A 114,205-nucleotide genomic window follows, 5' to 3' on the forward strand; every position below is an offset into this window, starting at 1 on the left:
GGGGTGAGGTCGAGGGGCGCGGGTCCCGCGGCGTTGGCGGGGCCCATGTGGACGTAGTAGGCGGGGATGTCGTCCAGGCCGGCCAGCAGGTCGGCGACGAAGGTGTCCACATCCCGGGTGAGCGCCTCGTTGTACGCCTTCTCCTTGCCGATGGTGGTATCCCCGCCCTCCGTCCGGGCCGCGGAGCAGAAGCTGCCGAACCCGTGGGTGGGCAGAACCGGCGTCCCGTCCGGCAGTTCGGCCGCGAGGCGGTGTGCAGAGGCGTGCTGGGCGCGGGCGAGGCGTTCGGTCAGCCGCGGTTCGACCAGGTCGGGCCGTCCGACCGTGCCGATGAGCAGCGAGCCGCCGGTGAACACCGCGACCGCCGTGCCGTCCTCCTCCAGTACGTAGGAGGTGTGGTGCGGAGTGTGGCCGGGCGTCGCCAGCGCGCGCAGAGCCAGCCCGTCGGCGGCGTCCACCTCCGTACGGTCCCCGTCGTGCACCGGCACCCGCTCGAAGGCGACCCCGGCGCCGGCGGGTACGAGATAGGCGGCGCCCGTGACGCGGGCCAGCTCCAGGCCACCGCTGACGTAGTCGTTGTGCACGTGGGTCTCGACGACGTGCGATATCCGCACCCCCCGCCGCGCCGCCGCCGCGATCACCCTGTCGATGTCGCGCGGCGGATCCACCGCTACGGCCGTCAGCCCGCCGCCCGCCAGATAGCTCCGGTTGCCGAGGCCGGCCACTTCGATCGTGTCGACGAAGAACACGAGGCGCTCCCTTCCGTTGGAGAATTACCCCCCGGGGTATGTAATCGACAGTAGCACGGGTACCCCCAGGGGTATTTTTCGAGGCGGAGGTCGGTGACTCCGGTCGGCCGGTTCGCGCCGGCCGCCAGGGTGGGATTCCAGGTGCACTTCGTGGAGCGCGCGCCGGACATGACGACCATCGGCGGCCGCCTGCTGGCGGACGCCGCTCAGGGGCTCGACGTGATGGTGATCGACGTGGCGGTCATGGACGGGGACTGGCGCCGGGAGGTCAGGGCCGAGGTCATCGACGAGGGCAGCTGGGGTTCCGGCGGCGGGGTCCTCTCCATTCTCTCTCTGCTGGAGAGCGGCGTGTTCAGCGAGGAGCAGGCCAAGGCGATCCGCACGGCGATGGGCGCCTGAGCCCGACAGGCCTCCCCGTCAGGCCGGACCGTCGAGCGCGCCGACGATCAGCGCCTCCAGTTGCTGCGCCACCTGGTCCAGCGGCCGCATGCTGCGCTTCGCGCGGCACATGGCGATGGCGCCCTCGACGGACGCCACGATCAGCGCCGCAAGCCCTGGGGCCTGCTCACTGTCGGCGCCGTGCCTGCGCAGCGCCTCGGCGAGCAGCCCTTCCCAGTCCTCGAACGCCTCGGCCGCGGCAGCGAGGGCCGCGGGGATCTCGTCGGCCGGCGGCTCCTCGACAGAGACGGCCAGCACGGGGCAGCCGGCCCGGAAGTCGCTCTCGACGACGATGCCGCGCCACAGGGCCAGGAAGGCGCGCAGGCCGGCGACCGGGCCCGCGTCGAGTTCCTTGCGCAGGATGCGGGCGACCGCTCCGCCGGCGTACTGCACCGCTTCGGTCGCCAGCTGCCCCTTGCCGTCGGGGAAGTAGTGATACGTCGAGCCGAGCGGCGCCTTGGCGTGTTTGGCCAGCTCGCGGATGCTGGTGGCGTTCAGGCCGCGCCTGCTGATCAGGTCGGCCGCTCCGGCCACGATGCGCTCGCGCGACGGTGCGCTGGATTTGGCCAAGACCGTGCTCCCTCTTCGAACCCCACTGGCTATAACGCCCGTCATAGTCTAGCGTGACCTTCACTTATAACGACTGTCATAGACCTTGCGGGCATGGCAGCACCTGGCAGACCACGAGAGAGGACCTCGTCATGCCGATGATCCGGCTCACCGTCCCGTCCGGTTCGCTGACCGAGGAGGGCCGCAAGACCGTCCAGCGCGACCTGGCCGCCGTACTACTGCGCTGGGAGGGAGCACCCGACACCGCGTTCTTCCGCGCCCAGGCGTGGAGCTATCTGGTCGAGCTGCCCGAGGGGGCGCAGACCACCGCCGAGGACGATGCGCCCCGCTTCCTCGTGGACGTGACGGTTCCGCAGGGTGCGGTGTCCGAGCGGCGCAAGGCCGGTCTCGTCGAGGACGCCACCGGGACCGTGCTCGCGGCGGCCGGGCTGAGCCAGGACGACGCCCTGCGGGTGTGGGTGCTGGTGCACGAGCAGGCCGACGGCACCTGGGGCGCGGGCGGATCGGTCGTCCGCTACGCCGACCTGGTCGCCCTGGCGAAGGGGCAGAAGGAGCAGAAGGGCGAGCAGGCCGATGCGTGAACTGACCTACGTCGCCCGGCACTCGGTGGAGTGGCGCGAGGCACCCGACCCCAAGGTCCAGTCCGATGGGGAGGCGATCGTCGCGCCGGTGGCTGCGACCTCCTGCGACGTCGACTCGGCGATCCTGGCGGGTCACGGCTTCATCGACCCGCCGTTCCCGCTCGGCCACGAGTGCGTGGCCCGGGTCGTGGAGACCGGCGACGCGGTGACCACTGTGGCGTCCGGTGACCTGGTGGTCGTCCCCTGGTCGATCAACTGCGGCAGCTGCGACCACTGCCGCGCCGGGCTGACCGCGCACTGCACGGCCGTACCGCACATGGCCATGTACGGCGCGCCGATCGGCGGCAGTTGGGGCGGTCTCTTCTCCGACCTGGTCCGGGTGCCGTACGCGGCCGCCATGCTCGTACCGCTGCCTGCCGGTCTCGACCCGGTCGCCATGGCCTCGGCGAGCGACAACTGGTCCCTGTCCTGGCGGCTGGTCGCTCCCCACCTCAAGGCGAGGCCCGGCGCCCGGGTCCTGGTGGTTGCCCGCGGCAGCATCGGGCTGTACGTGTGCGACATCGCCCGCGCGCTCGGCGCCTCCGACGTGCTGTACGTGGACCCCGACCCCGAGCACCGCAAGCTCGCCGAGAGTTTCGGCGCCCGTACCGCCGAGGCGCTGGAGCCCGTCCGGCACGGCTTCGACATCGCGGTGGAGGCCACCGGCCGCGTCGACCAGCTCGCCCAGACCGTCAAGTGCCTTGCCCCGGAGGGCATTTGCGAGTCCGCCGGCAACCACTTCCGGCCCGGTGAGCTGCCGCTGCTGGACATGTATCTCACCGGCGTCACGCTGCGCATCGCCCGCGACAACGTCCGGGGCCACATCCCCGACGCCCTCGCACTCGCCGCCTCCGGCACCGTCGACCCCGCACGGGTCGTCTCCCACGTCCTGGACTGGGAACAACTCCCCGACGCCCTGCCCGAGAAGCACCTCAAGCCCGTCTTCGTCCGCACGGACGGCTGACCGGACGACCCGGCCCGCGGCTCACCGCTGCTGTTCGGTGAACCCGTCCCTGACGTTGTCGAAGACCGGGCGGTAGGTGCTCCACTTGGTCTCCGGGGCCGAGAGGTAGATGTCGTACTCCCGGCCGCCCGCGGTGCCGTAGCCGAGGTCGATGGCGCGGAAGACTCGGGCCCGGCCCTGGAAGGTGAACTCCCACACCGCCGCCGGCTGCCCTCTGAAGGTGGTCTCCTGCATGCGCAGTCTGCGGTAGACGGAGTAGTTGGCCTTGGTGTTCGCCTCGATGTCCTTGAAGTGCCCGACGGGGTTCGACCCTGCCGGGTCGACCATGCCGATGGTGATGCCGGCCAGGCCGGTCGAGTCGGTGTAGGTGACCTCGTCGTCGCTCGATTTCTTCTGCTCCCAGCCGTCGGGCACAGGGAAGGAGACTCCGAGCTGTTCGGCTCGGACCTCGTGGTAGCCGTCGGGGACGGGCGAGGGCGTGACGGTCGGGGTCGACGTGGGGCTGTCGGCTCCGTCGTGGCCGCCTCGGTGCGAGGACACGTAGAGCGTGGCGGCGGTGGCGGCTGCGGCCAGGACGGCGAGGACCGGCAAGAGGACACGGCGCCTGCGGCCGCGACGGCGGCGGCGTGCGCTTCTGCCCGTCGGCGCCGGTGGGGTCGGCCGGGTCGCGGAAGTGTGGTGCGTGGTCGGGTCGTCGTGCTGCGGGCCGGCCGGCACCGGGGCGGCGACGGCGGAGGTCTGCACCGTCGGCGGGCCGGTGGACCAGGTGGCCCGCAGCGCCCGTTCCGTCTGCTCCGCCGTGGGCCGGTCCTCGGGGTCCTTCGACAGCAGGGCGTCGATGAGCGGTTCCAGCGAACCGGCCTTCAGCATCGGCTCCAGTGGGTCGACGGCGATGGCGTACGCGGTCTCCATGGCGGTGTCGCGGCGGTACGGCGGACGCCCCTCCACCGCCTGGTACAGGGTCGCGCCCAGCGACCACAGGTCCGAGGCCGGGCCGGGCTTGTGGCCGCGGATCCGCTCGGGGGCCATGAAGTCGATGGAGCCGATCATCTCCCCGGTCTGGGTGAGTGTCGAGGTCCCGGCGGTCTGCGCGATACCGAAGTCGGTCAGGACGACCCGGCCGCCGGGGCCGAGCAGGACGTTGCCGGGCTTGATGTCACGGTGCAGGACGCCTGCCGCGTGCGCGGCCCGTACCGCGGAGATCACCCCGAGGCCGATGCGTGCCGCCTCCTCGGGCGGCAGTGTCCGGCCGCCGTCGAGGACGTCGGCGAGGGTGCCGGCGGGGACGTACTCCATGACGATGCACGGCTGCCCGTCGTCGTCGACGACGTCATGGACGACGACCACATTGGGGTGCACCACCCGGGCGGCACTGCGCGCCTCGCGGCGGACCCGCTCGTACAGCGTGGTGACCTCCGCGTCGGCCAGGTGCGGCTGGGTGTGGAGCCGCTTGAGGGCGACCTGGCGGGCGAGTTCCTCGTCCTCGGCCCGCCACACCGTGCCCATACCGCCGCGGCCGATGCGCTCGAGAAGCCGGTAGCGCCCGCCGACGAGCCGCCCTTCGTCCGACACAGCTTCGCCCTCCGCCTGCTCTGCCCCCTTTGCGTCACTTAGCCATGCACACTAACCGACATATCCGCAGAACAGGCGCCCAGTCCGTGTCGATCGCGTCATACGGGTCCGCACCCGCGGGCGGTCCGGGACCTGCCCTAGCCGCATACCTTTCGATACGCCGTGTCCGGTACGTACGTCCGCCACTGCTCCCCCGTCAGGTCGCCTCCCGCGCGGGTGCACACGCGTCGGACCGCCTGAGCCGGGTCGACGGTGTACCGCTGCAGCGGTACGTGGGCGCCGCTCGCGAACAGCGTGCGGCTGTCGGCGGCGAAGGCCAGGGAGTCGATCGCCTCGCCGGGGGTCTGCAAAGGGCCGCCGATCGGCTGAAGGGTTCGGGTGTCCCACAGCTGGAGCGTTCCGGCGTCCGAGGCCGCCGCGAGGGTGCGGCCGTCGGCACTGAGCGCGAGGGCGCTGATCGTCTCCGGGCTGTCGGGCGAGGAGTCCGGGAAGACGTCGGGCAGGGTGCCCGCGCGGCGGTGCAGGTCGCCGTCCCAGAGAACGACGCGGCCGGTGCGGTCGCCCGCGGCCAGCTGGGAGCCGTCGGCGGTGAAGGCGAGAGCCTTGGTGCCGTCCCGCAGCAGCCCCAGGGCCTTGGGCCGCCCGGAGGGGAGGCGGACGGCACGGTCCTCGCCGGCGAGGAGTCTGCCGTCGGGGCGGACCGTGAGGAGGGTGCTCGCCAGGCCCGCCACCGTGCCCGACCGGCGGTGGCCGGTGACGTCCCACACCTCGTCCAGCAGGCTGCCGTCGCCGGTCGGACGGGCCGCGTACAGGGTGCGGCCGGCGGGGCCGAGGGCCAGGGACTGCACGCTTTCCGAGGGGTGTGCCGCCGCCAGGTCCAGCGTGGTCAGGACGCGGGCGCGGGTCAGGTCCCAGACCGTGATCCGCTGGGCGGCGGGGTCGTGGTCGGGGGCCGTGAGGCCGTACGCGAAGGTCTTGCCGTCGGGGCTGAACGCCATCAGGGGTGCGGTCTGCCGTTGGGCGTCGGAGTCGGATGAGGCCGACAGCGGCACGGACGGCAGTGTCCGTGTGCCGTGCCCGTCGCCGCCGGTGTCGCGGAGCACGAAGCGGTAGCGGGCGCCGATCCGTTCGGCGGTGGCCGCCGTGCGGCCGTCCGGGGCGAGCAGGGTGGCGTCGGCGGCCCGGGCGCGCCACTCCGCCGTGGTGGCGGTCGTCGTGTCGAAGGAGTGGACCGTGCGGCCTTCCAGGTAGCGGAGGGCGGGGTGGCCGGGGTCCCAGGCCAGGGTGCCGTAGACCTGCTGTTCGTCGAGGGAGTGGCGGAAGACGGGGGTGTCGGGGGCCGCGAGCCGCCACACCTTGATCTCCGTGCCGTCGGCGGTCGCCAGGAACGCCCCGTCCGGGCTGAATGCGGCGGACGTCACCTCCGGGTCCTGGAGCGCGGCCACCTGGCGTCCCGTGCCGGTGTCCCAGACATGCACGCCGGTCGCGTCGGCAGCGGCGAATCGGCGGCCCGGCCCGAACACCAGTTGCACCGAGCCGGTGCACAGGCCGTCGGCCTGCTGCCAGGCGCCGGGAAGTGTGCGGTGGCCACGGACGTCCGACACCTGCGGCGCCCTCCCGGCCGGACAGACGGCCAGCAGGCGGTCGTCGGAGCTCGGGGCGACGCGGGTCTCATCGGGCGCCCGCGTCTCGGACAGCAGCCGCCCGCCGGGGACGGAGCGCAGTTGGACCCGCTCGCGGGTCGGGTCGCTCACCAGGTAGCTGCGGCCGCTGCCGCCGAAGGCGATCGAGGTGGTCTTCCGGGGCAGGGGGCGGGGGTCTCCGGTCCAGCGGCCCCGCGCCGTGTCCCACAGCCGCAGCCCGTCGCCCGTGCTGAGCGCGAGGATGCGGGCGTCGGGGCCGGCGGCGAACACCTGTGCGCCGTCCGGCAGTGTTCCCGTGGCGGTGCGGCGATGCGTGGTCACGTCCCAGGTGCGCCAGGTCCGGCCGTCGATGCTCAGCAGAGTGCGGCCCGAGTCGGCGAGGAAGTCGTTGGTCATGTTGCCCGGCTCGGGGTCGGTGAAGGCGTCCATTTCGGGCTGGGCGAGGCCGCCCAGCAGGGCACGGCGGGACTCGGGCAGCGGGGAGGTCCGCCAGGCGGCGGCGCCCAGGAGCATCGCCGCGCGCGGGTCGGTCGTACGGAGTGAGTCGGCGACGACGGCGAGGCGGCGGGCGGCGGCGTCGGTGCGCTGCTGTTCGTTCGTCTGGTGCTGGGTCCACGCCACCAGTCCGGCCGTGAGCGCGACGGCGAGGACGGCGGACAGTGTCGCCAGCAGCAGCCGGGTACGGCGGGCGGCCTGTGCGGCCGTTCGGCGTTCCGCCTCGCGCGCGTGCAGGGCTGCCGCGAGGAACTCCCGCTCGGGGGCGGTGAGTTCGGGATCCGTGAACTGCTCCCGGGCGAGGTCGAGCCGGGTGCCGCGGTAGAGGGTGCCGGGGTCGCGGTCGTGCTCCAGCCAGGCGCGGGCCGCCTCGGCCAGCCGCCGGTGGTGGCGCAGCCGCTCCCGGTCCTCCTCCAGCCAGCCGGCCAGCCGTGGCCAGCAGGTGAGCAGGGCTTCGTGGGCGAGCTGGGCGCCGTCCTCGTCGGTGGTGAGCAGGCGGGCGCGCGCCAACTGTTCGACCACGCCCGGCACGGCCGGGTCGGCCCACTCGGCGAGTTCGGCGCGGGTCAGCGGGCGCCGGGTGTCGGGGGTGCCGTTGCCCGGTTCGACCATCCGCAGCAGCAGCCGTCGGGCGACGGCCTGCGCCTCGGGGTCCAGCTGCCCGTACACCTCCTCCGCGGTCGCGGCGATCGCCCCGCGCACCCCGCCGGCCGCCTGGTACGCGGCCAGGGTGAGCATGCGGCTCTTGCGCCTGCGCCAGGTCTCCTGCAGGGCGTGGGAGAGCATCGGCAGTCCGCCGGGCTCGTCCAGGACCTCGTCGACGAGCCGCGCGGTCAGCTCCCGTTCGACCAGGAGCCCGGCGGCCGCGGCCGGCCTGACCACCGCCTCGCGCAGTTCGTCGGCGGTCATGGGACCGAGCGCCAGCGCGGCGCCGGACAGCGCGTCCGCCAGGCCCCGGTGCTCCAGGCAGCGGGCGTAGAAGTCCGCGTGTACGGAGAGCAGGACGCGCAGCCGGCTGCCCGGGGCCCTGGACGCCAGCAACAGGTCGATGAAGCGGGCCCGTTCGGTCTGGTCCCGGCAGAGGGTGAAGACCTCCTCGAACTGGTCGACCACCACCCAGCACTCCGGCTCGTCCGCCTCGGGGGTCAGGAGGTGGCCGTAGGTGGCGGCCGGGCGGGCGCCCGGGGTGAGGATCCGCAGCACCGTCGGGCTCCCCCGGCCCGCGGCCCGCTCCTGGAGCCCGGGGATCAGCCCCGCCCGCAGCAGCGAGGACTTCCCGCTGCCGGACGCGCCGAACAGCACGGCGAGCCGGTGGTCGCACACCAGCCGCTCCAGCCGCTGAGCCATCCGCTCGCGGCCGAAGAACAGAGGCCGGTCGCCGGGCTCGAAGCGGGCCAGGCCGCGGTAGGGCGGGCGCGCGCCCTCCGCCTCCTCCCGAACGGCCTCGGCGGTGGCCGCCTCGACCTCCTTCCAGCGCGGCTCCCACTCCCCCGGGTCGCCGCCGCAGGCGCGCACATAGCCCCGGACCGCATCCAGCGAGGGCAGCCGCTCGCCGCCGGCCGCCCGGGACAGCGTCGTCGCGGAGACACCGGTGGCCGCGGCCATGGCCCGGTACGACGGGTTGCCGGCGGCCCGGCGCAGCTCACGCAGTTGATGCGCGAGGCGCTCGACGGGTCCGGCGCCCGGGTCCAGAGGTCTTTCGGGACGGCCCATGGGCCACCTCCTGCACTGCGGATCGCGAGCCGACGGCGGTACGGACGGCTCACCCCGCCAGATGCCGATCCGGCACGGGAGGTTCCGGTTGATTCCGTTGACAGGAGGGGGCTGTGCATCAACTCGGCGCTGGCCAGCCTGGGAGCCACGGAACTCAGACACCAGGGGAACCCTTGCGTAAACACGTCAAAAGAGCACGCGCGAAACGAGCTTGCGCGGCCGCGGCCGCGACGGTGGCCGCCCTGGCGCTGGCCGCGGAGCTGGCCGACCTGGCACAGGCGACGCCCGCGTCGACTCCCGCGAAATTCGCCGAGAGCACCGCGAGGGCAAGCGGCCGCATCCACCAGATCACTCTCATCACCGGTGACCGCGTCGCCGTGGATGCCAAGGGCCGGGTCGTCGGCGTGGAACGGGCCAAGGGGCGCGAGCACATCCCCGTACAGGTCCGCACCGTCGGCAAGCACACCCTCGTCATCCCGATGGACGCGACCCGGATGATCGCGAGCGGCAGGCTCGACCGTCGGCTGTTCGACATCACCGAGCTCAACAAGGCAGCCAACCGCAAGAACCAGAAGAACGGCGTGAAGGTCATCGTCGGCTACAGCGGCGCCGCGCGCGCCGCGAAGGCGGGCGTGCGGGACACCGGGACGCTCGGTGCGGCCTTCAAGTCCCTGAACGCCGACGCCGTTCTGGCGTCCCGTCAGAACGCGCCCGGGCTGTGGAAGGCCGTCACCGACGGCAACACCCTCGCCTCCGGCATCGCGCACGTCTGGCTCGACGGCGTCCGCAGGGCGAGCCTCGACGAGTCGGTGCCGCAGATCGGCGCTCCGACGGCCTGGGCGAAGGGCTACACGGGCAAGGGCGTGAAGGTCGCCGTGCTGGACACCGGCATCGACACGACCCACCCGGACCTCAAGTCCCAGGTGGCCGAGTCCAAGAACTTCACCACGGCCAAGGACACCATCGACCACTTCGGTCACGGCACGCACGTCGCGTCCATCATCGCGGGCACCGGCGCCAAGTCCGGCGGCAAGTACAAGGGGGTCGCGCCCGGCGCGAGTCTCCTCAACGCCAAGGTCCTCGACGACGAGGGCGGGGGCGACGACTCCGGCATCCTCGCGGGCATGGAGTGGGCGGCCCAGCAGGGCGCGAACATCGTCAACCTCAGCCTGGGCGGCGGCGACACCGAGGGCATCGACCCTCTGGAAGCCGAGGTGAACGAGCTCTCCGAGCAGAAGGGCATCCTCTTCGCCATCGCCGCCGGCAACGAGGGCGAGGGAGGCGCCGAAACCATCGACTCCCCGGGCAGCGCGGCCGACGCGCTCACCGTCGGCGCCGTCGACGGCAACGACAAGCTCGCCTACTTCTCCAGCCGCGGCCCGACCGTCGACGGCACCCTCAAGCCGGACGTCACCGCGCCCGGCGTGAACATCACCGCCGCGGCGGCCAAGGACAGTGTCATCGCCAAGGAGGTCGGCGAGAACCCGCCCGGCTATCTGACCATTTCGGGTACGTCGATGGCGACCCCGCATGTCGCAGGTGCCGCCGCGATCCTCAAGCAGGAGCACCCCGACTGGACGTACGCCCAGTTGAAGGCGACGCTCGTCGGCTCCAGCAAGGGCGGTGACTACACGACCTTCGAGGGCGGTGCCGGCCGTATCCAGGTCGACAAGGCCATCGCGCAGAGTGTGGTCGCCGAGCCGACCACGCTGGACTTCCCCGTCCAGCAGTGGCCGCACACCGACGACACCCCGGTCACCAAGCAGCTGACGTACCGCAACTCGGGTACGGAGGACGTCACTCTGACCCTCGCCGCCAAGGGCTTCGACCCCAAGGGCAAGGCGGCCCCGGCGGGCTTCTTCGCTCTCGGCGCGGACAAAGTCACCGTCCCGGCGGGTGGCAAGGCATCGGTGAACGTCACCGTGAACGCCAAGCTGGGCGGCGACCTCAACGGCGGCTACTCGGCGCGCGTTTCGGCCACGGGCGGCGGGCAGACCGTCAGCACGGCGGTGGGCGTCGTACGGGAGACCGAGCACTACAACGTGACGTTGAAGTACATCAACCGCGCCGGGCAGAACCCGAAGCACATCGCCTCCATGATGTCCATCGACGGCCTGGGACCGGCTTCCTGGCTGTCGTCCGAGTCGACCGACAACACCAGCGTCGTCCGGGTGCCCAGGGGCAAGTACATCTTCGAGTCGGCGAGCGCGAAGGACCTCGTGACGTACCAGGGCGGCCTCGACTGGCTGATCCAGCCCGAGCTGAACGTCACCAGGAACATGACGGTCACGCTCGACCTGAACAAGGCCAAGTCGCCCGACATCACGGTCCCGGACCCGGCGGCCAAGCCGAAGAACGCATGGCTGGGGTACCGGTACTACCGGGGCCAGAAGGGGGCGGACGGCAACGGCGTATTCGTGGACTCCTTCGCCGACATCCGCGTCGCCCACGTCGGCCCGGCGGTCGACTACCTGTCCCAGCGGTGGGCCGGGCAGTGGACCTCGGGCGGCAAGTCCGAGTACGACATCGCGGCCGCCGCCTCGGTGACGAAGCTCAAGGCCGACTACGTCCGCCACTACAAGGCGAGCGATTTCGCCACGCTGAAGGTCGGCATGGGTTCCTCGGTCCCCGGCAAGACCGGTGCCGTCGCGATCACCGGCGCTCAGCCCGACGGAATCGGGTACTGGTCCCCCTACGCCGACTCGGTTCCGCAGAAGCTGCCCAGCACCCGCACCTACCACCTGTCCGCCGTGGAAGGCGCCGAGTGGCGGCCCGACTTCTACCAGTACTCGGGCAAGACGGACTCGGATGGCAACCCGGTCGTCGAGGCGACCTCCAGCGCCGCCGACTACCTGAAGTTCAAGGCGGGCCGGACCTACCAGCAGCGGTTCAACACGGCGGTGTTCGGGCCCGTCCGGTCCTCCGACACCGGAATCACCCGCGACGGCAACGAGATCGCCGGCGCGCTCCCCCTGTTCTCCGACGGCGCGGGGCACACGGGTGACTCGGACTTCACCTCGGCGACGACGACGCTGTACCGCAACGGCAAGAAGATCGGCTCCCTCCAGACCCCGATCGGCAACGACAAGCCGTTCAAGGTCCCGGCCTCGGACGGCGCCTACCGGCTGACCACCTCGGTCAGGCGCAGCGCCGCGCTGTCGACCGTCTCCAGCCGGGTCGACGCGACCTGGACCTTCCACTCGAAGAAGCCGAACCTGCCGGTCGACCTGCCGGTGTCCACGGTCCGCTTCAACGCGCAGACGGGCCTGGACAGCACGGTCGCGGCCGGCAGGACGGTCACCTACCCGGTCACCGTCCAGGGCGCGGCCAAGGGCAGCAACCTCAAGTCCCTTGCGGTGTGGGTGTCGTACGACCACGGCAGGACCTGGAAGAAGGTCACCGTCACACACGGCAGGATCACTGTGAAGAACCCGGCGAAGGGCAAGTCCGTCTCCCTGCGCGCCAAGGTCGTCGACAAGAAGAACAACACGTCGACGATCTCGATCTACGACGCGTATTTCGGCAAGTAACCCGCCGGGCAGTCCCGAGGACCGCTCGTCGCCGACATCGGTGACGGGCGGTCCTCGCTGTCGTCAACCAACGAGGTGATGGCGAACCTCGCCGGCACGGCGAAGACGATCTGAGGCGACCTGAGGCGACCTGAGGGTGCCGTCGGCGGACATCCCTCAGCAGGCCTGCCGGCTCTCGCGCATGGCCGCCGTGTACACGTCCGCCGTCGCCGCCGCGGCCGTGTCCCAGCCGAAGGAGCGGGCGTGGCGGGCTGCGGCCTCGCCCATGCGGGCCGAGAGCGTCGGATCGTCGGCGAAGCGGAGCAGTGCCCGCGCGTAGTCGACCGGGTCGTGCCCCGGTACGAGCACGCCGCTCACCCCGTCCTGCACCGCCACCGGCAGACCGCCGACCTCGGCGGCGATCACCGGGGTGCCGCAGGCCTGTGCCTCGACGGCGACCAGGCCGAAGGACTCGCTGTGGGACGGCATGACCAGGACGGATGCCGCCCGGTACCAGTCGGCGAGCCGGTCCTGGCCGACCGGCGGCCGGAACAGTACGACATCGGATATGCCGAGGCAGGCCGCCAGTTTCTGCAGACCTTCCGGCCTGGCCAGGCCGGTGCCGCTCGGCCCGCCCACGACCGGCACCACGATCCGCTCCCGCAGCTGCGGCCGCTCCTCCAGCAGCCGGGCCACCGCGCGCAGCAGGACGTCCGGCGCCTTCAGCGGCTGGATGCGGCCCGCGAACAGCGGTATGAGGGCGTGCTGCGGCAGTCCGAGGCGGGTGCGGGCCGCGGCCCGGCCGGCCTCGATTCCCGACGCGTCGGGCCGGAAGCGCTCCAGGTTGACGCCGGGGTGGACGACCGACACCCGGTCGGTGTCGGCGTCGTAGTGGCGCAGCAGCTCCTGCGCCTCCTTCTCCGTGTTCGCTATCAACCGGTCGGCGGCGCGGGCGACTTGAGTCTCGCCGAGCACGCGGTGTGCGGGTTCGGGCGTGTCGCCCTCGGCGAGGGAGGCGTTCTTGACCTTGGCCATGGTGTGCATGGCGTGCACGAGCGGGACGCCCCAGCGCTCGGCGGTGAGCCGGCCGACCTGGCCGGAGAGCCAGTAGTGGGAGTGGACCAGGTCGTAGTGGCCGGGGTGACGGCCGGCCCAGGCCTGTGTCACACCGTGCGTGAAGGCGCACAGCTGCGCGGGCAGATCCTCCTTCGCCATACCCTCGTACGGTCCGGCGGCCACGTGCCGCACCAGGACGCCGGGCGCGAGTTCGACGCTGGGCGGGAGCGCCGCGGAGGTGGCCCGGGTGAAGATCTCCACCTCGATGCCGATGGCGGCGAGGCGCCTGGCGAGCTCCACGATGTAGACGTTCATGCCGCCCGCGTCGCCGGTGCCGGGCTGGTGGAGTGGTGAGGTGTGCACGCTGAGCATGGCGACGCGGCGGGGGCGCCGCGGGAGCCTGAGCTGCGGGGGCGGGACGAGGAGGGTGCCGCCGTGCAGGAGTGCGCGCCGGGTCACGCCACGGCCTCGGCTCTCAGGTCGAGGCGCTGCTCGCCCGCGTACACGTTCATGGAGGCGCCGCGCAGGAAGCCCACGAGCGTGAGCCCGGTCTCCGCCGCCAGGTCCACCGCGAGGGAGGACGGTGCCGAGACCGCCGCCAGCAGCGGGATGCCTGCCATGACCGCCTTCTGCGCCAGCTCGAAGGAGGCCCGCCCGGACACCAGCAAAATGGCTTGGGACAGCGGAAGTCGACCGGCTTGGAGCGCACGGCCGACCAGCTTGTCGACGGCGTTGTGCCGGCCGACGTCCTCGCGCAGGTCCAGCAGTTCACCGTCGGGCGAGAACAGCGCGGCGGCGTGCAGGCCCCCGGTCCGGTCGAACACCCGCTGGGCGGAACGGAGTTGGTCGGGCAGGGCGGACAGCAGTGCGGGGGTGACGCGGACCGGGGGCGTGTCGGCGATCGGCCATCGCGCGGTGGTCCGTACGGCGTCCAGGCTCGCCTTGCCGCACAGTCCGCAGGACGAGGTGGTGTAGACGTTCCGTTCGAGTGTGATGTCGGGTACGGGCACGCCGGGGGCGAGGTGCACGTCGACGATGTTGTACGTGTTCGAGCCGTCGGCGGTGGCGCCCGCGCAGTAGACGATGTTCGCCACCTCCTCGGCCCGGCCCACGACGCCCTCGCTCACCAGGAACCCCGCGGCCAGCGCGAAGTCGTCACCGGGCGTGCGCATGGTGATCGCCAGCGGCTTGCCGTTGAGGCGGATCTCCAGCGGTTCCTCCGCCACCAGCGTGTCGGGGCGGGTGCTCGTCGCTCCGTCCCGGATGCGCAGCACACGCCGTCGTTCGGTGACCCGTCCCATGACCTTGCCTCTTCTCGCCGCTTCTCGCCTCTTCAGCACTCGATGACGTTGACCGCGAGTCCGCCGCGGGCGGTCTCCTTGTACTTGACCTTCATGTCGGCGCCGGTCTCCTTCATGGTCTTGATGACCTTGTCGAGGGAGACGTGATGGCGGCCGTCGCCGCGCAGCGCCATCCGGGCGGCGGTCACGGCCTTGACCGCGGCCATGCCGTTGCGTTCGATGCAGGGGATCTGGACGAGGCCGCCGACCGGGTCGCAGGTGAGGCCCAGGTTGTGTTCCATGCCGATCTCGGCGGCGTTCTCCACCTGTTCGGGGCTGCCGCCCAGCACCTCGGCGAGGCCGCCGGCGGCCATCGAGCAGGCCGAGCCGACCTCGCCCTGGCAGCCGACCTCGGCGCCGGAGATGGAGGCGTTCTCCTTGAAGAGCATGCCGATGGCGCCCGCGGCCAGCAGGAAGCGGACGATGCCGTCCTCGTCGGCGCCCGGCACGAAGTTGAGGTAGTAGTGGACGACTGCCGGGATGATGCCCGCGGCGCCGTTCGTCGGGGCGGTGACGACTCGGCCGCCCGCGGCGTTCTCCTCGTTGACGGCCATCGCGTAGAGCGTGACCCACTCCATCGCACGGCTCAACGGGTCGCCCTCGCTGCGCAGTTGGCGGGCAGCGGCGGCGGCCCGGCGGCGGACCTTCAGGCCGCCCGGGAGGATGCCCTCGACGGCCAGACCGCGCGACACGCAGCCCTCCATGACCCGCCAGATCTCCAGCAGTCCGGCCCGGATCTCCTCTTCCGTGCGCCAGGCCTTCTCGTTCTCCAGCATCAGCGCGGAGATCGACAGGCCGGTCTCCCGGGCCAGTCGCAGCAGTTCGTCGCCCGTGCGGAACGGGTGGGCGACCACCGTGTCGTCCAGCTTGATGCGGTCCGCGCCGACGGCGTCCTCGTCGACCACGAAGCCGCCGCCCACCGAGTAGTACGTCTTCTCCAGCAGCGGCACACCGTCGGCGTCGTACGCGAAGAGGATCATGCCGTTGGCGTGGTACGGCAGTGAGCGCCGACGGTGCAGGATCAGCTGGGTCGAGACGTCGAAGCCGATCTCGTGGGCCGGGCCGATCTGGGCGCCGAGGAGGCGGATGCGCCCGGTGGTGCGGATCCGCTCGACGTCCAGGTCGGCCCGGGCGACGTCGACCCTGTGCGGCTCGTTGCCCTCCAGGCCGAGCAGCACCGCCTTGGGGGTGCCGTGGCCGTGGCCGGTGGCGCCGAGGGAGCCGAACAGCTCCGCCCGTACCGCGGTGGTCTGGGCGAGCAGGCCGTCCTGCTTCAGCCGGGCGGCGAACATCGCGGCGGCGCGCATCGGACCGACGGTGTGCGAACTGGACGGGCCGATGCCGATGGAGAACAGGTCGAAGACGCTGATTGCCACTCCATACTCCGTGGGATTGGCGAGGCGCGCCGACGCGGGTCACGGGCACGCCCCTGCGGGAGGGTTGTCGGTTACAGACCGAGGTACAGCGGGTGTCTGTCGGCCAACTGCAGGGATCTCAGGGAGAGTTGAGGCGTCCGTCTCATGAGACGGCGGCAACGGTGGCGGGAGTCAGGGTGCGGCGGAGCCGGTTGAACAGCTTCGGCTGGTTCAGGGAGAGCACCGCAACGGGGGTGCCCTCGCGCAGGTAGACGGAGATGAAGGAGCGGCTGTCGAGGCTGCCCTCGATGAGTTCGGGACGGTCGCCGGGGGCGACGTGTCCGGCGAGCTGGATGCGCACCTGGTACTGGTCGGACCAGAAGTACGGCGCGGCGGCCCGGGCGGGGGCGGCCGACTCGCCGTTGAGCAGGGTGCGGGCGGCGGTCTTCGCCTGCTCGGTGGCGTTGCTCCAGTGCTCGATCCGGGCGTGCCGTCCGGTGAACGGGTTGGGGCAGCGGGCGACGTCGCCGACGGCGACCACACCCGGGACGCTGCTCGCGCAGCCGGCGTCGCACACCACCCCGTCGTCGACCTGTACGCCGGAGCCGGCGAGCCAGTCGGTGGCGGGCCGCACGCCCACCCCGACCACGACGATGTCGGCGGGCAGCAGGCGCCCGTCCGCCAGCCGCACTCCGGTGACCCGGCCCTCGCCGACGAGGCCCGCCACGCCGGTTCCGCACAGCAGGCGCACCCCGTGGTCGGTGTGGAGGGAGGAGACCACGAGGCCCATTTCGCGGCCCAGTTGGCGTTCCAGGGGGACGTCGAGCGCTTCTACGACGGTGACATGGAGGCCGAGCCGGTGGGCGGTGGAGGCCACTTCGGCGCCGATGAAGCCGGCTCCGATGACGACGACCCGGGGCAGTCCGTCCAGCAGCTCGGCGCGCAGGGCCTCGGCGTCGTCGAGGGTGCGCAGGGTGTGGACACCGGCCAGTCCGTTCATGCCGGGGAGCAGCCGGGGGCTTGCGCCGGTCGCGACCACGACTCCGTCGCTGCGCAACCGCCGGCCGCCGGCCAGGGTGACGGCCCGGTCCGCGGGGTCGAGCCGTACCGCGCGCTCGCCGAGCAGCCAGGTGACCTGCAGGGCCTCGTACTCGTCGGCGTCGCCGAGGGCGAGCGCGTCGGCGTCGATGTCCCCCTTGAGGAAGTCCTTGGAGAGCGGCGGGCGGTCGTAGGGGGTGTGGCGCTCCTCCCCCACGACGACGATCTCGCCGTCGTAGCCCTCGGCGCGCAGCGCGCGGACCGTGCTCAGGCCTGCCAGCGACGCGCCGACGACTGTGATGCTCATGGGGAACCTCCGGGTTGCGGGTGCCCGACCGGGTGTCTCAAATTGCACAACTAAACTCGCTATACGCAACATGCTTGGGGCGAGGTCGGGGGCTTGTCAAGAGACGTACGGCATCAGTGCGTAATAGCGCACAAGGTTGCGCGATGTGCAACCTTCAGGGGTGCTCGGGTGCGGTCACAGCATCGGCTCGTCCCACTGGTCGAGCAGCATGTCGGCCAGGGCCCCGTCGAGCTCGGCCGGTGCGGCGTCCAGGGACTGTTCGCTCCAGATGACCTTGCCGCGAGAGGTGTACCGGGTGCCCCAGCGCCGGGCGTAGTGGGCGACGAGAAACAGACCCCGGCCGCCCTCGTCGGTGGTGGCCGCGCGGCGCAGGTGCGGGGAGGTGCTGCTGCCGTCGGCGACCTCGCAGATCAGGCTGTCCCGGTCGTACAGCAGCCGGAGCCGGATGGGATCGCTGCCGTAGCGGATGGCGTTGGTTACCAGTTCGCTGAGGATGAGCTCGGTGTTGAAGGCGATCTCGTCCAGGCCCCAGGTCTCCAGCCGGCGGGCGCAGGCGGCGCGGATGGGGCCGAGGGCGGCGGGATCGGCGGGCACGTCCCAGTAGGCGACCCGGTCCGGGTCCAGCAGCCGGGTCTGCGCCACCAGGAGGGCGATGTCGTCGCCGGGGCGGTCGGGCAGCAGGGCATCGAGCACTGCTTGGCAGGCCTCTTCCGGGGTCTGGCCGGGGTACGCCAGGGCGGCGCGCAGGAGGCCGAGTCCGGTGTCGATGTCGCGGTCGCGCGCTTCGATGAGCCCATCGGTGTACAGGGCGAGCCGGGAGCCCTCGGGCAGGTGCAGTTCGGCCGTCTCGACCGGCAGGCCGGAGCCCAGGCCGAGCGGTGGTGAGACGGGGACCTCGGGGAAGGTGACGCCGCCGTCGGGGTGGACGAGGGCGGGGCCGGGATGGCCGGCCCGGGCGATGCTGCACCGGCCGGAGACCGGGTCGTAGATCGCGAACAGGCAGGTGGCACCGGTGATGCCTTCGCTCTCTCCCCCGGCGGTCTCGGTCTCGTCGATGTGGGCGACCAACTCGTCGAGATGGCCCAGGAGTTCGTCGGCGGCCAGGTCGAGGGCGCAGAAGTTGTGGACCACGGTGCGCAGCCGGCCCATGGTCGCGGCGGCGTGCAGGCCGTGCCCGACGACGTCACCGACGACCAGGGCGACGCGGGCACCGGGCAGCGGGATGACATCGAACCAGTCCCCGCCCACTCCGGCCTGGGCGGGCAGATAGCGGTGGGCCACCTCCAGGGCCGACTGCTCGGGCAGCGCGCGAGGCAGCAGGCTGCGCTGCAGGGTGACCGCCATGGTGTGCTCGCGGGTGAAGCGGCGGGCGTTGTCGACCGCGACGGCCGCGCGGGCGGCCAGTTCCTCGGCGAAGGCCAGGTCCTCCTCCGTGAAGGCATCCTGGTCGGAGCGCCAGAAGTCGACCAGCCCCAGCACCATGCCTCGCGCCTGCAGCGGCACGGTGATCAAGGTGTGGATGCCGAAGTCCAGAACGCGCCGGGTCCGCTCGGGATCCTGCGCCTGCCAGCCCGGCGCGGCACCCAGATCGGGCTCCAGTACGCCGTGGCCGCTGTGCAGGCCCTGCGCCTGCGGCGTCGTCGGCAGGAAGGTGATCACCTCGTCCGCCGGGTACAGCGGATGGTCGTCCCGCACGCCGCGCACGGCGACGCGGTGCATCGCGGGGCCCGCGCCGTCCGGCTCATCGCCCCGCCGGACCGCGTCCAGCAGCTCGACCGTGACGAAGTCGGCGAACCGCGGAACCGCGATCTCGGCCAGTTCCTCGGCGGTGCGCACCACGTCGAGCGTGGTGCCGATCCGCACCCCGGCGTCGTAGAGCAGCTGCAGCCGGGCCCGCGCCACCTGCGCCCGGCCCGCCAGTGCGCGCAGCTCGGTGGTGTCCCGCAGGGTGGCCACGCTTTCGGCCGGGCCTCCGTGCGGGGCGGTCGGCCGTACGTTGACCGCCAGCAGCCGCTCCCCCGCCAGGAGCACCACGTCGGAGGCCGTCCGGCCCGAGGTCAGCAGGGTGGCGGTACGCGGGGCGAGGCCGAGGTCGGTGACCGGCCGGCCCACGGCGTCCTGGGGCAGGTCGAGGAGCCGGCTCGCCTCGTCGTTGGCGAGCAGCAGCCGCCCCTCGTCGCTGACGACGAGCACACCTTCCCGCACCGAATGCAGGACCGCGTCGTGGTGCTCGTACATCCGGGTCATCTCGGCCGGTTCCAGCCCGTGCGTCTGGCGCCGCAGCCGCCGGCTCACCAGCGCCGATCCGCCCGTGACCAGTGCCAGCCCGACGGCGGCGGAACCGAACAGCAGCGGCAGCTGTTCCACCACCCGGTGGTTGATGGCCTTGACGGTGACCCCGACGGACACCAGCCCGACGACCTTCCCGTCGGTGTCGAAGACGGGAACCATCGAGTCCACGGCGCGGCCGATCCCGGGTGTGTCGTACGTGGCCTGGTGCACCCTGCCGGCGAGCGCGTCGGAATAGGAGCCGACGACGTGCTTGCCGATCAGGTTCGGGTCGGGGTGGGTCCAGCGAAAGCCGGCCGGACTGAACGCGATGACGTAGGCGACGCCGGATCCCTTGCGGGCCTCCTCCGCCCGCGGCTGCAACAGCGCGCTGGGGTCGGCGGACTTCATGGCGGCCAGCGTGCCCGGGGCGTGCGCGAAGGTCTCGGCGCCGACGAGCGAACGCTCATTGGCCTCCTGCACGCTGGCGCTGCGGGCCTGCAGCACCAGCGCCACCAGCGCGGCCACGACCAGCAGCAGGACGACGGCCACCTGCAGGACGAAGACCTGGCCGGCGACGCTGTGCACATTCAGCACGGAGGGCAACCGGGCCGGGGACCGCCGAGATCTGGACTTGGCCATACCCCAAGTATTGGTCGCTGCGGCTGCGGCGCCCCCGGTCATGCTGCGATGGCCCGTCCACCTGCCGGAGGGGGCCGCCGAACGGCAGGTGGACGGGCAGTATCGGGGCGGGGTCAGCCGGCGGGCCGTCCGTCGAGCCTGCTCTGCAGCCAGCTGTGGAACTCGCCGATGTGGTGCTCGCTGGGCACCAGCACACCGCCCTTGGCGTACGCCCGCGAACTCATCGCCGGCTGGGTGCGCTCGCACGCGTCGAAGTCCTGCTGGTTGACGCGGTGGAACAGCTCGACCGAACGGTCCACGTCCTTGCCGCTCTCCACCACGTGCGGGAGATACAGCCAGTCGCACTCGACGACCGTGCGGTCGGCCGACATCGGGTACATCCGGTGGAAGATCACATGGTCGGGGACGAGGTTGATGAACACCTGCGGCCTGACCGTGATCGCGTAGTAGCGGCGGTCCTGGTCCTCCGCGACACCCGGGATGCGGTCCAGTCCCTCGGAGCCGTCGACGGTGAAGCCCTGCACCTCCTCGCCGAACTCCGCGCCGTGGCCTACGTAGTACTGCGCCGCATATCCGTCCGCGAACTCCGGGAGTACCTCGGTGAGTTCGGGGTGGATGGTCGCGCAGTGGTAGCACTCCATGAAGTTCTCGATGATGAGCTTCCAGTTGGCCTGCACGTCGTAGGTGATACGACGGCCCACCTGGAGGTTCTCGATGCCATAGCGCTCGATGGACTCGACGTCGCCGAGCCGCTCGACGACCGCGCCCAGCACGTCCTCCTCGAAGGACGGAGGGTTCTCGGCCAGGCACACCCACACATAGCCGAGCCACTCCCGGACATGGACGTCGACCAGGCCGTAGGCGGTCCGGTCGATGTCCGGCATCGACGTCAGGTTCGGCGCGGCCACCAGCTTGCCGTCCAGGCCGTACGTCCAGGCGTGGTACGGGCACTGGAAGGCCCGCTTGACCTCGCCGGACTCCTCCGTGCACAGTTTCGCGCCGCGGTGCCGGCAGATGTTCAGGAACGCCTTGACCGAGCCGTCCCGGGAGCGGGAGACCAGCACGCTCTCGCGGCCCACCTGGACGGTGCGGAACTGGCCCGGCTTGGCCAGCTCGGGGGCGCGGGCCACGCAGAACCACATGGCCTCGAAGACGCGCTCCTGTTCCAGGGCGAAGACCTCGGGGTCGGTGTAGTACTCCCCGGGCAGCGTGGAGATCAGGCTGGGAGGCAGGTCCATCATGGTCATCAGGTCACCTTCGGAAAATGTCGGACGCGAAATGTCGGACGCGTTCGGAAAATGTCAGACGCGCACACGGCGAGGGTCGAACAGGGCGATGGGGTGCCCGGTGGAGCCTTCGGTGGCCAGATCGGCGAGGATCTCGCCGATCACGGGCACGAACTTGAACCCGTGGCCGGAGATTCCGCAGGCCACCGTCACCTGCGGATGGTGCGGTCACAGGGCCACCACCGAGCGCAGGACCTCGCCTTGGTGCATCTTGGCGAACGCCTCCTCGACCTCGTCGAGGGCGATCACCTCGCTGACGAACCCGCCGAGGTCGAAGCGGCCCTGGAGGTAGAGGTCGATCAGGGCGGGGAAGTCCCGGGAAGGCAGACAGTCGCCGTACCAGGAGGACTTGAGGGCCCCGCCGCGACCGAAGACGTCGAGCAGGGGCAGGTTGAGCGTGAGCCCCGGGGTGGGGACGCCCACCAAGACGGCGATGCCGGCCAGGTCGCGGGCGTAGAAGGCCTGTTTGAAGGTCTCGGGGCGACCCACCGCGTCCACGACGATGTCGGCGCCGAAGCCGCCGGTGAGGGAGCGGATCGCCTCGACGGCGTCGGTCCTGGAGGAGTCGACGGTGTCGGTGGCGCCGAACTGCTCGGCCCACTTCAGCTTCCGCTCGTCGACGTCCACGGCGATGATCCGGCTCGCACCGGCCACCTTGGCGCCCGCGACGGCGGCCATGCCGACGCCGCCGCAGCCGATCACCGCGATCGAGTCCCCGCGGCCCACGCCGCCGGTGTTGACCGCGGCGCCGAAGCCCGCCATCACGCCGCAGCCGAGCAGGCCCGCCGCGGTGGCCGGGGCGGTCGGGTCCACCTTGGTGCACTGGCCGGCGGCGACCAGGGTCCTCTCGGCGAAGGCGCCGATGCCCAGGGCCGCGGAGAGCGGGGTGCCGTCGACCAGCGTCATCGGCTGGGTGGCGTTGTGGGTGGCGAAGCAGTACCACGGCTCGCCCTTGCGGCAGGCCCGGCAAGTGCCGCACACCGCACGCCAGTTGAGGACGACGAAGTCACCGGGCGCGACGTCGGTGACACCCTCGCCGACCGCCTCGACCACGCCCGCGGCCTCGTGGCCGAGCAGGAACGGGAACTCGTCGCTGATCCCGCCCTCCCGGTAGTGCAGGTCGGTGTGGCAGACACCGCAGGCCTGCACCTGCACCAGCGCCTCACCCGGCCCGGGGTCCGGCACCAGGACGGTCTCCACGGAGACCGGGGCGCCCCTTTCCAGGGCGACGACGGCGCGTACCTCGTGTGTCACTGTCGATCTCCTCGATGAGGGGGGAGGGCCGAATGCAGCCTTCGGCCGGGTGTTCTGGATGGCGGGACTCATATGGCGGGGCTGGTCGATCGCTCCCGCGGAGCGAGATGTGCTCGGCGGCTCCGAGACCGAGCCGCTTGTTGCGTATTACGCATCAAGCTTCACTATAAGCAACGCTGAAACTGTCTTCCGCGCGGGCGACCGCTGTCAAGGGGTCGCCCACCGCGAACTTCGCACAATTTCGACAGCCTTTGGACACCCGATGGCAGGCAGCGACATGCTGACCAGGTGCGAAGAGATCATGCGGGAGGTGTGCGAGGACTTCGAAGCCGAGCTGAAGCAGTTCAACGGCGAGCACGATCATGTACACCTGCTGGTGCACCACCCACCGAAGGTCCAGCTCCCCAAACTGGTCAACAGCCTCAAGGGCGTCTCCGCCCGGCTGCTGCGCAAGGAGTACGACACGCACGTCCGCCGGTATCTGCAGGGCGGACACTTCTGGTCCGGCTCCTACTTCGCCGGCTCATGCGGGGGAGCGCCGCTCACCGTCGTGAAGCAGCCCTACGTCCAGGCGCACCGGCGCGGCGTCAAGCTCGTCGGGGCCACGGCGCACTACGTCACCTCCGATCTCGACGAAGGCCCGATCATCGAGCAGGACGTGGTCCGCGTGGACCACTCGCGCGACCCGGACGACCTGGTCACCATGGGCCGCGACGTCGAGGCGCAGGTGCTCGCCCGCGCCGTGCAGTGGCACAGCGAGAGCCGTGTCCTGGTCAACGGCCACTGCACCGTCGTCTTCCGCTGACGCCCGACACGAAATGCGTATAGTTGCGCCATGAGCAACTATACGGCTGACGGCGAGACAGCAGCTCCCTCGGTGAACGGGGTGCAGTCCGTCGACCGTGCCGTCAGCGTCCTGGAGATCCTCGCCCAGCGCGGCGAGGCGGGCGTCAGCGAGGTCGCCGCCGAGATCGACGTCCACAAGTCGACCGCGTTCCGCCTGCTCGGCGCTCTGGAGGCACGCGGTCTGGTGGAGCAGACGGCCGAGCGGGGCAAGTACCGGCTCGGCTTCGGGATCGTGCGCCTGGCCGGCGCGGTCACCGGCCGTCTCGACATCACCCAGCAGGGTCGGCCGGTGTGCGAGCGGCTCAGCGAGGAGATCGGCGAGACCGTCAACATCGCGGTCCTGCAGGAGCATTACGCGGTCAACCTCTACCAGGTGCGCGGCCCGGGCGCGGTCGGCACACACAACTGGGTCGGGCAGCTCACCCCGGTGCACGCCACGTCCAGCGGCAAGATCCTGCTGGCCCACCTGTCGCCGGAGGAGCGCGCGGACGTCCTCGCGGCGTCCGGGCTGAAGAAGCTCACCCCCCACACCCTGACGGCCAGGACGCAGCTGGCGAGGGACCTCACCGCGGCCCGCGAGCGCGGATACGCGGTGACGCTGGAGGAACTCGAGATCGGACTGCACGCCATGGCGGCCCCGATCCGCTCCCGCGACGGCGAGGTCATCGCCGCCCTCAGCGCCTCCGGCCCCGCATACCGCTTCACCGAGGAGCGCATGCACGAGCTGGCGCCGGTGCTGCTGAAGGGTGCGGAGGAAATCAGCCATCGGATGGGCTACCTGGGCTGAGGTGCGCTCCGCGGGTGAGCCGCGAAGTGCCGTCGGTCGTCTGCGGCGCCGTCGTGGCTGGTCGCGCCCCGCGGCGGAGCCGCATATCGATACAGCCCCGCGCCCCAAAAAAGCCTAGGCGGGCGCCTCGGCACCCCAGCGCGCCGTCACCCGTACCGCGTCGAGCGTCGACGCCACGTCGTGTACCCGCAGGCACCAGACGCCCTGCGTGGCGGCGAGCACGGACACGGCGGTGGTCGCGGCGTCGCGCAAGCGCGCCGGGCGGGGCTGTCCGGTCGCCGGATCCGCCAGCAGGCGCCCCAGGAACGACTTGCGTGAGGCGCCCACGAGGACGGGATGTCCCAGCGCGCGGACTTCCCCGAGGCGGCCCAGCAGCTCCCAGTTGTGCTCCGCCTCCTTGGCGAAGCCCAGCCCGGGGTCGACGATCAGGCAGCCGGGCCGGATGCCCGCCTGCAGTGCGGCCTCGGCCCTCAGGCGCAGTTCGTCGACCACATCGGTGACGACGTCGCCGTAGACGGCGTTCGCCTGCATTCCGGCGGCGTGGCCGCGCCAGTGCATCAGCACGTACGGCGCCCCGGCCCGGGCCATCGTCGGCAGCATCGCGGGGTCGGCCAGGCCGCCCGAGACGTCATTGATCAGCCGTGCGCCCGCGTCGAGGGCGCGGGCGGCGACCTCGGCGCGCATGGTGTCGACGCTGACGATCGCGCCCGCTGCGGCGAGTTCCCGGACGACGGGCAGGACGCGCCGCAGCTCCTCCCCGACCAGCGGGCGGGCCGCGCCGGGACGGGTCGACTCCCCGCCCACGTCGACGATGTCCGCGCCGTCCGCGAGCAGCGCGAGTCCGTGCGCAACGGCCGCTTCCGGCGCGTACGACAACCCGCCGTCGGAGAAGGAGTCCGGGGTGACGTTCACGACGCCCATGACCAGTGTCCGGCCGGGCCGCGGCAGCCCGTGCGGATGGAGTTCCGGCGTTCCCGGGCGCGGCGGGGCGGTCGCCCGGACCGTGGCGGTCACAGGGTGGCTCCTCCGGTGGGCGCGGCCCCGCCGAGGCGGGCGGCGGCGCAGGTCGGCGGGAGGTTCGGCGGGGCCTCGGACAGCTCGACGTAGATCGTGCCGTCCTCGACGAGGACCCGGTGGGTGCGGACGGGCAGCCGGGCCGGCGGGGCGTCCACGCTGCCCGTGCGCAGGTCGAACTTCGAAGCGTGCAGCGGGCACTCGACCTCGCAGCCCTCCAGCCAGCCGTCGGCGAGCGAGGCGTCCTGGTGGGTGCAGGTGCCGTCGATCGCGTAGAGCTCGCCGTCCTCAGTGCGGAAGACGGCGACGGGCGGGTCGGACTCCAGCCGGAACGCCTCACCCTGCGGCAGATCGGCGAGACGGCACGCGGGAAGCTTCACGGCGACCTCGATGCGCATTACGAAACTGTATGCGCAAAGCGCAACGAAGCTAGTCTCGGGTCGCCCCCACCCCTTGTCAAGGAGTCGCCCGGTGGCAGCAGATCCCGCCGCACCGCGTCATGGAATCTCCTGCTCGGCCCAGATGATCTTTCCGTCGGGTGTGTACCGGGCGCCCCAGCGATCGGTCAGCTGCGCCACCAGGAAGAGGCCGCGGCCGCCCTCGTCCGTGCTCCGGGCATGCCGCAGCCGGGGGGCCGTGCTGCTGGCATCGGAGACCTCGCAGGTCAGGCGGGCGTCACGGATCAGTCGTAGCCGGATGGGCGGCTCGGCGTAGCGGATCGCGTTGGTGACCAGCTCGCTCACGACGAGCTCCGTCGTCATGGCCAGGTCCGCAAGGCCCCAGGCGGCCACCTGGCGGGTGGCGCGGGCGCGGATGTCGGCCACGGCAGCCGGGTCCACCGGCACCTGCCACGAGACGACATGGTCGGCGCCCAGGGCGTGTGTGCGCGCCAGGAGAAGGGCGATGTCGTCGGGCTGCGGCACGGGCACGAGTTGCCGTACCGCGGACGAGCACAAGACGTCGAGGTCGGAGTCGGAGCGGGCCAGCAGCTCGCCGAGCCGGGACATGCCCAGCTCGATATCGCCGTCGGCGCCCTCGATGAGGCCGTCGGTGTAGAGACCGATCAGGCTGTTCTCCGGGAGCTCGATCTCGGTGGCCTCGAACGCCATCCCGCCCAGCCCGAGCGGCGGCCCGGCCGGGGGCTCCGGGAAGGACACCTGCCCGTCGGGTGCGACGACGACGGGGGGCGGGTGTCCGGCGCGGGCCATGGTGCACCGCCGGGTGACCGGGTCGTAGACGGCGTACAGGCAGGTCGCCCCCAGGAAGGCGGTGGTGTTGCGGTGGGCCGCCTCGTCGTCGGCCCGCTCGGCGCTCAGCCGCAGCACGAGGTCGTCGAGGTGGGCGAGCAGTTCGTCGGGGGGCATCTCCATGTCGGCGAGGGTCTGCACCGCGGTGCGCAGCCGTCCCATGGTCGCCGCGGCGGTGAGGCCGTGCCCCACCACGTCGCCGACGACGAGACCCACGCGGGCCCCGGACAGCGGGATCACGTCGAACCAGTCGCCGCCCACACCGTCCGTCGGGTCCGCCGGCAGATAGGCCGAGGCCACATCCAGCGCGGTTCCGCCCGTCAGGGCCTGCGGCAGCAGACTGCGCTGCAGGGTGACGGCCGCGGTGTGTTCCCGGGTGTAGCGGCGCGCGTTGTCGACGCACAGCGCGGCCCGCGCCACCAGCTCCCGGGCCAGCAGGACGTCGTCGGGCTGGAACTGAACGGGATTGAGCGACCGCATGAACGTGGCGATACCCAGGACGGTGTTCCGGGCCCGCATCGGCACGGCGATGAAGGAGTGCAGCCCGAACTCCCTTATCTTTGCCGCCCGTTCGGGCTGTTCGCTGATCCAGCGTTCGTCGGACGGATCGAGCACGGGCAGGAGGACCGGCTCGCCGTCGACGAGCAGGCTCACATCGTGCGACGGAGGCAGGAAGCCCGCCCGGTCCCCGACCCGGGCCACGGCCTCCGGGCAGCCCTCGCGCACCGAGCTCATTCCGGCGCGGCGCATCACCGGCCCGACGGAGGCGGGCCCGGCGTCCGTCAGCCACGCGCCGTGCCCTTCGGTGCTGAGGACGGGCTCCAGCAGGTCCACGACGACGAAGTCCGCGAAGCGGGGCACGACGAAGTCGGCGAGCTCCTGCGCCGTCCGCATCACATCCAGTGTGGTGCCGACGCTGGTCCCGGCCTCGTTGACCAGCGTCAGCAGCCGGCGGGCGGTCCACCGCTCGGTGACGTCCTGGACCATGTAGCAGACCCCGGTGACGGAGTCGTCGGCGTCCACCAGAGGGAAGAAGGACGTGGAGTAGGCGTGCTGGCGGTGCGGATCGGCCCAGCTCCAGCCCAGGTACTCGTAGTCGGTGACCGGGAGCCCGGTCTCCAGGACCTTGCGCATCAGTCCCTCGATGGCGGCCGCCTGCAGCCCGGGCAGCAGCTCGCTCAGCCGGCGCCCCAGCCGCTGTTCGCGGGGCACACCGCCGAACCGTTCCAGGGTGTCGTTGATCCATACGTAGCGCAGCTCCCGGTCCATCACCGCCATGCCGACCGGGGAGCGGGTCAGGAACCCGTCGAGCACGGACTGGCGGACCGTCCACTGCTGCCGCCGCTCCCGCGCCGACAGCAGAAAGCACTCGTCCTCGCCGATGTGGAAGGACGCGGAGACCCGCAGGTCCACGTCGAGGGCGCGGCCCTCGCGGTGCCGTACGGCGATGAGACCGCTCCATCCCATGCCGGCGCGGCACCGCTGCGCCACAGCGGCCACCCGGGACGGGTCCGCGGGCATCGCCACCAGGCGTGCGGCGGAGCCGCCGACCACCTCGGAAGCGGGGTGGCCGAGCAGCTCTTCGGCGCCCCGGGTCCAGCCGAGCACGACGCCCGCCGCGGACACGACCGCCGCCGCGTCGGTGGACGCGTCGAGGAGATCGCGCACTTCTGAGGGCGTCGGCCCGTCGGATGCTTTTCGCGCAGGATCCATGGATGCCATCCGGGTGCCGTCCTTTACACGACCATGTTCCTGCTTGTCCGCCCGATCTGCACGGCCCTGGCGGACACCCCCGCCGGGGCCCGCAGCGCTACCGCCCTCCGCGGACCGGAGGGAGCATGGAAGTGCGGCTGGTCGGAACCCGGCCGGCGGCGGCCCCGGCCGGGGTCCCCGGACCCCGCCGAACGGTGGAGGTGGTTGCGGGATGACAGCCGAATCCTTCCAGCCCGACAGTGATTCGGACGGCTTCGAGCCGCCCCCGCCGACCGGTCTGCTGGATGTCCTGAGCGTGTCCGCGATGGTCATCGACGCCGATGGACGCATCGTGTTCTGGACCCCGCAGGCCGAGGAGCTGTTCGGGTACAGCGCGCAGGAGGCTCTCGGCAAGTACGCGGCCCGGCTGTTCATCCAGCCCGAGCATCTGAAGGCGGTGGTCAGGCTGTTCACGGAGGTGCTGGAGACCGGCCGCAGCTGGGCGGGGGCCTTCCCGATCCGGCACAAGGACGGCAGCACCCGGGTGATGGAGTTCCGCAACATGCGGCTCCAGGACGATCTTGGGGACGTGTACGCCCTGGGCATCGTGGCCGACCACAACCTGCTCCAGCGCGTCGAGACCGATCTGGCGCTGTGCGAGCGGCTGATCGAACAGTCCCCCATCGGCCTGGCCCTCCTGGACCCCGACCTGCACTACCTGCTGGTCAACCCGGCGCTGGAGCGCATCGACGGCATCCCCGCCGAGGATCACGTGGGCCGTGGCCTGCGGGAGACGCTGCCGCTGCCCGACATCGACAGCATCGAGGGCGCGCTGCGTCAGGTGCTGACCACCGGCACCCCGCTGCTCGACCAGTACCACGTGGGCCGCCCGCCGGCCGACCCCGAGCACGAACACGCCTGGTCGCTGTCCTTCTACCGGCTGGAGGACCCGGGCGGGCGGGTCCTGGGCGCGGCCGCCTCGGTCGTCGACGTCACCGAACGGCACCGCGCGGCCGCCGAGGCCGACCGGGCCCGGCGCCGCCTCGCCCTCATCGCCGACGCCTCGGTGCGGGTGGGCACCACGCTGGAGGTGGAGCAGACCGCCCGTGAACTGGCCGAGATCGCCGTACCGCAGCTCGCCGACGTGGTCGCCGTGGACGTCCTCGACTCCGCCCTCGCCTGCCGCCGCTCACGCAGACCGGACGACGGGCCGGAGCTCTTCCGCGCCCTCGCACTCAAGGCGGCCCAACCGACCGTGGCGCTGCGCGCCGCCGACCCGCCCGGCGGCCTCGCGGCCTACGACGGGGACCGCCTGGTCACACTGTGCGTGCACACCGGCCGGCCGGTCCTGGTGCGGCACGTCGGCGACCGCGATCTGCCGCGCATCGCCCGGGACGCCGAGGCCGGCTCGCTGCTGGCCCGCGCCGGCGTCCACTCGTACCTGGCCGTGCCGCTGATCTCCCACGGCGAGGTGCTCGGCGCCCTGGACCTCAAGCGCACCACCAACCCGCTCCCCTTCGACGAGGACGATGTCGTCCTCGCGAGCGAACTCGCCGGGCGCGCGGCCGTGGCCATCGACAACGCCCGCTGGTTCCAGAGCGTGCGCAACACCGCCCTGACCCTGCAGCGCAGTCTGCTGCCCGACCACCCGCCCCGGCACGCGGGCCTCGAACTCGCCTCCCGCTACCAGCCCGCCCAGGCCACCAGCGAGGTCGGCGGCGACTGGTACGACGTCATCCCGCTGAGCGACGACAGGACCGCCCTGGTCGTCGGCGACGTCATGGGCAACGGCATCGACGCCGCCGCCACCATGGGCCGGCTGCGCACCGCCACCTGCGCCTACGCGGACCTCGACCTCGCCCCCGAGGCCGTGCTCCAGCACCTCGACAAGATCACCTGCGATCTGGAGCACTACATCGTCACCTGCCTCTACGCGGTGTACGACCCGCGCACGAGGCTGTGCCACATCGCCAACGCCGGACACATGCCGCCTGCACTGGTCGGCCCGGAGCACCCCGCCGAGTTGCTCGACCTGCCTTCCGGCGCCCCGCTCGGCGTCGGCGGCATCTCCTTCGAGACGACCACGGCCCGGCTCGACCCCGGTGACCTGCTGGTCCTCTACACCGACGGCCTCGTCGAGACCCGGCACCACCCCATCGACGACCGCCTGGACGCCCTCCTCGGCTTCCTCGACGAACCCCACCGCCCCCTGGAGGAAACCTGTGACCTCCTGCTGTACGGCCTGCGCCACCCCGACGACCACGACGACGTCGCCCTGCTCATCGCCCGGGCCGTCTAGACGGGCGCGGCAGGGAACCCGGGTGGCGGGAGAGGCGTTCTCATTCATGAGTTCATGAAAGGAACGGGGGCGACAAGATGAGCGACAAGGCGCGGAAGCTGTTCGAGGCGCTCGACCTCGACCACAGCGGGACGCTGACCCGCGAAGAGGTGATCATCGCCATGCGGACGAAGGGCCCGACCCTGGCCGCGTCGGGCGATCTGCCGTTCTGGGCCCTGGGGGACGCCGACTCCTCCTCCGCCCTGTTCGACGCCGCCGACCAGAACGGGGACGCCGTACTGACCCTGGAGGAGTTCGCGGCGCTGGTGGACCGCCGTTTCGGCTGGCACTGACGCCGGGAGGCTCAGCCCTCGGCCGGGGTGAGCAGGACGAAGTCCGCCCTGGACGGGTCGAGGCAGACGGCCAGCCGCCCGACGCCTTCCGCGTCCTGCGGCCCCATCTGCACACTGCCGCCGCTCTCGGTGACCTTGGCGACCGCCGCGTCGCAGTCGGCGACGGCGAACACCGGGTGCCAGTACGGCCGCCCGTTCGCCAGGGAGAGGGCTTCCCCGGGAACCTCCATGAGGCCGCCCTGCATGCGCTCCGCGGGCAGCCCGGCCGGAGTGATGAGGATGTATGTGCCCCCGCCGCCCGGCAGCTCCATGTCCCCGAACTGCCAGCCGAGGACACCGCCGTAGAACTCCTTCGCGGCCGCGGCGTCGCTCGTGTACAGCTCGGTCCAGGACAGCGAGCCCGGCTCGTCCACCAGCTCGGCGCCCTTGTTCTTCCCCGGCTGCCAGACGGCGAACTGGCCACCCAGCGGGTCGCTGTACTGCGCCATCCGGCCCCAGTCGTCGAGATCCATGGGCGCCACCCGCACCGTGCCGCCCAGCCGCTGCACGACCTGGGTCGTGGCGTCCGCGTCGGTGACGCTGTAGTAGATCATCCAGGCCGGGCGGGCGCCCTCCTCGGTGAGCCTGCCGAGCCCGGCGACGATCTTGCCGTCCTTCCGGAACATCCCGCCTTCCGTCTCCCCGCCCTCGCCCATGGACTCGTAGTCCCAGCCGAGCACGGCGCCGTAGAAGGCTGCGGCGGCACGGACGTCGGGAGCGCCGAGGTCGAGCCAGCAAGGAGAACCGGGAGCGAAGTCAGTAGTGATCACGGAGCTCCCCTTTCGCGGATTTTCGTACGGACCCAGCCTGACACCGAGTCATGACACCTGCTCGTCGGGCGGCTGGCTGCGGCGGGCCGACCCATCGAGGTCAGTTGCTCGGTTCGGTTGCCGGAAGGGCGAGTTCACACCCTGTCGTGCGTGGGCCGGACGGTGCCGTGCGACCTCGGCCGCCGCCCCGCCACCCACCCGAACACCACCACCGAGCACACCGCCGCGAACGCACACCAGGTCGACACGAACTCCAGCCGCCACAACACCCAGCACACCAGCGCGCCCACCCCGGCGAGGAGGCCGAACGCCCGCAGCCTGCGGTCGCCGGACAGCAGCAACGCGCCGACCGTGGCCGGCAGATAGCCCGTGATGAGTACGCCCGCATACGGCAGCCCGATGACATAGCCGACGGTGTGCCCGCGGATCTCGGCTCGCACGGGACGGGTGGCAATGGCGTACGCCAGCGCGGCCGCGGTCGCCACTCCGCACAGCACGGGAATCGTCAGCCGGGCCCGGGCATGCCGTGGCACGGCGCACACCACGGCCACCGGCACCCACACCGCGAGCAGGGGAAGGGCGATCACGGCCCAGGCGACGGTGGCCGGTCCGGTGCCGCCCCCGGCGTTCCAGACCTGGGCCTCGACCAGCTGATGCACGCCGAGCAGCAAGGGCAGCGCGGCAAGCGGGAGATCACCGGTCCGGTGCACCCGCGCCACGCAGGCCACACCGATGCAGGCGATCCCGGCACCCGCGACGAGATCAGCCGTCGCACTCCAGCACATGGCACCACCATGGCGGCGACTTCTGCTCAAATCCACTGCCGGGTCAGATCATGGCCTCATCCGCGCTTGCGGAGGTACGCCTCCAGCTCGGCGGCGCCGGTCAGCATCGCCCGCCCCCGGGCGGACAGCCGGCTGTGCCAGTCGCCCAGTGCGGCTTCCAGTGGCTCCAGCCCGCCGGCCGCCCGTACCTGGGCGATCAGCGGGGCGATCTGCTCCAGCAGATAGCCGCCCCGTCTGAGCTGGTGAGCCAGCCGGGCGTCCCGCACATCGGACTCGTCGTAGACCCGGTACCCGGTCAGCGGGTCGCGGCGCGGGCGTACCAGCCCGGCACGCTCCCACTTGCGCAGCGTCGCGGGCCGCAGCCCGAGCTTTTGTGCCAGCGGCCCGATGAACGTATGGCCGGGCTCGGACGGCGGGGTGGGATCCAGGTCGCTCAGGGCGCTCTCCACGGCCTGGAGGGTCCGGCGGTCGTCGAGGAGCTGGGCGTGGCTCTCGTCGATGAGGCGGAACGCCTCGTCGACCGCGCCCTGGTTCACCGCTCGCATGATCGACGTCGCTGTGCGGTGTCCATGGCCGGGCACCAGGGCGAGAAACGCGCGCAGGGCTCCCGCGTGCAGCGAGGTGTAAGTGCGGTAGCCGTGGGGCGTGCGGACGGCGGCCGGAAGGATGCCGGCCTCCTCGTAATTCCTGATCGCCTGCGTGGACAGACCGTGCCCGCGCGCGAGATCAACGGGCCTGAGCCGATCGGCGTCTTGAAGGTTTCGCCGCATTGTCCTGCCGATATCGCCAAAAAGTTTCAATGGCTACTGACATCAAGGAGACCACGCATGCCGTCGAGGCGGCCGCCGTCATGGGGCTGCTGCCGGCCCGGCCGCGGCTGCTCGCTCTGGGCGAGCCCACCCATGGCGAGGACACCCTGCTCGACCTGCGCAACGAGCTCTTCCGGCAGCTCGTCGAGCAGGAGGGCTACCGGACGATCGCGATCGAGAGCGACTGCCTGATGGGCCTGGTCGTGGACGCCCACGTCACCTCTGGCACGGGCACCCTCGACGAGGTCATGCAGCACGGATTCAGCCACGGTTGGGGCTCCTCCGCGGCCAACCGCGAACTCGTGCGCTGGATGCGCGCCTACAACGTCCGCGCCGACTCCGACGGCCGGCCCGCGTCCGAGCGGCTCCGCTTCGCCGGTTTCGACGGCCCGCTGGAGATCACCGGCGCCGCGAGCCCCCGCGAGGCCCTCACCGCCCTGCACGGCTGTCTCGCGGCCCGGGTGGCCGCGGACCTGCTCCCCTGCACCGCGGAAACACTGGACCGCCTGCTCGGCACCGACGACCGGTGGACCGATCCGGCCGCGATGACGGACCCGGCCCAGTCCGTGGGGCAGTCGGCCGGGGCCGGTCGGCTGCGGCTGCTCGCCGACGATCTGGTGGCGCTGCTCGACGCGCAGACGCCGCACCTGATCACGGCGACCTCGCGGGAGGACTGGCATCGGGCGCGCCTGTACGGGCGCACCGCAACCAGCCTGCTGCGCTACCACCACTGGATGGCCGACCCCTCACCGAGCCGCCTGACCCGGCTGGTGGCCCTGCGGGATTCGATGATGGCCGCCAACCTCCTCGCCCTCGCCGAACAGGGCCCGGCACTGGTCCACGCCCACAACGGGCATCTCCAGCGGGACAAGAGCACGATGCGGATGGGCGGGCTGCCACTGGAGTGGTGGAGCGCCGGCGCAATCGTCAGCACCCACCTCGGCGAGGGGTACGCCTTCTTGGCCACGGCCCTCGGCACCATCCGCCACCAAGGAGTGGACACCCCGCCCCCGGACACCGTCGAAGGGCTCCTCTACGCGCTCCCGGAGGACCGCTGCGTCGTCGACACGTCCCTGCTGGCCACCACCCTCGGCGACACACGGCCCGCCCTCCGCGTGTCCCCGTTCTACGGCTACGCCCCGCTCGACCCGGCCCACCTGGCCGGAACCGACGGGATCGTGTTCGTCAAGGACGTCCCGTAGAGCTGGTGGCCGCACCGTCCTGCTCAACAGTGGCGCAGCAACCGGCTCGCCTTTCATGCCGACGCCGGCCCGCGCGCCCGCGTCCAGATCACGTCAGCCGCATCCACCATCGCGCTGCACTGGTTGCCACAGCCCCTGATCAGCACCTCCGGCGGCACGCTCGGTGTCGGCCTGGGCCGGCAGTGGCAGCGACCAGGTGTAGAGGTCCGGGTCGAAGGCGTTGAGGCGCTTGACGAGCCTGGCGGTCGACCAGGGCCAGCAGAAGGTGTTGATTCCGGGGAGGCCGAAGTAGTAGCCGGTGCCGCCGGCAGTGTTGTACACGGTGGTGCGCAGCGCCGCGTGCAGGGACTGCTGGTGGGCTGCTTCGGCCTCGGGCCTGACATCCAGCGTGGTCGCCCCGCTGGCGCGCAGGTGGTTGAGGGCGGCGGTGATGTAGCGGAGTTGGGCTTCGAGGACTGTGGGGACGGCTGTCGTGCCGGTGAGCAGATTCGGGCCGATGAGCAGGAAGAGGTTGGGGTATCCGCTGACGCTGGTGCCGAGGTAGGCACGGCGGTCGTGGGCCCAGGCCTGGGCCAGTGTGCCGTCGGTGCCGTGCAGATGGGGGGCGAGCGGGATGTCGCCGATGTGGTACCCGGTCGCGAGGACGACGATGTCGGCGCGGGTGCGGGTGCCGTCGGCGCCGATGACGTCGGAGCCCTCCACGGCGGTCACGCGGGTGGGATGCAGCCGCACGTTGGGCCGGGTGAGGGCGGCGTAGTAGGTGCCGGAGGTGATAAGGCGGCGGCCGCCGAAGCGGTAGTCAGGAGTGAGGGCCCGGCGCAGAGCGCGGTCCCTTACCGAGGTACGCAGATGGAGGCGGGCAAGGGCCTCCAAAGGCCGCAGCAGGTGGGGGTGGCGCAGGGGTACGCCGATGGCTTCCTGGGTTCGGTGGTGCAGGCCGCGTAGTGCGCGGCGTGCTGCCGGGTGGTGCTGGAAGAAGCGGTGGAGCCCCGGGGGGAGGGGGTAGTCGGGTTTCGGAAGTACCCACTGCGGTGTGCTCTGGAAGACGTCGATATGAGCCGCCTTCGGCTGGATCTCGGGCAGGAACTGGACGGTGGACGCTCCGGTGCCCACCACTGCCACGCGCCGTCCGGTCAGGTCGACTTCGTGGTTCCAGCGGGCGGAGTGGAAGGCGATGCCCGGGAAGGTGTCGAGGCCGGGGATGTCGGGCCGGCGGGGCCGGTGCCAGGGGCCGGTGGCGACGATCACGGCGCGGGCGGTGTACGCGCCCGACGTGGTCTGCAGGTTCCAGCGGTGCGCTTGCGGCTGCCAGCGGATGCTCAGCACTTCGGTGTCGTAGCGGATCGCCTTGTCCGCGCCGTGCGTCACCGCGGTGGTGTCGAGGTAGTCGAGAATCTCGGACCGGTCGGCGAAGCCCCGCCTCCACGGGTGGGGTGCGAAGGAGTATTCGTACAGCATCGCCGGTACGTCGCAGCCGCATCCGGGATATGTGTTGTCGCGCCAAGTCCCGCCGAGGCGACCGGACTTCTCCAACAAGACGACGTCGTCGAAACCGGCCCGGCGCAGGGCGATCACGGCGGCCACGCCGGAGAGGCCGGCCCCGATCACCACGACGTCCGCTTCATGACGATGGTTGTCGATGCTGTCGTCGGCCACCGGCGCCCGCCCCCTGTCTGCCCGGTGAGCGCCCCGGCGCTGATGCCGAACCGCCCCCGACCACTTACTCAGAGCGACCGAGCGTAGTGTCAGCCACGATCGTCTGTGGCGATATGACCGGTGGATGCCTCATAGGAGTGATCTTGCTGCGAGGGCCGAGTGCAGTGCGTTCTCCTGTGTTTGGCTGCCGCCCATGATGCGGCATCTGCCTTACCCCAGTGGCTGGTTCTGCCTGGCGCGTTCACGAGAACTGGCCCCCGGCAAGGTCCTGACCCGCCGCTTCATGGACGAGGACATCGTCCTTTACCGCACCCGCGACGGCCGGCCCCACGCAGTGCGTCCCCACTGCCCACACCTGGGCGCTCACCTGGGAGCGGGCGGCACCGTGGAGGGCCAGAACCTGCTGTGCCCCTTCCATCGCTTCGCCTTCGCCCCCGACGGCACCTGTGTCGGCACCCCCGACGGCCCGCCCCCGCGCGCCCGCCTGCAGCACCACACCATCAACGAGCGCAACGGCTTCCTCTTCGCCTGGCACGAACCGAAGGGCGCTCCACCCGCCTGGGAAGTCCCCGGGACCGCCCGGGCCGGAGTCGTTCCGACAGCCGCCTGGAGCACGGAAGTGCACACCTACGCCCAGGAGATCATCGAGAACACCCTCGACTACCGGCATCTCCCGGTCCTGCACCACGTTGCCGTGCAGGAACTCGACCCGCCGACGGCCCAAGGCCCCCTCCTGCGCATGCGGCTGCGTCTTGGGCCGGACCGGCCTCCCGCCCTCAAACAGAAGATCCAGGCCGACCATACGTTCCTCATGGCCGGGCTGGGATATCTCCGCGTCGATCTCCCGCTGCCCTCGCTCGGACTCGTCAGCCACCTGTGGGCGATGCACACACCGACCGGGCCCCGGCGCACCCACATGCTGGTCGCGACGGCCTGTGCAGACATCCGCGATGAGGACGCCGCGAAACCGTCGCTCCCACGACGTGGCCTGCACCGGGCCTTCGCCCACGCGATGCTGCGCACCGCGGTCAGCAAGGTCCATCAGGACCTGAGGATCTGGAACACCAAACGCTTCGAGCCGCGGCCCCGCCTCGCCGCGAGCGACGAGGCCATCGGCCTGTTCCGCCACTGGGCCCGCCAGTTCTACCCGGCGCCGTGAGGAAACGGGATGGTGCTGCTCGGCCCTGGGCCGCTGATACGAGGCATCGCCCGCGAGGTCTTCCGCTGACGATCAGTTCCTTGACGCGCCGGGCAAGGGTCCGCAGCGCGAGGCTCCGTGCTGCTGTAGCGGCTGCTCCAATAGAGTGGGCTCAGCAGAAAGAGGCCGTTCAACGACGGCACAGAGCCCTGCACGGACCGGAGAGGCGCACATGACCAGGGGGACCACCGAACGCAAGCAACGCGCCAACGGTGTGGAGTCCCGCCGCCGCATTCTCGACGCCACCGTGGAGATCGCGGGCGAGCGCGGCTACGAGGGCACGTCGATCGCGGCGGTCAGTGCCAAGTGCGGACTGCCGGCCAGCTCGATCTACTGGCACTTCAAGGACAAGGACGACCTGATCGCCGCCGTCATCGAGCGCAGCTTCGAGAGCTGGCTGGCGGCCGTCGCGCTGCCGGGCGAACAGGCCGGTACGCCGCTGGAGCGGGTCACGGCGATGGCGGCGAACGTCGCGAAGGCGCTCGTCGACGTCCCCGACTTCCTGCGTCTGGGCCTGATGCTCGCCCTGGAGCGCCGGCCCACGGAGCCCCGGGGCAGGACGGTGTTCCTCCAGGTCCGCGCCATCGCCCACCAGAGGACGGCCGACATGGTCAGGACCCTGTTCCCGGACCTGGCCGAGGACGACGTACAGACCCTGACCACCTACGCCGTCGCCGGCGCCGACGGCCTGTTCGTGCACCGGGAGATCAACGGTGCCGCCGTCGACCTGGTGGCGATGTTCGAACTGCACGCGCGGCTGGTCTACGACGCGGCGACCCGCATGACGGCGCGGACAGCCACACAGCCGCGCGGCTGACCGGCAGCCGAACCCAGCCCGCCGTGGCCCGGGTGAGCGCAAGCCCAGGCCGCCCGCCGTATTCGCTTCTATCGTGGGAACACATTGACAGATGGCGCCAAGGCGGGCAGCACATGAGGGAACCGCAACCGATCGACTACGCGGCGGTCTTCCAGGCCCTGCCCGGCATGGTGGCACTGCTCACCCCCGAGCTGGTCTACGTCGACGTCAACGACGACTTCGAGCAGCTGGCCGGGCGCCCTCGTGACCAGCTGCTGGGCCGGTACATCTTCGACGTCTTTCCCGAGAACCCGAACGATCCGGCCGCGGCCGGCATGCGGGAGACCCGTGAGTCGATGCTGCGCGTGGTGGCCACCGGCGAGCGGGACACCATGGCGGTGCTCCGCTACGACATCGAGGACTCCCTGCGGCCCGGCCAGTGGCAGGTGCACTTCTGGAGCCCGGTCAACGCCCCCGTCCTCGGCCCGGACGGGAAGGTGTCACTGGTCGTGCACCGGGTGGAGGAGGTCACCGAGCTCCTGCGCGACCTCGGCACCCGGACCGACAGCGACCGGTCGGCCGTGCTGGAGGCCGAGCTCTACACCCGCGCCCGGGAGCTGCAGGGGGTCAACGAGCGCCTGCGCAAGGCGCACGCCCACGAGCGTGAGGTCGCCCTGGCCCTGCAGGCGGCGATGATGCCCACCCCCAGGCATCGCGGACCTCATCAGGCGGCCCTGCGCTACCAGCCCGCCATCGGTGGCCTGAACGTGTGCGGCGACTGGTACGACCTGGTGGATCTGCCCGGCGACCGTATGGCGGTCGCCGTCGGCGATGTCGTCGGCCACGGTCTGGCGGCCGCCTGCGCCATGGGGCAACTGCACAGCGCCCTGAGCGCGGCCACCCGTCTCGCCGACGGCCCGGCGCAGGCCCTGGAGGCCCTCGACATGTACGCCGGCTCCGTCGACGGGGCCGAGGCCGCCACGGTGGCGACGACCTTCGTCGACTGGCACGAGCACACCATCACCTACAGCTGTGCCGGCCACCCGCCGCCCGCCGTGCTCCACTCCGACGGCACCGTGTCCTTCCTGGACCAGGCCACGGACCCGCCGATCGACGCGCGCCCCGACCATGTCACCCGCCCCCAGGCCCGCGCCCCCTTCACCGAGGGCGACACCCTGGTGCTGTACACCGACGGTCTGATCGAGCGCCGTACCGAGGACATCGACACCAGCCTGGGCCGCCTCGCCGACTGTCTGGCCCGCCACCGGCAGACCGCTCCCGAGGCCCTGGCCGACGCCCTCCTGGCCGATCTTCTTCCGTCCACGGGCAACACCGACGACACCGCGCTGGTCGTCGTCAGCCTGTAGCCGTCGGGCCCGGCCTCCACAAAGCGCTCCTGAGCCGGTCGTGTTCTCCCCGGTCGCCGACCGGTGCTCCTGCATGCCCGCCGTACTGCACATGGCACCCCCAGGCGTCCCCCAAAGCGCGAAAGACCTTCGCCTTTGACATCGTTGCGGGCCTTTGCGGCAAGGCCGCCTACGAATTCGCCACAGTCTCCCCCGTACTCAGCAGGAGGTTCACCGCATGGTCGGCAGACATGCAGCGGGCAGGCGCCGCGCCGCCCTGGCCACACTCGGCACCCTCGTACTCACCGGGATCCCCACGGCCGCCGCGGCCGCCCCGCCGCCCGCGCCGGGGCCCCTGCCCTCGGCGCCCAGGTCGCTCGGCGCCGACAGACCGTCGCCGCAGGTGCTGCGCGCGATGGAGCGCGACCTGCGGCTGACGCGGGCGCAGGCGGCCACCCGGCTGGTCAACGAGGAAGAGGCGGGCACCCGGGCCGGCCGCCTGCGCAACTCCCTCGGCAAGCACTTCGCCGGAGCCTGGGTGAGCGGGAAGACCTCCGCCGAGCTCACCGTCGCGACCACCCGTCAGGAGGACGTGGCCGCGATCCGGGCGCAGGGCGCCAAGGCCGTGGTCGTCCGGACGCCGCTCAGCGCCCTGGAGGGCATCAAGGCGAAGCTGGACGCCGCCGCCGCACGCGTGAAGACGGGCAACGCACCGGTCTGGTACGTCGACGTGCCGGGCAACCGGGTCGTCGTCGAGGCGACGACGCAGTCCGCGGCCGCCGCCTTCATCGATGCCGCGGGCGTCGAGGACCTGGGCGTGACCGTGCGGTTGTCCGCGAACCGGCCCCGGCTGATGGGGAACCTCGTCGGCGGTGACGCCTACTACATCAACAACTCCGCCCGCTGCTCCATCGGCTTCTCCATCACCAAGAGCCGGCAGCAGGGCTTCGTCAGCGCGGGCCACTGCGGCAAGCCCGGTGACAGGACCACCGGCTACAACAAGGCCGACCAGGGCACGTTCCAGGCGTCCACGTTCCCCGGCAGGGACATGTCCTGGGTGGCCGTCAACGACGGCTGGACCGCAACGGCGGGCGTCAAGGGGGAGGGCGGCAGGACGTCACAGGTCGCCGGTTCGGTGCAGGCGCTCGTCGGGGCGTCGGTCTGCCGCTCCGGCTCCACCAGCGGTTGGCACTGCGGCACCGTCCAGCAGTACAACGCGTCGGTCGACTACGCCCAGGGCACCGTGAACGGCCTGACCCGGACCACGGTGTGCAGCGAACCCGGCGACTCCGGCGGCCCGTTCGTCTCCGGCGCCCAGGCCCAGGGCGTCACCTCCGGCGGCTCGGGCGACTGCACGGCCGGCGGGACCACCTTCTACCAGCCGGTCAACCCGATCCTCAGCACCTTCGGCCTCGCCCTGAAGACCGCCTCCGTCCAGACCGGCCCGCCCGCCCCGCAGGGCACCGCGACGGCGACGGCATGGTCCGTCGGCCACGTCTACGAGGTCGGCGCCACGGTGATCCACGCGGGTGTGCGCTACCAGTGCCTGCAGACCCACCAGGCGCAGGGAGCATGGTCGCCGGCGGACACTCCGGCCCTGTGGCAGCGGATGTAGCAGCCGTAGTACGGCACTTGCGGTGCGGGGGCGTTGCCCCCGCACCGTCCGCGGCCAGGGCCGTGCATTCAGATGTATTCGGTCGCCGCGTCCAACAGCCAGTCCGTCAGGTAGCTCGCGAAGGACGAGCGGACCAGCACCCAGAATCCGGCGCCGGGTTCGTCCCGGGCGACCAGGACGACCTGTGTGCGGGCAAGCGTCGTCTGGGCGCAGCGTCCGGCGCCGAAGGCGCGCGGGTGCAGGTCCAGCGGGCAACCGTGGGCCAGCAGGTCCAGGGCGCGGGCGCCGGAGACGAGGAGTGTGGTGCGCTGGGCGGAGACGTCGGTGACGGAGACGGGTTCCTCTCCGACGGCCGCCCGGATCCGGGTCTCCAGGTCCCGCTCGCTGCCCGGCGGGCCGACGACGAGCCATTCGTCCGGGCCGAGCCACAGCGCGGTCAACTCCCCCGCGCGGATGGCCGTGTTGGGTTCGAGCGGCAGCTGCAGGCCCAGCGCGAGCCCGACCGCGTCGGCCGCTCCTCCCTTGGCGTCGAGGCGGACGTTCAGCTGGGCCAGGAAGGGGAGCTCGGCCAGCCGGACCGCGCCCCGGGAGGTGCGCGTCGTGGCGGCCAGGCGATCGGCGTACCGCGACAGGGGGCTGCGGGGCGGGGCGGTGAGTGCGGTGTCAGCCATCGCGGCGGGCTCCCTCAGGGTCGTAGAGGACGGGGCTTGCGACGGTCACCGGGACCAGACGGCCGCCCACGGGGGCGTACAACCGCTCGCCGATGCGTTCCCGGCCGCCCTTGACCAGGGCCAGTGCGAAGGTCCGGCCGAGCGCGGCGCTGCGGTAGCTGGAGGTGACGTGGCCGAGCATCGGTACGGGCGGGGCGGGAAGCACGCTGTCCGCGACCAGCTGGGTGCCCTCGGGGAGGAAGGTGCCGGGGTCCTCGGGGAGCAGGCCGACCAGGTGCTTGCGGTCGGGGCGGACGGCGTCGGCACGGGCGTAGGAGCGCTTGCCGATGAAGTCGGGCTTCTTCTTGGACACCGCCCAGCTCATGCCGAGGTCTTGCGGGGTGACCGTGCCGTCGGTGTCCTGGCCGATGATCGGGTAGCCCTTCTCGGCGCGCAGGACGTGCATGGTCTCGGTGCCGTACGGGGTGATGCCGTACGGGGCGCCGGCCTCGTGCAGCGCCTCCCACAGGGCGAGCGCCTCCCACGGTGACACGTTGATCTCGTAGGCGAGTTCGCCGGAGAAGCTGATGCGGCAGACGCGCGCCTCGATGCCGGCGACGGTCGTCTCGCGCCAGGCCATGAACGGGAAGTCGTCGTTGGATACGGCGAGTTGGGGCGCCAGCGAGCCGAGGACCTCGCGAGAGCGCGGCCCGACCAGGGCGACGGTCGCCCACTGCTCGGTGACCGAGGTGCAGTGGACCTTCAGCTCCGGCCACTCGGTCTGGAGCCACTCCTCCATCCAGTCCAGTACGGTCGCCGCGTTGCCGGTGGTCGTGGTGACCAGGAAGCGGTCCGGGGCCAGGCGGATGACCGTGCCGTCGTCGAAGACCATGCCGTCCGGGCGGCACATCACGCCGTAGCGGATCATGCCGACCTTCAGGGTGCTCATCATGTTGGTGTAGAGCAGATCGAGGAAGACACCGGCGTCCGGGCCCTGTACGTCGATCTTGCCCAGGGTGGACGCGTCCATGAAGCCGACGCTGTCGCGGGCGGCGGCGCATTCGCGCAGCACGGCCGTCTCCATGTCCTCGCCGTCCTGGGGGTAGTACCAGGGGCGCTTCCACTGGCCGACGTTCTCGAAGAGGGCGCCGTGCTCGATGTGCCACTCGTGGACGGCAGTTGTGCGGACCGGGTCGCTGAGCGTGCCGCGGTCGCGGCCGGCGAGGGCGGCGAAGGAGACCGGGGTGTAGGGCGGGCGGAAGGTGGTGGTGCCGAGTGCGGAGATGTCCACGCCGAGGAGTTCGGCGACCACGCCGCTGGCCAGGACGCCGGCCGTCTTGCCCTGGTCGTTGGCCGTGCCGGCCGTGGTGTAGCGCTTGGTGTGCTCGACCGAGCGCAGGCCGGCGCCGGTGGCGCGGGACAGGTCGTCGACGGTGACGTCGCGCTGGAGGTCGACGAAGCGGGGGGCGCCCTCGCGGCCAGGGACGGTGAACACCTGCATGGGCGGGGTGAGTTGGGGCTGCTCGGGCACCTGCGGGAGGCGGGGCGCCTCGGGGGTGTAGCCCTCGGCCTCGATCGCGCGGGCTCCGGCCGCCGCGCCCTGCGCGAGGCAGCCGGCCAGGTCGAACACGCCGCTCGCGCTGCCGGCCACCTCGACAGCCTGGCGGCCGGCGTCGGGGACGAAGGTGCCGAGCGCCTCGTCGTAGCGGAGCTTGCCGCCCGACTGGCTGAACAGGTGCGCTACGGGGTTCCAGCCGCCGGAGACCAGGAGCAGATCGGCGGCGAACTCCCGCTGTCCCGTGGTCTCTCCGTACGGGGCGACGGTCACCGCCGTCAGGCGGGCCTCGCCGTCCGTGCCGGTGACGGCGTGGCCGGGGAGCACCTCGATGCCGGCGGCGCGGGCGCGGTCCGCCCAGGCGCCGGGTTCGGGGCGGGTGTCGACGATCGCCGAGATCGCCACCCCGGACGCTGCCAGGTCCAACGCCGCCGCGTACGCGCTGTCGTTGGTGGTGAAGACGACCGCGTGGCGGCCGGGCAGGACGCCGTGGCGGTGGAGGTAGGTGCGGGCCGAGGCGGCCAGCATCACGCCGGGGCGGTCGTTGTCCGCGAAGGCGAGCGAGCGCTCGTGGGCGCCGGTGGCGAGGACGACTCGGCGGGCGCGGATGCGGTGGACGCGTTCCCGGGAGACGTTCTGCGGGGCCTTGGCGCCGAGGTGGTTGGTGCGGCGCTCGACTGCGAGGAGGTGGTTGTCGTCGTAGTAGCCGAAGACGGTGGTGCGGCGCAGGATGCGGACGTCGGGGGCGGCGTCGAGCCGGGTGTTCAACTCGGCTGCCCAGTCGGCGAGTTCGCCGGTGCCGAGGAGGCTGCCGCCGAGGGTGGGCTGGTCGTCGGCGAGGATCACTCGGGCGCCGCTGTCTGCTGCCGCCGCTGCGGCTGCGAGGCCTGCGGGGCCGGCGCCGACGATCAGGAGGTCGCAGTGGTCGTGTACGGCGTCGTAGCGGGCCGGGTCGGGGGTGGTGGCCAGGCGGCCCTGGCCGGGGAGGCTGGTGGCGACCAGGCCGTCGTAGAGCTCGATGGCGGGGGCGGGGAGCATCGGCTCGGGGAAGGGTTCTTCTATCTGGATGACGGCGTTGGGTTCTTCCACGCCGGCGGAGAAGATGCCTCGGGGGCGGCCGAGCTTGATGCTGGTCGCTGCCGCGATGACGCCGTTGGCCAGGAGGGCGGAGGCGAGGGTGTCGCCTTCCACGCCCTGGTATTCGGTGCCGTCGAAAGTGAAGCGGAGGGGGCGGGCGCGGGTGCGGTCCGGGGGCTCTGCCCCCGGGCCCCCGATCGGCCCTGAAGGGGCCTCGTCCTCAAACGCCGGACGGGCTGGGAGGACCGGCCTCGGCTCAAAGGTTGCCGGACGCTCCTCCCCCGCCCGATAAACCGCCAACACCTCGTTCGTCGACGTGTCCCGTACCGCGTTGAACCAGCGTCGGCAGCCCGCCGAGTGGCTCCAGCGTTCCGCGAAGGGGCCCTTGGGGTTGGCGCGGAAGAAGAGGTACTTGGCCCACTCCTCGTCGGTCAGGGCCGACGGGTCCGCCGGGTAGGCGACATGGGCCTGGCCGCCGTAGTGGAACTCGGCCTCGTCGCGGGGCCCGCACCACGGGCAGGGGATGAGCAGCATCGTTGGGCTCCCTAGTGGGCCACCGCGGCCGCGCCGTGCTCGTCGACGAGCGCGCCGGTGGTGAAACGGTCGAGCGAGAAGGGGGCGTTGAGGGCATGCGGGGTGTCGTGGGCGATGGTGTGGGCGTAGACCCAGCCGACGCCCGGGGTGGCCTTGAAGCCGCCCGTTCCCCAGCCGCAGTTGAGGTAGAGGTTGTCGACGGGGCTGAGGCCGACGATCGGTGAGGCGTCGGGGCTGACGTCGACGATGCCGCCCCAGGTGCGCAGGACGTGGGCGCGGGCGAAGACCGGGAAGAGTTCCAGGGCCGCCGCCATCTGGTCCTCGATGATGTGGAAGGCGCCGCGCTGGGTGTAGGAGTTGTACGAGTCGATGCCCGCTCCCATCACCAGCTCGCCCTTGTGCGCCTGGCTGACGTACACATGGACCGCGTTGGACATGACGACGGTGGGGTGCACCGGCTCCAGGAGTTCCGACACCAGCGCCTGCAACGGGTGGCTCTGGACGGGGAGTTCGATGCCCGCCATGGCCGCGAGGACGGACGTGTGGCCGGCCGAGCACAGGGCCACCTTGCCCGCGGCGATCGGGCCGAGAGTCGTCTGGACTCCGACCACCCGGCCGCCGACCACGTCCAGGCCCGTGACCTCGCAGTTCTGGATGATGTCGATGCCGGCCTCGTCCGCGGAGCGGGCGTAGCCCCAGGCCACGTAGTCGTGCTTGGCGATGCCGGCGCGGGGCTGGTAGGTGCCGCCGAGGACCGGGTAGCGGACGTCCGGGGAGATATTGACGATCGGGCAGACCTCTTTGACCTGCTCGGCGTCGAGCCACTCGGCGTCGACGCCGTTGAGGCGGTTCGCCTCGACCCGGCGGACGCTGTCGCGGACGTCCTGGAGGCTGTGGGCGAGATTCAGCACACCGCGTTGCGAGAAGAGGATCGGGTAGTCGAGCTCCTCCTCCAGCCCTTCCCAGAGCTTGAGGGCGTGCTCGTAGATGCCGGCGCTCTCGTCCCACAGGTAGTTGGAGCGGATGATCGTGGTGTTGCGGGCCATGTTGCCGCCCGCGAGCCAGCCCTTCTCCAGTACGGCGACATTGGTGATGCCGTGGTTCTTCGCCAGGTAGTGGGCGGTGGCCAGGCCGTGTCCGCCGCCGCCGACGATGACCACGTCGTACGAGCGCTTCGGCTCCGGCGTGCGCCAGAGGAACTCCGGGTGGTCGGGGAGGTCGGCGCCGGGGGTGGTGGGGCTCATCGGGCGTCTCCTGAGGCACCGGAGAGGTGCGGGTAGAGCGGGTGCTTGGCCGCCAGCGCCTCGGTGCGGGCCCGCAGGGCGGCGATGTCGGGCTCCGGCTGGAGGGCCAGCGCGATCACGTCGGCGACCTCGGCGAAGTCCTCCTCGGTGAAGCCTCGGGTGGCCAGGGCCGGGGTGCCGATGCGCAGGCCGGACGTCACCATGGGCGGGCGCGGGTCGAAGGGGACGGCATTGCGGTTGACCGTGATGCCGATCTCGTGGAGGAGGTCCTCCGCCTGACGGCCGTCCAACTCCGACTCCCGCAGGTCCACGAGGACCAGGTGGACGTCCGTGCCGCCGGTCAGGACCTTCACGCCGACGGCCTCCGCATCCGGCTGCGTGAGGCGCTCGGCCAGGATGCGGGCGCCCGCCAGCGTACGAGCCTGCCGCTCGGCGAACTCCGGGGACGCGGCGACCTTGAAGGAGACGGCCTTCGCGGCGATGACGTGCTCCAGCGGGCCGCCCTGCATCCCGGGGAACACCGCCGAGTTGATCTTCTTGGCGAGGTCGGCCTCGTTGGTGAGGATGACACCGCCGCGCGGACCGCCGAGTGTCTTGTGCGTGGTCGTGGTGGTGACGTGGGCGTGCGGGACGGGGTTCGGATGGAGCCCCGCCGCCACCAGTCCCGCGAAGTGCGCCATGTCGACCATCAGCAGGGCGCCCACCTCGTCGGCGATCCGGCGGAAGGCCGCGAAGTCCAGCTGCCTGGGGTACGCCGACCAGCCCGCGATGATCATCTTGGGGCGGTGTTCCTTGGCGAGGCGCTCGACCTCGTCCATGTCGACGAGGTTGTCCGCCTCGGCGACGTGGTAGGGCACCACATTCAGCATCTTGCCGCTGTAGTTGATGCGCATGCCGTGGGTGAGGTGGCCGCCGTGCGCGAGGTCCAGGCCGAGGATCGTGTCGCCGGGCTGGAGCAGCGCGAAGAAGACAGCCGTGTTGGCCTGGGCGCCCGAGTGCGGCTGGACGTTGGCGAACCCGGCCCCGAAGAGGGACTTGATGCGCTCGATCGCCAACCGCTCAGTGACGTCGACGTGTTCGCAGCCGCCGTAGTAGCGGCGTCCGGGGTAGCCCTCGGCGTACTTGTTGGTCGCGACCGAGCCCTGGGCCTCCATCACGGCGGTGGGCGCGAAGTTCTCGGAGGCGATCATTTCGAGGGTGGACTGCTGGCGGTGCAGTTCGGCGGCGAGTGCGGCGTGGACTTCGGGGTCCAGTTCCGCCAGGGGGGTGTTCAGCGCGTTCATACGGCGTTCGCGTTCCTCTCGGCGGCCTCGACGACGTTGGCCAGCAACATCGCCCGGGTCATGGGGCCCACACCCCCGGGCATCGGCGCGAGCCAGCCGGCGACCTCGGCGGCCTCCGGGTGGATGTCGCCGACGAGCCCGTTCTCGGTGCGGGTGATACCGACGTCCAGGACGGCCGCGCCGGGGCGCAGCATGTCCTTGGTGATCAGTCCGGGCGAGCCGGCCGCCGCAATGACGATGTCCGCCTCGCGTACATGCCAGGACAGGCCCTTGGTGCCGGTGTGGCAGAGGGTGACGGTGGCGTTCTCGGAGCGGCGGGTGAGGAGGAGGCCGATGGGCCGTCCCACCGTGATCCCGCGTCCGATCACGCAGACCCGCGCGCCCGCGAGGGGCACGTCGTAGCGGCGGAGCAGTTCGACGATGCCGCGCGGGGTGCAGGGCAGTGGCGCCTCGGTGCCCAGGACGAGCCGGCCGAGGTTGACCGGGTGCAGGCCGTCGGCGTCCTTGGCCGGGTCCATGCGGGCAAGTACGGCGTTGGCGTCCAGGTGCTTCGGCAGCGGGAGCTGGACGATGTAGCCGGTGCAGGCCGGGTCGGCGTTGAGCTCGTCGATGACGTCCTCGACCTGGCTCTGCGAGGCGTCGGCGGGCAGGTCACGACGGATGGAGGCGATACCGACCTGCGCACAGTCCCGGTGCTTGCCGCCGACGTAGGCGTGACTGCCGGGGTCGTCACCGACGAGCACGGTACCGAGGCCCGGGGGCCGTCCACCGTTCGCGGTCAACTTGGCGACACGCTCGGCGAGTTCACGACGAATGTCGCCGGCGGTCGCCTTACCGTCAAGCACCTGTGCGGTCACAGACGGCACTCCTTCCCATAGGTCAACTGCAGCTTCCTCAGGGGCGCGGGGAACTGCGCGACCAGCCACAACGCACCTGCAGCCGATCGATCCAGCTCAGCCACGAAGACGGGACATCGTGGGATCGAACAGGGGCTCCTCTGCGACAACGGCCTCGATGCGCTGATCGAAGTACCCGATGTGCAGGGCAGTGCCTGGGGTAGCGAGCTCGACCGGCAGCCACGCGTATGCGATGCCCTTGCCGATCGTGTAGCCGTACGCCGCACTAGTGACGTACCCGACCGCACGCTCACCGTCGAACACCGGCTCCTTGCCCAGGACGACCGACTGCGGGTCATCGATGGTGAGGCAGGTCAACCTGCGCCGCACGTTCTCCTTGCGGAGCTCAAGCGCCGCCTTGCCGATGAACTCCCCCTTGTCCAGCTTCACGGCGAAGCCCACACCGGCCTCATAGGGGTCGTGCTCGTACGTCATGTCCGTGCCGAAGGAGCGGTACCCCTTCTCCAGGCGGAGGCTGTTGAAGGCGCCGCGGCCGGCGATGACGCCGCCCAGCGGCCTGGCCGCCTCCCACAGGGTGTCCCACAGCTTCTGGCCCTGGTCGGCGGTGGTGTACAGCTCCCAGCCGAGTTCACCGACGTACGACAGGCGCATGGCGGTGACGGGTACCGAGCCGATGTAGGCGCGCTTGGCGCGGAAGTACTTCAGGCCGTCGTTCGAGAAGTCCTCGTCCGTGAGGGGCTGCAGAACCTTGCGGGCCAGCGGGCCCCACAGGCCGATGCAGCAGGTGCCGGGGGTGATGTCGCGGACCTGGACGGTGCCGTCGGCGGGGAGGTGGCGGGTGAACCAGTCCAGGTCCAGATTGCCGTTGGCCCCGACCTGGAAGAGGTCGCGGGCCAGGCGGGCGACGGTGACGTCGCTGCGGATGCCGCCGTCGTGGTCGAGGAGGAGGGTGTACGTGACCGAGCCGACCGACTTGGCCACCTTGCTGGTGGTCAGGCCCTCCAGGAAGTCGGCGGCACCGGGGCCGGTCACCTCCAGGCGCTTGAGGGCCGTCATGTCGTACATCGCGACGGTCTCGCGGGTGGCCTGCGCCTCGGCGCCGACGATGGGCGACCAGTACTGCGCCGCCCAGTCGTTGGGGGTGGGGATGGACCGGCCTTCGACCAGGGACGCGTTGGCCTCGTACCACTGCGGGCGCTCCCAGCCGTTCGCCTCCAGGAAGAAGGCGCCATGCTCCTGCTGGCGGGCGTGGAAGGGGCTGGTGCGGATCGGGCGCGGCTTCCCGGACGGCTGGAGGGGGTGGAGGATGTCGTAGACCTCGACGAAGTTCTGGCAGTCGCGGGCCAGGACGTACTCCGGGGACAGCTGGTGCGGCTCGAAGCGGTTGACGTCGCACTCGTGCAGGTCGAAGGAGGAGCAGTAGCCGTCGACCAGCCATTCGGCCATGGCCCGGCCCACGCCCGCGGAGTGGGTGACCCACACGGCCTCGGCGACCCAGAAGCCCTTGACGTCCTGGGACTCGCCGAGCAGCGGGTAGTTGTCGGTGGTGAAGGAGAACAGGCCGTTGATGCCCTCCTCGACCTTCGCCTCCTTGGTGGAGGGGAGGAGGGACTGGGTCTCCGTCCAGGCCGGCTCGAAGTCCTCCTCCGTGAACTTCAGGACCGAGGGCATGGTCTCGGCCTCGTCGAAGGAGAGGATCTCGTCCGCGGTGATCGGCATCGGACGGTGGCCGTAGTAGCCGATACCGATGCCGTCGAAGCGGTCGCGGTAGTAGAGGTCGGCGTCCTGGTGGCGCAGGATCGGGCGGACCGCCTCCTCGGTCTGGCCGGCGAGCGCGGGGATCGGGCCGGTCCAGGCGAGTTGGTGGGCGAGCGGGGTCAGCGGGAGGTTCATGCCGGCCATGCGGGCGATCTTCGGGCCCCAGATGCCGGCGCAGCACACGACGATGTCGGCGGGGATCTCGCCCTGGTCGGTGAGGACGCCGGTGACGCGGCCGTCGGCCTGCTGGACGTCCAGGACCTCGTGGCGGGCGAGGAACGTCACGCCGCGTTCGGTCGCCCGGCGGATCTGCGCCTCGACGGCGAGGACCGCCTTCGCGAGGCCGTCCGTCGGGACGAGGAGGCCGCCGAGGACCTTGTCCCGGTTGACCAGCGGGTGCTGCTCGACGCATTCGTCGGCGCTCAGCAGCCGGGACTCGATGCCCCAGGCGGTGATCCAGCCGTGCCGTCGGTGCAGTTCCGCGAGGCGCTCGGGGGTGGTGGCCACTTCGAGGCCGCCGACCTGCAGGAAGCAGGGCTTGCCGTCGACGTCGAGCGAACAGAACTTCTCGACGGTGTAGCGGGCCAGCTCGGTCATGGTCTTGGAGGAGTTGGTCTGAAAGACCAGGCCCGGCGCGTGTGAGGTGGAACCTCCCGTGGCGGGCAGCGGGCCCTGGTCGACCACGGTCACACCGGTCCAGCCTCGCGCGGAGATCTCGTCGGCGAGGGCCGCTCCCACGACGCCCGCTCCGATGATCACCACTCGGGGTCCCGCCATCGCCGCACCTCCGGAAATCAAAACCGTCCAGTTGCTTTCTGCGCAACGTGATTCAGGTTGCGCAACTCAATGTGCCTGTCGCGGGGAGGGGGTGTCAAGGGGTCCGTGACGTCCGAAAACAGGCCGGAACACCCGCCCTGAACACGGCAATGCCCGGCGGGCGGCGCGTACCTGCACGCACCGCCCGCCGGGCATGTCCGACCGGCCTGTGGACTCGGCCTACTTGATCCAGGCGTCGACCTTGTCCTTGTTGGCCTCGACCCACTTCTTGGCCGCCGCATCGTCGGACAACTTGTCCTGAGCGATGTACTTGGCGACCTCGTTCTGGTCGTCGTTCGTCCAGTTGAAGTTCTTCACCAGGTCGTAGGCGGGGCTGCCGGACTTGGCGAACTTCGCGCTGACGATCTTGTTGAGGTTGTAGATCGGGTAGTCGCAGGCGACCTTCGCCGCGTCGGTGTCACAGCCCGTCTTGTACGCGGGCAGGGAGACCTTCTTCAGCGGGACCTCGGACAGGAACCACTGCGGCTCGTAGAAGTAGCCGATCACCCACTTCTTGTTCTTCTCGGCGTCGCGGAAGGCCGTGATGAGGGCCGCCTCGCTGCCCGCGTACACCACCTTGAAGTTCAGCTTCAGGTTCTTCACCAGCGCCGCGTCGTTGGTGACGTACGACGGGTCGCCGTCCAGGAGCTGGCCCTTGCCGCTCGACTCGGAGGTCTTGAACTGCGACGCGTACTTGTTGAGGTTCTTCCACTGGAGGATGTCGGGGTGCGCCTTGGCCAGCCACGGCGGCACGTACCAGCCGATGAGGCCCTTGTTGCCGGTCTGGCCGGCGTCGACGGCGGTCTTCTGGCCGTCGATGTACTTCTTCACCAGGTCGGCGTGGCCCCAGTTCTCCAGGACCGCGTCGACCTCGCCGGTGCCGAAGCCCTGCCAGGCGATCTGTTCCTTCAGGTTCTTCTTGGTGACCGTACAGCCGAGGTTGTGCTGCGCGACGTATGCGACGACCGCCGCGTCGGCCTCGTAGCCCACCCACGGGTTGACGGCCAGGTTGAAGGTGCCGCACTTGCCCGAGCTGCCCGAGCCCGCGGAGGAGCTGTCGCCGACCTTCGCCCCGCCGCAGGCAGTGAGGGTGAGGCCGAGGACGGCCAGGCCGGCCGCGCCGGCTTGCCAGTGTCTTGCCATGGTGTCCTGCTCCTTATGCGCTCGCGCGTCGCGCCGCTGCCTGAGTGATCCGGTCGAACATGACTCCGAGCAGTACGATGGCGAGTCCCGCCGCCAGCCCCTTGCCGTACAGCTCGTTCTGCGAGAATCCGGCCACTACGTCGTAGCCGAGGGCGCCCGCTCCTACCAGGCCGCCCACAACAACCATCGACAGCACGTAGATCAGGCCCTGGTTGGTCGCGAGCGTCAGGGCACTGCGTGACATCGGCAGTTGGACCTTGGTGATGATCTGCCAGGTGTTGCACCCGGCGGAGGTGGCCGCTTCCACGGTGGTCTCCGGCACCGCGCGGATCCCGTCCGCGATGATCTTCATGGCGACCGGCGCCCCGTAGACGATCGCCGCGACGATGGCCGTGAAGCGGGTGGCGCCGAACAGCGCGAGGAACGGTACGAGGTAGACGAACGGCGGCATGACCTGGGCCGCGTCCAGAGTGGGCCGGATCATGCGGTCGGCCATCATGCTGCGGCCCATCCACACCCCGAAGACGATGCCGAGGATCATCACGAGCACCGTCGCGACGAGCGTCGAGGCCATTGTCGTCATGGCGTCCGACCACACACCGGTGGCGACCAGCAGGCCCACGCACGCGGCCGTGGTGATCCCGGCCTTCCAGCCGCCGAGCACCACTGCCAGTGCGACCAGCACCGCGCCGACGAGCCACCACGGGGAGTCGGTGAGCAGTGTCTGGAACGGGTTGAGCAGGCCGTTGGTGATGGCGTCGCGGAAGGCGTTCGTCAGGCCGGACAGGTTGTCCTGCACCCAGTTGGCCGCGGTGTCCGTCGCGCTCGCGATGCGGGTTCCGACGGTGCCGTCACCGGGGAAGTCGGCGGCCCACAGGTAGGTGTGCGAGAGGTAGATCAGGACCGCGGTGACCACGGCGCCGGCACCGAGCAGGGGCCTGCGCCACTTCTCGAAGCGGTTCCTGGAGTTGCGTGCGTGCTCCTCGCGCGCGCTGGCCGCGGTCGTGACCCGGTCCAGCACGATCGCCATGATCACGATGGCAAGGCCCGCGTTGAAGGCCGTGCCGACGTCGAGCGACTGCAGTGCCTGCAGGACGTTCACGCCGAGGCCCGGTGCGTTGATCAGGGCCGCGATGGTCACCATGGCCAGGGCGGCCATGATGGTCTGGTTGACGCCCATCACCACGGTCCGCTTGGACATCGGCAGCAGGACCTTCAGCAGCGACTGGCGCCGCGTGGCACCGAGGGAGTCGGCGGCCTCGACGGTCGTCTTCGACACGTTACGGATGGCGTGCGCCGTGATGCGGATCGTCGGCGGGGCCGCGTAGATCACGGTGGCGATGGTCGCGGACGCGCCGCCGATGAGGAAGAACAGGGTCAACGGTGCCAGGTAGACGAAGGTCGGCATCGTCTGCATGAAGTCCAGGAAGGGCGTCATGAGCCGGTTGAACCGGTCCGAAAGACCGGCAGCCACCCCGAGCGGGATCGCGAACAGCAGGGCCACGAACACCGCGCACAGGATGAGCGCCAGGGTGTCCATGCTCTCCTGCCACAGGCCCTGCAGCCCGAAGAAGGTGAAGCCGGCCACGGCCAGCAGGGCGACCTTCCAGTTGCCCACGGCCCAGGAGACGAACCCGGCGAGCCCGACGACGCCGAGCCAGCCGATCTCGGGGACCGGGCGGGCCCCGGACGGCTGGGAGATCAGGTGCTGGACAAAGGTCACCAGGTTGTCGATGACCAGCCGGATCTCGTTGAAGAAGTACAGGAAGAGCGGGTTGGAGTTGCGGTTGGCGCCGATGGAGTCGTTGAAGTCGTTGATCCACCGGTGCAGATCGGTCAGATCGGCCACTGCCAGGGACAGGGTCTGCTTGCCGCGCAGAAGGGCGAACAGCACCAGCCAGACGACGAGGATCGCGCCGATCACCATGGGCCGGCTGACCTTGCGCGCGCCCTTGGCGGGCGCGGTTGCCGGTTCCGCGGCCTCGGTTTTCTCGGGTTTCTCCACGGCGACGGTCATCACGCGCCGCCTTCCTGCCCGGCGACCACCGCGAGGATCTCCTCGTCGCCGACGATGCCGAGCAGCTTGCCGTTCTCGACGACCTTGACGGGCTTGTCGGCGGCCAGGACGACCCGGGTGGCCTCCTTCACGACGACGTCGGGGCCCAGTTCCGGGCCGTCCAGGTCGTCGCCGTCCTCCGGAGCCCGCATGATCCACTTCAGCGTGAGGACGTCGCCGCGCGGCACGTCCTTGACGAACTCGCGTACGTAGTCGTCGGCGGGGGCGCCCACGAGTTCGTCGCCGGTGCCGCACTGGACCATCTTGCCGTCGCGCATGATCAGGATGCGGTCGCCCAGCTTGAGGGCTTCCGAGAGGTCGTGGGTGATGAAGACCATGGTCTTGCCGACCTCGTGGTGGAGGCGGATGACCTCGTTCTGCATGTCGCGGCGGATCAGCGGGTCGAGCGCGGAGAACGGCTCGTCGAAGAAGAGCACGTCCGGGTCGCCGGCCAACGCCCTTGCCAGGCCCACGCGTTGCTGCATACCGCCGGAGAGCTGGTCGGGGTAGGAGTTCTCGTAGCCGGCCAGGCCGACCAGCTCGACGACCTCCAGGGCCCGCTTGGTGCGCTCGGCCTTGCTCATGCCGCGGATCTCCAGGCCGAAGGCCACGTTGTCCACCACCCTGCGGTGGGGCAGCAGCCCGAAGTGCTGGAAGACCATGGAGAACTTGCGGCGGCGCAGGTCACGCAGCCGCTTGTCGTCGGCCTGGCGGATGTCCTGGCCCTCGAAGACGACCTCACCCGAGGTGGGTTCGATCAGCCGGGTCAGACATCGCACCAGGGTGGACTTGCCGGAGCCGGACAGGCCCATGACGACGAAGACCTCGCCCGGCGCGACCTCGAAGTTGACGTCGCGCACGGCGGCGGTACATCCGGTGCGGTCCATGAGCTCGCGGCGACTGAGCCCGCACAGCTCCTCCGATTCCGGCACCCGGTCGGCCTTCGGCCCGAACACCTTCCACAGATTGCGCACAGATATGACGGGCGTGCCGTCCGAGTCCTGAGGGGTGCCGCGCCGCTGCGGCACCTCGGTCTGTGTGGGGGTCACGTTCGACCTCATTTCGGCGTTCAGCCGCGGAACCAGCGCTGCGGCCGGGGTTGGATGTTCTGCCAGATGTGCTTGGGCTCGCGGTACTCGTCCAGGCCGGTCGGTCCCAGCTCCCGGCCGACGCCCGAGTGCCCGAAGCCACCCCATTCCGCTTGCGGCACATAGGGGTGGTAGTCGTTGATCCACACCGTGCCGTGGCGCAGCCGCCGGGCGACCCGCTGGGCCTTCCCGGCGTCCTGCGTCCAGACGGCGCCGGCGAGTCCGTACTCGGTGTCGTTGGCGATGCGTACGGCATCGTCCTCGTCGGTGAAGCGCTCGATCGTGAGCACGGGTCCGAAGGACTCCTCGTGCACCACATTCATGTCCTGCCGGCACTCGTCGAGGACGGTCGGCGGGTAGTAGAAGCCGTTCGCGAGGGCCGGGTCGTCCGGCCGCTCGCCGCCGCAGCGCAGTACTGCGCCTTCCGCGATGCCCGCGGCGACGTACGCCTCGACCTTCGCCAGGTGCTGGGCGGAGATCAGCGCGCCGGTCTCGGCATCGGCGTCGAAGGGCCCGCCCAGCCGGATCTGCCGCGCACGCCGCACCACCTCGTCGACGAAGCGGTCGTGCAGCGAGTCCTCGACGATCAGCCGGGCGCCGGCCGAGCAGACCTGCCCCGAGTGCAGGAAGACGGCCGTGAGAGCCATGTCCACGGCCGTCTCGAAGTCGGCGTCGGCGAAGACGACATTGGGGTTCTTGCCGCCGAGCTCCAGCGCCACCTTCTTCACGGTGGCGGCGGCGGTGGCCATGATCCGCTTGCCGGTCTCCAGCCCCCCAGTGAAGGACACCATGTCCACGTCGGGGCTCTCGGAGAGCGGTGCGCCCACCTCGGGCCCGGTGCCCAGGACGAGATTGGCGGCGCCGGCCGGCAGCCCGGCCTCCTCCAGTGCCTTCATCAGCAGGATGGAGGTGGAGGGGGTGAGCTCGCTGGGCTTCAGGACGATCGTGTTGCCGGCGAGCAGCGCCGGGGCGACCTTCCAACTGGCCTGCAGCAGAGGGTAGTTCCAGGGCGTGATCAGCCCGCACACGCCAACCGGCTCGTAGACGACACGACTGACGGCGTCATCCCGCCCGGTGTCGATCACCCGTCCGGCGTCGGTGCCGCCGATCCCGCCGTAGAAGCGGAAGCAGGAGACGACGTCGGCGATGTCGTACTCGCTCTCCACCAGCCGCTTGCCGGTGTCCAGCGACTCGGCGCGGGCGAATTCCTTGGCGTCGCGCTCAAGGATGTCGGCGGTGCGCAGCAGCAGCGCGCCGCGCTCACGCTCGGGAGTGCGGGGCCAGGGCCCCTCGTCGAAGGCTCGGCGGGCCGCGGCGATCGCCGCCTCCGTGTCCGGACGCGTCCCTTCCGGTACGGTCGCCGAAAGCGTGCCGTCAGCGGGACAGCGGATCTCGCGGCGCCCGCCGGCCACCGGCTCACGCCACTCTCCGTCCACATACAGATCTGCCACGCGCCAAGCCTTTCAACCGAAATTCGTTGCGCATCGTGCATTCAATTGCTTGTGGTGGAACACCCTGACGAATGACCAGACATACGTCAAGGGGTTGGTGCATGACGATTTCGCAAGGGGCCCAATGGTCCCCGTTCTCTTGACCGAGGGGCCTGTCGGCCCTGACCATGTTGCGCATCGCTCACTGAGTTGTGCAATACGCACCGACGGAGGCCGCATATGTCCCCTCGCCCGCAACCTGGCCGTGAGTACGTCCTCACCCTCTCGTGTCCCGACAGCGCGGGACTGGTCCACGCCGTGAGCGGCTTCCTCGTCAGGAACTCCGGCAACATCCTGGAGAGCCAGCAGTTCGATGATCGACTCCAGGGCCGTTTCTTCATGAGGGTCCACTTCGATGTTTCCGATCCAAACGCGGATCTGGAAACTCTGCGTTACCGGTTCGGTCCCGTGGCCGAGGCCTACCGCATCTCCTGGAAGCTGTGGGACGCCTCGACGCCGACCCGCACGCTGATCATGGTCTCCAAGTTCGGCCACTGCCTGAACGACCTGCTCTTCCGTCGCCGCACCGGCGCCCTCAACATCGAGATCCCGGCGATCGTCTCCAACCACCGCGACTTCGAGGGCCTGGCGGAGACCTACGGCATCCCCTTCCACCACGTCCCGGTCACCAAGGAGACCAAGCCGGAGGCCGAGGCACGGCTGCTGGAGCTGGTGAGCGAGCTGGACGTCGACCTCGTGGTGCTGGCCCGCTACATGCAGGTCCTCTCCGACGACCTGTGCAAGCAGCTGGAGGGCCGTGCGATCAACATCCACCACTCCTTCCTCCCCAGCTTCAAGGGCGCGCGCCCATACGTCCAGGCCTACGACCGCGGAGTGAAGCTCGTCGGCGCGACGGCGCACTATGTGACCTCGGACCTGGACGAGGGGCAGATCATCGAGCAGGACGTGGTCCGGGTGGACCACTCGCTCGACCCCGGGGAGCTGGTCACGGTCGGCCGGGACGTGGAGGCACAGGTACTGGCACACGCCGTGAAGTGGCACAGCGAGAGCCGGGTGATGGTGGACGGCAGCCGCACGGTGGTCTTCCGCTGAGCGGTACGGCACGGCGCCCTATGTATACGGAGGCATGCGGTGCATACGGGCGCCGGCCGGCACCACCAGCCCGTCCGGCGTTTGAGGACGAGGCCCCTTAAGGGCCGAAGCGGGGGTCTGGGGGCGGCAGCCCCCAGCAACGCCCGCTGCACCCCCCTCAGCCGCCCAGCCGCTCCAGCACCGCCCGGCGCCACACTTCGGTCTCGGCGATCTGGTTGAACGTGAACAGGTGCAGCCCCGCCACCCCCGCCGAAGGCGCCGTAAGAGCCTCCTCGGCGCGGGTCAGGAGCCTCTCGGGCGAGTAGCCCCCGGGCGCTGCGAACCGCAGAAACCACGACGCATGCTTCGTCAGGAACCGCGTCGACTCCCCCACCCCGATCTTTGTCGCCATGGCCAGCAGCTTCGTCCGCTGCACCGGCCCGGCGACGCCCACGTACACGGGCAGGGTGACGTCCCGCCGTCGTATCCGGGCGATCCACTCCCCCAGCACGCGCGGATCGAAGCACAGGTTGCTCACGATGTACGTGGCGTGCGCGCGCTTGTCCCACATCGCCTGGATGGTGAGGTCGTCGTGGATCAGCGGATGGCTCTCGGGATAGCCGGTGATGCCCACGCGTGCGAAGGGCCCGCCCAGCTCGCTGAGCCGACGCAGCACCGGCAGGGCCCCGCCGTAGGCCCCGGCCGGCGGGTCCGCGTCGCCCGCCGGCACGAAGACGTCGTCGACGCCGCATTCACCGAGCCGGTCGACGACCTCCTTCAGGTGCGCGTCGTCCCGCAGCAGCCGCGCCGGCACGTGCGGCACGACGCGGTAGCCGTGCCCCGCGAGCCGCCCGGCGAGATCGAGGGTCGGTTCCAGCCCCTTGACCGGCGACGCCGTGACCGTGACCACGACGTCGCGCGGGACATGGGCGAGGACCTTGTCCTCGGTCGCCTTCGCGGGCAGCACCTCGTAGCGGACGCTCTCCAGCAGCGCCCGTAGCCCCGTGGCGCCCAAGGTCTACCCGGCCTGCGTCTCGGCGTCGCGAAGGCGGTAGTACGCGGCCTTCGACGGGGCGAGGGGCTCCTTGCCGAGGATCAGGTCGGCGGCCTTCTCGGCGACCATCATCACCGGGGCGTAGATGTTGCCGTTGGTGACGTACGGCATCACCGAGGCGTCCACGACCCGCAGGCCCTCCACGCCGTGGACCCGCATGCTGGTGGGGTCGACGACGGCCGTCTCGTCGGTGGAGGGGCCCATCTTGCAGGTGCAGGACGGGTGCAGGGCGGTCTCGCCGTCCTTGGCGACCCAGTCGAGGATCTCCTCGTCGGTCTCGACGGACGGGCCGGGCGAGACCTCGCCGTTGTTGTAAGGGGCGAGCGCGGGCTGGTTGAGGAGCTTGCGGGCCACCCGGATCGCCTCGACCCACTCGCGGCGGTCCTGCTCGGTGGAGAGGTAGTTGAAGCGCAGGGCCGGGTGCTCGCGCGGGTCCTTGCTCTTGATCTTCACTGAGCCGATGGCGTCGGAGTACATGGGGCCCACGTGGACCTGGTAGCCGTGGCCGCCCGCGGGCACGGAGCCGTCGTAGCGGACCGCGATGGGCAGGAAGTGGAACATCAGGTTGGGGTAGTCCACGTCCTCGTTGCTGCGGGCGAAGCCGCCGGCCTCGAAGTGGTTCGTGGCGGCCGGGCCCTTCCGGAACAGCCACTGCAGGCCGATGAAGGGGGCCCGCCACTTCGCCAGGTACGGCTGCATGGAGACGGGCTGCTTGCAGGCGTACTGGATGTACACCTCCAGGTGGTCCTGCATGTTCTCGCCGACGCCCGGCAGGTCGTGCACGACGTCGATGCCGAGGGCGCGCAGCTCCTCCGCGTTGCCGATGCCGGACAGCTGCAGCAGCTGCGGGGAGTTGATCGCGCCGCCGCACAGGATGACTTCCTTGGCGCGGACCTGCTTCGGGGCGCCCTTGCCGCGCTGGTACTCGACGCCGACGGCCTTCTTGCCCTCGAAGAGGACGCGGGTGACCAGGGCGCGGGTCTTGACGGTCAGGTTGGGGCGCTTGCGGACGGGCTTGAGGTACGCCTTCGAGGCCGACAGCCGGCGTCCGCGGTGGACGTTGCGGTCGAACTTGGCGAAGCCCTCCTGGCGGTAGCCGTTGACGTCGTCCGTGGGGGCGTAGCCCGCCTCCTCGGTGGCCTTGAGGAAGGCGCCGAAGAGCGGGTTGGTGGCCGGGCCGCGCTCCAGGACGAGGGGGCCGTCGTGGCCGCGGAACTCGTCGTCCGGGTCGGCGGCCAGACAGTTCTCCATCCGCCGGAAGTAAGGAAGACAGTGTGCGTAGTCCCAGGTCTCCATGCCGGGGTCGGCCGCCCAGCGCTCGTAGTCCATGGGGTTGCCGCGCTGGAAGATCATGCCGTTGATGCTGCTGGAGCCGCCGAGCACCTTGCCGCGCGCGTGGTAGATGCGCCGGCCTCCCATGTGGGGCTCGGGCTCGGACTCGTACTTCCAGTCGTAGAAGCGGCTGCCGATCGGGTACGTCAGGGCCGCGGGCATCTGGATGAAGACGTCCCACGGGTAGTCGGACCGGCCTGCCTCCAGGACCAGGACCTTGTTGGCCGGGTCGGCGGAGAGTCTGTTCGCCAGTGCACTGCCGGCCGAACCGCCGCCGACGATGACGAAGTCATATTGCAGGGGAGCCATGGTGCCTCGTCTCGCTCGCGCCGTAGATACGCGACGCATGCTAGTACCAGTAGCGCTATACGCACTAGGTTGCGAGCCACGCAACTTACAAGGGCATGATTTCGGTGTCGTTACTTGCAAGGGTGTCATTCACCGCCCAGGTGGCAGCGGCGCGTGGACACAGCGATCTCGGCGACCTCACCGTGCACGGGCGGCAACAGGTGTGAGCATCCACACCTCCTTCACCATTGCGCCGTCCCGCCCCGGCGCGACAGAGTGTTCCAACTGCCTGACGCGCCTCGCGAGTTGCCCGCAGCCGTCACAGCAAGGCGGCACGGACGAACCGGAAGGAAGACGAGTGAACCCGATCACGGTGCGAGGGTTCGCGGTGGCCTCGGCCACGGCGGTCACCGCAGTCGGAAGCGTCGTCGGCGTCGCCTCGGGCAGCACCGCGCAGCCGAACGACGCCGAGGCCACGACGGCCGACGCAACGCTCCTCGCGGACATACCCGCCGGGCAGCAGGCCCAGGTGCAGACCGCTTCCCTGACGCAGCAGGCCGACGCCCAGGCCGTCCAGGCGGACGCGAGCGCCAAGAAGGACGCCGAGGAGGCCGCCCGCAAGGCCGCCGCCAGGACCGCGGTCGCCAAGCAGGAGGCCGCGAAGAAGGCCACGGAGGCCAAGAAGGCCGCCTCCCACGACACTCCGGTCACGCCCGTGCTGACCACCTACTCCACCGCCCAGATCAAGGCGCTGGCGGCACAGATCGTGCCGAGCGGCCAGTTCCAGTGCTTCAGCAACATCGTCACCCGCGAGTCGGGCTGGGACATGCACGCCATGAACCCCTCCTCCGGCGCCTACGGCCTCGTCCAGGCCCTTCCCGCCTCCAAGTACTCGACCGTCGGCTCCGACTGGCAGACGAACCCGGCCACCCAGATCAAGTGGGGCCTCAACTACATGAACAGCGCCTACGGCAGCCCCTGCGACGCCTGGGCCTTCTGGCAGGTCCACCACGCGTACTGAGGCCGTCGCACGCCCCCACAGGCGCGTGAATCGCCCCCCGACCAACCGCCCCTTACCAGGAGAAAAGACCTGGTCAGAGTCGCGCGGGTAAAGAGTTTGTACCGTACTACGCGTATAGTTTCGCTGTGAGCAACCACAGCCAAGACACCGAAACGTCAAATTCGCAGGCCGGCGGAGTGCAGTCGGTCGACCGAGCCATCAGCGTCCTGGAGATCCTGGCCCAGCGCGGCGAGGCGGGCGTCAGTGAAGTCGCCGCCGAGATCGATGTTCACAAGTCCACCGCCTTCCGCCTGCTCGGCGCCCTGGAGTCGCGCGGTCTGGTGGAGCAGGCGGGCGAGCGCGGCAAGTACCGGCTCGGCTTCGGCATCGTGCGCCTGGCCGGCGCGGTCACGGGACGCATCGACATCACGCAGCAGGGCCGGCCGGTCTGCGAGCGGCTCGCCGAGGAGATCGGCGAGACGGTCAACATCGCAGTGCTCCAGGAGCACTACGCGATCAACCTCTACCAGGTGCGCGGCCCCGGAGCGGTCACCGCGCACAACTGGGTCGGCCAGCTGACCCCGCTGCACGCGACGTCCAGCGGCAAGGTCCTGCTGGCTTACCTGCCCGCCAAGGAGCGCGCCACGCTGCTGGCCGAGGCGGGCCTGAAGAAGGTCACGCCGCACACCATCACCTCGAAGGCGAAGCTGGAGAAGAACCTCGCCGAGGCGCGGGAGGCCGGCTACGCCTGGACCAGGGAGGAGCTGGAGATCGGTCTGCACGCCATGGCCGCGCCGGTCCTCGACAGGGACGGCGAAGTCATCGCGGCGGTCACGGCCTCCGGCCCCTCCTACCGGTTCACCCAGGAGCGGATGCGCGAGCTCGCCCCGGTGCTGATCAAGGGCGCCGAGGAGATCAGCCACCGGATGGGCTACCTGGGCTGAGTCACCCCTTGGGGGTGCCCAGGCGCTCGTTCACCCAGTCGTGGAAGGCACCGATGTGGTGCTCGCTGGGCACCAGCACCCCGCCCTTGGCGTACATCCGGGAGCTCATTCCGGGCTGTGTGCGCTCGCACGCGTCGAAGTCCTGGCGGTTGACCCGGTCGAAGAGCTCCACGGACCGGCTGACGTCCTTGCCGCTCTCGACGACGTGCGGGAGGTAGAGCCAGTCGCACTCGACGATCGTGCGGTCGACGGCCACCGGGTACATCCGGTGGAAGATCACGTGATCGGGGACAAGGTTGATGAAGACCTGCGGCCTGACCGTGATCGCGTAGTAGCGGCGGTCCTGGTCGTCGGCGACGCCGGGGATGCGGTCGAGACCCTCGGAGCCGTCGACGGTGAAGCCCTGCACCTCCTCGCCGAACTCCGCGCCGTGCCCGACGTAGTACTGGGCGGCGTAGCCGTCGGCGAACTCGGGGAGCACCTCGGTGAGTTCGGGGTGGATGGTGGCGCAGTGGTAGCACTCCATGAAGTTCTCGATGATGAGCTTCCAGTTCGCCTTGACGTCGTAGACGATCCGCTTGCCGACGGAGAGGTTGTCGATGTCGTAGTGCTCGATCGACTCCACGTCGCCGAGGCGGGCGACGACCTCGCCGATGACGTCCTCCTCGAAGGAGGGCGGGTTCTCCGCCAGGCACACCCAGACATAGCCGAGCCATTCCCGCACGGCCACGCTCACCAGGCCGTACTCGGTGCGGCCGACGTCGGGCATCTTGGTGAGGTTGGGCGCCGCGACCAGCTTGCCGTTCAGGTCGTAGGTCCAGGCGTGGTACGGGCACTGGAAGGCCCGCTTGACCTCGCCGGACTCCTCGGTGCAGAGCTTGGCTCCACGGTGCCGGCACACGTTGAAGTACGCACGGATCGAGTTGTCACGTGAGCGGGTGACGAGGATGCTCTCGCGACCCACGTCGACGGTGCGGAAGGCGCCGGGCTTGGCCAGCTCGGAGGAGCGCGCGACGCAGAACCACATCGTCTCGAATATGCGCTCCTGCTCCTGGGCGAAGATCGCCGGATCCGTGTAGGAGGAGCCGGGGAGGGTGGCGATCAGGCTGTCCGGCAGGCTGGTCGAGGTCACGGTGCACTCCTCGGGAACGTCGTGGTAGAAGCGCCCCACAGGGGCGCGGGACGGTGCTTGTGTGCGTCACAGCGAAGCGCTCAGCTGCTTGCGCCAGCGGGTGAACAGCCGCGGCTGGTTCATCCCGAGCACGGCGACCGGCAGGCCGGCCCGCCGGTAGACGGCCAGGACGTTGCGGTCGTCCGCGGCGCCCTCCTCGACCGTCACACTGTCGGCGCCGGCCGCATGACCGGCGAACTGGATCTTCACGCCGTACTGGTCCGACCAGAAGTACGGCGGCCGGGGCACCCCCGGCTCCACCGCGCCGCCCGCCAGCAGTGTGGCGATGGCGGCATCGGGCCGCTCCCGTGCACCGGTCCAGTGCTCGACGCGGCGATGGGCGCCCGCGCGGGGGTCGTACCAGTTGGCGCAGTCGCCGACCGCGACCACGCCGGCCAGGCTGGTGCGGCCGTCCGCACCGCACTTCACGCCGTTGTCGAGCGCGATGCCGGAGCCTTCCAGCCACTCGACGCACGGGCGTGCACCCACACCGACGACGACGATGTCGGCGGGGATGCTGCGGCCGTCCTCCAGCAGGACGGCGTCGACCTTCCGCTCGCCGCTGAGTCCCTTGACGCCCACGCCGCACAGCAGCCGTACGCCGTGGTCGGCGTGGAGCGCGGAGACGATGGTGCCCATGGTCTCGCCGAGCGGTCCGGCGAGTGGCGTCGGGGCCGCCTCGATGACCGTCACGTCGAGCCCGAGGGCGTAGGCGGTGGAGGCGACCTCGGCGCCGATGAAGCCGCCGCCGATCACCACCAGCCGTCCGCCGCGGGCCAGTTCGTCCCGCAGGGCGCGGGCGTCGTCCAGGGTGCGCAGGGTGTGCACCCCTGCCAGGCCCTCGGCGCCCGGCAGGGTGCGGGCGGCGGCGCCGGTCGCGATGACGATGCCGTCGGCGCGGACCTGACTGCCGTCGGCGAGCCGGACGGCGCGCTCGGTCCGGTCGAGTCCGGTGGCGCGGGCGCCGAGCAGCCACTCGGCGCCCAGGTCCTCGTCGTCCGTCTCCAGCACGAGATCCGCTTCGCCGATCGTGCCGGCCAGGAACTCCTTGGACAACGGGGGCCTGTCGTACGGGCGGTGGGCCTCGTCGCCGATGACGACGAGCCGTCCGTCGTAGCCCTGCTTGCGCAGTGAGCGCGCCGCCGACAGGCCGGCCAGCGAGGCGCCGACCACGGCGACCGTCCTCACGCGGGACCTCCGGCGAGCCGGGAGGCGATGCAGGGCGGCAGGTTGGGGGCGTCGGTGGACACCTGGACGTGGATCATGCCGTCCTCGACGACGACCTCGTGCGTCCGCACCGGCAGCTTGGCCGGCGGGGCGTCGACGGCGCCGGTGCGCAGGTCGAACTTCGAAGCGTGCAGCGGGCATTCCACCTCGCAGCCCTCCAGCCAGCCGTCGGCGAGCGAGGCGTCCTGGTGGGTGCATGTGTCGTCGATGGCGAAGACCTCGCCGTCGTCGGTATGGAACACCGAGACCGGCGGATCGATGTCGAGCCGGAAGGCCTCACCTCGCGGGAGATCCGCGAGACGGCACACGGGAATCATCATGACACCTCGGTGCGTATAACGAAACGGATTGCGGTAAGCGCAACATCAGTCTGAGGTCGCCCCGAACCCTTGTCAAGGAGTTCAGGGGCCCCTTTGACCCCTGCCAGATGTTGCCTTTCATGCAACTTGGCGCACGATAGGCAACACCCTCAGGGCAGGGGTCGACACCGGAATCAGTGCCTTCGAGCAGGTCAGAAGGTCAGTGACCGCGGTCGATCCAGTCCTGCAGATGCGGGGCCTCCGCGCCGATGGTGGTCGTGTCCCCGTGGCCGGTGTGCACGACGGTCCCCTCGGGCAGACTCAACAGCCGCTCCCGGATGGACTCGATGATGGTCGGGAAGTGGCTGTACGACCTTCCCGTGGCCCCTGGTCCGCCCGCGAAGAGCGTGTCACCGCTGAAGAGGGCGGAGAGCGCCGGCGCGTACAGGCAGACGGCTCCGGGGGCGTGTCCGGGGGTGTGCAGCACGGTCAGTTCGATGCCCGCCACCGTGAGGACCTGTCCGTCGGCCAGTTCGGCGTCGGGCGCCCGCTCCGGGTGGGTCTGCTTCCACAGCGGCAGGTCGTCGGGATGGAGGAGGACCGGGCCGCCGGTGCGCGCCGCGAGTGCGGGCGCGGCGTCGATGTGGTCGTTGTGGGCGTGGGTGCACACGATGGCCGTGAGGCGACGGTCGCCGACGGCCTCGGCGATGGCGTCGGCGTCATGGGCCGCGTCGATGACGATCACCTCGTGGTCGTCGCCGATGATCCACACGTTGTTGTCGACGTCCCAGGTGCCGCCGTCCAGCGAGAACGTGCCCGAGGTGACGAGATGTTCGATGCGCACGGTCATCACAGCACCACCACCGAGCGCAGCACGTCGCCGCCGTGCATCCGCTCGAAGGCCTTCTCGACATCGTCCAGGGCGATGGTCTCGGTGACGAAGGCGTCCAGGTTCAGGCGGCCCTGCAGATAGAGGTCGATCAGCATCGGGAAATCGCGGGAGGGCAGGCAGTCGCCGTACCAGGAGGACTTGAGCGACCCGCCCCGGCCGAACACGTCCAGGAGGGGGAGTTCGAGCTTCATCTCCGGGGTCGGTACACCGACGAGGACGACCGTGCCGGCGAGGTCGCGGGCATAGAAGGCCTGCTGGTACGTCTCCGGGCGGCCGACCGCCTCGATGACGACGTCGGCGCCGTGGCCGCCGGTCAGCTCACGGATCGCCTCGACGGGGTCGGTCTCCTTGGAGTTGACAGTGTGGGTCGCGCCCAGCTTGCGGGCGGTCTCCAGCTTCCGGTCGTCCAGGTCCACCGCGATGATCTTCGCGGCACCCGCCAGGTTCGACCCCATGATCGCGGCGTCGCCGACACCGCCGCAGCCGATGACCGCCACGCTGTCGCCGCGGCCGACGTTGCCGGTGTTGATCGCGGCCCCGATGCCCGCCATCACACCACAGCCCAGGAGGCCGGCGGCGGCCGCCGACGCGGACCGGTCGACCTTGGTGCACTGCCCCGCCGCGACCAGCGTCTTCTCCGCGAACGCGCCGATACCCAGCGCCGGGGACAGCTCGGTGCCGTCGAGCAAGGTCATCTTCTGCTTGGCGTTGTGGGTGTTGAAGCAGTACCAGGGCCGGCCGCGCAGACAGGCCCGGCACTGCCCGCACACGGCGCGCCAGTTGAGGATCACGAAGTCACCGGGGGCGACATCGGTGACGCCCTCCCCCACCGACTCCACCACGCCCGCGGCCTCGTGACCGAGCAGGAAGGGGAAGTCGTCGTTGATGCCGCCCTCGCGGTAGTGCAGATCGGTGTGACAGACCCCGCAGGCCTCGATCTTCACCAGCGCCTCCCCCGGGCCGGGGTCGGGCACGATGATCGTCTCCAGGCTGACGGGGGCGCCCTTGCCCCGCGCGACGACTCCACGGACCTGGTGCGACATGGCCACTCCTCGACAGTTGCTCTATACGGCACACATCTCATGTGCCGCAACACAGCATCGTGGAGCGCCGACCCCGGGTCAAGGCTCTCGGAGACTGAGGGCCGGGACCGTGGCCTCGGACCGCGCGAGGGAGCGGGCACCCAGGCGGAACTGGTCGAGTTTGTCGATGATCGTCCGGCCGACGGGCAGGTGCCCCCAGATGCTGATGCCCTGGTGGGTGCTGGGCTCCCAGGTGCTCTCGTCGACGACGACGGGGTTCCAGCCGACCTCCCACTCGAAGCCCGAGGGGGTGCGGGCGTAGTAGGACAGCTCCTTGTCGTTGGTGTGCCGGCCGACGGACAGGGCCATCTCGAAGCCGAGTTCGTGGACCCGCTGGTAGCTCTGGGCGACGTCGTCGAGGGTGGCCGTCTGGATGTTGAGGTGCTGGACGCGGGTGCGGACCGGGTCGATCGGCAGGCCGCGGACGGCGGCGACCGCGATGGAGTGGTGGCGTTCGTTGACCCGCAGGAAGCGGATCTTGAGCTTGACGCCGCTGATGGTCTCGTCGATGCAGTCGGTGAGGCGGGCGTCGAAGACGGTGTGGAAGTAGCCGCGCAGCTGAGCCGGCCTGGTGGACGTGATCGCGACATGACCCATGCCGGAGTCGCCGGTGACGAAGCCCGAGGCCAGCATGTGCAGCGGCTCGGACGACTGCACCGGGGCGGTGTAGATCTCCTGGGTGATGCCCTTGGGGCCAGGGAAGCGCAGGAGGCGTTCGACGCCCCGCAGGGCCGCTTCCTCCGTACCGCCTTCGACGCAGGGGACGCCGTGGGCTCGTATGCGGGCCTCGATCTGCTCGAAGCTGCGGTGGTCGTCGACGTGCCAGCCGATGGCCACGACGTCCTCCGCCGGACCGCGCTGGACCAGGAACCGGCACTCCTGCTCGTCGAGGCGGAAGCGCATCAGGTCGCGCGAGATCGGGTCGTGGTGCATGCCGATGGCGTCGGTGCCGAAGCGGCGCCAGTCGGTGAGGTGGTTGGTCTCGATGACGATGTAGCCGAGGTGGACGGCACCGAAGACCGATGGGGTGGTGTTCATCGCCGGCCTGCCAGGAAGTCGGCGCACAGCCGGTTGAACAGCTCTGCGCGCTCCCACTGCACCCAGTGACCGGTGTTGGCGACCAGGTACAGGTCGCAGTTGGGCATGCGTTCGGCCAGCATGCGTCCGCCCGACGGGCGGTTGACCTTGTCCGCTGCACCCCACAGCACCAGGGTCGGCACGGGCAGCCGGGCCAGGCGTCCGTCGCGGGTGAAGTCCATTTTCCACAGGGTGCGCAGTGCGTTCGGGCCGGACGGGCGGCGCAGCGGCGGGGCGGCGACGACCTCGGGGTCGATGCTGGCCCGGTAGCGCTCGTCCATGACGGAGTCGGGCACTTCGGCGGCGTTGAAGACGAGGTGGTTGCGGATGAACTTCTCCAGTTTGAGCCGCGAAGGGCCGTCTCCGGAGTAGTAGTTGAGCAGGCTGGTCAGGCCGGGTGTGGGCAGGGCGCGGGTGGTGCCGATGCCGCCCGGCCCCATCAGGACCATGCGGTCGACGCGGTCGGGGGTGTCCAGGGCGAGCCGGAGGGCGCAGGCGCCGCCGTAGGAATTGCCGACCAAGTGGGCTTTGTCCAGCCCGAGTCGGTCCATCAGCCCACGGATGCCCTCGGCGAGATGACCGAAGGGGTCGGCGCCGTCGACTCCCTTGCTGGAGCGCCCGTAGCCGGGCAGGTCGGGCACGACGACCCGGTACTCCTTGGCCAACTCGGCAATGTTTCGGCCGTAGTTGGAGACACCGGAGGCGCCCGGACCGCCGCCGTGCAGCAGCAGGACGGCCGGACCGTCGCCGGTCTCCGCGACGAAGACCTTCCTGCCGGCCACGTCGAGGAGGCGTTCCTGCAGGTCCGGGAGTTCGGTCTGGGTGGTCATGGTGGTCCTCACGGGGTGATGGCGGCGGTCGTACGAGGTACAGGGGTGAATCCGTCCGGGGGCGGCGGAAGTTGGGCGCCTGCTGGTGCGGCGGCGTAGACGTAGGCGTCGGGGCGCAGGGCGAGGGTGGCCGCACGGTGCCGGGTCATCCAGGGCAGCAGTACGCCGTCGCTGTCGACGAGGGTGCCTTCCGCGGGGCAGGATCCGGCGGGCGTGACGGTGAGCGCGGGGACGGCCGGGCAGTCCCAGGAGGGCTGGGGTGCCGACGACTCGGTGCGCAGGAGCAGCCAGCGGCTTTCGAGTACGTCGTCCAGGCGCACCCGTACGCCGTCGGGTCCCGTCACCCAGGGCTGGGGGATCTGGTGCCCGCCGGCCTTGGTGCGCGGGCGGGCCTGCAGGCCCTCGGCGTAGTGGGCGACGGGGATCCAGTTCGAGTCCTGCAGCCAGTTGCTGCAGCCCGGCACGCGGTTCAGGGCGCGCAGGGCGGCATTGCGGACCCGGGTGACGGCCGGCCGTCGTTCGGTGATGATCCGGCCGACGAACACGGCCCGCCTGGTGACCTCCTTGACGTGCGGTTTCCGCTCGGCCTCGTAACTGTCGAGCACCGACTCGGGCAGCTCGCCGCGCAGCACCCCGTCGAGCTTCCAGCACAGGTTGGCCGCGTCCCGCACACCGGCGGCCATGCCCTGGCCGATCCACGGCGGCATGGCGTGCGCGGCGTCGCCGGCCAGGAAGACCCTGCCCACGCGGAAGCGGGCGGCGAAGCGGACGTGGTGGCTGTAGACGGTGGCCCGGAGGATCTCGATCTGGTCCCGGCCGATCCCGTACCGGGCCACCAACGAGCGGATCGCCTCGTGGGTGGTCAGGTACTTCTCGTCATCGCCCGGCAGGATCGGGAACTCCCAGCGGTGATGGCCCAGCGGGGTCGGGCAGTCCACGGCCGGGCGGGCCGGGTCGCAGCGGAAGCGCAGCCGGTCGTGGTCCGGCCACGGGCTGAGCATCTTGGTGTCGATGACCACCCAGCGGTCCTCGTACGTGCGGCCCTCGTAGCCGACGTTGAGCTGGGCGCGGGTGAGGCTGGAGCCGCCGTCGGCCGCGATGACGTAGGAGGCGCGCAGTCTCCGTACGGAGTCGTCGGCCGTCCCGGCCACCGTCAGCTCGACGCCCTGGGGGTCCTGCCGCAGCCGCAGGCATTCGTGCCGCAGCCACACCTCCACGTTCGGGTAGCGGTCGACGCCGTCGCGCAGGACCTGCTCCAGGGCCGGTTGATAGAGGAACATCTGCGGCGGATGACCGTGGCCGCGCGGGGCGGGGCGGGCGCTGAGGAAGGGCCGGCCGCCTGCGTCGACGAAGTCGAGCGGACGCTCGGCGAGCATGTCCTGCTTGAGCCGCTCGGCCAGGCCGATGCGCTGCCAGATCCGTACGACCTCCTCGTCGGTGGAGATCGCCCGGGCCCGGGAGTACACCTCCGCGTCGCGTTCCAGCACGACGACCCTGAGGCCCATCGCCCCCAGCAGGTTCGCCGCCGTGACACCCGTGGGCCCGTAGCCGATCACCGCCACGTCGTAGGCGCTGTCCTCGACCCTGCCCTCGCCTCTGTTCTCAGCTCTGTCCCGAGCGCTGATCCCGCTCATCGGGCCACCTCACTGTCGTACCTGTAACGCTCACTCCAATTGGAATGGTCGCTACGGTAAGGTGGGCGCGGGAGAGGGTCAAGCACCGGACACATACAGGAGCCGCCTCATGACCAGCGCACCCCGCCGGGTCGACGTCCACCATCACGTCGTCCCGCCGCTCTATCGCGACGCTCTCGCCAAGGCGGGCATCGCCGAGGCCGGGGGTCGTGAGCTGCCCGACTGGAGCGCGGGGGCCGCGCTGGAGGTGATGGATCTCCTGGGCACCGCCACGGCGATCGTGTCCGTCTCGACGCCCGGCACCGGCTTCCTCACCGACCCGGGAGAAGCCGCCGATCTGGCCCGGCAGCTGAACGCCTTCTCCGCCTCGCTCGCTGCCGAACACCCCGGCCGCTTCGGGTACTTCGCCACCCTGCCCCTGCCGGACGTCTCCGCCTCGGCGGCCGAGGCCCGGCGGGCCCTGGACGAGTTGGGCGCGGATGGCGTCACCCTGCTCGCCAACAACCGGGGCACCTATCTCGGTGCGGGCGGGCAGGACCAGTTGTGGCAGGTCCTCGACGAGCGCGGGGCCGTCGTCTTCGTCCACCCGGCCGAACTCCCGGCACCCGCCGTCGAGAACATCCCGCCGTTCGCCGCCGACTTCCTGCTGGACACCACCCGGGCCGCCTACCTCCTGGTCCGGAACGGCATCGTCCGGCGCTACCCGAACATCCGGTTCGTCCTCAGCCACGCGGGCGGCTTCGTGCCGTACGCCTCGCACCGGATGGCCGTCGCGATCGCGAGCGACACCGGGCGCAGCCCGCGGGACGTACTGGACGACCTCCGCGGCTTCTACTTCGACACCGCGCTGTCCTCCAGCCCGGCCGCCCTGCCGACGCTGCTCGCCTTCGCGCGCCCCGGGCACGTCCTCTTCGGCAGCGACTGGCCGTTCGCGCCGACAGCCGCCGGCCAGTACTTCGCCACCGGCCTGGACACCGGCGTGGACGCCGACACGCTCGCGGCCGTCAACCGCACCAATGCCGAAGCCCTCTTCCCCCGTCTGGGCGGCGCCCCCGTACCGGCTCCGCCCCAGTCCCCCACCGTCCGCCTGCGTCAGTCCGCCAGGCGGGCCGGCGCCCGGCTCTTCTTCAAGCTCGTCCAGCCCGGCACCCGGTGAGAAACACGGCGGGCCCGGCACGGCAACTGCCGTACCGGGCCCACCGTATGCGGGTCGGACGTCTGCTCATCCGATCTCGACGAGCAGGTCACCGCCCTCCACCTGCTGGATCTTGTTGATGGCCAGCCGGCCGACGGTGCCCGCCTTCGGGGCGGTGATCGCGGCCTCCATCTTCATCGCCTCGATGGTGGCCACCGTCGCCCCGGCGTCCACCTCGTCGCCCTCGGCGACCGCGAGGGTGACCACGCCGGCGAACGGGGCGGCGACGTGACCCGGGTTGGTGCGGTCGGCCTTCTCGGTCGCCGGGACATCGGAGGCGGCCGCCTTGTCACGCACCTGGATCGGCCGGAGCTGGCCGTTCAGGGTGGACATCACCGTGCGCATGCCGCGCTCGTCGGCCTCGCCGACGGCCTCCAGCTCGATGAGGAGCCGGACGCCGGGTTCGAGGTCGACGGTGTACTCCTTGCCCGGGCGCAGCCCGTAGAAGAAGTCCTTGCTGTCCAGGACGCTGGTGTCGCCGTAGGCCAGGCGGTGGGTGTCGTAGTCGCGGGTCGGGCCGGGGAAGAGTAGACGGTTGAGGGTGGCGCGGGGCTCCTTGGCGAGGCCCTCGCGGTCCTCCGGCGTCAGCTCCTGCACCGGCTTGGCCTCGGCGCGGCCCTCAAGTGCCTTGCTGCGGAAGGGCTCGGGCCAGCCGCCGGGCGGCGTGCCGAGCTCACCGCGCAGGAAGCCGATCACCGAGTCGGGGATGTCGAACCTGTTCGGCGTCGCCTCGAAGTCCTCCGGCGGCACCCCGGCGCCCACCAGGTGCAGGGCGAGGTCGCCGACCACCTTGGAGGACGGGGTGACCTTGACCAGGCGGCCCAGCATCCGGTCGGCGGCGGCGTACAGGTCCTCGATCTCCTCGAAGCGGTCGCCGAGGCCGAGCGCGACCGCCTGGGTGCGCAGGTTGGACAGCTGGCCGCCGGGGATCTCGTGGTGGTAGACGCGCCCGGTCGGGGAGGCGAGGCCCGCCTCGAAGGGGGCGTAGACCCGGCGGACGCTCTCCCAGTACGGCTCCAGGTCGCCGACCGCCTGGAGGTCGAGGCCGGTCGGGCGGTCGGAGTGGTCGGTCGCGGCGACGATCGCCGAGAGGGACGGCTGTGAGGTCGTACCGGCCATCGAGGCGACCGCTCCGTCCACCGCGTCCGCGCCCGCCTGGATCGCCGCGAGGTAGGTGCCGAGCTGGCCGCCGGCGGTGTCGTGGGTGTGCAGGTGCACCGGCAGGTCGAATTCCCGCCGCAGCGCCGATACGAGCTTGGCGGCGGCCGGGGCGCGCAGCAGGCCCGCCATGTCCTTGACGGCCAGCACGTGGGCGCCCGCCTCGACGATCTGCTCGGCGAGCCGCAGGTAGTAATCCAGCGTGTACAGGCGCTCGTTCGGGTCGGACAGGTCCGAGGTGTAGCAGAGCGCGACCTCGGCGATCGCCGTGCCCGTCTCACGTACCGCGTCGATGGCGGGCCGCATCTGGCCGACGTCGTTGAGGGCGTCGAAGATGCGGAAGATGTCGATGCCGGTGGCCGCGGCCTCCTGGACGAAGGCGTCGGTCACCTCGGTCGGGTACGGGGTGTAGCCCACGGTGTTGCGGCCGCGCAGCAGCATCTGGAGGCAGATGTTGGGGACGGCCTCGCGCAGGGCGGCCAGCCGCTCCCAGGGGTCCTCGGCGAGGAAGCGCAGGGCGACGTCGTAGGTGGCGCCGCCCCAGCACTCCAGGGACAGCAGCTCGGGCAGAGTCCGTGCCACGACCGGCGCCACCGCGAGGAGGTCCTTGGTGCGGACCCGGGTGGCCAGCAGCGACTGGTGGGCGTCGCGGAAGGTGGTGTCGGTGACGCCGATGGTCGGCGACTCGCGCAGCGCGCGGGCGAAGCCCTCCGGGCCGAGCTCGACGAGCTTCTGCCGGGAGCCCGCGGGCGGCTCGCCGGCGGGCAGCGAGGGCAGCTTGGTGGTCGACTCGATCAGGTGAGGGCGCTCGCCGTTCGGCTTGTTGACGGTGACGTCGGCGAGATAGGTCAGCAGCTTGGTGCCCCGGTCCGCGGAGGACCGCGAGGTCAGCAGGTGCGGGCGCTGCTCGATGAACGACGTCGTCACCCGCCCGGCCTGGAAGTCCGGGTCGTCCAGCACCGCCTGCAGGAACGGGATGTTGGTGGCCACGCCGCGGATGCGGAACTCGGCCACGGCGCGCCGGGCCCGGCCGATCGCGGTCTTGAAGTCCCGTCCCCGGCAGGTGAGTTTGACCAGCATCGAGTCGAAGTGGGCGCTGATCTCCGTACCGGCATGGGTGGTTCCGCCGTCGAGGCGGATGCCCGAGCCGCCGGGCGAGCGGTAGGCGCTGATCCGGCCGGTGTCCGGGCGGAAGCCGTTGGCCGGGTCCTCGGTGGTGATACGGCACTGGAGTGCCGCGCCGTGCAGCTTCACCGTCTCCTGGGACAGCCCGAGGTCGGCGAGGGTCTCGCCGGCGGCGATGCGCAGCTGGGACTGGACGAGGTCGACGTCGGTGACCTCCTCGGTGACCGTGTGCTCGACCTGGATGCGCGGGTTCATCTCGATGAAGACGTGGTTGCCCTCGCGGTCCAGCAGGAACTCGACGGTGCCCGCGTTGCGGTAGCCGATCTCGCGGGCGAAGCGCACCGCGTCCGCGCAGATCCGGTCGCGCAGCGCCGGGTCGAGATTGGGTGCGGGGGCGAGCTCGACGACCTTCTGGTGGCGGCGCTGAACGGAACAGTCACGCTCGTAGAGGTGGATGACGTTGCCCTCGCCGTCGGCGAGGATCTGCACCTCGATATGGCGGGGGTCGACGACGGCCTTCTCCAGGAAGACGGTGGAGTCGCCGAACGCGGAGGCCGCCTCGCGGGACGCCGCCTCGATGGACTCGCGCAGCGCGGCCGGGTCCTCGACGCGGCGCATACCGCGCCCGCCGCCGCCCGCGACGGCCTTCACGAACACCGGGAAGCCGATCTCGTCGGCCGCGCGGACGAGTTCGTCGATGTCGGTGGAGGGTGCGGAGGAGCCGAGCACCGGGACGCCGGCCGCGCGGGCGGCGGCCACGGCCCGCGCCTTGTTGCCGGTCAGTTCGAGGGTGTGCGCGCTCGGGCCGACGAAGGTGATGCCCGCTTCCTCGCAGGCCTTCGCCAGTTCGGGGTTCTCGGACAGGAACCCGTAGCCGGGGTAGACCGCGTCGGCGCCCGCCTGCCGCGCCGCACGCACGATCTCCTCGACGGAGAGATAGGCCCGCACCGGGTGCCCCGGCTGGCCGATCTCGTAGGCTTCGTCGGCCTTGAGCCGGTGCAGCGAATTTCGGTCCTCGTGCGGGAAGACGGCAACGGTCCTCGCGCCCAGCTCATAGCCGGCGCGAAATGCCCTGATCGCGATCTCACCACGGTTGGCGACCAGTACCTTGCGGAACATCGCCGCTCCCTTCAGCCTGCCGGTGGACGTCCCCCATGGTGTCGGTGACCTGCCTTTCTGGCCATGTGAGTCCGGCCACTCTTTGCGCGTGTCGGGTCACGGAGTGCGGTCGGCGGCCCTCTCCATGCCCTGACGTCCTTCTTTATGGCCTCGCGGCCTTCTTTATGGCTTCGCGGATGCGGGAGTACGTACCGCAGCGGCAGACGTTCTCGATGGCGTCGATGTCGGCGTCGGTCGGTTCGGACGTCTTCTTCAGCAGGGCCGCGGCGGCCATGATCTGCCCGGGCTGGCAGAAGCCGCACTGCGAGACGTCGCAGTCGATCCAGGCCTGCTGCACGGGGTGCAGGGTGTCGCCGTCGGCCAGGCCCTCGATGGTGGTGACCTTGCGGCCCGCGCAGTCCTTGACCTTGACCACGCAGGGCTGGATCTCCGCGCCGTCGAGATGGCTCGTACAGGCACGGCAGACGCCGACGCCGCAGCCGTACTTGGGGCCGGTGACATGCAGCAGATCGCGCAGCACCCACAGCAGCGGCATGTCGGCCGGGGCCTCGACGGTGACCGGCTTGCCGTTGAGGACGAAGGAATAGGAGGGCATCGGTACCTTCTCGGGTGTTCAGGCTCAGAAGTTCAGCGGGAAGCGGCGCGGCTTGGTGCCGGTCGCCCGGGCGTAGGCGTTGGCGACGGCTCCGGAGGCGGCCGGAACGCCGAGTTCGCCGGCGCCGCCGGGCTCCCCCTTGGACGGCATGATGTGCGCCTCGAAGTGCAGCGGGGCGTTGCGCTGGCGGGCCCAGTGGAAGTCGCCGAAGCTGCCCTCGCGCACAGCCCCCCGGTCGATGTGCAGTCCGGCGCTCAGGACGGTGGAGATCCCGTCGATCGAGGTGCCCATGAGCTGCGCTTCAAGTCCGCGCGGGTTCACGGCGGTGCCGACGTCGGCCGCCATCACCACCTTGGTGACCCGGGGGTTCTTCGGGTCGCTGGCGTCGATCTCGGCCAGACAGGCCACGCAGGATCCGTACTCCTCGTGCACGGCGACACCCTGCCCGTGCCCGTCGGGCATCGCCCGGCCCCAGTTCCCGGCCTCGGCGACCTTGTCGAGTACGGCCTTGACGGCCTTGCTCCGCAGCGTCGTACGGCGGAAGGCGACCGGGTCCTTGCCCAGGCTGCGCGCCACCTCGTCGACCATGATCTCCTGGGCGGTCCGGGTCGTCCCGGAGTCCACCGACCGCCAGGCGCCCAGCGGCATCGCAAGCTCGACCTGGCCCGAATCGCCGGACAGGCGGCCGAAGTTGTAGAGCCCGGAGTCGCTGGGGTGCGGGGCGGACACCGGTCGTACGAAGGAGGCCTGGTTCGCGGTGCCTTTCTTGCCGTACGACTCGCTGACCGAGGCCGTCGCGTGCGCGAAGGCGACCACCCTTCCGTCCGCATGGCTGGCGCGGATCCGGTGGTGGCCGGCGGGACGCATCCTGCCGTGCCGGGTGTCGTCATTGCGGCTCCACATCAGCTTGACCGGCCGCTTCGCCGCCTTCGAGATCAGGGCGGCCTCGATCGCGGCGTCGAAGTTCAGCCGCCGCCCGAACGAGCCGCCGCCGCGCAGCACATGGACCGTGACCTCGGAGGCCGGCAGACCGGTCGCCGAGGCGATGCTGTCCCGGGCGTCCGTCGGTGTCTGGGAGGAGAACCAGATCTCGGCCCTGTGGGCGCGTACGTCCGCGATCGCGGTGAGCACCTCCATCGGGGCGTGGCTGACGAAGGCGAACTCGAACTCGCCCTCCACCTGCGTCGATCCACGCGGCGGGGAGCCCAGGTGCGGGACCGCGGCCTTCAGCCGGGAGCGGATCTGCGCGTCGGACAGCGAGGCCGACGGACCTGCCGCCCACTTGATCTTCAGGGCGTCGCGGGCGTTGAAGGCATGGTGGAAGGTCTCGGCCACCACGGCGACCCCGCCCGGCACCCGGACCACGGCGTGCACACCGGGCAGCGCGCGGGCCGCCCGCTCGTCGACCGAGACGATCTTCCCGCCGAGCGTCGGCGGCCGGGCCACCACGGTCGGCTTGGCCCCGGCCACGGACAGATCCCCGGTGTACTTCGCCTTGCCGGTGACGATGTCCCGGGCGTCGATACGGGTCGCGGGCCGCCCGATCACCTTGTGTTCGGACGCCGGTTTGGGCTTGGCGGATACGGCCGTACGGCGGATCTTGGCGGCGCTCGCGCTGAGGGATCCGAAGGTGGCGGTGCGGCCGTCCGGGGCGATCACCATGGTGTTCCCGGTGCGCAGGCTCCAGGCGGGCAGGTGCCAGCGCCTGGCGGCGGCGGTGACCAGTCTGGCGCGGGCGGTGGCGGCCAGTTGGCAGGCCGGGCCGTACAGGGAGACGACCGAGTTCGAACCGCCGGTGTACTGGTTGCCCTTGGTCCGGGCGTCGGCAAGGGGGATGTCGACGTCGGCGAGCCGGGCGTCCAGCTCCTCGGCGATCATCATGGCGACGGCGGTGGTGATGCCCTGCCCGACCTCGACCCGAGGCAGCCGTACGACGATCCTGTTGGCCCGGGTGACCTCCAGGACGAGCATCTCGTCGTCGGCGCCGGTCACCAGCGCGTCGGACGGTCCGCGGGCGGGCTCGGTGCCCTGGGCCGGCGAGGTGTCGCAGGCGAGCGGGGCCGCGATGGTGAGCGTCGACGCGGCCAGGGAGTACACCATGAACCTGCGCCGGGACACCGCGTGCCGTGGGGCTCCTGCGTCCGGGGCCGGGCCGGTGCCGGCGGCGGAGGACTCGATGCCGTCCAAGAGACACTCCTCGCGGGTTGCTCCGACTGATACCTCTGATACGTCAACAGGTATGAGGGGCCGGTCGGACTGTGGGTTGCCTGAGAGGCGTCGCACCGCCGTCCAGTTCCGGCCTGTCGCGCGCGGCCTGCTCTCCTGGGCCCCCGCTCGTCCGTAGGCTCTGGGTGCTGTCGAGGAGCGTGCGGTAGACGTCCCGTCCCCACAACCTACGGAGAACCATGGCCGACGCCAGCCCCCAGGCCCGTGCCGTCACACTGCTGGGCCGCCCCAAGCTGTGGCTCATGCCCACCGTCCTGACCGGACTGCTCGCCCTGCTGCTGGCCCTGCTCTACATGGGTGGCATCGTCAACCCGCAAGGTGCCCTGCACCATCTGCCCATCGCACTGGTCAACGGCGACACCGGCAAGCCGCCGGCCGGGCAGAAGCAGAACGCGGGCACGCAGATCGCCGCGGCCATCACCTCCGACACCTCCAACGACAAGGCCGAATGGCGCACCCTCAGCCTCGCCGAGGCAAAGGACGAGCTCGACTCCGGCAAGGTCTACGGCGCCCTGGTCATCCCCGCCGACTTCACCGCGTCCATCACCGCGCTCACCACGGCCGACGCCACCACACGGCCGACGATGACAGTGCTCACCAACCCCGGCAAGGGCAGCCTCGGTTCCTCCCTCGCCAGCAAGATCACCACTACGGCGGCCCAGCAGGCCTCCCAGACGATCGGCAAACAACTCACCGCTGCCGCGGGCACGCAGGCGAACTCGACCACCAAGCTGCTGCTCGCCGACCCGGTGAATGTCGTCACCCAGGTCGGCCACCCGATCGGCAGCCACAGCGGCCTCGGGCTGAGCGCCTTCTACTACACGCTGCTGCTCGTGCTGGCCGGCTTCATGGGCGGCAATGTCATCAGCAATGCCGTCGACACCTCCCTCGGCTACGCCGACACCGAGATCGGCCCCTTGCACACCCGCCGCCCCACCGTGCCGATCAGCCGCACCCAGACGCTGCTGCTGAACATGGTCATGACCGCGGGCATCACGGTCGTCAGCGTCTCCCTGATCATGCTCGCCACCATCACCATCCTGGGCATGGACGCCACCCACATCCCGCTGCTGTGGATCTACTCCTACTGCGCCGCCCTTGCCGTCGGCCTGGGCGTGCAGGCCATCAACGCGGCCTTCGGCGGGGTCGGCCAGCTGGTGTCCATGTTCGTGTTCATCGTCCTGGGCCTGCCGTCCTCGGGCGCCACCGTGCCGCTCCAGGCCGTGCCCGGCTTCTACCGCTTTCTGTCCCACTTCGAGCCCATGCGCCAGCTCAGCGACGGTGTCCGCGCCATCCTCTACTTCGAGGCCCGCGGGGACGCCGGCCTGACCCGCTCCTGGATCATGATCGCGATCGGCGCGTCCCTGGCCCTGCTCTTCGGTTTCGCCATGACGCGGTACTACGACCGCAAGGGCCACAAACGCCTGACGCCCCAGCCCGCGTGAGCGACCATGAGTCCATGCCCGACGAACCCGGCCCGTGTGTCCGGCGGCGCACCGGCCGCGATCTCGACGCCTGCGTCCAGGTGCTTGCCGTGGTGCACGAGCACAGTGGCTACCCGGTCAACTGGCCCGAGAAGCCGACGGATTGGCTGACCCCGCGCTCGCTGCTGGCGGCCTGGGTGGCCAAGCTCGACGGTCGTGTGGTCGGCCACGTCGGACTGTCCCGCGGCGGCAGGGGCGACGTGGCGCCCGGGCTGTGGGGCGCACGCGCGGGGGTCGGCGCCGAAGCCGCCGCTGTGGTGAGCCGGCTGTTCGTCTCCCCGGAGGCACGCGGACACGGCCTCGGTGCCGCGCTGATGGCCCGGGCCGTCGCGGAGGCGCACGGCCGCGGCCTGCACCCCGTGCTCGACGTCGTCGCCGCCTCCGACACGGCGGCGACCGCCCTGTACGAGCGGCTGGGCTGGGAGCTGCTGGACGTCGTCGAACAGCGCTGGTCGCCGGACCAGGTCGTGACCCTCCGCTGCTACGCGGCGCCAAGTGCGGCGCGGGCCTGTCCGGCGGGCTGAGCCGACCGCCAGGGATGCAACCCTCTCGCAACCTTGCCCGTGCTGCCCTGACCCCATGTCCGAGGAGACCCCGCGCGTCGAACTCACCCCCGCGGCCGCCGACCTGTTGCGCCGTCTGCGCGCCACGCACGGCCCGCTGATGTTCCATCAGTCCGGCGGCTGCTGCGACGGCAGCGCGCCCATGTGCTACCCGGAGGGCGAGTTCCGCACCGGAGGCTCGGATGTGCTGCTCGCGGAGCTGCAGGTCGAGGGGGTGGCGGAGCCGGTGACGTTCTGGATGTCGCGCAGCCAGTACGAGGCCTGGAGCCACACCCGGCTGATCGTGGACGTCGTAGCAGGCCGCGGCAGCGGTTTCTCGCTGGAGGCACCCGAGGGGGTGCGTTTTCTCACCCGTTCTCGCGTAGTCGGCCCATAGCCATCCCGCTGGCCACCGCGATCTGGTGCACTTCCCCTGAGACCTGAGACATTTGACGATCCCTCAGGGGGAACTGTGACGCATCGTCAGAAGCGTTTCGCAGCAGGCAGATCCGACAGAACCATTCGGACGTCGGTCAGATCGGCACTGGCGTTTCTCACGGCATTCGGCGCGCTGGCCGGTGCAGCCCTGGTGGGGGCGGCACCGGCCAGCGGCCTGCCGGGCGGCACCGTGCCGGGCAGCACCACGCTCGCGCCGGGAGTCACCTACGCACAGTTCGACGTCCAGGGAGCCAAGGGCGTGACCCACGCCCATCTGCTCACCGTCGATCTGCGCAACACGCACGTACGCCTCGGCCTGCTCTATCCGGGGGCCGTGGCCGCACGGGCCGCCGTCTCCAGGATGGCCGACGCACAGGGCGCCGTCGCCGGCATCAACGGCGACTTCTTCAACATCTCCGAGGCGCAGCACCCGGGCGTCGAGGTGACGGGCTCCACCGACGGACCGGCGATCGTGAACGGGCACGTTCTGAAGTCGTCGGTGCCGGACGGACAGCGCTTCGGGCCGGAGCTGCCCCCGGGCACCACCACCCGGGACGTGCTCGGCGTGGGCGTCGACCGCAGGGCCCGGCTGGACAGCCTCGCCCTGGCCGGGTCGGTCCGCACTCCGGCGGGACGGCTGCCGCTGGGCGGGCTCAACCAGTACGCGCTGCCGGAGGGTTCGGTCGGCGCCTTCACCTCCGACTGGGGCAGCGTCTCCCGGGTCCGCGCCACCTGCGGCACGGACACCGACCGGGCGGCCGACTGCAGCACGGACACCTACGAGGTGACGGTCCGCAAGGGCCGGGTCGTCGCCACGTCCGACACACCGGGCAAGGGTGCCATCGCCGCGGGGACCACAGTGCTCGTCGGCCGGGAGGCGGGCGCGCAGCGGCTGCGGAAGTTCTTCAAGGGCGAGCCGGTGACGGTGACGCACCGGCTGGTCTCCGCCACCTCCCGGAAGGCGTACAGCTTCGCGCTCGGCGGCTACCCCGTCCTGAAGGGCGGCCGGCCACTCTCGGGCCTCGACGACACGGCCGCGGCAGTGCGCACGGCCGTCGGCATCGCGAACGGCGGAAAGCGGCTGCTGCTCTTCGCGCTGGACGGTGCGCCCGCGTACCGCAAGGGTCTGACCATCTCCGAAGTGGCCACCACCATGCGGTCGTTGGGCTCGGTCGACGCCTTCAGTCTGGACGGCGGCGGATCGACGACCCTGGTCGCCCGCGTGCCCGGGGCGGCCACCGTCACCGTACGCAACCACCCGTCCGGCGACGCGGAACGACGGGTGCCGAACGGCATCGGGGTGTTCTCCACGTGATGAAACGGCGTCGTGATCCACAGGCTCTTACGGCCTGAGACCGCTGACGATGCCCGCCGTCGCCGTGACGCCGCTGTGAATGGTGGGCGCGATGCTCGTGCCGGCCAGGTAGAAGCCGAGCAGCGCGCACACCAGGGCGTGGGAGATCTTCAGTCCGCCGTTGCGGGTGAAGATCACCGCCAGGATCAGCAGCAGCACCACCACTGAGATGGAAATCGCCATTGTCAACCTCCTCCGCTGCGCCGCCACTTCCGGTTTGCGGCGTTCGGCCGTAAGTGTGGCGTAGCGGAGGGTTCGTCCGGGCGGCTGACCTGTACTCCGAACGTGTGGTTCTACGCCGCCCGGTGGGCGTCCAGGAACGCCTCGAGGCCGGCGAGGTCGTCGGTGTTGAAGTAGTCGACGCCGACGGCGAGCAGTTCGGTCCACAGCGCGTCCCGGGCGGGGCCCGCCAGGTCGGGTGTGTTCCAGAAGCGCACTTTCTGCCCGCGGGCGTGAGCCTGGTCGAGGATGCCGTGCAGCTTCTGCCGCTCGACGTCCGGGAAGGCGCCCTCGCCGAGCCAGGTGAAGTTGAGCTGCCAGTTGTCGCTGATCAGCGGGATGAAGGAGGCGGGCGCCGGGCTGCCCAGGTCGGTGAGCCGGCCGTCGTAGAAGGCCCGCCGTACGGTCTGGGCCTCCATGGGCGTACGGGCGGCGCGGTCGCCGGAGATGACGTTGGTGACCGCTCCGGGGTGCACGCGGCCGTGGGCGTACGTCGTGAACAGGTGCGGGTAGCGCTGGAGATGGCGGTCGAGTTCGAGGTACGTCGACGAGCCCTCGGTCTTGATGTCGATGAGCAGCTGGAGCGGCCTGCGGTAACCCCGGTACACACTGCCGTGGTTGGCCTTGACCAGGGCGGACAGCGGGTCGAGGTAGAGGGACTCCAGGGTGCGGGTCGGGTCCAGGTCGTCCACCGTGTGGCCGATGAGGAGCTGGTCGCCGACAAGGAAAATGTCGGCCTCGACGCTGCCGAAGCGGTGGTCGAGGGCATCGAAGAGAGGGCGCGGATGCTCGTAGTCGTTGTGGGCGTGGGCGTTCCACAACGGGCGGGGGCAGCGCGTCCGTTCCTCGGCGAAGGCGCTGCCGGCGGGCTGGGCGAGCACTGCCGCGAGCGTGGCGCCGAACGCGGTGAGGGCTCTGCGGCGGGTGATGAGGGCCATGTTCTGCCTCCCTGTGGGGCGGGTCGGAACCACAGGGAGTATCGGGCGGAAAGGCGCTCAATGGACCTGCACATGCCAGGAGTTGGCCGGACTGCCGCCGCCTGTTCATTACTTCGGCGCAGGCACATGAAGAAGCCCGCCCCAGGTGGGGCGGGCTTCACCGGGTGACCGTCAGGGGGCCTGCAGGTCGACGAGTTCGGCCACTGCGGACCGGTGGGCGCCGGCCGTGCCGTAGGCGATCGAGTCGGCCTTGGCCCGCTTGAGGTACAGGTGGATCGGGTGCTCCCAGGTCATGCCGATGCCGGCGTGCAGCTGGAGCGCCTCCTCGGCGGCGTGCACGGCAACCGGCGCCGCATAGGCCTGCGCCACGGCGACCGCGATCCCGGCGTCCTCACCCGTGGCGAGCGCGTCGGCCGCGTTGCGGGCGGCGGCCCGCAGGTTGACGACCTCCAGCCACAGCTGGGCGAGACGGTGCTTGAGCGCCTGGAAGCCGCCGACGGGCCGGTTGAACTGCTTGCGTTCCTTCAGATAGCGCACGGTCTCCGTCAACGCCCAGTCGGCGAGCCCGAGTTGCTCGGAGGCGAGCAGCCCGGCGCCGGCCCGCAGGGCCCGCCGTACGGCGGGTGCGGCGTCACCGATCCGACGGGCGCCCGCCCCGTCGAGGGTGACGGTCGCGAGGGGCCGGGTGAGGTCGAGGGACACCTGCGGGGTGACGACGGCGTCGGCCGCGTCCACCGCGTACAGCCCGCCGTCCTCGGCCGGCACCAGCAGCACATCCGCGGCCGCCGCGTCCGCGATGCCGGTCAACTCCCCGTGCAGGGCGCCGTTCTCCAGTCGTACGGCGGGAAAGGCGGTGCCGGGGGCGCGGTGCAGCGCGACCGCGAGGGCGCCGATGGCCCGCCCGGAGGCCAGCCGCCCGAGCAGCTCCTCGTCACCGCACTCCAGCAGGGCCTCGGTGGCGACGACGGCACTGGTGAGATAAGGGACGGGAGCAACCGCTCGCCCCAACTCCTCCAGCACTACGGCGACTTCGCGATGAGTGGCACCCTGGCCTCCCTGCGCCTCGGGCACCAGCAGGCCCGCCAGGCCCATGCCGTCGGTGAGGGCCTTCCAGGCGGCGAGGTCGTGCGGGGCATCGGACTCGGTGCGGGCGATGACGCCGGGTGCGTCGCAGTGGTCGGCGAGGAGGTCCCGTACGGCGGACCGCAGTGCCTCTTCCTCCTCCGAGTACAGCAGGTCGGTCATCGGGCGAGGTCCTTCCAGGCGACGTCCTTGTCGGTGCGCGGCTCGGACGGGAGGCCCAGGACGCGTTCGGCGACGATGTTCAGCAGGACCTCGCTGGTCCCGCCCTCGATGCTGTTGCCCTTGGCGCGCAGGTAGCGGTAGCCGGCGTCCCGGCCGACGAAGTCCACCAGTTCGGGGCGGCGCATGGTCCAGTCCTCGTACAACAGGCCCTCCTCGCCGAGGAGTTCCACCTCCAGGCCGCTGATCTCCTGGTTGAGGCGGGCGAAGGCGAGCTTCATGCCGGCGCCCTCGGGGCCGGGCTGGCCGGCCACGAGCTGTTGGCGCAGGCGCTCGGCGGTCAGGCGCGACACCTCGGCGTCGACCCACAGCTTGAGCAGCCGTTGGTGCAGGTCGTGGGTGCGCAGTTCGGGGCGTTCGCGCCAGGTCTTGGCGACCGGGGCGATCATGCCGCCCTCGCGGGGCAGCCGCATGCCGCCGATGGCGACGCGTTCGTTGTTCAGCGTGGTCTGCGCGACGCGCCAGCCGTCGCCGATCTCGCCGAGGCGGCGGGAGTCGGGGATGCGGACATCGGTGAGGAACACCTCGTTGAACTCGGCCTCACCGGTGATCTGGCGCAGCGGACGGACCTCTACGCCTGGGTCGGTCATGTCGCAGAGGAAGTAGGTGATGCCGGCGTGCTTGGGCACGTCCGGGTCGGTGCGGGCGATGAGGATGGCCCAGCGGGCGTTGTGCGCGCCGGACGTCCAGACCTTCTGCCCGTTGACCACCCACTCGTCGCCTTCGCGGACGGCCCGGGTGCCGAGCGCGGCGAGGTCGGAGCCGGCGCCGGGCTCGCTGAACAGCTGGCACCAGACCTCCTCGCCGATCCACAGGGGCCGCAGATAGCGCTGCTTCTGCTCCTCGGTGCCGTACTTGAGGATCGTCGGGGCGGCCATGCCGAGGCCGATGCCGTTGCGGCGCGCGTCGTTGTCGGGGGCGCCGGCCGCCTCCAGCTCGGCGTCCACGACGGACTGGAGGGAGCGGGCGGCACCGAGGCCGCCGAGGCCCTGCGGGTAGTGCACCCAGGCCAGACCCGCGTCGAAGCGGGCCTTGAGGAAGTCCAGGCGGTCGGTGGTCGCGGGCGGATGCGCGGCCAGCAACTCCTGTGTGCGGCTTCGCAGTTCGGCTGCGTCGGTCATGCGACGGCTCCGTTCTCCAGGGACGGCAGGACGGCCACCCGGCCGGTGGTCACGCCGTCGGCGACACGCTGCACGGCGGCCGCGGCCCCGGCCAGCGGTACCCGCTCGCTGACCAGCGGCTTGATGGCGCCCCGGGCGGCCAGCTCGGTGAGCTGCTCATGGCAGTGCGCGATCAGCTTCGGGTTCTTGGTGCCGTACAGGCCCCAGTGCAGGCCGAGGATCGAGTAGTTCTTCACCAGGGCGTGGTTGAGGCCCGGGCTGGGGATGACCCCGCTCGCGAAGCCGACGACCACGATCCGTCCCTCGAAGGCCACGACCTTGGTGGACTGGGTGTAGGCATCGCCGCCGACGGGGTCGTAGACGACGTCGGCGCCCCGGCCGCCCGTGGCCTCCTTGACGGCGGAGATGACGTCCTCGCTCTTGCGGTCGATGACGACGTCGCAGCCGGACTCCCTTGCCGCGGCCACCTTCTCTGCGCCGCCGACGACCCCGATGACCCTCGCCCCGGCCGCCTTGCCGAGCTGCACGGCCGCGCTGCCGACCCCTCCTGCGGCAGCGTGGACGAGCAGCGTCTCGCCTGCTTCCAGGTGAGCGCGACGGTGCAGACCGAACCAGCCGGTCTGGTAGCCGATGTGCAGGGCGGCGGTCTCGGCGTCGTCCAGCGAGTCCGGCGCGGGCAGCAGGGTCGCGGCGTCCGCGACGGCGTACTCGGCGAAGCCGCCGTGGGGCAGGGCCGGGTTGGCGATGACCCGCCGCCCGTCCTCGGTCTCGCCGCAGATCTCCACGCCCGGCGTGAACGGCAGCGGCGGGCGCACCTGGTAGTGGCCCCGGCACATCAGCACATCCGGGAAGTTGATGTTCGCGGCACGCACCTTCAGCAGCACCTGGCCGTCGCCGGGCGTGGGCCGCTCCGCCTCCTCGAGCCGCATCACCTCGCTCGGCTCGCCGTTCTCGTGCACTTGCCATGCCTGCATGCGGTGCCTCCAGGGACTGCTCCGTCTGACCGGGGTCCCTCGCATACTAAGCGGTCGCTTGCCTATGAGGAAACACTTCCCGCGGAAGTGCGCCGACGCGCGGGTTCACCCGGGCAGTACGCCGCGGCCGTCGCGGACCTCGAACACCAGCTGGGTCTCGGTCTGCCGCACCATCGGGTGGACGGTCACGTGCTCCAGGATGAGGTCCCGGAGTTCTTCCGGGCTGGCCACGGCGACATGCAGAAGAAAGTCGTCGTCGCCGCCGACGTGCAGCACCGTCAGGGCTCCCGGCACATTGACCAGCCGGTCGTAGAGGTTGCGGACGTGTTCGCGGCTGTGGCTGCCCAGGCGGACCTTGATGATGGCGTGAATGGGATGGCCGAGTGCGCCGAGGTCGAGCCGGGCGTTGATGCTCGTGATGACACCGGACTCCCGCAGTGCGCGCACCCGGTACGCGCAGGTCGACTCGGCGACGCCCACCCGGGCCGCGAGCGCGGCGTTGGTCATCCGGCCGTCCTCCACGAGTGCGACAAGGATGGCCAGATCGGTGCCGTCGAGAGCCGCCGCGGCGGGTTGTGTTTTCTTCAGCTGCTGCCCCGCCATGAGCCCTCCTCTTGCTGAATCCGCACCAATATTGGCGACCGGCCATGGCTTCCACAACCACTCTTGCAGGATGTTGTGGATCGGCTCACCCTCTCGTGCATGACTTCGTCGTATCTGCACCTCGACTCCCTTGCCGTCCACGCCGGCCGCGAGGATCTGACAGAGCTCGGCGTCCACGCGCTGCCCATCGACCTGTCGTCGACCAACCCGCTGCCGGACATCGAGGCAGGCGGGCTGTCCTACGAGGCGATGGCGAGCGGCGGGGTGCCGAACGCCGAGGGCGGGGCCGTCTACGCACGCCTCTGGAACCCGACCGTGGCGCGGTTCGAGTCGGCGCTGGCGAAGATGGAGCACGCCGAGGCCGCCGTGGCGTTCTCCTCGGGCATGGCGGCGATGACCGCGGCGGTCCTGGCGACCATGAAGGAGACCGGCCGCCGCCATGTGCTGGCCGTCCGTCCCCTCTACGGCGGCACCGATCATCTGCTGGCCTCGGGCCTCCTCGGGGCCGAGGTGAGCTACTGCTCGGCGCCGGACGTCGCCGCGACCCTCCGCCCCGACACGGCGATGATCGTTTTGGAGACGCCCGCCAATCCGACCCTCGAACTGGTCGACATCCGTGCCGTCGTCGAGGCCGCCCAGGGCATTCCGGTTCTTGTCGACAACACGTTCGCAACGCCGGTCCTGCAGAATCCGATCGACCTCGGTGCCGCGATGGTCCTGCACAGCGCGACCAAGTACCTGGGCGGGCACGGCGACGTCATCGCCGGTGTCATCGCCTGCGGCCAGGAGCAGGCGGCCGCGCTGCGCCGGGTCCGCGCGGTCACCGGCGGCCTGCTGCACCCGCTGGGCGCCTACCTCCTGCACCGGGGACTCGCCACACTCCCGGTCCGGATACGTGCCCAGCAGGCGAACGCCCGGCGCATCGCGGCATGGCTGGGGACCCACCCGGGCGTGGCCCGTGTCCACTACCCCGGCATCGAGGGGGACCCGCAGGGGCTGCTCGGCCGGCAGCTGAAGGGCACCGGAGCGATGATCTCCATCGATCTCCGCGGCGGCTACGAACAGGCCGTGCACGTCACCTCGTCGGTCAGCCTGTTCACCCATGCGGTGTCCCTGGGCGGCGTCGACTCGCTGATCCAGCACCCGGCGGCACTGACGCACCGGCCCGTGGCCCCGGAGGCTCGACCCGCCGCCAGCCTGGTCAGGCTGTCCATCGGGCTCGAGGACGCCGAGGACCTGATGGCGGACCTCGACCGGGCGCTCGCCACGCACCGCCCGATTTCCATGGCGGCGGGTGTGTCGCGGGCGTAGCCCGCCCCGGGTCCAGGCAACCGGGCCCCTTCCCCGTCATGCGGATGAGCTGGGGGCTGCACCTCCTCGCCGCATCGAGGACCGGCCGGCCAGGCAACGCAACATCACTGTCGGGCTCCGCAGGACCTACGCGCGCCTGAACCCGTGGCTCCGCTCCACTTTCGCCACATGCAGCGTGTAGCTCTGGTACCACTCGGCTTGCCCACGCTTTTGCGCCGCGCGGTGCTCGGCGTTGCACCGCCACTCCGTGAGAGCATCGGCGTCGCGGAAGTACCCGACGGTGATACCCAGCCCGCCAGGAGTCTGCGCGTGGTCCATCCCCAGGAACCCAGGGACGTCCTTCACCAGGTCTTCCATGCGTGCGTTGGTCTCGCTGTAGCCGCTCTGGTCCTGGGTTCGCACCGTAGTGAAGACAGCCACGTAGTAGGGAGGTTCATAGGCCTCGACGGGCGCGACAGACGCTTCCGAGTGATCGCTCATGGCGCCACCGTAAGGCGGGATGCGCCCAACGATCCGACGTTCGCGGCGATGCGCGGGCCCGGGCGCACCGTGCTCGCGCTGCGGCTGGCGATCGGGCTCCGGATCCTACCGGAGACCGAGTTCCAGGAACTGGTCCAGCTGTTGCGCGGAACCGGTACGGCGCGGGTCACTCCGGCCGCGCAGTGGCTGCGCCACGCCGAGTGCCCGCGGCGCATGGCGGAGGTCGCGCGCCAGGTGCCGGCCGAGCCGGAGGACGCACCGGCCCAGCCTGCGCCACCGCGCCCCTGAGCACGCGCCGGGCCGTGCCGCAGACCCTGCATCACGCGTATCCCAGCACCATGGCCTGGGAGATCAGGGGGCGGGCGCGCAGCCAGTTCTCCGTGGCCGATCCGGGGCACGCATGGCTCAGTGCGACTCCCGGCCCACCTCCGAACCGCTGGAGCCGACGAGGAAGTCCAGGTCTGCGCCCGTGTCGGCTTGCAGGACGTGGTCGACGTAGAGGCGTTCCCAGCCGCGGCGGGGGTTGGCGAAGCCGGTGAGGGTGGCCTTGTTCGGGGTGCGGCGGGCGAGTTCGGCGGCGGGTACGTCGACATCGATGCGGCGGGCTTCGACGTCGAGGGAAACGACGTCACCGGTGCGCACCAGCGCGAGGGGGCCGCCTGCCGCTGCCTCCGGGGCCACGTGCAGGACGACGGTGCCGTACGCGGTGCCGCTCATCCGGCCGTCGCAGACGCGGACCATGTCGCGCACGCCCTGTTCGAGGAGCTTCTTCGGGAGCGGCATGTTCGACACCTCGGGCATGCCGGGGTAGCCCTTGGGGCCGCAACCGCGCAGGACGAGGACGGAGTCGGCGTCGACGTCGAGGTCCGGGTCGTCGATGCGGGCGTGGAAGTCCTCGATCGAGTCGAAGACCACCGCCCGGCCACGGTGCCTGAGCAGGTGCGGGGAGGCGGCCGCCGGTTTGATGAGCGCGCCGTCGGGGGCGAGATTGCCGCGCAGGACCGCGATGCCGCCCTCGGCGACGAGCGGTTCGGCGCGGGTGCGGATGACGTCGCCGTCCCAGATCGGGGCGTCGTCGAGGAAGTCGGCCAGGGGGCTGCCGGTGACGGTCAGCACGTCGGGGTCGAGCAGGTCGCGTACCTCGCGCAGGACAGCGAGCAGGCCTCCGGCGCGGTGGAAGTCCTCCATGAGGAAGCGGCCGGCCGGCTGGAGGTCGACGAGGACCGGTACCCGGGAGCCGATGCGGTCGAAATCGTCGAGGGACAGGCCGATGCCGAGGCGGCCCGCGATGGCCAGCAGATGGACGACCGCGTTGGTGGAGCCTCCGATGGCGGCCAGCGCCACGATCGCGTTGCGGAAGGAACCCTCGGTGAGGAAGGAACCCGGCCGCCGGTCGGCGCCCACCATGTCCACCGCCAGCCGGCCGGTGCGGTGCGCGGCCTCCAGAAGTCGGCTGTCGGGGGCGGGAGTTCCGGCCGTTCCCGGCACGACCGTGCCCAGGGCCTCGGCCACCAGTGCCATGGTCGACGCGGTGCCCATCGTGTTGCAGTGACCGCGGCTGCGGATCATCGACGACTCGGAGCGGGTGAACTCCTCCTGGGAGAGGGTGCCGCCGCGGACCTCCTCGGACAGCCGCCACACATCGGTGCCGCAGCCCAGCGGCCTGCCGCGGAAGGTTCCGGTGAGCATCGGGCCGCCGGGCACGACGACCGCGGGCAGGTCCACCGAGGCGGCGGCCATCAGCAGCGACGGGATCGTCTTGTCGCAGCCGCCCAGCAGGACGACGCCGTCGACGGGATTCGCCCGGAGCATCTCCTCCGTGGCCATCGCGGCCATATTGCGCCAGAGCATGGCGGTCGGCCGCATCTGGGTCTCGCCCAGCGACACCACGGGCAGGTCCAGCGGGATCCCGCCGGCCTCGTACACGCCGTTTCGGACGGCGGCTGCCACCTCGTTCAGATGGGCATTGCAGGGGGTCAGATCGGATGCGGTGTTGGCGACTGCGATCTGCGGACGGCCCGTGAAGGCGTCGTCCGGAGCGCCTCTTCGCATCCAGGCCCGGTGGATATAGGCGTTGCGGTCCTGGCCCTCGTACCACTGTGCACTGCGGAGCGTCACCCTTGAGCCCCTTCCCATCGTCTTCCAATAGTCGGTACAGCGCTCTAGAGTCCGGAACATCATGAAGCGTACGCAGACGTACGGGGGACCGACAGTCCCCGGTACGGACGGCTCAACCGGCTTCGACGGCCGCCGACTTGTGGGCGCGGACCGGGTGCTCGCCGTGCTCAAGGAGCTTGCCCGGTATCCCGAGGGCGTGGGTCTGGAGGAGCTGACCCGGGTGATCGGCAGTCCCAAGCCGACCGTGCACCGGGCGCTGGGCGCCCTGCGCCGGGCGGGTCTCGCCGGCCAGGACGCCCGCGGCCACTACGCACTCGGGGACGAGTTCCTGCGCATGGCCTTCGCCCACCACGAGGCCCGGCCCGATCACGTCCGCGTCCGCCCGGTGCTGGAGGCGCTGGCGCACCGCTTCGGGGAGACCGCGCACTATGCGGTCCTCGACGGCCGTGAGGTCGTCTACCGCGCCAAGGTCGACCCGCCCAGCGGTGCCGTCCGGCTCACCTCGACGGTGGGCGGCCGCAACCCCGCACACGCCACCGGCGTCGGAAAGCTGCTGCTCGCCCACCGTCTGGAGACCTTGGCGGAGGTCGAGGCGTGGATCGGCGGCTCTCCCCTGGAGCGCCGCACTCCGCAGACCCTGTGCACCGCTGACGCCCTCCACCGCGACCTGGGGACCATTCGTGAGCGGGGCTACTCCCTCGACGACCAGGAGAACGAGCCGGGCGTCAACTGCCTCGCCCTGCCCCTGTACGCGACCTCCCCGACGACGCCGTCCGGAGCCGTCAGCGTCAGTGCGCTCACGTACCGGACACCGCTCGGCACCCTGGTCGATACGGCCGAGGAGATCCGTGCGCTGCTCGGTCCCCTCGGCGAGCCCCACCGCTGAAGTCCCGCCGCCCCTACCACCGCCAGCCCGCCGAGCCGACCCTGGAGAGCGACCTCGTGCACCTCTTGCGCATTGGCGCCGCCGGCGCCGAAAGGCCTTCCCGCGAAGCCGAGCCGATCCGCCGGACAGGCCCAGGCGTCCAGCAGCCGGGCGCACAGCGCCGGCACGTGCTCGGACCCCGGTGAGCAGGCGTCTCATGCGCGCTTTCGTGCTGTTGAGCCCTGGCGAGTACGCCGTGCAGGAGGTCGCCGCGCCGGTGGCCGGGCCCGGCGAAGTCGTCGTCGACGTCGAGCGGGTCGGGGTGTGCGGCACCGATGTGGAGTTCTTCACCGGCGCGATGGCCTATCTCCACCACGGGCACTCCGCCTACCCGATGCGGCTCGGCCATGAGTGGGCGGGGCGCGTGGCGGCGGTCGGTGACGGCGTCGCCCCCGGCTGGCTCGGACGGCGCGTCATGGGCGACACCATGCTCGGCTGCGGCAGCTGCCGCCGCTGTCTGCGCGGCCACCAGCATGTGTGCGAGAAGCGGCAGGAGGTGGGAGTACGCGGGAACCGGCCCGGCGCTCTGGCCGAGCAACTCGCCGTCCCCGCCTCCTCGTTGCACGCCCTGCCCGACTCCGTCGACGCCGTGCTCGGCGCGCTGGTGGAGCCGGGCGGCAACGCCCTGCGCGCCGCACAGGCCGCCGCACCGAGCCCCGGGGACCGCGTCCTGGTGCTGGGGCCGGGGACCATCGGGCTGCTGGCCGCCATGTTCCTCCGTGCGGACGGTGCGGAAGTCCACCTGATGGGCAACACCGACAGCTCCCTGGCCTTCGCCCGCGAACTGGGCTTCGAGCATGTCTGGGCGGAGGACTCCCTGCCGGATCTGCCGTTCGACGCGGTCGTCGACACCTCGAACGCCGCCCATCTGCCGGACAGGGCCCTGGAGTTGGTCGAGCCGGCCGGCCGCGTCGTGTACATCGGGCTGGCCGGCGAGCCCAGCAGGATCGACACCCGCACGCTCGCCCTCAAGGACGTGACCGCGGTGGGCATCCTGTCCGCCTCCCCCGGCCTCGACGCCGCCATCCGCGCCTACGCCGCCGGATCGGTCGACCCGCGGCCGCTCGTCGCCGCCACGGTGAGCCTCGACGAGGCCGGCCCCGTGCTGGCCGGTGATCGCCCGCCGCACGCCGGGCCCGGCCCCAAGATCCAGGTGGATCCCCGCCCGTGCTGAGCTGCCGGCCCTCCCCGCCACCGAGCGGCTGAATACACAGGCCGAGCGGCGCGTCGGGACGGGCGGAGAGACCGGCACGGCGCAGGGTGGGCGGCACAGTCGTCGTGGAGGAGGAACCGTGAAGCGTCGTGTCGCCGCCGTCCTGGCCGTTGCCGTCGCCGGGCTGATCCTGTTCGCGGTACCGGCCGCGGCTCACGACGGCCGGGCAGACGTCGAGAGCAACGACTGGAACATCCCGCTCACCAACATCGGCATCCTGTAGCGCCGGGTCCGGCAGTGCCGAATCCCGTAGCGCCGAATCCCGTCGCGCCGAACTCTTGACGCCACCCCTATGACTTCGCAGACATGACTACGCAGACATGACAGCGCAGTCAGCCGAGCCGCCAATGGCATCATTGAGCGGTCTCCAGGGTCTTCAACGACGAGCCGTACGTCTCCGCCGACGTACGCCGGCAGGTGCTCGACGCCGCCGAACAGCTCGGCTACCGGCGCAACAACGCCGCCCGAGCACTGGCCTCCGAGCGGACCCGCTCGATCGGCGTGGTGACGCTGGGCACGGCTCTCTACGGCCCCGCCTCGCTGCTCATGGGTGTCGAGCGGATGGTCCGGGACACCGGTTACGCACTCCGCGTGGTCAACACGATGGAAGGCGACCCGGCGGGCATCGCGGGCGCCATGGACTCGCTCCTCGATCAGGGCGTGGACGGCATCGTCATCTCCGAACCGATCGACGAGCAGAACGACGGCGGTGCTCACCGCGGGGGTCGGCGCCGACCTGATGGCCCGGACCGCCACCGATGTTCATCACCGACGTGGCCGCGGTCCGGGTGGCCCTGGAGCAGCTCGCCGCCCGCGCCCTGGCCGACGACCCCGACGGCACCCGGAAGACCAGACTCCGAGTGACCCGTCAGAGGCCGCACCCGCCGACTCGCTCACCGCTCAGCACGACGTCGTCCATGTGCATGTCGTACGACGAGGGTGTGGGATCCGCCTGGTACAACTGCCAGCCCAGCTTGACCTTGTCGAAGTGCGGGAAGGCGAAGTCATCCGCGGCGCCGCCGTGTTGCTTTGTCGAGACCGTCAACTCGGGCTGCTCCGCGCCGTCCAGGTAGACGGTGACGCGGTTGTCGGTCGCATCGAGGTGGAATTCAACGCAACTCCAGGTCCCGGCCGTGGCGGGCGCCGAGGTCTTCCAGGCGGTCCAGTCCCCGGTCGGGCCCAGATCGGAGCCCACGCCCCAGAAGTTGCCCTGCGAGGTGGGCACGTACTGGCCGCCCAACGGCCGTACCAGCGTGGGGACATCGGAACCGGAGGCTTCGGCGATGGTCCAGTGGGCCCAGTCGGGAGCCGTGGGGAAGCGGTCCACGCGCAGCCGCAGCCGGGCCCAGAAGCTGTTGCCGGCGGGTGCGAGGTCGGACAGCGCGAGGAAGGCCCGACCGTTGCCTTCCGTGTGCAGCCGCAGTTCGCGTCCGTGGCCGGTGGCGCCGGGCTCGACGGTCAGCGAACCGTTGGACGTGTCGGCGCTCCACCCGCGACCTGCGGTGACCGGCCCGAGAGGCAGGCGGTCGAAGTTCTCCTTGAAGAGCACCCTGTGCCGAGTGGCCGTGTGCTGAGTGGGGGTGGCGGAGGCGGTGGGGGGTGTCGCGAGCAGCGCGGCCGATGCGGCTAAGAGCGCGGCGGCGATCTTCCTCATGCGTGTCATGGGCTCAGTGTGCAACACCCGTCACAGCAGCCACATGGGCCGATCCCACCCGTCACGACCCCTTCGGCCGCGCCCGCACATGCATCCGCTCCCCCTGCGGCCCGAACAGGCTCAGGAACTCCACCGGCCCCTCCCCCGTCGACCCGAACCAGTGCGGCACCCGGGTGTCGAACTCGGCCGCCTCCCCCGCCGCGAGGACGACGTCGTGCTCGCCCAGCACGACCCTCAGCCGCCCGGACAGCACATACATCCACTCGTAGCCCTCATGGGTGCGCGGTTCGGGCTCCTCCGTGCCCTGCGGTACGAGCACCTTGAAGGCCTGGAGGCCGCCGGGCTGCCGGGTGAGCGGCCAGAAGGTGCGGCCGTGTCGCACGAGGGGCTTGCCCCGCACCCGCGGATCGCCCACCGGCGGGGCGCCGACCAGTTCGTCCAACGGCACCTGGTGCGCCCGCGCGATCGGCAGCAGCAGCTCCAGGCTGGGCCTGCGCAGTCCGGACTCCAGCCGGGACAGCGTGCTGACGGAGATGCCGGTCGCCGCCGACAGCCCTGCAAGGGTCGCACCCCGCTCCTTGCGAACGCGCCGCAGCCGGGGGCCCACCTCCGCGAGGACCTCGTCCGTGTCGTCGTCGCTCATGACCCACCTTGCGGTTTCGGCAAACAAGTTTGTCAATCCAGCCTATCCGAGCGACGTTCTCGGTGGAGGTGGTCACCATGACCGAGACCGAGAAGTACGAAGTGATCGTCGTCGGAGGCGGCGCGGCAGGGCTCTCCGCCGCACTGGTGCTCGGCCGTTCCCGGCGCCGCACCCTCGTCCTCGACGGGGGCGAGCCGCGTAACGCGCCCGCCGCCCATATGCAGGGCTATCTGTCCCGGGACGGCATGTCTCCGGCAGAGTTCCTGGAGATCGGCCGGGAGGAGATCGCGCGGTACGGCGTGGAGCTGGTCCAGGACCGCGCGGTGGACGTCACGCGCGGTGAGGACTTCACGGTGGTCCTGGAAAGCGGCCGTACCGTCGAGGCCCGGCGTCTGGTCATCGCCACCGGCCTCAAGGACGAACTGCCCAAGGTCCCCGGCGTCGCCGAGCGCTTCGGCCGGGACGTGGTGCACTGCCCGTACTGTCACGGCTGGGAGGTCCGCGACCAGGCCTTCGGCGTGCTGGCCACGACGCCGATGAGCGTGCACCAGGCACTGATGGTGTCCCAGTGGTCGAAGGACGTGACGCTCTTCCTGCACACCGTTGCCGAGGAGGAGCTGTCGGACGAGGATCTGCGCAGGCTCGCGGCGGCCGGGGTGAAGGTGGTGCCGGGCGAGGTCGCGGAGCTGGTGGTGGAGGAGGACCGGCTCACGGGCGTACGCCTCGTGGACGGCACGACGCACGCCCGCGAGGTCGTCTTCACCGCGCCCCGGGCGGTCCCGCAGACCGGTCTGCTGGAGCGGTTGGGAGCCGAACTCCAGGAGTCCCCCTTCGGCGCGTACCCGGTGGTCGACCCGACCGGGCTCACCTCCGTGCCGGGCGTCTGGGCGGTCGGCAACGCGATGGGCTTCGCCGAGCAGGTCGTGAACGCGGCAGCCGGCGGCTACCGCGCGGCCGCCACGATCAACGCCGAGTTGCTGATAGCCGACCTAGACGCACCCTCCTAAAGGGGCGCGGGGAACTGCGCGACCAGCCACAAACCACCCGCAGACGAAAAACAACCCAATCGTCGGCGTGCAAACCCAGCGGAGCGCCCCGCACCATGGCTGCATGCTGCTTGCCCGGCTGGCCCAAGTGTCCCAGGAGGTCGCCGCCACCTCGGCGCGGTCCCGGAAGATCGCTCTGCTCGCCGAGCTGTTCCGGGACGCCGAGGCGGACGACGTGCCGATCGTGATCCCGTATCTGGCGGGACGGCTGCCGCAGGGGCGGCTCGGCATCGGCTGGAAGGTGCTGAGCCGCGCCGTCGCCCCGGCCGCGGAGCCGGCCCTGACCGTGCGCGAGGTGGACGCCCTGCTGACCGATCTGGGCAAGGTGGCGGGCGCCGGCTCGCAGGCCGAACGGGCCCGGCTGGTCGGGGAGTTGATGGGTGCGGCGACGGAGGACGAGCAGCGGTTCCTGTTCGGCCTGATCACCGGCGAGGTGCGGCAGGGCGCCCTGGACGCGGTGGCGGTGGAGGGTCTGGCGCAGGCCACCGAGGCGCCCCCGGCCGACGTACGGCGGGCCGTGATGCTCGCGGGCTCCCTCCAGACCGTGGCGCAGGCCCTGCTCGCCGACGGCCCGGCGGCCCTGGAGCGCTTCCGGCTCACCGTCGGCCGCCCGGTCCTGCCGATGCTGGCGCACAGCGCCTCCTCCGTCGCCGAGGCGGTCGACAAGCTCGGCGCGTGCGCGGTCGAGGAGAAGCTGGACGGCATCCGCGTCCAGATCCACCGGGACGGCGACAGCGTACGGATCTACACCCGCACCCTCGACGACATCACCGACCGGCTGCCCGAACTCACCGCGGCCGCCCTGGAGTTGAAGGTCCGGCGGTTCATCCTGGACGGCGAGGTGATCTCCTTCGGCGAGGACGGGCGACCACGGTCCTTCCAGGAGACGGCAGGCCGCGTCGGCTCGCGCGTGGATGTGGCGACAGTTGCCGAGACGGTCCCCGTGTCCCCCGTCTTCTTCGACGCGCTGTCCGTCGACGACCGCGATCTGCTCGACCTGCCCTTCGCCGAGCGGCACGCGGAACTGGCCCGGCTGGTCCCCGAGCCGATGCGGGTACGGCGTGCCCTGGTGTCCGGACCGGCGGACGTACGCGAGGCCGAGGACTTCCTCAGGAAGACCCTCGAACGCGGCCACGAGGGCGTCGTCGTGAAGGCCCTCGACGCCGCCTACAGCGCGGGCCGGCGCGGCGCGTCCTGGCTGAAGGTCAAGCCCGTGCACACGCTCGATCTGGTGGTGCTGGCCGCCGAGTGGGGCCACGGCCGCCGTACCGGCAAGCTCTCCAACCTCCACCTCGGAGCCCGCAACGCCGACGGCACCTTCGCCATGCTGGGCAAGACCTTCAAGGGCATGACCGACGCGATGCTCACCTGGCAGACCGAACGCTTGCAAGAGCTGGCCACGGACACCAACGGTTACGTGGTGACCGTACGCCCCGAACTCGTCGTCGAGATCGCCTACGACGGCCTGCAGAAGTCCACCCGCTACCCGGCCGGCGTCACCCTCCGCTTCGCCCGCGTGGTCCGCTACCGCGAGGACAAGCGCCCGGAGGACGCCGACACGGTCGAGACGCTGCTCGCCGCGCACCCGGAGGTCAAGCCATGAGCGGCAGGCGCAGCGCCGGTCTGCTGTTGTTCCGGCACACCGACGACGGCCTGGAGGTATTGCTGGGCCATATGGGCGGGCCGTTCTTCGCCAGGCGCGACGCCGGTGCGTGGACCCTCCCGAAGGGCGAGTACGAGCCCGAGGAGGAGCCGGCCTGGGACGCGGCCCGCCGCGAGTTCCGGGAGGAGCTGGGGCTGGAGCCGCCCGACGGCGAGGCCGTGCCGCTGGGCGAGGTCCGGCAGTCGGGCGGCAAGACCGTCACGGCCTGGGCGATCGAGGCCGATCTCGACCCGGCGTCGATCGACCCCGGCACATTCCGGATGGAGTGGCCGCCGAGGTCCGGGCAGCTGCAGGAGTTCCCCGAGCTGGACCGGGTGGAGTGGTTCGGGCTCGACCGCGCCCGGGACGTGATCGTCAAGGCGCAGGCCGCGTTTCTCGACCGGCTGGCGGAGCACTCGAAGGAATCCGGGGAATCCGGGGAATCGGAGTAACCGCACAGCCGCCTACGCGTTGCGGTCACCGGCGGTGCGCGGGAAGGTCGAATCAAGCCCGCCCCCAGGAGGTCAGCCATGCCCATCGCGACGGTGAACCCGGCGACCGGCGAGACGCTCAAGACGTACGAGGCCATGGGCGAGGAGGAGCTCGAGCGCCGGCTCCAGCTCGCGGAGGCGACGTTCCGTACGTACCGGACGATCCCCTTCGCCGAACGCGCCCGCCTCATGAACAAGGCCGCCAGTCTCCTCGACGAGCTCCAGCAGGACATCGGCCGCGTCATGACCACCGAGATGGGCAAGCCGATCAAGCAGGCGCGTGCCGAGGCCGCCAAGTGCGCCAAGGCGATGCGCTGGTACGCCGACCACGCCGAGGAACTCCTTGGCGACGAGGAGCCCGCGGAGTTCGACGTGAAGGACTCGGGCGCCTCCCGCGTGCTGGTCCGCTACCGGCCCCTCGGTCCCGTGCTCGCGGTGATGCCGTGGAACTTCCCGCTGTGGCAGGTCGTCCGGTTCGCGGCGCCCGCGCTGATGGCGGGCAATGTGGGCCTGCTGAAACATGCCTCGAACGTCCCGCAGACCGCCCTCTTCCTGGAGGACCTGTTCCACCAGGCGGGCTACCCGGAGGGCTGCTTCCAGACCCTGCTGATCGGCTCCGGCGCGGTCGACGACATCCTGCGCGACGAACGTGTCAAGGCGGCCACCCTCACCGGCAGCGAGCCCGCCGGGCGGGCGGTCGCGTCCACGGCCGGGGACATGGTCAAGAAGACGGTGCTGGAGCTGGGCGGCAGCGACCCGTACGTCGTCATGCCGTCCGCCGACCTCGACCGGGCCGCACAGATCGCGATCACCGCGCGCGTGCAGAACAACGGACAGTCGTGCATCGCCGCCAAGCGGTTCATCGTGCACACGGACGTCTACGACGCATTCGCCGAACGCTTCGTGGCGGGCATGAAGGCACTGAAGGTCGGCGACCCCATGGAGGAGGACACGGACGTCGGGCCGCTGGCGAGCGAGCAGGGGCGGGACGACCTGGAGGAACTGGTCGACGACGCGGAGCGGAGCGGGGCGGCGGTGCTGTGCGGCGGCCATCGGCTGCGCCGGCCCGAACTGCCCGGCTGGTACTACCCGCCGACCGTGCTCGCCGGGATCACCCGGGAGATGCGGATCCACCGCGAGGAGGCCTTCGGGCCCGTCGCCACGCTGTATCGCGCGTCCGGTCTCGACGAGGCCGTACTCATCGCCAACGACTCGCCGTTCGGCCTGAGTTCCAATGTGTGGACGCGGGACGGGGCGGAGGTGGACCGCTTTGTACGGGACCTGGAGGCGGGCGCCGTGTACGTCAACGGGATGACCGCCTCCCACCCGGCGTTCCCGTTCGGCGGGGTCAAACGGTCCGGGTACGGGCGTGAGCTGTCCGGGCACGGAATCCGGGAGTTCTGCAACATCACCACGGTTTGGCACGGTGCGTGAGTGCTGCGCGGCTAACATCCCGGTTGTGAACCGCGAAGTGACTCTGCCTCTGATCGTCGATGACCGCGGGACCTTGCAAGTGGCTGCCGCCGATGTGAGCAAGTTGTTGCGGACCGTGGGTGGACGGTGGCTGCACCTTGTCGAGGCCGGGGAGGATGGGCTCGACGAGGACACGGTGGCAGCGTTGACCATTGAGCTGGCCAAGCTTGCCGATCGGATTGATGTGGCGTGTATTGCTCATAGCAGCGGGAGTGCGCCGTAGGGGTGCTTGTCTGGTGCCGGGTGCGGGTTGCATGTGGCTGGTCGCGCAGTTCCCCGCGCCCCTTAGGGGAGCTGCAGCAACGTCAGCCAGAAGAGTGACTCGTAGCTTTGGAGCAAGCGGCCGTAGCCGTTGGCTCGTTCCTCGTTGAGGAAGCCTGTGTCCAAGCCCGCCTGGATCGCTGCTGTTGCCCTCTCGTCCAGTTCGGGGGCCGGCTGGGCGAAGAAGTCGAAGAATGCGCAGGCGTCGTCCCTGAAGCCGTAATTGATGCGCAGGGACTGGGCGATGGTTGCGCAATAGCCGCCCCACGCCGAGAAGTTGGCGGTGATGGCCAGGACTGTGTCGGTCGGGGAGGCGTTGAGGGCGAGCCAGGCGACGTAGGACGGGTAGGCCTGGCAGCCCGGTAGAGGTTCGTATGCGCGGGTGCGGGCCTCGTCGATGCCGCACGCCGCCGCGAACGGCTCCAGGTGTTGGCCCGCGAGCGCCTCGCCGTCGGCGAGCATCTCGAAGAAGGCCGCGGCCTCCGGTTCCTCCGTCGCACGTTGCGCCAGATGGAGGAACGCGCGACGGTCCGCCGGGATCACCCAGCGCTGTTCCAGCGCCAGCGTGGCGAGTGTGTCGCGGGAGGCCTCGCCCCGGGCGATGAGGGGGACGAGGGGGTTGGCCTGCGGGTCCGGGGCGAGCTTCGCAGTGGTCGTCTCCAGCAGTTCCGTGGCCGTACGCGCCATCGCGTCCTCCATGGGTTCGGATGTGGGGCTCCTGCTTCGACCTTGGCACGGGGTCCCCAATACGGAGTAGTCCGGCGCGAGATCGTCGCCTTGTCGGGTGATCGTGGGGGAACCACCCCCAGAGGTGAACCCTTTCTGACCCGGGGGCCGAAAGCCTTCCGGACGGCGAAAGCAGGACGGTTCATGGCCACTTTGTGCAGACCCTCGGTGTCCGTCCCAGAGCACGTGATCACGATGGAGGAGACGCTGGAGCTGGCACGCTCCCGCCACGCCGACCATCCGCAACTGCCGCTGGCCCTCCGACTGATCGAGAACACCGGCGTACTCACCCGGCACATCGTGCAGCCCATCGAAGAGACGCTGAAGCACCCCGGTTTCGAGGAGCGCAACAAGGTCTACCAGACCGAGGCGAAGGCCCGGGTCCCCGCCGTCATACAGCGGGCGCTCGACGACGCCGAGCTCCTCACCAAGGACATCGACGTGATCATCTACGTGTCGTGCACGGGCTTCATGATGCCCTCGCTCACGGCCTGGCTGATCAACGAAATGGGCTTCGACAGCACCACCCGCCAGATACCCATAGCCCAGCTCGGTTGTGCGGCGGGCGGAGCCGCGATCAACCGGGCGCACGACTTCTGCTCCGCCTACCCCGACGCCAATGTGCTGATCGTGGCCTGCGAGTTCTGCTCACTGTGCTACCAGCCCACCGACCTGGGCGTGGGGTCCCTGCTCTCCAACGGCCTGTTCGGCGACGGGATCGCCGCCGCGGTGGTACGCGGCCGGGGCGGCGAGGGCATCGAGCTGGTGCGCAACGGCTCGTATCTGATCCCCAAGACCGAGGAGTGGATCATGTACGACGTCCGGGCCACCGGCTTCCACTTCCTGCTGGACAAGCGGGTGCCCGGCACCATGGAACCGCTGGCCCCGGCGCTGCAGGACCTGGCAGGACAGCACGGCTGGGACGCCTCCGACCTGGACTTCTACATCATCCACGCCGGCGGCCCGCGCATTCTCGACGACCTCAGCAAGTTCCTGCAGGTCGACCCGCACGCATTCCGGTTCAGCCGGGCCACGCTCACCGAGTACGGCAACATCGCCAGCGCCGTCGTCCTCGACGCGCTGCGCCGGATGTTCGACGAGGGCGGTGCCCAGCACCGGGCGCGCGGGCTGCTGGCCGGGTTCGGCCCCGGCATCACCGCGGAGATGGCCCTGGGCCACTGGCACAGCCCGCACGAAGGGACGGCATGAGTACGGCATGACTGAAGAAATCCTCACCGAGACCCTCCCCCCGATCCGGCACTGGCCGGCCCTCGACCTGACCGGCGTCGACTTCGACCCGGTACTGACCGAGCTGATGCACGAGGGCCCCGTCTCCCGCATCCAGCTGCCCAACGGCGAGGGCTGGGCCTGGCTGGTCACGCGCTACGACGACGTACGCATGGTGACCAACGACCCCCGCTTCAGCCGCGAGGCGGTCATGGACCAGCCGGTCACCCGGCTCGCTCCGCACTTCATTCCGCAGCGGGGCGCGGTCGGCTTCCTCGACCCGCCGGACCACACCCGGCTGCGCCGCTCGGTGGCCGCCGCGTTCACCGCGAGGGGCGTGGAGCGGGTGCGCGCGCGATCCCGGCGCCTGCTGGACGAACTGATCGACGAGCTGTTGCAGGACGGCCCGCCGGCGGACCTCACCGCGACCGTCCTCAGTCCCTTCCCCATCGCGGTGATCTGCGAGCTGATGGGCGTCCCGGCCGCCGACCGGCACGGCATGCACACCTGGACCCAGCTGATCCTGTCCTCCTCGCACGGCGCCAAGGTCAGCGAGAAGGCCAAGAACGAGATGGGCGCCTACTTCGCCGACCTCATCGGCCTGCGGGAGGGCAGCTCGGGCGAGGACGTGACGTCCCTGCTGGGTGCCGCCGTCGGCCGCGACGAGATCACCCTGGAGGAGGCCGTCGGCCTCGCCGTGCTCCTCCAGATCGGCGGCGAGGCCGTCACCAACAACAGCGGCCAGATGTTCTACCTCCTGCTGACCCGCCCGGACCTGGCCGAACGGCTGCGCGCCGAGCCGGAGATCCGCCTCCAGGCCATCGACGAACTGCTGCGCTACATCCCGCACCGCAACGCGGTCGGTCTGTCCCGCATCGCGATGGAGGACGTGGAGATCAGGGGCGTACGGATCCGCGCGGGCGACCCCGTCTACGTCTCCTACCTGGCCGCCAACCGCGACCCGGACGTCTTCCCCGACCCGGAGACGATCGACTTCACCCGCGCCCCGAACCCCCATGTGTCGTTCGGCTTCGGCCCGCACTACTGCCCGGGCGGCATGCTGGCCCGGCTGGAGTCGCAGCTGCTCGTCGACGCGCTGCTGGACCGGGTACCGGGCCTGAAGCTCGCCGTACCGCCCGGCCAAGTGCCCTTCAAGAAGGGGGCGTTGATCCGCGGTCCCGAAGCCCTGCCGGTCACATGGTGAGCAGCCGGTGACGGCGACGGAGGGTCTGCTGGTACCGCCGGGCCACGGCCGGGTCGTCGAAACCCCGGCCCAGCGCGTGACGTTCAAGGTGACCGGCACACACTCGCGCACGGCGTCCACCTTCGAGGTGGAGGTACCACCCGGCTTCGACGTCGGCGCCCATGTGCACACGCGCAGCGAGGAGTTGTTCTACGTGCTCGAAGGCGAACTGGATGTCCTCGCCTTCGAGCCCCGGCTACGGACTCCGGACAACTGGCAGCGCTGGCAGTCGAGTTCGGGCACCCGAGTGGTCCGCGCAACCCCCGGCACGGTCATCGTCGTACCACCGGGCTGCCCGCACGCCTTCGCCAACCCGACGGACACCCCGGCGAAGATGTTCTTCCAGGCGTCCCCGCCCCCGGACCACGAGCGCTACTTCGAGGAGCTGCTGGAGATCCTGGGCGGCGGGGGCCCGCCGGACCATACGGCGATCGAGGAACTGCGGGCGAGGTATGACATCGAGCAGCTCACACCTCTAAAACACCGGTGACGGGCCTTTAGGGGCGCGGGGAACTGCGCGACCAGCCCCCACACACCCGCAGCCCGCGAACTACCGAATGGACATCCCCGACAACGTCCGAGCAATCACCAGCCGCTGAATCTCGCTCGTACCCTCAAAGATCGTGTAAATCGCCGCATCCCGATGCATCCGCTCCACCGGGTACTCCCGGGTATAGCCATTCCCACCAAGAATCTGCACCGCCTGCGCGGTGACCTTCTTAGCCGTCTCGCTCGCGAACAGCTTCGACATGGACCCCTCAGCGGCGGTGAACTGCTTGCCGTTGACAGCCATCCACGAGGCCCGCCACACGAGCAGACGAGCAGCATCGATCGACGTACGCATGTCCGCGAGCTGGAAGGCAACCCCCTGGTTGTCGATGATCGGCCGCCCGAACTGCTCCCGCGTCATCGCGTAGTCGAGAGCCACCTCGTACGCGGCCCGGGCGGTACCGACCGCCATCGCACCGACCGCCGGACGCGAAGCCTCGAACGTGGCCATCGCCGCGTTCTTCACGCGCTCGCCGTTGCCGGCCTTGGCCCGCTCCCGCGCACGGGCGAGGCGCTCGTCGAGCTTCTCCTTGCCGCCGAGGAGGCAGGAGCCGGGGACGCGGGCGTTCTCCAGGACGACCTCGGCGGTGTGCGAGGCGCGGATGCCGTGCTTCTTGAACTTCTGGCCCTGGGAGAGGCCCGGCGTGTTCGGCGGCACGATGAAGGACGCGTGGCCCTTGGAACCGAGCTCCGAGTCGACGACCGCGACGACGACATGGACGTTGGCGATGCCGCCGTTGGTCGCCCAGGTCTTCGTGCCGTTGAGCACCCACTCGTCCTTGGCCTCGTCGTACACAGCACGCGTACGCATGGAGGCCACGTCGGAACCGGCGTCGGGCTCGGAGGAGCAGAAGGCGGCGACCTTGACATCGTTCGCGTCGCCGTACATCTGCGGGATCCAGGTGCCGATCTGTTCCTCGGTTCCATTGGCGAGAACGCCCACGGCGGCAAGGCCAGTGCCTACGATCGACAGGGCGATGCCCGCGTCGCCCCAGAACAGCTCCTCCATGGCCATCGGGATGCCGAGACCGGTGGGGTCGAAGTACTGCTGGGCGTAGAAGTCGAGGGAGTAGATGCCTACCTTCGCGGCCTCCTGGATGACCGGCCAGGGAGTCTCCTCACGCTCGTCCCATTCGGCGGCCGCGGGCCGGATGACGTCGGCGGCGAAGCCGTGCAGCCAGTCCCGGACCTCCTTCTGTTCGTCGTTGAGCTCCATGGTGAACTCGGCCATGACTCCTCCAGCGGCGGCGCACTTGCATGTTACTAGCGGTAACTCCAGTGTGTTACCCGTGGGTAGGAAAAGTCAACTCCTGATGACGGGTCGGCAGCCCGTTCGATGCAGAGGGCATGTTGAGTGTTAGTTTGCGCAGGCGTCACCGAATAAGCACGGGTGGGGAGAGCTCATGGACACCACACAGCGGACCGAGCAGCAGCGGTCCGCCGACCGACGTCGGCGCGAGCTGCTGGAGGCCGCCGACAGAGTGGTGCTGCGCGACGGACCGCAGGCCTCGATGAACGCCATCGCCGCGGAGGCCGGCATCACCAAGCCGATCCTGTACCGGCACTTCGGCGACAAGAGCGGACTCTACGCCGCGCTGGCCAAGCGGCACACCGATGCTCTGCTGAATTCGCTGCGGGCCGCGCTCGACGCGCCTGCGGACCGGCGGGAACGGGTCGAGGCCACCCTCGACACCTACCTTGCGGCGATCGAGGCACGCCCGCAGGTGTACCGCTTCCTCATGCATCCGGCGGAGGGCAGCCCGGCCGGAGAGCTGGGCTTCGACGTCGGCAAGCATTCGATTCCGCTGCTTCGGCGGATGGGCGAGGAGCTGGCGCAGGTCATCGAGGACCGGCTGGACCTCGGTCCGGGAGGTCAGCAGCTGGCTCGGGTGTGGGGGCACGGGATAGTCGGCATGATGCATGCCGCCGGGGACTGGTGGCTTGGCGAACGCCCTTGTTCTCGGGCGGAGTTGGTCCGCAGCCTGGCCGATCTTTTGTGGGGTCGGCTCGCGGCAGCGGGGGACAAGATGGGCGGTCCCGGGTTCTGACGGTTGCAGTCCGTCTGCGGGTCGGTGGGGGTTGATCGCGCAGTTCCCCGCGCCCCTAAAAGCCTGCAGTCACCGGCGCCAGGACGCTCGCGTCACCTGGCGCATGAGCCGACGGTGGCGCCAGCCCGTCAAGTGGTCCGCGTACACCCTGCCCTCAAGGTGGTCGCACTCGTGCTGCAAACACCGCGCGAAGAAACCCGTTCCGTGGACGGTGATCGGCTCCCCGGTCGCCGTGAACCCCTCGACCACCGCATGGTCGTAGCGCTCCGTCCCCGCCTCCAAGCCGGGGAGGGACAGGCAGCCCTCCGGGCCCCGTACGACCACCCCGTCCGTCTCGACGAGCCGTGGGTTCACCACGTGCCCCATGTGACGAACATCCTCGTCGTCGGGGCAGTCGTACACGAACACGCGCAAGGCTTCACCGATCTGGTTCGCTGCCAGGCCGACCCCTTGCGCCGCGTACATCGTCGCGAACAAGTTCTCCACGAGAGCTGCGAGTCCGGGGCCGAAGTCGGTGACCTCCTTGCACGGGGCGTGCAGTACCGGGTTCCCGAGCAGGGTGAGAGGCCGGACGCGCCCTCGGGCGCCCGGAATGGAGCTGTTTCGCATGGCCGCCAGGGTACGGCGGTTCGGGACTGTGAATGGATCTCGATAGGCTGAGGTCCACACCACGTTGCCGTCAGGCAGAGGCGCGGCGCGTACGCAAGGAGGATCGAGAACTCATGGCAGGCAACTCGGACCCGCTCACGCCGCGGGCCAAGCTGGCCGTGACCGCGGGCAAGGCGGTCGCGGCGGCATCGCGCGCCGCGGGGCGCGGGAGCGGTTCGGTGATCGGTGGCCGGGTGGCGCTCAAGCTCGACCCCGACCTCCTCGCGCGGCTCGCCCAGAACCTGGACGTGACCCTGGTCTCGGCGACCAACGGCAAGACCACGACCACACGGCTGATCGCCGAGGCGCTGCGCGCCGCGGGCCCGGTCGTCTCCAATGCGCTCGGCGCGAACATGCCGGCCGGCATCACCTCGGCCCTCGCAGGCAGCTCGGACGCCCGGTTCGGCGTCATCGAGGTCGACGAGAAGTACCTCGCGGGGGTCGCCCGCGACACCGACCCTAAGTGCATCGCCCTGCTGAACCTCTCCCGCGACCAGCTCGACCGCGCCGCCGAGACCCGCATGCTCGCCGAGAACTGGCGTGAGGGGCTCGCCGGGTCGAAGGCCGTCATCGTCGCCAACGCCGACGACCCGCTGGTCGTGTGGGCCGCTTCCTCCTCCCCCAATGTGATCTGGGTCGCCGCCGGGCAGATGTGGAAGGACGACGCCTGGTCCTGCCCGTCCTGCGGTGGCGTGATGCAGCGGCCGGGCGACGACTGGTTCTGCGGTGAGTGCGGCTTCCGCCGGCCCACGCCGAGCTGGGCGCTCTCCGGCGACCATGTGCTCGACCCGCACGGCTCCGCCTGGCCCATCCACCTCCAGCTGCCCGGCCGCGCCAACAAGGCGAACGCCGCCAGCTCCGCCGCCGTGGCCGCCGTCTTCGGTGTGCCGCCGCAGGTAGCCCTGGAACGCATGTACCAGGTGCAGGCCGTCGCCGGCCGCTACGACGTGGTCCAGTTCCAGCAGCGCGACCTCCGGCTGCTGCTCGCCAAGAACCCGGCGGGCTGGCTCGAAACGTTCAGCCTGATCGATCCTCCGCCCACCCCGGTGATCCTCTCCGTGAACGCGCGCGGCGCCGACGGCACCGACACCTCCTGGCTGTGGGACGTCGACTACACGCGTCTGACCGGCCACCCGATCTGTGTGATCGGCGACCGGAAGCTGGACCTCGCGGTGCGGCTGGAGGTCGCGAACCAGCACTTCCAGGTCTGCGACGACCTCGACCAGGCGGTGCAGCTGTGCCCGCCGGGGCGGATCGAGGTCATCGCCAACTACACCGCCTTCCAGGACCTGCGCCGCCGCGTCGGCAACTGACAACTCAGGGGACTTTTGTGAGCGACAACCAGTTGCGGGTCGTCTGGATCTATCCCGACCTGCTCAGCACGTACGGCGACCAGGGCAACGTCCTCGTCGTGGAGCGCCGGGCCCGGCAGCGCGGCCTCGACGTGGCGCGTCTCGATGTGCGCAGCGACCAGGCGATCCCGACCTCCGGCGACATCTACCTGATCGGCGGTGGCGAGGACCGTCCGCAGCGGCTCGCGGCCGAGCGGCTGCGCCGCGACGGCGGACTGCACCGGGCCGTGGAGAACGGCGCGATCGTCTTCTCCGTCTGCGCCGGCTACCAGATCCTCGGCCACGAGTTCATCAACGACCTCGGCCAGCGCGAGCCCGGCCTCGGGCTGCTGGACGTGGTGTCCGTGCGCGGCGAGGGCGACCGCTGCGTCGGTGATGTGCTCGCCGACATCGACCCGCGCCTCGGTCTGCCCCCGCTGACCGGCTTCGAGAACCACCAGGGTGTTACGCACCTGGGCCCGACGGCCCGCCCCCTCGCCAAGGTCAAGCTGGGCAACGGCAACGGCACGGGCGACGGTACGGAGGGCGCGTACAACGACACGGTCTTCGGTACGTACATGCACGGGCCGGTGCTGGCGCGGAACCCGCTGATCGCCGACCTGCTGCTGAAGCTCGCCCTTGACGTGAACGCGCTGCCCCCGACCGACGACCGCTGGTACGAGGCGCTGCGCAACGAGCGCATCGCAGCAGCCCAGCAGCCTGCCTGACACCTGCCTTCAAGGTCGTCTTAACCGGCCCGTCTGACGGGCTGTCCGCACAGGTGAGCGGGGTCGTCCAGCAGGCGGACGCATGCTTCGGCCCCGCCCCCTCCTGCCGCTAGGGTGGCGGGGTTCGTGCCGGACGACGTGGTCCGGTCCCGGCCCACGTTGAGAAGGTTCTTTCGGGCTATGCGCATTGGTGTCCTCACGTCCGGCGGCGACTGCCCCGGCCTGAACGCCGTCATCCGGTCCGTCGTGCACCGCGCCGTCGTCGACCACGGCGACGAGGTCATCGGCTTCCGGGACGGCTGGAAGGGCCTCCTGGAGTGCGACTACCTCAAGCTCGACCTCGACGCGGTGGGCGGCATCCTGGCCCGCGGCGGCACCATCCTCGGCTCCTCCCGCGTCCAGCCCTCCCATCTGCGGGACGGCGTGCAGCGGGCCAAGGGCCATGTCGAGGAGCTCGGCCTCGACGCGATCATCCCCATCGGCGGTGAGGGCACGCTGAAGGCGGCCCGGCTGATGTACGACAGCGGGCTGCCGATCGTCGGCGTCCCGAAGACCATCGACAACGACATCGCCGTCACGGACGTCACCTTCGGCTTCGACACGGCCGTCGGCGTCGCGACCGAGGCGCTGGACCGGCTGAAGACCACCGCCGAGTCGCACCAGCGGGTGCTCGTCGTCGAGGTCATGGGCCGGCACACCGGCTGGATCGCGCTGCACTCCGGCATGGCGGCCGGCGCCCACGCCATCGTCGTACCTGAACGGCCCTTCGACATCGAGGAGTTGGCCAGGCGGGTCGGCGAGCGGTTCGAGGCCGGCAAGCGGTTCGCGATCGTCGTCGCGGCGGAGGGGGCCAAGCCCAAGGCCGGGTCGATGGAGTTCGACGAGGGCGGCAAGGACATCTACGGGCACGAGCGGTTCGCCGGGATCGCGCGTCAGCTCTCCATCGAGTTGGAGGAGCGGCTGGGGAAGGAAGCGCGGCCGGTGATTCTCGGGCACGTCCAGCGGGGTGGTACGCCGACTGCGTACGACCGCGTGCTCGCCACGCGCTTCGGGTGGCATGCGGTGGAGGCGGTGCATCGGGGTGAGTTCGGCAAGATGACCGCGCTGCGTGGTACGGACATCGTGATGGTGCCGTTGGCCGCCGCCGTGGAGACGCTGAAGACGGTTCCCGTCGAGCGGTACGACGAGGCGGAGTGCGTGCTCTGATTTTCGCCGTGGCGCGATAGGAGCGTTGCAGGCTGCGGGTGATTCGTGGCTGGTCGCGCAGTTCCCCGCGCCCCTGGGGGGTTGCAGTTGCCCCCGGTCGTAGACGTGACCGGGGGCAGTTCTAGTCTGTGAGCGGACAGACTTGCACAACCCCCACGAATCAGGAGCCGTTGGATGGATCACAGCGCGCACGGCATGACCATGGATCTGCCGCCGTTCACGCTGGGGCGGGGTCTTCAGTGGTCTGCGGAACCGTTCTTTCTTGTGGCCTGCGTGGTGGGGCTCGGGCTGTATGCGTACGGCGTGGTGCGGTTGCGGCGGCGCGGGGACAAGTGGTCGGCGGCGCGGACGGTGTCGTTCGTCCTCGGTGTGCTGACCATCGGGCTCGTGATGTGCACGAAGCTCAACGACTACGGCATGGTCATGTTCAGCGTGCACATGGTGCAGCACATGATCATCAGCATGCTGTCGCCGATCCTGATCCTGCTCGGCGCCCCGGTCACCCTGGCCCTGCGCGCGCTGCCGACCGCCGGCAAGGGCCGCAAGGGTCCGCGTGAGCTGCTGCTGATGCTGCTGCACAGCCGGTACATGCGGATCATCACGCATCCGGCGTTCACCATTCCGCTGTTCATCGCGAGTCTGTACGCGCTGTATTTCACACCGATCTTCGACTTCCTGATGGGCTCCAAGGCGGGGCACATCGCGATGATGGTGCACTTCCTCGCCGTGGGTGTCGTCTTCTTCTGGCCGATCATCGGGGTGGATCCCGGGCCGCAGCGGCCGGGTTATCTGATGCGGATGCTGGAACTGTTCGCGGGCATGCCGTTCCATGCGTTCTTCGGTATCGCGCTGATGATGGCGTCGACGCCGATGGTGGAGACGTTCAAGAACCCGCCCGCCTCGCTCGGTATCGAGGCGCTCTCCGACCAGACCGCGGCCGGCGGCATCGCGTGGGCGTTCAGCGAGATTCCCTCCGTACTGGTCCTGCTCGCCCTGCTGTTCCAGTGGTACGGCTCCGAGCAGCGGCAGGCCAGGCGCAAGGACCGGGCCGCCGACCGTGACGGCGACAAGGAACTCGAGGCATACAACGCCTATTTGGCCTCATTGAACGCACGCGGGCGTTGAAGGCTTCGCCATTCGGCAGCTTTCAGTAGCATGAAGTGCATTGGGGGAACCGCCGGGGGGAGCGGTGATGACACTTCGTGCATTTATGCAAGGGGCCGGAAAATCGGCGATTCGAAAGGTCGCCGTCCTACTCGTTTTCTTACTGGCGCTCAGCGGGTGTGATCGAAACACGCCGCTGCTGGTCGTGAAGGCGGTGGCCGCGGGAGTTCCGTCTCTCGCGCCTTTCTTCGACGAGGGCAGCGGGCTGGGCCATGACGCCGCGGTCAGGCCGCAAGTGGTACGCGGCAGTCTGCAGCAGGGGGACACGCCCGGGTTGTACGGGGGCACGCGGAAGCCGACCATCTGCGATGTCAAGCAGCTCAAGGCGTTCCTCACGGATCCCGGGAATCATCTGAAGGCGCAGGCGTGGGCGACTGCGCTGGACATCACGACGGATGAGATTCCGGGATATCTGGACCGGCTCACTCCTGTTCTCCTGCGTCACGACACTCTCGTTCAGAATCACGACTACAAGAAGGGAAAGGCTGTTCCCTTCAACTCCTTGCTTCAGGCGGGAATCGCCGTTCTCGTGGACGAACAGGGACTTCCGGCTGTGAAGTGCTCGTGCGGAAATCCGCTCCGTCCCTTCACGGGTGACACGAACCGGATTTCGGTCAAGTTCGAGGACGGCACCAAGAAGTGGCCGGGATATCAGCGTTCCTCGGTGGTGGCCGTGCAGCCGGCAGCCCGGGAAATGCAGCGGCTCGCCCTGATCGACGTCGACAATCCCGCCGTGGGCATCGACCGGCCGGTCGGCACGACGGGCGCGCACGACAAGACCTTCAACGCGAGCAGGCACCATGCGGTGCCCCGGCTCGCCGGGAGGAGTTTCAGGGACGCGCGCCGACTGCTGGCCGACGAGGGGCTGGCGGTCGGGTACGACGGGCGGACGAGGCCGCCGGACGGTGCGCGGGTGACGGCGTCAGACCCGCCGGCCGGGCGCGAGCTGGGGTTCGGGGAGTATGTGACGCTGAGTGTGGCCGGGGGGACGTCCGAGGGGGCCAGCACTCCCCCGGTGCCCTCGACCTCCGGGCCGTCCACGGCACCGCCGTCGTCGTCATCGTCATCGCCGACGTCGTCGCCGGTCTCCCCGTCCTCCCCGTCGAGCAGCGGGCCCGGGCCGTCGTCCTCCGCGCCGACGTCGAGCGCGCCGCCGAGCTCCAAGTCGCCCCCGTCTAGTGCGCCGCCCGGTTCGCCGTCGACGACGATCAGCTCGCCCCCGGTCAGCGCCCCGGTGACGAGCAGCGCACCCCCGCCCAGCGCCTCGGTCACGACGAGCGCACCGCCGCCCGGGACCACGAGCGCTCCGGGCATGAGCGAGCCGGCGAGCAGCGCACCCGCCACGAGTGAGCCCGCGTCTTCGGGGCCCGCCTCGATCGCGATCACATAGCGCCTCCGCAGAACCCGGGAGTCACCGGATGCATCCAGGATCACCGACGTCGGGAGTGGGCCGGGTCATCGCCGGCCGTTATCTGCTGCTGAACCGGCTCGGCAGCGGCGGCATGGGCCATGTCTGGCTCGCCCACGACCAGAGACTCGCCTGCGAGGTCGCGCTCAAGGAGATCGTGTTCCGCGACCCGGACCCGGCGGACGAGGAGCGGGAGGCACGGGTCGCGCGGGCCCGGGCGGAGGCCCGGCACGCGGCGGGGCTGCGCGGCCATCCGCATGTGGTGACGGTGCACGACGTGCTGGAGCACGAGGGGCTGCCTTGGATCGTCATGGAGTACGTGGCGGGCGCCACCGACCTGCGCGACCTGGTCGAGCGGCGCGGCCCGCTCGCGCCCGCGGAGTGTGCCCGTATCGGGCTCGCCGTGCTGGACGCGCTGACTGCCGGGCACGAGCGGGGCGTGATGCACCGGGACGTGAAGCCGGCGAACATCCTGCTCGCGCCGGACCGCACCGGGGCGCCGTACGGCCGGATCCTGCTCACCGACTACGGCATCTCCGTGCAGCCGGACGCCGGTGAGACCCGGTACACGCTGGCGTCCGTGCTGGTGGGGACGTCGGGGTATCTGGCGCCGGAGCGCGCCACGGGCGGGCCGCCGACCCCGGCCGCCGACCTGTTCTCGCTGGGCTGCACGCTCTACCACGGCGTCGAGGGCCACGGTCCCTTCGAGCGCGAGTCGCATCTCGCCGAGGTCACCGCGGTGGTCATGGAGGAGCCGCGTCCGGCCGTGCGCGCCGGTGCGTTGAGCCCCGTACTGCAGGCCCTGCTGGTGAAGGATCCGGGGCAGCGGCTGTCCGCCACGGAGGCGGAGGCGGCGCTGTCGCGGATCGTCACGCCGCAGGCCGAGGCGTACGCCCGCACGCAGACCGACCTGGGTTCGCAGCCGCCGTGGGCCGGGGTGGCAGCTGCGCCTGCTCCTCCTCCGCCCGGTCCCGGGCCCGGGGCGGACGGCTTCGGGCCGGTCGTGGTGTCCGGGCCCGCGCACCGGCGCCGCGAGCTCCCGAGGGCCCTGCGGGCGGTCCTCGCCGCCTCGCTCGGGCTGGTGCTGGCCCTGGGCGGGGTCTGGTACGCCGTGGCGCACCAGAAGAACGGCGGGGACGGGGCGGCGTCGCCGTACGGGTCGGCCGTCGGACTCGCCGAGCCGCTCAAGGACGGGGAGTGTGTGCTCGCCGACTGGTCGGGCTCGGCGCGTTTCCAGGGTGTGCCCCGGCTGACGCCGGATCCGACCTGCCGGGACAAGGCGCCCGACGGGCAGGTGATGGCGTTCGTGACGGCCGCGTCCGCGGATGAGGCGCGCAGGCTGGGGCCGGCGCGGTGCGAGGAGCGGACGCAGGAGATCCGGGAGGGGCTGGCGGATGTCCGCAGCGTCGCCGTCGTGCCGACCGGGGCCGGGTTCGAGGCCGCGGGACGGCGCACCGCCTGTCTGGTGCTGGGCGCGCACGGGCCGGTGTACGGGCCGCTCGGCGAGCAGCGCAAGCTCGGCTCGGACTTCGCCGACACGGCGAACATGCAGCGCCGTGACTGCCTTCAGACCCGCTCCAACCGGGACGCCCGGCTGGTCTCCTGCAGCGGC

Annotated in this window: 95 protein-coding genes and 2 pseudogenes (2 of these 97 only partly in view); 42 read left to right on the forward strand and 55 right to left on the reverse strand. The window is 70.8% G+C overall.

Annotated elements, in window-relative coordinates; all coding sequences use genetic code 11:
• Window positions 1–749, reverse strand: partial view of an MBL fold metallo-hydrolase gene (locus P2Q00_RS33605; protein WP_275777350.1) — the 5' portion only. Its footprint begins 625 nt before the window's first position; 749 of the gene's 1,374 nt are visible here — the first part of the coding sequence; its start codon is at window positions 747–749; its stop codon lies beyond the left edge, outside the window.
• Between the two features lie 93 nt (window positions 750–842).
• Between P2Q00_RS33605 and P2Q00_RS33610 the strand changes: the two genes are divergently transcribed.
• Window positions 843–1,148, forward strand: a complete 306-nt coding sequence (locus P2Q00_RS33610) for a hypothetical protein (protein WP_275777352.1) — start codon at window positions 843–845, stop codon at window positions 1,146–1,148.
• Between the two features lie 18 nt (window positions 1,149–1,166).
• Here P2Q00_RS33610 and P2Q00_RS33615 read toward each other — a convergent pair whose 3' ends face one another.
• Complete coding sequence (locus P2Q00_RS33615; RefSeq protein ID WP_275777354.1) at window positions 1,167–1,757, reverse strand: TetR/AcrR family transcriptional regulator; 591 nt, start codon at window positions 1,755–1,757, stop codon at window positions 1,167–1,169.
• Window positions 1,758–1,888: 131 nt separating this feature from the next.
• On the opposite strand from P2Q00_RS33615, the gene P2Q00_RS33620 reads away from it, so the two are divergent.
• The gene (locus P2Q00_RS33620; protein ID WP_275777355.1) at window positions 1,889–2,338 is read left to right on the forward strand and encodes a tautomerase family protein; all 450 of its coding nucleotides are present in this window, start codon (window positions 1,889–1,891) and stop codon (window positions 2,336–2,338) included.
• Complete coding sequence (locus P2Q00_RS33625) at window positions 2,331–3,341, forward strand: zinc-dependent alcohol dehydrogenase (protein ID WP_275777356.1); 1,011 nt, start codon at window positions 2,331–2,333, stop codon at window positions 3,339–3,341. Before P2Q00_RS33620 ends, P2Q00_RS33625 begins: the two co-directional genes overlap by 8 nt.
• 21 nt (window positions 3,342–3,362) lie before the next feature.
• On the opposite strand, the gene P2Q00_RS33630 is transcribed toward P2Q00_RS33625, so the two are convergent.
• Entirely contained in the window at window positions 3,363–4,913 is a 1,551-nt protein-coding gene (locus tag P2Q00_RS33630; RefSeq protein WP_275777358.1) for a serine/threonine-protein kinase, read from the reverse strand.
• A gap of 137 nt (window positions 4,914–5,050) precedes the next feature.
• Complete coding sequence (locus tag P2Q00_RS33635; protein WP_275777360.1) at window positions 5,051–8,764, reverse strand: nSTAND1 domain-containing NTPase; 3,714 nt, start codon at window positions 8,762–8,764, stop codon at window positions 5,051–5,053.
• Window positions 8,765–8,937: 173 nt separating this feature from the next.
• Here P2Q00_RS33635 and P2Q00_RS33640 point away from each other — a divergent pair, with 173 nt between their 5' ends.
• A complete protein-coding gene (locus tag P2Q00_RS33640; protein WP_275777362.1) occupies window positions 8,938–12,294 on the forward strand; it encodes a S8 family peptidase in 3,357 nt (1,118 codons plus the stop codon).
• Window positions 12,295–12,450: 156 nt separating this feature from the next.
• Here P2Q00_RS33640 and mshA read toward each other — a convergent pair whose 3' ends face one another.
• The 8 genes and pseudogenes from mshA to P2Q00_RS33680 form a co-directional block, all read right to left on the reverse strand.
• On the reverse strand, window positions 12,451–13,788 hold the full coding sequence (gene mshA, locus P2Q00_RS33645) for a D-inositol-3-phosphate glycosyltransferase (protein ID WP_425579652.1): 1,338 nt from the start codon (window positions 13,786–13,788) through the stop codon (window positions 12,451–12,453).
• Window positions 13,785–14,630, reverse strand: a complete 846-nt coding sequence (gene fdhD / locus P2Q00_RS33650; protein ID WP_275777364.1) for a formate dehydrogenase accessory sulfurtransferase FdhD — start codon at window positions 14,628–14,630, stop codon at window positions 13,785–13,787. The genes mshA and fdhD overlap by 4 nt, the downstream gene beginning before the upstream one ends.
• A 32-nt stretch (window positions 14,631–14,662) precedes the next feature.
• Window positions 14,663–16,045: an L-serine ammonia-lyase gene (locus P2Q00_RS33655; RefSeq protein WP_275777366.1), complete on the reverse strand. Its 1,383-nt coding sequence runs from the start codon at window positions 16,043–16,045 to the stop codon at window positions 14,663–14,665.
• Window positions 16,046–16,187: 142 nt separating this feature from the next.
• The gene (locus P2Q00_RS33660; RefSeq protein WP_275777368.1) at window positions 16,188–17,369 is read right to left on the reverse strand and encodes an NAD(P)/FAD-dependent oxidoreductase; all 1,182 of its coding nucleotides are present in this window, start codon (window positions 17,367–17,369) and stop codon (window positions 16,188–16,190) included.
• A gap of 174 nt (window positions 17,370–17,543) precedes the next feature.
• Window positions 17,544–20,279 (reverse strand): SpoIIE family protein phosphatase, encoded by a 2,736-nt coding sequence (locus P2Q00_RS33665; protein WP_275777369.1) that lies wholly within the window; start codon window positions 20,277–20,279, stop codon window positions 17,544–17,546.
• Window positions 20,280–20,392: 113 nt separating this feature from the next.
• Entirely contained in the window at window positions 20,393–21,526 is a 1,134-nt protein-coding gene (locus tag P2Q00_RS33670; RefSeq protein ID WP_275777371.1) for an aromatic ring-hydroxylating oxygenase subunit alpha, read from the reverse strand.
• A 54-nt stretch (window positions 21,527–21,580) separates the two neighbouring features.
• Window positions 21,581–21,733, reverse strand: a pseudogene (locus tag P2Q00_RS33675) (N-methyl-L-tryptophan oxidase); the annotation flags it as partial.
• Complete coding sequence (locus P2Q00_RS33680; RefSeq protein ID WP_275777375.1) at window positions 21,734–22,819, reverse strand: S-(hydroxymethyl)mycothiol dehydrogenase; 1,086 nt, start codon at window positions 22,817–22,819, stop codon at window positions 21,734–21,736. It abuts the pseudogene before it with no gap.
• Window positions 22,820–22,985: 166 nt separating this feature from the next.
• On the opposite strand from P2Q00_RS33680, the gene tnpA reads away from it, so the two are divergent.
• Together tnpA and P2Q00_RS33690 are read left to right on the forward strand one after the other, a co-directional pair.
• Window positions 22,986–23,624, forward strand: a complete 639-nt coding sequence (tnpA, locus tag P2Q00_RS33685) for an IS200/IS605 family transposase (RefSeq protein ID WP_425579654.1) — start codon at window positions 22,986–22,988, stop codon at window positions 23,622–23,624.
• A gap of 30 nt (window positions 23,625–23,654) precedes the next feature.
• Entirely contained in the window at window positions 23,655–24,452 is a 798-nt protein-coding gene (locus tag P2Q00_RS33690) for an IclR family transcriptional regulator (RefSeq protein ID WP_275777376.1), read from the forward strand.
• A gap of 114 nt (window positions 24,453–24,566) precedes the next feature.
• Here P2Q00_RS33690 and folP read toward each other — a convergent pair whose 3' ends face one another.
• From folP to P2Q00_RS33705, 3 genes are all read right to left on the reverse strand, one after another.
• Entirely contained in the window at window positions 24,567–25,466 is a 900-nt protein-coding gene (gene folP, locus P2Q00_RS33695) for a dihydropteroate synthase (protein WP_439145908.1), read from the reverse strand.
• Window positions 25,463–25,846 (reverse strand): bifunctional 3-phenylpropionate/cinnamic acid dioxygenase ferredoxin subunit, encoded by a 384-nt coding sequence (locus P2Q00_RS33700; protein ID WP_275777673.1) that lies wholly within the window; start codon window positions 25,844–25,846, stop codon window positions 25,463–25,465. Before P2Q00_RS33700 ends, folP begins: the two co-directional genes overlap by 4 nt.
• A gap of 117 nt (window positions 25,847–25,963) precedes the next feature.
• Window positions 25,964–28,435: a SpoIIE family protein phosphatase gene (locus P2Q00_RS33705; RefSeq protein WP_275777377.1), complete on the reverse strand. Its 2,472-nt coding sequence runs from the start codon at window positions 28,433–28,435 to the stop codon at window positions 25,964–25,966.
• 202 nt (window positions 28,436–28,637) lie between these two features.
• Between P2Q00_RS33705 and P2Q00_RS33710 the strand changes: the two genes are divergently transcribed.
• Window positions 28,638–30,704: a SpoIIE family protein phosphatase gene (locus P2Q00_RS33710; RefSeq protein WP_275777379.1), complete on the forward strand. Its 2,067-nt coding sequence runs from the start codon at window positions 28,638–28,640 to the stop codon at window positions 30,702–30,704.
• A gap of 77 nt (window positions 30,705–30,781) precedes the next feature.
• Window positions 30,782–31,036 carry an EF-hand domain-containing protein gene (locus P2Q00_RS33715; RefSeq protein WP_275777380.1) on the forward strand — a complete coding sequence of 85 codons (255 nt, stop codon included), beginning with the start codon at window positions 30,782–30,784 and terminating at the stop codon, window positions 31,034–31,036.
• A gap of 11 nt (window positions 31,037–31,047) precedes the next feature.
• On the opposite strand, the gene P2Q00_RS33720 is transcribed toward P2Q00_RS33715, so the two are convergent.
• The 3 genes from P2Q00_RS33720 to P2Q00_RS33730 all read right to left on the reverse strand — a co-directional run bounded on the left by P2Q00_RS33720 (window position 31,048) and on the right by P2Q00_RS33730 (window position 33,400).
• Window positions 31,048–31,845, reverse strand: a complete 798-nt coding sequence (locus P2Q00_RS33720; RefSeq protein WP_275777381.1) for a VOC family protein — start codon at window positions 31,843–31,845, stop codon at window positions 31,048–31,050.
• A 134-nt stretch (window positions 31,846–31,979) separates the two neighbouring features.
• Window positions 31,980–32,630: a DUF6629 family protein gene (locus P2Q00_RS33725; protein WP_275777382.1), complete on the reverse strand. Its 651-nt coding sequence runs from the start codon at window positions 32,628–32,630 to the stop codon at window positions 31,980–31,982.
• A gap of 56 nt (window positions 32,631–32,686) precedes the next feature.
• Entirely contained in the window at window positions 32,687–33,400 is a 714-nt protein-coding gene (locus P2Q00_RS33730; RefSeq protein WP_275777383.1) for a TioE family transcriptional regulator, read from the reverse strand.
• A 29-nt stretch (window positions 33,401–33,429) separates the two neighbouring features.
• Between P2Q00_RS33730 and P2Q00_RS33735 the strand changes: the two genes are divergently transcribed.
• Complete coding sequence (locus tag P2Q00_RS33735; protein WP_275777384.1) at window positions 33,430–34,641, forward strand: erythromycin esterase family protein; 1,212 nt, start codon at window positions 33,430–33,432, stop codon at window positions 34,639–34,641.
• Between the two features lie 93 nt (window positions 34,642–34,734).
• Here P2Q00_RS33735 and P2Q00_RS33740 read toward each other — a convergent pair whose 3' ends face one another.
• Window positions 34,735–36,297 (reverse strand): flavin-containing monooxygenase, encoded by a 1,563-nt coding sequence (locus tag P2Q00_RS33740; RefSeq protein ID WP_275777385.1) that lies wholly within the window; start codon window positions 36,295–36,297, stop codon window positions 34,735–34,737.
• A 193-nt stretch (window positions 36,298–36,490) separates the two neighbouring features.
• Between P2Q00_RS33740 and P2Q00_RS33745 the strand changes: the two genes are divergently transcribed.
• The 4 genes from P2Q00_RS33745 (at window position 36,491) to P2Q00_RS33760 (ending at window position 41,252) form a co-directional block, all read left to right on the forward strand.
• The gene (locus tag P2Q00_RS33745; protein ID WP_275777386.1) at window positions 36,491–37,456 is read left to right on the forward strand and encodes an aromatic ring-hydroxylating oxygenase subunit alpha; all 966 of its coding nucleotides are present in this window, start codon (window positions 36,491–36,493) and stop codon (window positions 37,454–37,456) included.
• Window positions 37,457–37,667: 211 nt separating this feature from the next.
• Window positions 37,668–38,312: a TetR/AcrR family transcriptional regulator gene (locus P2Q00_RS33750; protein ID WP_275777387.1), complete on the forward strand. Its 645-nt coding sequence runs from the start codon at window positions 37,668–37,670 to the stop codon at window positions 38,310–38,312.
• A gap of 113 nt (window positions 38,313–38,425) precedes the next feature.
• Window positions 38,426–39,658 (forward strand): PP2C family protein-serine/threonine phosphatase, encoded by a 1,233-nt coding sequence (locus P2Q00_RS33755; RefSeq protein ID WP_275777389.1) that lies wholly within the window; start codon window positions 38,426–38,428, stop codon window positions 39,656–39,658.
• A 217-nt stretch (window positions 39,659–39,875) separates the two neighbouring features.
• Complete coding sequence (locus tag P2Q00_RS33760; RefSeq protein WP_275777391.1) at window positions 39,876–41,252, forward strand: alpha-lytic protease prodomain-containing protein; 1,377 nt, start codon at window positions 39,876–39,878, stop codon at window positions 41,250–41,252.
• A gap of 68 nt (window positions 41,253–41,320) precedes the next feature.
• Here the strand turns inward: P2Q00_RS33760 and P2Q00_RS33765 are convergent, their stop codons facing one another.
• The 10 genes from P2Q00_RS33765 to P2Q00_RS33810 all read right to left on the reverse strand — a co-directional run bounded on the left by P2Q00_RS33765 (window position 41,321) and on the right by P2Q00_RS33810 (window position 56,764).
• Entirely contained in the window at window positions 41,321–41,923 is a 603-nt protein-coding gene (locus tag P2Q00_RS33765; protein ID WP_275777393.1) for a sarcosine oxidase subunit gamma, read from the reverse strand.
• Window positions 41,916–45,068, reverse strand: a complete 3,153-nt coding sequence (locus P2Q00_RS33770; protein WP_275777395.1) for a sarcosine oxidase subunit alpha family protein — start codon at window positions 45,066–45,068, stop codon at window positions 41,916–41,918. The genes P2Q00_RS33765 and P2Q00_RS33770 overlap by 8 nt, the downstream gene beginning before the upstream one ends.
• A gap of 11 nt (window positions 45,069–45,079) precedes the next feature.
• Complete coding sequence (locus tag P2Q00_RS33775) at window positions 45,080–46,312, reverse strand: sarcosine oxidase subunit beta family protein (RefSeq protein WP_275777397.1); 1,233 nt, start codon at window positions 46,310–46,312, stop codon at window positions 45,080–45,082.
• The gene (gene glyA, locus P2Q00_RS33780) at window positions 46,309–47,595 is read right to left on the reverse strand and encodes a serine hydroxymethyltransferase (protein WP_275777399.1); all 1,287 of its coding nucleotides are present in this window, start codon (window positions 47,593–47,595) and stop codon (window positions 46,309–46,311) included. The genes P2Q00_RS33775 and glyA overlap by 4 nt, the downstream gene beginning before the upstream one ends.
• Window positions 47,592–48,452 (reverse strand): bifunctional methylenetetrahydrofolate dehydrogenase/methenyltetrahydrofolate cyclohydrolase, encoded by an 861-nt coding sequence (locus P2Q00_RS33785; protein WP_275777400.1) that lies wholly within the window; start codon window positions 48,450–48,452, stop codon window positions 47,592–47,594. The genes glyA and P2Q00_RS33785 overlap by 4 nt, the downstream gene beginning before the upstream one ends.
• Before the next feature lie 96 nt (window positions 48,453–48,548).
• On the reverse strand, window positions 48,549–50,987 hold the full coding sequence (locus tag P2Q00_RS33790) for a GcvT family protein (RefSeq protein ID WP_275777402.1): 2,439 nt from the start codon (window positions 50,985–50,987) through the stop codon (window positions 48,549–48,551).
• 219 nt (window positions 50,988–51,206) lie between these two features.
• Window positions 51,207–52,169, reverse strand: a complete 963-nt coding sequence (locus tag P2Q00_RS33795) for an ABC transporter substrate-binding protein (RefSeq protein WP_275777403.1) — start codon at window positions 52,167–52,169, stop codon at window positions 51,207–51,209.
• 13 nt (window positions 52,170–52,182) lie between these two features.
• On the reverse strand, window positions 52,183–54,186 hold the full coding sequence (locus P2Q00_RS33800; RefSeq protein ID WP_275777405.1) for an ABC transporter permease: 2,004 nt from the start codon (window positions 54,184–54,186) through the stop codon (window positions 52,183–52,185).
• Window positions 54,186–55,274, reverse strand: coding sequence for a quaternary amine ABC transporter ATP-binding protein (locus P2Q00_RS33805; RefSeq protein WP_275777407.1), 1,089 nt, complete (start codon window positions 55,272–55,274; stop codon window positions 54,186–54,188). The genes P2Q00_RS33800 and P2Q00_RS33805 overlap by 1 nt, the downstream gene beginning before the upstream one ends.
• A 20-nt stretch (window positions 55,275–55,294) precedes the next feature.
• A complete protein-coding gene (locus P2Q00_RS33810) occupies window positions 55,295–56,764 on the reverse strand; it encodes an aldehyde dehydrogenase family protein (RefSeq protein ID WP_275777409.1) in 1,470 nt (489 codons plus the stop codon).
• Between the two features lie 219 nt (window positions 56,765–56,983).
• Here P2Q00_RS33810 and purU point away from each other — a divergent pair, with 219 nt between their 5' ends.
• Window positions 56,984–57,856 carry a formyltetrahydrofolate deformylase gene (gene purU / locus P2Q00_RS33815; RefSeq protein WP_275777411.1) on the forward strand — a complete coding sequence of 291 codons (873 nt, stop codon included), beginning with the start codon at window positions 56,984–56,986 and terminating at the stop codon, window positions 57,854–57,856.
• Between the two features lie 157 nt (window positions 57,857–58,013).
• Here the strand turns inward: purU and P2Q00_RS33820 are convergent, their stop codons facing one another.
• The gene (locus P2Q00_RS33820; RefSeq protein WP_275777412.1) at window positions 58,014–58,850 is read right to left on the reverse strand and encodes a methylenetetrahydrofolate reductase; all 837 of its coding nucleotides are present in this window, start codon (window positions 58,848–58,850) and stop codon (window positions 58,014–58,016) included.
• 3 nt (window positions 58,851–58,853) lie between these two features.
• The gene (gene betA, locus P2Q00_RS33825; RefSeq protein WP_275777414.1) at window positions 58,854–60,530 is read right to left on the reverse strand and encodes a choline dehydrogenase; all 1,677 of its coding nucleotides are present in this window, start codon (window positions 60,528–60,530) and stop codon (window positions 58,854–58,856) included.
• Between the two features lie 337 nt (window positions 60,531–60,867).
• Here betA and P2Q00_RS33830 point away from each other — a divergent pair, with 337 nt between their 5' ends.
• Together P2Q00_RS33830 and P2Q00_RS33835 are read left to right on the forward strand one after the other, a co-directional pair.
• Window positions 60,868–61,530 (forward strand): aggregation-promoting factor C-terminal-like domain-containing protein, encoded by a 663-nt coding sequence (locus tag P2Q00_RS33830; protein WP_275777415.1) that lies wholly within the window; start codon window positions 60,868–60,870, stop codon window positions 61,528–61,530.
• 176 nt (window positions 61,531–61,706) lie between these two features.
• Window positions 61,707–62,453, forward strand: a complete 747-nt coding sequence (locus P2Q00_RS33835; protein ID WP_275777675.1) for an IclR family transcriptional regulator — start codon at window positions 61,707–61,709, stop codon at window positions 62,451–62,453.
• 1 nt (window position 62,454) lies between these two features.
• Here P2Q00_RS33835 and P2Q00_RS33840 read toward each other — a convergent pair whose 3' ends face one another.
• From P2Q00_RS33840 to P2Q00_RS33875, 8 genes are all read right to left on the reverse strand, one after another.
• The gene (locus P2Q00_RS33840; protein ID WP_275777417.1) at window positions 62,455–63,585 is read right to left on the reverse strand and encodes an aromatic ring-hydroxylating oxygenase subunit alpha; all 1,131 of its coding nucleotides are present in this window, start codon (window positions 63,583–63,585) and stop codon (window positions 62,455–62,457) included.
• A gap of 66 nt (window positions 63,586–63,651) precedes the next feature.
• Entirely contained in the window at window positions 63,652–64,812 is a 1,161-nt protein-coding gene (locus tag P2Q00_RS33845) for an NAD(P)/FAD-dependent oxidoreductase (RefSeq protein WP_275777418.1), read from the reverse strand.
• Window positions 64,809–65,171: a bifunctional 3-phenylpropionate/cinnamic acid dioxygenase ferredoxin subunit gene (locus tag P2Q00_RS33850; protein ID WP_275777419.1), complete on the reverse strand. Its 363-nt coding sequence runs from the start codon at window positions 65,169–65,171 to the stop codon at window positions 64,809–64,811. Before P2Q00_RS33850 ends, P2Q00_RS33845 begins: the two co-directional genes overlap by 4 nt.
• A gap of 199 nt (window positions 65,172–65,370) precedes the next feature.
• The gene (locus P2Q00_RS33855) at window positions 65,371–66,000 is read right to left on the reverse strand and encodes an MBL fold metallo-hydrolase (protein ID WP_275777420.1); all 630 of its coding nucleotides are present in this window, start codon (window positions 65,998–66,000) and stop codon (window positions 65,371–65,373) included.
• Window positions 66,000–67,085, reverse strand: a complete 1,086-nt coding sequence (locus P2Q00_RS33860) for an S-(hydroxymethyl)mycothiol dehydrogenase (RefSeq protein ID WP_275777422.1) — start codon at window positions 67,083–67,085, stop codon at window positions 66,000–66,002. Before P2Q00_RS33860 ends, P2Q00_RS33855 begins: the two co-directional genes overlap by 1 nt.
• A 78-nt stretch (window positions 67,086–67,163) precedes the next feature.
• A complete protein-coding gene (locus P2Q00_RS33865; protein ID WP_275777423.1) occupies window positions 67,164–68,162 on the reverse strand; it encodes a VOC family protein in 999 nt (332 codons plus the stop codon).
• Complete coding sequence (locus tag P2Q00_RS33870; RefSeq protein ID WP_275777425.1) at window positions 68,159–69,031, reverse strand: alpha/beta fold hydrolase; 873 nt, start codon at window positions 69,029–69,031, stop codon at window positions 68,159–68,161. The genes P2Q00_RS33865 and P2Q00_RS33870 overlap by 4 nt, the downstream gene beginning before the upstream one ends.
• Before the next feature lie 8 nt (window positions 69,032–69,039).
• Complete coding sequence (locus P2Q00_RS33875) at window positions 69,040–70,665, reverse strand: bifunctional 3-(3-hydroxy-phenyl)propionate/3-hydroxycinnamic acid hydroxylase (protein WP_275777427.1); 1,626 nt, start codon at window positions 70,663–70,665, stop codon at window positions 69,040–69,042.
• 109 nt (window positions 70,666–70,774) lie between these two features.
• On the opposite strand from P2Q00_RS33875, the gene P2Q00_RS33880 reads away from it, so the two are divergent.
• On the forward strand, window positions 70,775–71,821 hold the full coding sequence (locus P2Q00_RS33880; protein ID WP_275777429.1) for an amidohydrolase family protein: 1,047 nt from the start codon (window positions 70,775–70,777) through the stop codon (window positions 71,819–71,821).
• A gap of 66 nt (window positions 71,822–71,887) precedes the next feature.
• Here P2Q00_RS33880 and P2Q00_RS33885 read toward each other — a convergent pair whose 3' ends face one another.
• The 3 genes from P2Q00_RS33885 to P2Q00_RS33895 form a co-directional block, all read right to left on the reverse strand.
• Window positions 71,888–75,262 (reverse strand): pyruvate carboxylase, encoded by a 3,375-nt coding sequence (locus P2Q00_RS33885; RefSeq protein ID WP_275777430.1) that lies wholly within the window; start codon window positions 75,260–75,262, stop codon window positions 71,888–71,890.
• 142 nt (window positions 75,263–75,404) lie between these two features.
• Window positions 75,405–75,857 carry a (2Fe-2S)-binding protein gene (locus P2Q00_RS33890; protein WP_275777432.1) on the reverse strand — a complete coding sequence of 151 codons (453 nt, stop codon included), beginning with the start codon at window positions 75,855–75,857 and terminating at the stop codon, window positions 75,405–75,407.
• 24 nt (window positions 75,858–75,881) lie between these two features.
• On the reverse strand, window positions 75,882–77,957 hold the full coding sequence (locus P2Q00_RS33895; protein WP_275777677.1) for a xanthine dehydrogenase family protein molybdopterin-binding subunit: 2,076 nt from the start codon (window positions 77,955–77,957) through the stop codon (window positions 75,882–75,884).
• A gap of 305 nt (window positions 77,958–78,262) precedes the next feature.
• Here P2Q00_RS33895 and P2Q00_RS33900 point away from each other — a divergent pair, with 305 nt between their 5' ends.
• The 4 genes from P2Q00_RS33900 to P2Q00_RS33915 all read left to right on the forward strand — a co-directional run bounded on the left by P2Q00_RS33900 (window position 78,263) and on the right by P2Q00_RS33915 (window position 81,862).
• Complete coding sequence (locus P2Q00_RS33900; RefSeq protein ID WP_275777433.1) at window positions 78,263–79,528, forward strand: YhgE/Pip domain-containing protein; 1,266 nt, start codon at window positions 78,263–78,265, stop codon at window positions 79,526–79,528.
• A 14-nt stretch (window positions 79,529–79,542) separates the two neighbouring features.
• Window positions 79,543–80,091 carry a GNAT family N-acetyltransferase gene (locus tag P2Q00_RS33905; protein WP_275777434.1) on the forward strand — a complete coding sequence of 183 codons (549 nt, stop codon included), beginning with the start codon at window positions 79,543–79,545 and terminating at the stop codon, window positions 80,089–80,091.
• A gap of 55 nt (window positions 80,092–80,146) precedes the next feature.
• Window positions 80,147–80,506, forward strand: a complete 360-nt coding sequence (locus tag P2Q00_RS33910; protein ID WP_275777436.1) for a DUF779 domain-containing protein — start codon at window positions 80,147–80,149, stop codon at window positions 80,504–80,506.
• A gap of 192 nt (window positions 80,507–80,698) precedes the next feature.
• A complete protein-coding gene (locus P2Q00_RS33915) occupies window positions 80,699–81,862 on the forward strand; it encodes a phosphodiester glycosidase family protein (RefSeq protein ID WP_275777437.1) in 1,164 nt (387 codons plus the stop codon).
• Between the two features lie 27 nt (window positions 81,863–81,889).
• Here the strand turns inward: P2Q00_RS33915 and P2Q00_RS33920 are convergent, their stop codons facing one another.
• From P2Q00_RS33920 to P2Q00_RS33945, 6 genes are all read right to left on the reverse strand, one after another.
• A complete protein-coding gene (locus P2Q00_RS33920; protein WP_275777439.1) occupies window positions 81,890–82,084 on the reverse strand; it encodes a hypothetical protein in 195 nt (64 codons plus the stop codon).
• 110 nt (window positions 82,085–82,194) lie between these two features.
• Complete coding sequence (locus tag P2Q00_RS33925; RefSeq protein ID WP_275777440.1) at window positions 82,195–83,058, reverse strand: phosphatidylinositol-specific phospholipase C/glycerophosphodiester phosphodiesterase family protein; 864 nt, start codon at window positions 83,056–83,058, stop codon at window positions 82,195–82,197.
• 171 nt (window positions 83,059–83,229) lie between these two features.
• Window positions 83,230–84,303 carry an acyl-CoA dehydrogenase family protein gene (locus P2Q00_RS33930; protein ID WP_275777442.1) on the reverse strand — a complete coding sequence of 358 codons (1,074 nt, stop codon included), beginning with the start codon at window positions 84,301–84,303 and terminating at the stop codon, window positions 83,230–83,232.
• Complete coding sequence (locus P2Q00_RS33935) at window positions 84,300–85,481, reverse strand: acyl-CoA dehydrogenase family protein (RefSeq protein ID WP_275777444.1); 1,182 nt, start codon at window positions 85,479–85,481, stop codon at window positions 84,300–84,302. The genes P2Q00_RS33930 and P2Q00_RS33935 overlap by 4 nt, the downstream gene beginning before the upstream one ends.
• Window positions 85,478–86,455 (reverse strand): NADPH:quinone oxidoreductase family protein, encoded by a 978-nt coding sequence (locus P2Q00_RS33940; RefSeq protein ID WP_275777446.1) that lies wholly within the window; start codon window positions 86,453–86,455, stop codon window positions 85,478–85,480. The genes P2Q00_RS33935 and P2Q00_RS33940 overlap by 4 nt, the downstream gene beginning before the upstream one ends.
• Before the next feature lie 105 nt (window positions 86,456–86,560).
• A complete protein-coding gene (locus tag P2Q00_RS33945; protein ID WP_275777447.1) occupies window positions 86,561–87,058 on the reverse strand; it encodes an Lrp/AsnC family transcriptional regulator in 498 nt (165 codons plus the stop codon).
• A 99-nt stretch (window positions 87,059–87,157) separates the two neighbouring features.
• On the opposite strand from P2Q00_RS33945, the gene P2Q00_RS33950 reads away from it, so the two are divergent.
• Window positions 87,158–88,369: a trans-sulfuration enzyme family protein gene (locus P2Q00_RS33950; protein WP_275777448.1), complete on the forward strand. Its 1,212-nt coding sequence runs from the start codon at window positions 87,158–87,160 to the stop codon at window positions 88,367–88,369.
• 126 nt (window positions 88,370–88,495) lie between these two features.
• On the opposite strand, the gene P2Q00_RS33955 is transcribed toward P2Q00_RS33950, so the two are convergent.
• Window positions 88,496–88,849: an antibiotic biosynthesis monooxygenase family protein gene (locus P2Q00_RS33955; RefSeq protein ID WP_275777449.1), complete on the reverse strand. Its 354-nt coding sequence runs from the start codon at window positions 88,847–88,849 to the stop codon at window positions 88,496–88,498.
• Window positions 88,850–88,897: 48 nt separating this feature from the next.
• On the opposite strand from P2Q00_RS33955, the gene P2Q00_RS33960 reads away from it, so the two are divergent.
• Entirely contained in the window at window positions 88,898–89,137 is a 240-nt protein-coding gene (locus P2Q00_RS33960) for a hypothetical protein (RefSeq protein WP_275777450.1), read from the forward strand.
• A gap of 117 nt (window positions 89,138–89,254) precedes the next feature.
• Here P2Q00_RS33960 and P2Q00_RS33965 read toward each other — a convergent pair whose 3' ends face one another.
• Window positions 89,255–90,967 (reverse strand): IlvD/Edd family dehydratase, encoded by a 1,713-nt coding sequence (locus tag P2Q00_RS33965; RefSeq protein ID WP_275777452.1) that lies wholly within the window; start codon window positions 90,965–90,967, stop codon window positions 89,255–89,257.
• 61 nt (window positions 90,968–91,028) lie between these two features.
• Here P2Q00_RS33965 and P2Q00_RS33970 point away from each other — a divergent pair, with 61 nt between their 5' ends.
• From P2Q00_RS33970 to P2Q00_RS33985, 4 genes and pseudogenes are all read left to right on the forward strand, one after another.
• Window positions 91,029–91,853 carry an IclR family transcriptional regulator gene (locus P2Q00_RS33970; RefSeq protein WP_275777453.1) on the forward strand — a complete coding sequence of 275 codons (825 nt, stop codon included), beginning with the start codon at window positions 91,029–91,031 and terminating at the stop codon, window positions 91,851–91,853.
• Window positions 91,854–92,049: 196 nt separating this feature from the next.
• On the forward strand, window positions 92,050–93,066 hold the full coding sequence (locus P2Q00_RS33975; RefSeq protein ID WP_275777454.1) for a zinc-dependent alcohol dehydrogenase: 1,017 nt from the start codon (window positions 92,050–92,052) through the stop codon (window positions 93,064–93,066).
• Between the two features lie 118 nt (window positions 93,067–93,184).
• Entirely contained in the window at window positions 93,185–93,328 is a 144-nt protein-coding gene (locus P2Q00_RS33980) for a hypothetical protein (RefSeq protein WP_275777456.1), read from the forward strand.
• Between the two features lie 140 nt (window positions 93,329–93,468).
• Window positions 93,469–93,807: pseudogene (locus P2Q00_RS33985) on the forward strand (LacI family DNA-binding transcriptional regulator); the annotation flags it as partial.
• Window positions 93,808–93,973: 166 nt separating this feature from the next.
• Here the strand turns inward: P2Q00_RS33985 and P2Q00_RS33990 are convergent.
• Both P2Q00_RS33990 and P2Q00_RS33995 read right to left on the reverse strand, forming a co-directional pair.
• On the reverse strand, window positions 93,974–94,768 hold the full coding sequence (locus P2Q00_RS33990) for a hypothetical protein (RefSeq protein ID WP_275777458.1): 795 nt from the start codon (window positions 94,766–94,768) through the stop codon (window positions 93,974–93,976).
• Window positions 94,769–94,820: 52 nt separating this feature from the next.
• Window positions 94,821–95,402: a helix-turn-helix domain-containing protein gene (locus tag P2Q00_RS33995; protein ID WP_275777460.1), complete on the reverse strand. Its 582-nt coding sequence runs from the start codon at window positions 95,400–95,402 to the stop codon at window positions 94,821–94,823.
• Window positions 95,403–95,479: 77 nt separating this feature from the next.
• Between P2Q00_RS33995 and P2Q00_RS34000 the strand changes: the two genes are divergently transcribed.
• The 5 genes from P2Q00_RS34000 to P2Q00_RS34020 all read left to right on the forward strand — a co-directional run bounded on the left by P2Q00_RS34000 (window position 95,480) and on the right by P2Q00_RS34020 (window position 100,277).
• On the forward strand, window positions 95,480–96,409 hold the full coding sequence (locus P2Q00_RS34000; RefSeq protein WP_275777462.1) for an NAD(P)/FAD-dependent oxidoreductase: 930 nt from the start codon (window positions 95,480–95,482) through the stop codon (window positions 96,407–96,409).
• A gap of 103 nt (window positions 96,410–96,512) precedes the next feature.
• Window positions 96,513–98,051: an ATP-dependent DNA ligase gene (locus tag P2Q00_RS34005; protein ID WP_275777464.1), complete on the forward strand. Its 1,539-nt coding sequence runs from the start codon at window positions 96,513–96,515 to the stop codon at window positions 98,049–98,051.
• Window positions 98,048–98,542, forward strand: a complete 495-nt coding sequence (locus tag P2Q00_RS34010; protein WP_275777466.1) for an NUDIX hydrolase — start codon at window positions 98,048–98,050, stop codon at window positions 98,540–98,542. The genes P2Q00_RS34005 and P2Q00_RS34010 overlap by 4 nt, the downstream gene beginning before the upstream one ends.
• Before the next feature lie 78 nt (window positions 98,543–98,620).
• The gene (locus tag P2Q00_RS34015) at window positions 98,621–100,015 is read left to right on the forward strand and encodes an NADP-dependent succinic semialdehyde dehydrogenase (protein WP_275777468.1); all 1,395 of its coding nucleotides are present in this window, start codon (window positions 98,621–98,623) and stop codon (window positions 100,013–100,015) included.
• A gap of 25 nt (window positions 100,016–100,040) precedes the next feature.
• The gene (locus tag P2Q00_RS34020; protein WP_234762360.1) at window positions 100,041–100,277 is read left to right on the forward strand and encodes a DUF6213 family protein; all 237 of its coding nucleotides are present in this window, start codon (window positions 100,041–100,043) and stop codon (window positions 100,275–100,277) included.
• Between the two features lie 62 nt (window positions 100,278–100,339).
• Here the strand turns inward: P2Q00_RS34020 and P2Q00_RS34025 are convergent, their stop codons facing one another.
• Window positions 100,340–101,002 (reverse strand): thiaminase II/PqqC family protein, encoded by a 663-nt coding sequence (locus P2Q00_RS34025; RefSeq protein ID WP_275777470.1) that lies wholly within the window; start codon window positions 101,000–101,002, stop codon window positions 100,340–100,342.
• 90 nt (window positions 101,003–101,092) lie between these two features.
• Between P2Q00_RS34025 and P2Q00_RS34030 the strand changes: the two genes are divergently transcribed.
• Genes P2Q00_RS34030 through P2Q00_RS34040 form a run of 3 tightly spaced genes read left to right on the forward strand, consistent with a single transcriptional unit; the run spans window position 101,093 to window position 104,001 of the window.
• A complete protein-coding gene (locus tag P2Q00_RS34030; protein WP_275777471.1) occupies window positions 101,093–102,250 on the forward strand; it encodes a type III polyketide synthase in 1,158 nt (385 codons plus the stop codon).
• Window positions 102,251–102,257: 7 nt separating this feature from the next.
• A complete protein-coding gene (locus tag P2Q00_RS34035) occupies window positions 102,258–103,472 on the forward strand; it encodes a cytochrome P450 (protein WP_275777472.1) in 1,215 nt (404 codons plus the stop codon).
• A 7-nt stretch (window positions 103,473–103,479) separates the two neighbouring features.
• Window positions 103,480–104,001, forward strand: a complete 522-nt coding sequence (locus tag P2Q00_RS34040) for a cupin domain-containing protein (RefSeq protein ID WP_275777473.1) — start codon at window positions 103,480–103,482, stop codon at window positions 103,999–104,001.
• Between the two features lie 60 nt (window positions 104,002–104,061).
• Here the strand turns inward: P2Q00_RS34040 and P2Q00_RS34045 are convergent, their stop codons facing one another.
• Window positions 104,062–105,291 (reverse strand): acyl-CoA dehydrogenase family protein, encoded by a 1,230-nt coding sequence (locus P2Q00_RS34045; protein WP_275777474.1) that lies wholly within the window; start codon window positions 105,289–105,291, stop codon window positions 104,062–104,064.
• A gap of 172 nt (window positions 105,292–105,463) precedes the next feature.
• Between P2Q00_RS34045 and P2Q00_RS34050 the strand changes: the two genes are divergently transcribed.
• Window positions 105,464–106,108, forward strand: a complete 645-nt coding sequence (locus tag P2Q00_RS34050; RefSeq protein WP_275777476.1) for a TetR/AcrR family transcriptional regulator — start codon at window positions 105,464–105,466, stop codon at window positions 106,106–106,108.
• A gap of 69 nt (window positions 106,109–106,177) precedes the next feature.
• Here the strand turns inward: P2Q00_RS34050 and def are convergent, their stop codons facing one another.
• Window positions 106,178–106,717 (reverse strand): peptide deformylase, encoded by a 540-nt coding sequence (gene def / locus P2Q00_RS34055; RefSeq protein WP_275777477.1) that lies wholly within the window; start codon window positions 106,715–106,717, stop codon window positions 106,178–106,180.
• A 113-nt stretch (window positions 106,718–106,830) separates the two neighbouring features.
• Here def and P2Q00_RS34060 point away from each other — a divergent pair, with 113 nt between their 5' ends.
• The 6 genes from P2Q00_RS34060 to P2Q00_RS34085 form a co-directional block, all read left to right on the forward strand.
• Complete coding sequence (locus P2Q00_RS34060; RefSeq protein ID WP_275777479.1) at window positions 106,831–108,069, forward strand: MurT ligase domain-containing protein; 1,239 nt, start codon at window positions 106,831–106,833, stop codon at window positions 108,067–108,069.
• A gap of 17 nt (window positions 108,070–108,086) precedes the next feature.
• Window positions 108,087–108,815 (forward strand): type 1 glutamine amidotransferase, encoded by a 729-nt coding sequence (locus tag P2Q00_RS34065; RefSeq protein ID WP_275777481.1) that lies wholly within the window; start codon window positions 108,087–108,089, stop codon window positions 108,813–108,815.
• A gap of 180 nt (window positions 108,816–108,995) precedes the next feature.
• The gene (locus P2Q00_RS34070; protein WP_275777482.1) at window positions 108,996–110,021 is read left to right on the forward strand and encodes a 6-phosphofructokinase; all 1,026 of its coding nucleotides are present in this window, start codon (window positions 108,996–108,998) and stop codon (window positions 110,019–110,021) included.
• Window positions 110,022–110,195: 174 nt separating this feature from the next.
• A complete protein-coding gene (locus P2Q00_RS34075) occupies window positions 110,196–111,146 on the forward strand; it encodes a cytochrome c oxidase assembly protein (RefSeq protein WP_275777484.1) in 951 nt (316 codons plus the stop codon).
• A gap of 85 nt (window positions 111,147–111,231) precedes the next feature.
• The gene (locus P2Q00_RS34080) at window positions 111,232–112,575 is read left to right on the forward strand and encodes a DUF6777 domain-containing protein (protein WP_338059371.1); all 1,344 of its coding nucleotides are present in this window, start codon (window positions 111,232–111,234) and stop codon (window positions 112,573–112,575) included.
• 28 nt (window positions 112,576–112,603) lie between these two features.
• Window positions 112,604–114,205: the 5' portion of a serine/threonine-protein kinase gene (locus P2Q00_RS34085; RefSeq protein ID WP_275777488.1), read on the forward strand. Its footprint extends 243 nt past the window's final position; the window shows 1,602 of its 1,845 coding nt (coding positions 1–1,602); the start codon lies at window positions 112,604–112,606; its stop codon lies beyond the right edge, outside the window.

The organism is Streptomyces coacervatus (genome assembly GCF_029223485.1).
GTDB classification, from domain to species: Bacteria; Actinomycetota; Actinomycetes; order Streptomycetales; family Streptomycetaceae; genus Streptomyces; species Streptomyces coacervatus.

Excerpts from the sequence above, each read along its gene's own strand:
- P2Q00_RS34035 (WP_275777472.1), top strand. The coding sequence starts at position 102,258 with ATGACTGAAGAAATCCTCACCGAGACCCTCCCCCCGATCCGGCACTGG.
- glyA (WP_275777399.1), bottom strand. The coding sequence starts at position 47,595 with ATGAACGCGCTGAACACCCCCCTGGCGGAACTGGACCCCGAAGTCCAC.
- purU (WP_275777411.1), top strand. The coding sequence starts at position 56,984 with ATGTCCCCTCGCCCGCAACCTGGCCGTGAGTACGTCCTCACCCTCTCG.
- P2Q00_RS34000 (WP_275777462.1), top strand. The coding sequence starts at position 95,480 with ATGACCGAGACCGAGAAGTACGAAGTGATCGTCGTCGGAGGCGGCGCG.
- P2Q00_RS33620 (WP_275777355.1), top strand. The coding sequence starts at position 1,889 with ATGCCGATGATCCGGCTCACCGTCCCGTCCGGTTCGCTGACCGAGGAG.
- P2Q00_RS33925 (WP_275777440.1), bottom strand. The coding sequence starts at position 83,058 with ATGGCCCTCATCACCCGCCGCAGAGCCCTCACCGCGTTCGGCGCCACG.
- P2Q00_RS33975 (WP_275777454.1), top strand. The coding sequence starts at position 92,050 with ATGCGCGCTTTCGTGCTGTTGAGCCCTGGCGAGTACGCCGTGCAGGAG.
- P2Q00_RS33705 (WP_275777377.1), bottom strand. The coding sequence starts at position 28,435 with ATGGCATCCATGGATCCTGCGCGAAAAGCATCCGACGGGCCGACGCCC.
- P2Q00_RS33940 (WP_275777446.1), bottom strand. The coding sequence starts at position 86,455 with ATGCAGGCATGGCAAGTGCACGAGAACGGCGAGCCGAGCGAGGTGATG.
- P2Q00_RS33950 (WP_275777448.1), top strand. The coding sequence starts at position 87,158 with ATGACTTCGTCGTATCTGCACCTCGACTCCCTTGCCGTCCACGCCGGC.
- P2Q00_RS33870 (WP_275777425.1), bottom strand. The coding sequence starts at position 69,031 with ATGACCACCCAGACCGAACTCCCGGACCTGCAGGAACGCCTCCTCGAC.
- P2Q00_RS33710 (WP_275777379.1), top strand. The coding sequence starts at position 28,638 with ATGACAGCCGAATCCTTCCAGCCCGACAGTGATTCGGACGGCTTCGAG.
- P2Q00_RS33935 (WP_275777444.1), bottom strand. The coding sequence starts at position 85,481 with ATGACCGACGCAGCCGAACTGCGAAGCCGCACACAGGAGTTGCTGGCC.
- P2Q00_RS33625 (WP_275777356.1), top strand. The coding sequence starts at position 2,331 with ATGCGTGAACTGACCTACGTCGCCCGGCACTCGGTGGAGTGGCGCGAG.
- P2Q00_RS33635 (WP_275777360.1), bottom strand. The coding sequence starts at position 8,764 with ATGGGCCGTCCCGAAAGACCTCTGGACCCGGGCGCCGGACCCGTCGAG.
- P2Q00_RS33800 (WP_275777405.1), bottom strand. The coding sequence starts at position 54,186 with ATGACCGTCGCCGTGGAGAAACCCGAGAAAACCGAGGCCGCGGAACCG.
- P2Q00_RS33765 (WP_275777393.1), bottom strand. The coding sequence starts at position 41,923 with ATGGCTGACACCGCACTCACCGCCCCGCCCCGCAGCCCCCTGTCGCGG.
- P2Q00_RS33875 (WP_275777427.1), bottom strand. The coding sequence starts at position 70,665 with ATGAGCGGGATCAGCGCTCGGGACAGAGCTGAGAACAGAGGCGAGGGC.
- P2Q00_RS34005 (WP_275777464.1), top strand. The coding sequence starts at position 96,513 with ATGCTGCTTGCCCGGCTGGCCCAAGTGTCCCAGGAGGTCGCCGCCACC.
- P2Q00_RS33790 (WP_275777402.1), bottom strand. The coding sequence starts at position 50,987 with ATGGCGGGACCCCGAGTGGTGATCATCGGAGCGGGCGTCGTGGGAGCG.
- P2Q00_RS33670 (WP_275777371.1), bottom strand. The coding sequence starts at position 21,526 with ATGACCATGATGGACCTGCCTCCCAGCCTGATCTCCACGCTGCCCGGG.
- P2Q00_RS33890 (WP_275777432.1), bottom strand. The coding sequence starts at position 75,857 with ATGCCCTCCTATTCCTTCGTCCTCAACGGCAAGCCGGTCACCGTCGAG.
- P2Q00_RS33775 (WP_275777397.1), bottom strand. The coding sequence starts at position 46,312 with ATGAGCCCCACCACCCCCGGCGCCGACCTCCCCGACCACCCGGAGTTC.
- P2Q00_RS34075 (WP_275777484.1), top strand. The coding sequence starts at position 110,196 with ATGGATCACAGCGCGCACGGCATGACCATGGATCTGCCGCCGTTCACG.
- betA (WP_275777414.1), bottom strand. The coding sequence starts at position 60,530 with ATGGCTCCCCTGCAATATGACTTCGTCATCGTCGGCGGCGGTTCGGCC.
- P2Q00_RS33690 (WP_275777376.1), top strand. The coding sequence starts at position 23,655 with ATGAGCAACTATACGGCTGACGGCGAGACAGCAGCTCCCTCGGTGAAC.
- P2Q00_RS33730 (WP_275777383.1), bottom strand. The coding sequence starts at position 33,400 with ATGCGGCGAAACCTTCAAGACGCCGATCGGCTCAGGCCCGTTGATCTC.
- P2Q00_RS33895 (WP_275777677.1), bottom strand. The coding sequence starts at position 77,957 with ATGGTGTACTCCCTGGCCGCGTCGACGCTCACCATCGCGGCCCCGCTC.
- P2Q00_RS34060 (WP_275777479.1), top strand. The coding sequence starts at position 106,831 with ATGGCAGGCAACTCGGACCCGCTCACGCCGCGGGCCAAGCTGGCCGTG.
- P2Q00_RS33990 (WP_275777458.1), bottom strand. The coding sequence starts at position 94,768 with ATGACACGCATGAGGAAGATCGCCGCCGCGCTCTTAGCCGCATCGGCC.
- P2Q00_RS33945 (WP_275777447.1), bottom strand. The coding sequence starts at position 87,058 with ATGGCGGGGCAGCAGCTGAAGAAAACACAACCCGCCGCGGCGGCTCTC.
- P2Q00_RS33855 (WP_275777420.1), bottom strand. The coding sequence starts at position 66,000 with ATGACCGTGCGCATCGAACATCTCGTCACCTCGGGCACGTTCTCGCTG.
- fdhD (WP_275777364.1), bottom strand. The coding sequence starts at position 14,630 with ATGGGACGGGTCACCGAACGACGGCGTGTGCTGCGCATCCGGGACGGA.
- P2Q00_RS33850 (WP_275777419.1), bottom strand. The coding sequence starts at position 65,171 with ATGATGATTCCCGTGTGCCGTCTCGCGGATCTCCCGCGAGGTGAGGCC.
- P2Q00_RS33910 (WP_275777436.1), top strand. The coding sequence starts at position 80,147 with ATGTCCGAGGAGACCCCGCGCGTCGAACTCACCCCCGCGGCCGCCGAC.
- P2Q00_RS33970 (WP_275777453.1), top strand. The coding sequence starts at position 91,029 with ATGAAGCGTACGCAGACGTACGGGGGACCGACAGTCCCCGGTACGGAC.
- P2Q00_RS33660 (WP_275777368.1), bottom strand. The coding sequence starts at position 17,369 with ATGAGCATCACAGTCGTCGGCGCGTCGCTGGCAGGCCTGAGCACGGTC.
- P2Q00_RS33955 (WP_275777449.1), bottom strand. The coding sequence starts at position 88,849 with ATGAGCGATCACTCGGAAGCGTCTGTCGCGCCCGTCGAGGCCTATGAA.
- P2Q00_RS33960 (WP_275777450.1), top strand. The coding sequence starts at position 88,898 with ATGCGCGGGCCCGGGCGCACCGTGCTCGCGCTGCGGCTGGCGATCGGG.
- P2Q00_RS33795 (WP_275777403.1), bottom strand. The coding sequence starts at position 52,169 with ATGGCAAGACACTGGCAAGCCGGCGCGGCCGGCCTGGCCGTCCTCGGC.
- P2Q00_RS33770 (WP_275777395.1), bottom strand. The coding sequence starts at position 45,068 with ATGCTGCTCATCCCCTGCCCGTGGTGCGGGCCCCGCGACGAGGCCGAG.
- P2Q00_RS33735 (WP_275777384.1), top strand. The coding sequence starts at position 33,430 with ATGGCTACTGACATCAAGGAGACCACGCATGCCGTCGAGGCGGCCGCC.
- P2Q00_RS33880 (WP_275777429.1), top strand. The coding sequence starts at position 70,775 with ATGACCAGCGCACCCCGCCGGGTCGACGTCCACCATCACGTCGTCCCG.
- P2Q00_RS33745 (WP_275777386.1), top strand. The coding sequence starts at position 36,491 with ATGATGCGGCATCTGCCTTACCCCAGTGGCTGGTTCTGCCTGGCGCGT.
- P2Q00_RS34070 (WP_275777482.1), top strand. The coding sequence starts at position 108,996 with ATGCGCATTGGTGTCCTCACGTCCGGCGGCGACTGCCCCGGCCTGAAC.
- P2Q00_RS33995 (WP_275777460.1), bottom strand. The coding sequence starts at position 95,402 with ATGAGCGACGACGACACGGACGAGGTCCTCGCGGAGGTGGGCCCCCGG.
- P2Q00_RS33750 (WP_275777387.1), top strand. The coding sequence starts at position 37,668 with ATGACCAGGGGGACCACCGAACGCAAGCAACGCGCCAACGGTGTGGAG.
- P2Q00_RS34050 (WP_275777476.1), top strand. The coding sequence starts at position 105,464 with ATGGACACCACACAGCGGACCGAGCAGCAGCGGTCCGCCGACCGACGT.
- P2Q00_RS33715 (WP_275777380.1), top strand. The coding sequence starts at position 30,782 with ATGAGCGACAAGGCGCGGAAGCTGTTCGAGGCGCTCGACCTCGACCAC.
- P2Q00_RS34080 (WP_338059371.1), top strand. The coding sequence starts at position 111,232 with ATGCAAGGGGCCGGAAAATCGGCGATTCGAAAGGTCGCCGTCCTACTC.
- P2Q00_RS33860 (WP_275777422.1), bottom strand. The coding sequence starts at position 67,085 with ATGTCGCACCAGGTCCGTGGAGTCGTCGCGCGGGGCAAGGGCGCCCCC.
- P2Q00_RS34025 (WP_275777470.1), bottom strand. The coding sequence starts at position 101,002 with ATGGCGCGTACGGCCACGGAACTGCTGGAGACGACCACTGCGAAGCTC.
- P2Q00_RS33725 (WP_275777382.1), bottom strand. The coding sequence starts at position 32,630 with ATGTGCTGGAGTGCGACGGCTGATCTCGTCGCGGGTGCCGGGATCGCC.
- P2Q00_RS33665 (WP_275777369.1), bottom strand. The coding sequence starts at position 20,279 with ATGGCCAAGTCCAGATCTCGGCGGTCCCCGGCCCGGTTGCCCTCCGTG.
- P2Q00_RS34045 (WP_275777474.1), bottom strand. The coding sequence starts at position 105,291 with ATGGCCGAGTTCACCATGGAGCTCAACGACGAACAGAAGGAGGTCCGG.
- P2Q00_RS33900 (WP_275777433.1), top strand. The coding sequence starts at position 78,263 with ATGGCCGACGCCAGCCCCCAGGCCCGTGCCGTCACACTGCTGGGCCGC.
- def (WP_275777477.1), bottom strand. The coding sequence starts at position 106,717 with ATGCGAAACAGCTCCATTCCGGGCGCCCGAGGGCGCGTCCGGCCTCTC.
- P2Q00_RS34010 (WP_275777466.1), top strand. The coding sequence starts at position 98,048 with ATGAGCGGCAGGCGCAGCGCCGGTCTGCTGTTGTTCCGGCACACCGAC.
- P2Q00_RS33885 (WP_275777430.1), bottom strand. The coding sequence starts at position 75,262 with ATGTTCCGCAAGGTACTGGTCGCCAACCGTGGTGAGATCGCGATCAGG.
- P2Q00_RS33920 (WP_275777439.1), bottom strand. The coding sequence starts at position 82,084 with ATGGCGATTTCCATCTCAGTGGTGGTGCTGCTGCTGATCCTGGCGGTG.
- P2Q00_RS34015 (WP_275777468.1), top strand. The coding sequence starts at position 98,621 with ATGCCCATCGCGACGGTGAACCCGGCGACCGGCGAGACGCTCAAGACG.
- P2Q00_RS33755 (WP_275777389.1), top strand. The coding sequence starts at position 38,426 with ATGAGGGAACCGCAACCGATCGACTACGCGGCGGTCTTCCAGGCCCTG.
- P2Q00_RS33760 (WP_275777391.1), top strand. The coding sequence starts at position 39,876 with ATGGTCGGCAGACATGCAGCGGGCAGGCGCCGCGCCGCCCTGGCCACA.
- P2Q00_RS33865 (WP_275777423.1), bottom strand. The coding sequence starts at position 68,162 with ATGAACACCACCCCATCGGTCTTCGGTGCCGTCCACCTCGGCTACATC.
- P2Q00_RS33930 (WP_275777442.1), bottom strand. The coding sequence starts at position 84,303 with ATGACCGACCTGCTGTACTCGGAGGAGGAAGAGGCACTGCGGTCCGCC.
- P2Q00_RS33905 (WP_275777434.1), top strand. The coding sequence starts at position 79,543 with ATGCCCGACGAACCCGGCCCGTGTGTCCGGCGGCGCACCGGCCGCGAT.